The 90,408-nt window shown below is 33.7% G+C and carries 81 protein-coding genes and 2 tRNA genes; 37 read left to right on the top strand and 46 right to left on the bottom strand.

What is annotated here, in order from left to right:
- Nucleotides 1–317 precede the first annotated feature (317 nt).
- Entirely contained in the window at nucleotides 318–1,448 is a 1,131-nt protein-coding gene (locus tag ACKOWY_RS09510; RefSeq protein WP_408941205.1) for a DegT/DnrJ/EryC1/StrS family aminotransferase, read from the top strand.
- Nucleotides 1,449–1,453: 5 nt separating this feature from the next.
- On the top strand, nucleotides 1,454–2,467 hold the full coding sequence (gene galE, locus ACKOWY_RS09505; RefSeq protein WP_408941204.1) for a UDP-glucose 4-epimerase GalE: 1,014 nt from the start codon (nucleotides 1,454–1,456) through the stop codon (nucleotides 2,465–2,467).
- On the opposite strand, the gene ACKOWY_RS09500 is transcribed toward galE, so the two are convergent.
- The 4 genes from ACKOWY_RS09500 to ACKOWY_RS09485 form a co-directional block, all read right to left on the bottom strand.
- Nucleotides 2,464–2,718 carry a hypothetical protein gene (locus ACKOWY_RS09500; protein ID WP_408941203.1) on the bottom strand — a complete coding sequence of 85 codons (255 nt, stop codon included), beginning with the start codon at nucleotides 2,716–2,718 and terminating at the stop codon, nucleotides 2,464–2,466. The genes galE and ACKOWY_RS09500 overlap by 4 nt on opposite strands.
- A gap of 93 nt (nucleotides 2,719–2,811) precedes the next feature.
- On the bottom strand, nucleotides 2,812–3,684 hold the full coding sequence (gene fabD, locus ACKOWY_RS09495) for an ACP S-malonyltransferase (RefSeq protein WP_408941202.1): 873 nt from the start codon (nucleotides 3,682–3,684) through the stop codon (nucleotides 2,812–2,814).
- Between the two features lie 95 nt (nucleotides 3,685–3,779).
- Nucleotides 3,780–4,187, bottom strand: a complete 408-nt coding sequence (locus tag ACKOWY_RS09490) for an AtaL-like protein (RefSeq protein ID WP_408941201.1) — start codon at nucleotides 4,185–4,187, stop codon at nucleotides 3,780–3,782.
- An 11-nt stretch (nucleotides 4,188–4,198) separates the two neighbouring features.
- Entirely contained in the window at nucleotides 4,199–4,915 is a 717-nt protein-coding gene (locus tag ACKOWY_RS09485) for a pirin family protein (RefSeq protein WP_408941200.1), read from the bottom strand.
- A gap of 136 nt (nucleotides 4,916–5,051) precedes the next feature.
- Between ACKOWY_RS09485 and ACKOWY_RS09480 the strand changes: the two genes are divergently transcribed.
- Nucleotides 5,052–5,609 (top strand): sugar O-acetyltransferase, encoded by a 558-nt coding sequence (locus ACKOWY_RS09480; RefSeq protein ID WP_408941199.1) that lies wholly within the window; start codon nucleotides 5,052–5,054, stop codon nucleotides 5,607–5,609.
- 41 nt (nucleotides 5,610–5,650) lie between these two features.
- On the opposite strand, the gene ACKOWY_RS09475 is transcribed toward ACKOWY_RS09480, so the two are convergent.
- Together ACKOWY_RS09475 and ACKOWY_RS09470 are read right to left on the bottom strand one after the other, a co-directional pair.
- Nucleotides 5,651–6,841, bottom strand: coding sequence for a pyridoxal phosphate-dependent aminotransferase (locus ACKOWY_RS09475; protein WP_408941198.1), 1,191 nt, complete (start codon nucleotides 6,839–6,841; stop codon nucleotides 5,651–5,653).
- A 34-nt stretch (nucleotides 6,842–6,875) separates the two neighbouring features.
- On the bottom strand, nucleotides 6,876–7,970 hold the full coding sequence (locus tag ACKOWY_RS09470; RefSeq protein WP_408941197.1) for a fatty acid desaturase family protein: 1,095 nt from the start codon (nucleotides 7,968–7,970) through the stop codon (nucleotides 6,876–6,878).
- Nucleotides 7,971–8,081: 111 nt separating this feature from the next.
- Here ACKOWY_RS09470 and rsmG point away from each other — a divergent pair, with 111 nt between their 5' ends.
- Nucleotides 8,082–8,699, top strand: coding sequence for a 16S rRNA (guanine(527)-N(7))-methyltransferase RsmG (gene rsmG, locus ACKOWY_RS09465; RefSeq protein ID WP_408941196.1), 618 nt, complete (start codon nucleotides 8,082–8,084; stop codon nucleotides 8,697–8,699).
- Between the two features lie 47 nt (nucleotides 8,700–8,746).
- Here the strand turns inward: rsmG and ACKOWY_RS09460 are convergent, their stop codons facing one another.
- From ACKOWY_RS09460 to ACKOWY_RS09415, 10 genes are all read right to left on the bottom strand, one after another.
- The gene (locus ACKOWY_RS09460; RefSeq protein ID WP_408941195.1) at nucleotides 8,747–11,065 is read right to left on the bottom strand and encodes a T9SS type A sorting domain-containing protein; all 2,319 of its coding nucleotides are present in this window, start codon (nucleotides 11,063–11,065) and stop codon (nucleotides 8,747–8,749) included.
- A gap of 99 nt (nucleotides 11,066–11,164) precedes the next feature.
- Nucleotides 11,165–12,793 carry an L-glutamate gamma-semialdehyde dehydrogenase gene (gene pruA / locus ACKOWY_RS09455; RefSeq protein ID WP_408941194.1) on the bottom strand — a complete coding sequence of 543 codons (1,629 nt, stop codon included), beginning with the start codon at nucleotides 12,791–12,793 and terminating at the stop codon, nucleotides 11,165–11,167.
- 289 nt (nucleotides 12,794–13,082) lie between these two features.
- Nucleotides 13,083–13,469, bottom strand: coding sequence for a Co2+/Mg2+ efflux protein ApaG (gene apaG, locus ACKOWY_RS09450; protein WP_408941193.1), 387 nt, complete (start codon nucleotides 13,467–13,469; stop codon nucleotides 13,083–13,085).
- A 66-nt stretch (nucleotides 13,470–13,535) separates the two neighbouring features.
- Nucleotides 13,536–14,783 carry a DUF5103 domain-containing protein gene (locus tag ACKOWY_RS09445; protein ID WP_408941192.1) on the bottom strand — a complete coding sequence of 416 codons (1,248 nt, stop codon included), beginning with the start codon at nucleotides 14,781–14,783 and terminating at the stop codon, nucleotides 13,536–13,538.
- Nucleotides 14,784–14,849: 66 nt separating this feature from the next.
- Nucleotides 14,850–15,620, bottom strand: a complete 771-nt coding sequence (locus tag ACKOWY_RS09440; protein WP_408941191.1) for a class I SAM-dependent methyltransferase — start codon at nucleotides 15,618–15,620, stop codon at nucleotides 14,850–14,852.
- 1 nt (nucleotide 15,621) lies between these two features.
- Nucleotides 15,622–16,437 (bottom strand): type I methionyl aminopeptidase, encoded by an 816-nt coding sequence (map, locus tag ACKOWY_RS09435; protein WP_408941190.1) that lies wholly within the window; start codon nucleotides 16,435–16,437, stop codon nucleotides 15,622–15,624.
- 42 nt (nucleotides 16,438–16,479) lie between these two features.
- On the bottom strand, nucleotides 16,480–17,889 hold the full coding sequence (locus tag ACKOWY_RS09430; RefSeq protein ID WP_408941189.1) for a TolC family protein: 1,410 nt from the start codon (nucleotides 17,887–17,889) through the stop codon (nucleotides 16,480–16,482).
- Nucleotides 17,889–19,238, bottom strand: coding sequence for an HlyD family secretion protein (locus ACKOWY_RS09425; protein ID WP_408941188.1), 1,350 nt, complete (start codon nucleotides 19,236–19,238; stop codon nucleotides 17,889–17,891). The genes ACKOWY_RS09430 and ACKOWY_RS09425 overlap by 1 nt, the downstream gene beginning before the upstream one ends.
- 3 nt (nucleotides 19,239–19,241) lie before the next feature.
- Nucleotides 19,242–20,906: a peptidase domain-containing ABC transporter gene (locus ACKOWY_RS09420; protein ID WP_408941187.1), complete on the bottom strand. Its 1,665-nt coding sequence runs from the start codon at nucleotides 20,904–20,906 to the stop codon at nucleotides 19,242–19,244.
- A 2-nt stretch (nucleotides 20,907–20,908) separates the two neighbouring features.
- A complete protein-coding gene (locus tag ACKOWY_RS09415; protein WP_408941186.1) occupies nucleotides 20,909–21,583 on the bottom strand; it encodes a TetR/AcrR family transcriptional regulator in 675 nt (224 codons plus the stop codon).
- Nucleotides 21,584–21,767: 184 nt separating this feature from the next.
- Between ACKOWY_RS09415 and ACKOWY_RS09410 the strand changes: the two genes are divergently transcribed.
- The 6 genes from ACKOWY_RS09410 to ACKOWY_RS09385 all read left to right on the top strand — a co-directional run bounded on the left by ACKOWY_RS09410 (nucleotide 21,768) and on the right by ACKOWY_RS09385 (nucleotide 27,376).
- Complete coding sequence (locus tag ACKOWY_RS09410) at nucleotides 21,768–23,042, top strand: acetyl-CoA hydrolase/transferase family protein (protein WP_408941185.1); 1,275 nt, start codon at nucleotides 21,768–21,770, stop codon at nucleotides 23,040–23,042.
- Between the two features lie 156 nt (nucleotides 23,043–23,198).
- On the top strand, nucleotides 23,199–24,509 hold the full coding sequence (der, locus tag ACKOWY_RS09405) for a ribosome biogenesis GTPase Der (protein ID WP_408941184.1): 1,311 nt from the start codon (nucleotides 23,199–23,201) through the stop codon (nucleotides 24,507–24,509).
- 40 nt (nucleotides 24,510–24,549) lie between these two features.
- Nucleotides 24,550–25,182 carry a 7-carboxy-7-deazaguanine synthase QueE gene (locus tag ACKOWY_RS09400; RefSeq protein WP_408941183.1) on the top strand — a complete coding sequence of 211 codons (633 nt, stop codon included), beginning with the start codon at nucleotides 24,550–24,552 and terminating at the stop codon, nucleotides 25,180–25,182.
- Between the two features lie 6 nt (nucleotides 25,183–25,188).
- Nucleotides 25,189–25,596 carry an energy transducer TonB gene (locus ACKOWY_RS09395; RefSeq protein WP_408941182.1) on the top strand — a complete coding sequence of 136 codons (408 nt, stop codon included), beginning with the start codon at nucleotides 25,189–25,191 and terminating at the stop codon, nucleotides 25,594–25,596.
- 70 nt (nucleotides 25,597–25,666) lie between these two features.
- Nucleotides 25,667–26,122 carry a DUF2059 domain-containing protein gene (locus tag ACKOWY_RS09390; RefSeq protein ID WP_408941181.1) on the top strand — a complete coding sequence of 152 codons (456 nt, stop codon included), beginning with the start codon at nucleotides 25,667–25,669 and terminating at the stop codon, nucleotides 26,120–26,122.
- A gap of 72 nt (nucleotides 26,123–26,194) precedes the next feature.
- Entirely contained in the window at nucleotides 26,195–27,376 is a 1,182-nt protein-coding gene (locus ACKOWY_RS09385) for an aminotransferase class V-fold PLP-dependent enzyme (protein WP_408941180.1), read from the top strand.
- Here the strand turns inward: ACKOWY_RS09385 and ACKOWY_RS09380 are convergent.
- Nucleotides 27,373–28,071, bottom strand: coding sequence for a class I SAM-dependent methyltransferase (locus tag ACKOWY_RS09380; RefSeq protein WP_408941179.1), 699 nt, complete (start codon nucleotides 28,069–28,071; stop codon nucleotides 27,373–27,375). The genes ACKOWY_RS09385 and ACKOWY_RS09380 overlap by 4 nt on opposite strands.
- A gap of 72 nt (nucleotides 28,072–28,143) precedes the next feature.
- Here ACKOWY_RS09380 and ACKOWY_RS09375 point away from each other — a divergent pair, with 72 nt between their 5' ends.
- The gene (locus tag ACKOWY_RS09375; RefSeq protein ID WP_408941178.1) at nucleotides 28,144–28,638 is read left to right on the top strand and encodes a YkgJ family cysteine cluster protein; all 495 of its coding nucleotides are present in this window, start codon (nucleotides 28,144–28,146) and stop codon (nucleotides 28,636–28,638) included.
- Between the two features lie 3 nt (nucleotides 28,639–28,641).
- On the opposite strand, the gene ACKOWY_RS09370 is transcribed toward ACKOWY_RS09375, so the two are convergent.
- Nucleotides 28,642–29,835 carry an exo-beta-N-acetylmuramidase NamZ domain-containing protein gene (locus tag ACKOWY_RS09370; RefSeq protein ID WP_408941177.1) on the bottom strand — a complete coding sequence of 398 codons (1,194 nt, stop codon included), beginning with the start codon at nucleotides 29,833–29,835 and terminating at the stop codon, nucleotides 28,642–28,644.
- Between the two features lie 85 nt (nucleotides 29,836–29,920).
- Between ACKOWY_RS09370 and ACKOWY_RS09365 the strand changes: the two genes are divergently transcribed.
- From ACKOWY_RS09365 to ACKOWY_RS09345, 5 genes are all read left to right on the top strand, one after another.
- On the top strand, nucleotides 29,921–31,156 hold the full coding sequence (locus ACKOWY_RS09365; protein WP_408941176.1) for an ABC transporter permease: 1,236 nt from the start codon (nucleotides 29,921–29,923) through the stop codon (nucleotides 31,154–31,156).
- 64 nt (nucleotides 31,157–31,220) lie between these two features.
- Nucleotides 31,221–32,447: a 3-deoxy-D-manno-octulosonic acid transferase gene (locus tag ACKOWY_RS09360; RefSeq protein ID WP_408941175.1), complete on the top strand. Its 1,227-nt coding sequence runs from the start codon at nucleotides 31,221–31,223 to the stop codon at nucleotides 32,445–32,447.
- 23 nt (nucleotides 32,448–32,470) lie between these two features.
- Nucleotides 32,471–34,216 (top strand): DUF4153 domain-containing protein, encoded by a 1,746-nt coding sequence (locus tag ACKOWY_RS09355; RefSeq protein WP_408941174.1) that lies wholly within the window; start codon nucleotides 32,471–32,473, stop codon nucleotides 34,214–34,216.
- 12 nt (nucleotides 34,217–34,228) lie between these two features.
- A complete protein-coding gene (locus ACKOWY_RS09350) occupies nucleotides 34,229–36,373 on the top strand; it encodes a S46 family peptidase (protein WP_408941173.1) in 2,145 nt (714 codons plus the stop codon).
- 154 nt (nucleotides 36,374–36,527) lie between these two features.
- Nucleotides 36,528–36,764, top strand: coding sequence for a hypothetical protein (locus tag ACKOWY_RS09345; RefSeq protein WP_408941172.1), 237 nt, complete (start codon nucleotides 36,528–36,530; stop codon nucleotides 36,762–36,764).
- 106 nt (nucleotides 36,765–36,870) lie between these two features.
- Here the strand turns inward: ACKOWY_RS09345 and ACKOWY_RS09340 are convergent, their stop codons facing one another.
- From ACKOWY_RS09340 to mutS, 4 genes are all read right to left on the bottom strand, one after another.
- On the bottom strand, nucleotides 36,871–37,236 hold the full coding sequence (locus tag ACKOWY_RS09340; protein WP_408941171.1) for a DUF1508 domain-containing protein: 366 nt from the start codon (nucleotides 37,234–37,236) through the stop codon (nucleotides 36,871–36,873).
- A 59-nt stretch (nucleotides 37,237–37,295) separates the two neighbouring features.
- Nucleotides 37,296–37,381: transfer RNA gene (locus tag ACKOWY_RS09335), tRNA-Leu, on the bottom strand.
- 116 nt (nucleotides 37,382–37,497) lie between these two features.
- Nucleotides 37,498–37,570 (bottom strand) — tRNA-Gly (locus ACKOWY_RS09330).
- A gap of 134 nt (nucleotides 37,571–37,704) precedes the next feature.
- Nucleotides 37,705–40,311: a DNA mismatch repair protein MutS gene (gene mutS / locus ACKOWY_RS09325; RefSeq protein WP_408941170.1), complete on the bottom strand. Its 2,607-nt coding sequence runs from the start codon at nucleotides 40,309–40,311 to the stop codon at nucleotides 37,705–37,707.
- A gap of 151 nt (nucleotides 40,312–40,462) precedes the next feature.
- Here mutS and ACKOWY_RS09320 point away from each other — a divergent pair, with 151 nt between their 5' ends.
- Together ACKOWY_RS09320 and ACKOWY_RS09315 are read left to right on the top strand one after the other, a co-directional pair.
- Nucleotides 40,463–40,921: a DUF1573 domain-containing protein gene (locus ACKOWY_RS09320; protein ID WP_408941169.1), complete on the top strand. Its 459-nt coding sequence runs from the start codon at nucleotides 40,463–40,465 to the stop codon at nucleotides 40,919–40,921.
- Between the two features lie 64 nt (nucleotides 40,922–40,985).
- Nucleotides 40,986–41,522 carry an RNA methyltransferase gene (locus tag ACKOWY_RS09315; RefSeq protein WP_408941168.1) on the top strand — a complete coding sequence of 179 codons (537 nt, stop codon included), beginning with the start codon at nucleotides 40,986–40,988 and terminating at the stop codon, nucleotides 41,520–41,522.
- On the opposite strand, the gene folK is transcribed toward ACKOWY_RS09315, so the two are convergent.
- Nucleotides 41,514–42,647 carry a 2-amino-4-hydroxy-6-hydroxymethyldihydropteridine diphosphokinase gene (gene folK / locus ACKOWY_RS09310; RefSeq protein WP_408941167.1) on the bottom strand — a complete coding sequence of 378 codons (1,134 nt, stop codon included), beginning with the start codon at nucleotides 42,645–42,647 and terminating at the stop codon, nucleotides 41,514–41,516. The genes ACKOWY_RS09315 and folK overlap by 9 nt on opposite strands.
- Before the next feature lie 135 nt (nucleotides 42,648–42,782).
- Here folK and sppA point away from each other — a divergent pair, with 135 nt between their 5' ends.
- From sppA to ACKOWY_RS09295, 3 genes are all read left to right on the top strand, one after another.
- Nucleotides 42,783–44,540 (top strand): signal peptide peptidase SppA, encoded by a 1,758-nt coding sequence (sppA, locus tag ACKOWY_RS09305; RefSeq protein WP_408941166.1) that lies wholly within the window; start codon nucleotides 42,783–42,785, stop codon nucleotides 44,538–44,540.
- 155 nt (nucleotides 44,541–44,695) lie between these two features.
- Nucleotides 44,696–47,272, top strand: coding sequence for an AsmA-like C-terminal region-containing protein (locus ACKOWY_RS09300; protein WP_408941165.1), 2,577 nt, complete (start codon nucleotides 44,696–44,698; stop codon nucleotides 47,270–47,272).
- Between the two features lie 33 nt (nucleotides 47,273–47,305).
- Nucleotides 47,306–47,611: a GIY-YIG nuclease family protein gene (locus ACKOWY_RS09295; RefSeq protein WP_408941164.1), complete on the top strand. Its 306-nt coding sequence runs from the start codon at nucleotides 47,306–47,308 to the stop codon at nucleotides 47,609–47,611.
- A 44-nt stretch (nucleotides 47,612–47,655) separates the two neighbouring features.
- On the opposite strand, the gene ACKOWY_RS09290 is transcribed toward ACKOWY_RS09295, so the two are convergent.
- Nucleotides 47,656–48,450 (bottom strand): DUF2797 domain-containing protein, encoded by a 795-nt coding sequence (locus ACKOWY_RS09290; RefSeq protein WP_408941163.1) that lies wholly within the window; start codon nucleotides 48,448–48,450, stop codon nucleotides 47,656–47,658.
- Nucleotides 48,451–48,553: 103 nt separating this feature from the next.
- Between ACKOWY_RS09290 and ACKOWY_RS09285 the strand changes: the two genes are divergently transcribed.
- A complete protein-coding gene (locus ACKOWY_RS09285; protein WP_408941162.1) occupies nucleotides 48,554–50,065 on the top strand; it encodes a GH3 auxin-responsive promoter family protein in 1,512 nt (503 codons plus the stop codon).
- A 43-nt stretch (nucleotides 50,066–50,108) separates the two neighbouring features.
- On the opposite strand, the gene clpX is transcribed toward ACKOWY_RS09285, so the two are convergent.
- The 6 genes from clpX to ACKOWY_RS09255 all read right to left on the bottom strand — a co-directional run bounded on the left by clpX (nucleotide 50,109) and on the right by ACKOWY_RS09255 (nucleotide 55,632).
- Entirely contained in the window at nucleotides 50,109–51,341 is a 1,233-nt protein-coding gene (clpX, locus tag ACKOWY_RS09280; RefSeq protein ID WP_408941161.1) for an ATP-dependent Clp protease ATP-binding subunit ClpX, read from the bottom strand.
- 85 nt (nucleotides 51,342–51,426) lie between these two features.
- On the bottom strand, nucleotides 51,427–52,098 hold the full coding sequence (gene clpP, locus ACKOWY_RS09275) for an ATP-dependent Clp endopeptidase proteolytic subunit ClpP (protein WP_408941160.1): 672 nt from the start codon (nucleotides 52,096–52,098) through the stop codon (nucleotides 51,427–51,429).
- 282 nt (nucleotides 52,099–52,380) lie between these two features.
- Nucleotides 52,381–53,706, bottom strand: coding sequence for a trigger factor (locus ACKOWY_RS09270; RefSeq protein WP_408941159.1), 1,326 nt, complete (start codon nucleotides 53,704–53,706; stop codon nucleotides 52,381–52,383).
- Between the two features lie 82 nt (nucleotides 53,707–53,788).
- Nucleotides 53,789–54,136 (bottom strand): phage holin family protein, encoded by a 348-nt coding sequence (locus ACKOWY_RS09265; protein ID WP_408941158.1) that lies wholly within the window; start codon nucleotides 54,134–54,136, stop codon nucleotides 53,789–53,791.
- Nucleotides 54,137–54,152: 16 nt separating this feature from the next.
- Entirely contained in the window at nucleotides 54,153–54,914 is a 762-nt protein-coding gene (locus tag ACKOWY_RS09260) for an alpha/beta fold hydrolase (protein ID WP_408941157.1), read from the bottom strand.
- Nucleotides 54,915–54,918: 4 nt separating this feature from the next.
- Nucleotides 54,919–55,632: a pyridoxine 5'-phosphate synthase gene (locus ACKOWY_RS09255; protein ID WP_408941156.1), complete on the bottom strand. Its 714-nt coding sequence runs from the start codon at nucleotides 55,630–55,632 to the stop codon at nucleotides 54,919–54,921.
- A 111-nt stretch (nucleotides 55,633–55,743) separates the two neighbouring features.
- Between ACKOWY_RS09255 and ACKOWY_RS09250 the strand changes: the two genes are divergently transcribed.
- The 11 genes from ACKOWY_RS09250 to ACKOWY_RS09200 all read left to right on the top strand — a co-directional run bounded on the left by ACKOWY_RS09250 (nucleotide 55,744) and on the right by ACKOWY_RS09200 (nucleotide 66,229).
- The gene (locus tag ACKOWY_RS09250; RefSeq protein WP_408941155.1) at nucleotides 55,744–56,403 is read left to right on the top strand and encodes a CBS domain-containing protein; all 660 of its coding nucleotides are present in this window, start codon (nucleotides 55,744–55,746) and stop codon (nucleotides 56,401–56,403) included.
- A gap of 22 nt (nucleotides 56,404–56,425) precedes the next feature.
- On the top strand, nucleotides 56,426–57,310 hold the full coding sequence (locus ACKOWY_RS09245; RefSeq protein WP_408941154.1) for an NAD kinase: 885 nt from the start codon (nucleotides 56,426–56,428) through the stop codon (nucleotides 57,308–57,310).
- A 165-nt stretch (nucleotides 57,311–57,475) separates the two neighbouring features.
- Nucleotides 57,476–58,156, top strand: coding sequence for a DUF6089 family protein (locus ACKOWY_RS09240; protein ID WP_408941153.1), 681 nt, complete (start codon nucleotides 57,476–57,478; stop codon nucleotides 58,154–58,156).
- A 3-nt stretch (nucleotides 58,157–58,159) separates the two neighbouring features.
- A complete protein-coding gene (locus ACKOWY_RS09235) occupies nucleotides 58,160–58,906 on the top strand; it encodes an isoprenyl transferase (protein WP_408941152.1) in 747 nt (248 codons plus the stop codon).
- The gene (gene bamA / locus ACKOWY_RS09230) at nucleotides 58,833–61,595 is read left to right on the top strand and encodes an outer membrane protein assembly factor BamA (RefSeq protein WP_408941151.1); all 2,763 of its coding nucleotides are present in this window, start codon (nucleotides 58,833–58,835) and stop codon (nucleotides 61,593–61,595) included. Before ACKOWY_RS09235 ends, bamA begins: the two co-directional genes overlap by 74 nt.
- A 33-nt stretch (nucleotides 61,596–61,628) precedes the next feature.
- Nucleotides 61,629–62,642 carry an OmpH family outer membrane protein gene (locus tag ACKOWY_RS09225; protein WP_408941150.1) on the top strand — a complete coding sequence of 338 codons (1,014 nt, stop codon included), beginning with the start codon at nucleotides 61,629–61,631 and terminating at the stop codon, nucleotides 62,640–62,642.
- Between the two features lie 26 nt (nucleotides 62,643–62,668).
- The gene (locus ACKOWY_RS09220; RefSeq protein WP_408941206.1) at nucleotides 62,669–63,166 is read left to right on the top strand and encodes an OmpH family outer membrane protein; all 498 of its coding nucleotides are present in this window, start codon (nucleotides 62,669–62,671) and stop codon (nucleotides 63,164–63,166) included.
- Nucleotides 63,167–63,232: 66 nt separating this feature from the next.
- Nucleotides 63,233–64,012: a glutamate racemase gene (murI, locus tag ACKOWY_RS09215; protein ID WP_408941149.1), complete on the top strand. Its 780-nt coding sequence runs from the start codon at nucleotides 63,233–63,235 to the stop codon at nucleotides 64,010–64,012.
- A gap of 67 nt (nucleotides 64,013–64,079) precedes the next feature.
- Nucleotides 64,080–64,943: a pseudouridine synthase gene (locus ACKOWY_RS09210; RefSeq protein WP_408941148.1), complete on the top strand. Its 864-nt coding sequence runs from the start codon at nucleotides 64,080–64,082 to the stop codon at nucleotides 64,941–64,943.
- 26 nt (nucleotides 64,944–64,969) lie between these two features.
- A complete protein-coding gene (locus ACKOWY_RS09205; RefSeq protein WP_408941147.1) occupies nucleotides 64,970–65,332 on the top strand; it encodes a nuclear transport factor 2 family protein in 363 nt (120 codons plus the stop codon).
- Between the two features lie 72 nt (nucleotides 65,333–65,404).
- Nucleotides 65,405–66,229: a mechanosensitive ion channel family protein gene (locus ACKOWY_RS09200; protein WP_408941146.1), complete on the top strand. Its 825-nt coding sequence runs from the start codon at nucleotides 65,405–65,407 to the stop codon at nucleotides 66,227–66,229.
- Between the two features lies 1 nt (nucleotide 66,230).
- On the opposite strand, the gene tsaB is transcribed toward ACKOWY_RS09200, so the two are convergent.
- From tsaB to ACKOWY_RS09185, 3 genes are read right to left on the bottom strand one after another with little or no spacing between them, the layout of a single operon-like run.
- Nucleotides 66,231–66,890, bottom strand: a complete 660-nt coding sequence (gene tsaB, locus ACKOWY_RS09195) for a tRNA (adenosine(37)-N6)-threonylcarbamoyltransferase complex dimerization subunit type 1 TsaB (protein WP_408941145.1) — start codon at nucleotides 66,888–66,890, stop codon at nucleotides 66,231–66,233.
- A 16-nt stretch (nucleotides 66,891–66,906) separates the two neighbouring features.
- Nucleotides 66,907–68,202: an efflux RND transporter periplasmic adaptor subunit gene (locus ACKOWY_RS09190; protein ID WP_408941144.1), complete on the bottom strand. Its 1,296-nt coding sequence runs from the start codon at nucleotides 68,200–68,202 to the stop codon at nucleotides 66,907–66,909.
- 6 nt (nucleotides 68,203–68,208) lie between these two features.
- Entirely contained in the window at nucleotides 68,209–69,582 is a 1,374-nt protein-coding gene (locus ACKOWY_RS09185; RefSeq protein WP_408941143.1) for a TolC family protein, read from the bottom strand.
- Between the two features lie 134 nt (nucleotides 69,583–69,716).
- Here ACKOWY_RS09185 and ACKOWY_RS09180 point away from each other — a divergent pair, with 134 nt between their 5' ends.
- The gene (locus ACKOWY_RS09180) at nucleotides 69,717–71,108 is read left to right on the top strand and encodes a DUF4403 family protein (protein WP_408941142.1); all 1,392 of its coding nucleotides are present in this window, start codon (nucleotides 69,717–69,719) and stop codon (nucleotides 71,106–71,108) included.
- A 4-nt stretch (nucleotides 71,109–71,112) separates the two neighbouring features.
- On the opposite strand, the gene ACKOWY_RS09175 is transcribed toward ACKOWY_RS09180, so the two are convergent.
- From ACKOWY_RS09175 to cyoE, 8 genes are all read right to left on the bottom strand, one after another.
- Nucleotides 71,113–71,385: a hypothetical protein gene (locus ACKOWY_RS09175; protein ID WP_408941141.1), complete on the bottom strand. Its 273-nt coding sequence runs from the start codon at nucleotides 71,383–71,385 to the stop codon at nucleotides 71,113–71,115.
- Nucleotides 71,375–71,917, bottom strand: coding sequence for a DUF420 domain-containing protein (locus ACKOWY_RS09170; RefSeq protein WP_408941140.1), 543 nt, complete (start codon nucleotides 71,915–71,917; stop codon nucleotides 71,375–71,377). Before ACKOWY_RS09170 ends, ACKOWY_RS09175 begins: the two co-directional genes overlap by 11 nt.
- A 1-nt stretch (nucleotide 71,918) precedes the next feature.
- Nucleotides 71,919–72,599, bottom strand: a complete 681-nt coding sequence (locus ACKOWY_RS09165) for an SCO family protein (RefSeq protein WP_408941139.1) — start codon at nucleotides 72,597–72,599, stop codon at nucleotides 71,919–71,921.
- Nucleotides 72,589–73,260, bottom strand: coding sequence for a hypothetical protein (locus tag ACKOWY_RS09160; RefSeq protein WP_408941138.1), 672 nt, complete (start codon nucleotides 73,258–73,260; stop codon nucleotides 72,589–72,591). Before ACKOWY_RS09160 ends, ACKOWY_RS09165 begins: the two co-directional genes overlap by 11 nt.
- 75 nt (nucleotides 73,261–73,335) lie before the next feature.
- Nucleotides 73,336–73,686: a cytochrome C oxidase subunit IV family protein gene (locus tag ACKOWY_RS09155; RefSeq protein WP_408941137.1), complete on the bottom strand. Its 351-nt coding sequence runs from the start codon at nucleotides 73,684–73,686 to the stop codon at nucleotides 73,336–73,338.
- A 20-nt stretch (nucleotides 73,687–73,706) separates the two neighbouring features.
- The gene (locus ACKOWY_RS09150) at nucleotides 73,707–74,741 is read right to left on the bottom strand and encodes a cytochrome c oxidase subunit 3 (RefSeq protein WP_408941136.1); all 1,035 of its coding nucleotides are present in this window, start codon (nucleotides 74,739–74,741) and stop codon (nucleotides 73,707–73,709) included.
- 44 nt (nucleotides 74,742–74,785) lie between these two features.
- On the bottom strand, nucleotides 74,786–75,364 hold the full coding sequence (locus ACKOWY_RS09145) for a heme-copper oxidase subunit III (protein WP_408941135.1): 579 nt from the start codon (nucleotides 75,362–75,364) through the stop codon (nucleotides 74,786–74,788).
- A gap of 5 nt (nucleotides 75,365–75,369) precedes the next feature.
- Nucleotides 75,370–76,272, bottom strand: a complete 903-nt coding sequence (gene cyoE, locus ACKOWY_RS09140) for a heme o synthase (protein WP_408941134.1) — start codon at nucleotides 76,270–76,272, stop codon at nucleotides 75,370–75,372.
- 398 nt (nucleotides 76,273–76,670) lie between these two features.
- On the opposite strand from cyoE, the gene ACKOWY_RS09135 reads away from it, so the two are divergent.
- The 3 genes from ACKOWY_RS09135 to ACKOWY_RS09125 are packed head-to-tail and all read left to right on the top strand — an operon-like array spanning nucleotide 76,671 to nucleotide 80,845.
- Entirely contained in the window at nucleotides 76,671–78,671 is a 2,001-nt protein-coding gene (locus ACKOWY_RS09135) for a hypothetical protein (protein ID WP_408941133.1), read from the top strand.
- A gap of 21 nt (nucleotides 78,672–78,692) precedes the next feature.
- Nucleotides 78,693–80,624 carry a T9SS type A sorting domain-containing protein gene (locus tag ACKOWY_RS09130; protein WP_408941132.1) on the top strand — a complete coding sequence of 644 codons (1,932 nt, stop codon included), beginning with the start codon at nucleotides 78,693–78,695 and terminating at the stop codon, nucleotides 80,622–80,624.
- A 2-nt stretch (nucleotides 80,625–80,626) separates the two neighbouring features.
- The gene (locus ACKOWY_RS09125) at nucleotides 80,627–80,845 is read left to right on the top strand and encodes a hypothetical protein (RefSeq protein ID WP_408941131.1); all 219 of its coding nucleotides are present in this window, start codon (nucleotides 80,627–80,629) and stop codon (nucleotides 80,843–80,845) included.
- On the opposite strand, the gene ACKOWY_RS09120 is transcribed toward ACKOWY_RS09125, so the two are convergent.
- The 5 genes from ACKOWY_RS09120 to sprA form a co-directional block, all read right to left on the bottom strand.
- On the bottom strand, nucleotides 80,823–82,952 hold the full coding sequence (locus ACKOWY_RS09120; protein ID WP_408941130.1) for a gliding motility protein RemB: 2,130 nt from the start codon (nucleotides 82,950–82,952) through the stop codon (nucleotides 80,823–80,825). The two genes, ACKOWY_RS09125 and ACKOWY_RS09120, sit on opposite strands and share 23 nt — an antisense overlap.
- Nucleotides 82,953–82,967: 15 nt before the next feature.
- On the bottom strand, nucleotides 82,968–83,711 hold the full coding sequence (gene deoC / locus ACKOWY_RS09115) for a deoxyribose-phosphate aldolase (protein WP_408941129.1): 744 nt from the start codon (nucleotides 83,709–83,711) through the stop codon (nucleotides 82,968–82,970).
- A gap of 38 nt (nucleotides 83,712–83,749) precedes the next feature.
- Nucleotides 83,750–84,070 (bottom strand): VanZ family protein, encoded by a 321-nt coding sequence (locus ACKOWY_RS09110; RefSeq protein WP_408941128.1) that lies wholly within the window; start codon nucleotides 84,068–84,070, stop codon nucleotides 83,750–83,752.
- 58 nt (nucleotides 84,071–84,128) lie between these two features.
- Entirely contained in the window at nucleotides 84,129–84,509 is a 381-nt protein-coding gene (gene gcvH, locus ACKOWY_RS09105) for a glycine cleavage system protein GcvH (RefSeq protein WP_408941127.1), read from the bottom strand.
- Nucleotides 84,510–84,585: 76 nt separating this feature from the next.
- Nucleotides 84,586–90,408: cell surface protein SprA (sprA, locus tag ACKOWY_RS09100; RefSeq protein ID WP_408941126.1), on the bottom strand; the 5,823-nt coding region annotated here is incomplete at its 5' end.

Raw genomic sequence — 90,408 nt, 5'->3', positions numbered from 1 at the left:
GGCAAAGGTAAGCTTTTATTTATATCCTGCAACTATTTTACTACAGAAAATCAAAAAAAATAACGCTTTTTTATGCAACTCTTGCTTTTCTACTTTTTAACCCCTTGATTCTATGAAGGTTGTTATCCTAACTTTTTTCTTAAAAAAACAAAAAATAGTTTCGAAATCTCTCTCTCCTAGCCCTGATTGAGACGGTAGCGCTTGCTTGACTCAAGCAAGACTATAGACGAAAGCAGGAACTATCTTTGCAAAAAAGCTCTATGATTCGCTACAAATAATAAGAAAAAGTGTACTTTTGTGTTTCCAATTTTTATGACATGAAAAAACTACAGATGGTTGACTTAAAAAGTCAATATGAAAAAATAAAAGCCGAAGTAAATGCGTCTATTCAAGAGGTTTTAGACACAAACACCTATATAAACGGACCTTTAGTTCACCAATTTCAAGCTGATTTAGAAAAATATTTGGGAGTAAAACATGTTATTCCGTGTGCAAATGGGACCGATGCGCTGCAAATTGCAATGATGGGATTGGATTTAAAACCAGGAGATGAAGTAATTACGGCCGATTTTACTTTTGCGGCTACAGTAGAAGTAATTGCATTGTTGCAATTGACTCCGGTATTAGTTGATGTGGATATTAATAATATGAATATTTCGCTAGAAGGAATTCGCAAAGCAATTACTCCAAAAACTAAAGCAATTGTTCCGGTGCATTTGTTTGGTCGTGCAGCCAATATGGATGCGATTATGGAAATTGCAGCAGAGCATAACCTTTATGTAATTGAGGACAATGCGCAAGCTATTGGTGCAAACTATTCTTCTAAAGATGGTTCTAAAAAGAAAGTTGGAACTATTGGACATGTAGGAGCAACTTCGTTTTTCCCTTCTAAAAACTTAGGATGTTATGGCGATGGAGGTGCAATTTTTACCAACGATGATGCTTTGGCGCATAAACTAAGAGGAATTGTAAATCACGGAATGTACGAACGTTACCACCATGATGTTGTGGGGGTAAACTCGAGATTAGATAGCATACAAGCGGGCGTATTAAAAGCAAAATTACCACACTTAGATACCTACAATAAAGCGCGTCAAGAGGCGGCTAGAAAATACAGTTTGGCATTAGGAATTAACAAAAATATCATTGCACCAACTATTTGTGATGCTTGTGATTGTCACGTATTTCATCAGTATGTGATCCGAATTACAAATGGAAAACGCGATGGTTTATTAGCACATTTACAGGAAAAAGGAATTCCGTGTGCTATTTATTACCCTATTCCATTACACAGTCAGAAGGCTTATGCCGATGCACGATACAAAGAAGAAGATTTTCCAGTAACCAATAAATTATGTGATGAAGTGATTGCGTTACCAATGCATACGGAATTGGAAGACGATCAAATTAAATTTATCACAGATAGCGTTTTAGAATTCGTAAACTAAATACAATGAAAATAGTTGTTACCGGAGGATTAGGTTTTATTGGATCACACACCGTGGTGGAATTACAAAATGAAGGTTTTGAGGTGGTGGTAATTGACAATCTTTCCAATTCATCGGAAGGTGTTTTAGACGGAATCGTAAACATAACCGGAAAACGACCTGTTTTTGAAAAAATAGATTTACGCGATAAAGGCGCAGTTCAAAACTTCTTTGAAAAGCATCAAGATGTATCGGGAGTAATTCATTTTGCAGCCTCAAAAGCTGTTGGCGAAAGCGTAGGAAATCCGCTACTTTATTATGAAAACAACATCAATTCGTTGGTATATATTTTACAAGAATTAAAAGAGTTACCTAATTCCAATTTTATATTTAGTTCTTCTTGTACGGTTTACGGTCAAGCCGAAAAAATGCCTATCACTGAAGATGCTCCCATTCAGGCTGCAATGTCTCCCTATGGAAACACAAAACAAATTGGCGAAGAAATAATATCTGATTCTGCAAAAGTAACCAACATCAACTCTATTTTACTTCGTTATTTTAACCCAATTGGGGCACATCCAAGTGCTGAAATTGGAGAATTACCGCTTGGTGTTCCTCAAAATTTAGTGCCTTTTATTACACAGACAGCAATTGGATTAAGAGAAAAATTATCGGTTTTTGGAAGTGACTATCCTACGCCAGATGGCACAGCAGTTCGTGATTACATTCATGTTGTAGATTTGGCGAAAGCCCATGTCATTGCCCTACAACGCTTGCTAAACAAACAAAACACCGAAAAAGTGGAAGTGTTTAATTTGGGCACCGGAACAGGAAGTTCGGTTTTGGAAGTAATTCAAGCCTTTGAAAAAGTTTCAGGCAAGAAATTAAATTACCAAATTGTTGGCAGAAGAGAAGGTGATGTAGTCACTGCTTATGCCAATACCGATAAAGCCCATACCGTTTTGGGTTGGAAAACCCAATCTAGTTTGGAGGAAGCATTAGCAAGTGCCTGGAAATGGGAACAAAAAATAAGAAGTTAGTCTTTTTTAGCTGCTTTTTCTTTTACTTTTTTGGCTTCCAATTCAACTTTTTCTGCACCTTTTTCAATAAGTTCCTTTGCTTTTACTTTTGAAGTATCAATTGCGCTTTGAGCTTTTTCTGCTATTGAATCAATTGACTCTTTCATTTCTGTGCCTACTGCTAGAGATGCTTCTTTTACTTTTTCTTTAGTTTCTTCTTTACATGAAACCAAAGCTGTTGCGATAGCTAGGGATAGGATTATATTTTTCATTTTGCACTATTTTTTATAAATGTAAGCAAAAATACTGCCAAAAAAAATCCCTAGAAATACTATTCCTAGGGATTAAATTATAAAGAGGATAAATTAAGCGTTGTGAGTAACTGCTTCTCTATCTATTTTATTTACCAATCCAACTAATACTTTGCCTGGTCCAACTTCGGTAAAACTTGTGGCTCCATCAGCAATCATTTGTTGCACTGATTGGGTCCATTTTACAGGAGCTGTTAATTGAATAATAAGGTTTTTCTTAATTTCTGAAGGATCAGAAACAGCGCTTGCAGTTACATTTTGATATACTGGACATATAGGCTGTGAAAATTCGGTTGCTTCAATGGCAGCAGCCAATTCTTCGCGGGCAGGCTCCATCATAGGTGAGTGAAATGCCCCACCTACTGGCAATATTAGAGCTCGTTTTGCACCTGCTTCTTTCATTTTTTCGCAAGCAACTTCTACTGCACCATATTCACCAGAAATCACCAATTGCCCAGGGCAATTATAGTTAGCTGCAACTACTACTCCATCTACAGATGCGCAAATGTCTTCTACAATTTTGTCGTCTAAGTTCAATACAGCTGCCATAGTTGAAGGTGTTATTTCACATGCTTTTTGCATCGCCAAAGCTCTTTGTGAAACTAATTTTAATCCGTCTTCAAAAGACAAAGCGCCATTTGCAACCAAAGCAGAAAATTCGCCTAACGAGTGTCCGGCTACCATTTCTGGATGAAAATCTTCTAATGTCTTGGCTAATATTACCGAATGCAAGAATACGGCAGGCTGTGTAACTTTGGTTTCTTTTAGTTCTTCGGCAGTTCCTACAAACATGATGTCTGTGATTCGGAAACCCAATATTTCATTTGCTTTTTCAAATAATTCTTTGGCTAAAGCCGAATTTTCGTACAAGTCTTTACCCATTCCCGAAAATTGAGCCCCTTGACCTGGAAATATATATGCTTTCATTTTATTATTGATTTTATTAAACTCGAATTTTATTTGGTGTAAAAATAGTAAAATTTTGTAGCCCCTAAAACATTACCTAATAGACGAACAAAGCTTTATGAATTTTCGATATAATTTTTGGTTTTTAATACCGCATTTTTTACCAATTCAAAATCATTAATCTCGATTTTGGTTGTTTTATCTATCCAATGAATTGTAAAGGTCATTTCAGTTTCGTTATCCGAAATTGCTTTGATGTCATTATCAACATAACCCTCTAATTTAGGATGATCCAATAAAAGAAAACGGACTTTATAGGGTTCAAAAGTGATTTTTTCTTTCAAAATTGTGCTGCCCATATCGTTTGTAACGGTCATTTGTCTTAAAACAAAATCGGTGTTTTTTTCGGAAATGATCACATCACTTACCCTAGGAACAAAGTTTTGAGGGTTATCAATTTTATCAAGTAAGTTTTTCCAAGTAAGTTCTAATGAAGCATTAACTGTAGTAGTAAATTGAACCATAATTCCTACTATTATTGATTCATTGGAATTTCCATAAGTAAAAATTTGGCATCGGTTGTTGCTTTGATTTCAATAGTGGAGAAATCCCAAATCCCTAGTCCGTCACGAGTTTCTAATTCTTGATCATCTACTATAATGGTTCCAGAAATTACAAAAACATACAATCCGTTATTTACCTTATTAATGGTATAGGTTTTGGTAAAATCTTTATCAAAATCGGCCAAATAAAACCAAGCATCTTGATAGATCCAAACTCCGGCATCGTCTGCATTTGGAGAAAGTATTTGAGCAAAATTATTTTTTTGTTCGGTTACATCCAATGTGATTTGCTGATAACGGGGTGTAACATTTCGATATTTTGGGAACACCCAAATTTGGAATAACTTGGTGCGTTGGTCAGCATTAGGATTAAATTCGCTGTGTTGAATTCCGGTACCGGCACTCATAACTTGAACATCACCGGTTTTAATCACTTCTGCGTTACCCATACTGTCTTTGTGAGCCAAATCACCTTCCAATGGAATAGTAATAATTTCCATATTATCGTGCGGGTGGGTTCCAAATCCCATGCCTGCAGCAATGGTGTCATCGTTTAATACGCGTAACATTCCAAACTGAATTCTTTCAGGATTATACCAGCTAGCAAAACTAAAACTATGGTATGCATTTAACCAGCCGTGGTCGGCATGTCCTCTTGTATTGGCTTTGTGTAAAACAGTGTTTTTCATTTTTAGGTAATTATTTGATGCAAATTTACAACTACAAAATGGTTTTGCACATCTTGTTTTTATTTTTAATCGAAATTAATTTCGGATAAATAAAAAAAACAGAACTCGTATATTTGACCAAATGAAGTTGTAATTTATGAAAACCGAAAAAGACAAAATGCTTTCAGGCGATAATTATTTTGGAAATGATAAAGAACTCAGTGCTGAAAGAGCAAAAGCAAAAAAATTATTGCATCAATTGAATGTAACCGAATACTTGATGAATGGCACATCGAGGGCTATCTTGAAGGAGCTTTTGCCCAACGCACACAAAAGATTATACATCGAACCCCCTTTTCATTGTGATTATGGCTATAATATCATCACAGGCGAGAACGTTTATTTTAATGTAAATTGTGTAGTTCTCGATTCTACACAAGTGAATATTGGTTCAAATGTTTTGATAGGTCCTGGAGTTCATATTTACACTTCCACCCATCCTGTTGATGCAATAGAAAGAAGAGAAATGCAGTTTTCAAAACCTGTTTCTATTGGAGAGGATTGCTGGATTGGTGGTAACTCTGTCATTTGCCCAGGAGTAACTATTGGAAAAGGATGTACTATTGGAGCAGGATCGGTTGTAACAAAAGATATTCCAGATAACTCATTAGCTGCTGGAAATCCGGCAAGGGTAATTCGGAACTTAAATCCATAAAAAAACCTCAATTACTTGAGGTTTTTTTATTTGTATGGTAATTATGCCAAGGCTTCTTTTATTCTTCGTAAGGCTTCTGTTAATAATTCTTCGCTAGTAGCATAGGAAAAGCGAATGCAATTTGGATTACCAAAAGCATCTCCTGTTACGGTTGCAACATTTGCTTCAGCTAACAAATACATTGAAAAATCGTCGGCATTATTGATTAATTTTCCACGTAATGTTTTTCCAAAATACGAAGAAACATCAGGAAATACATAGAAGGCACCTTCAGGAACATTCAATTTTAATCCTGGAATTGCGTTAATTAACCCAACCACTAAATTTCTTCTGCTTTTGAAAGCAGATACCATATCATTTAGTACACTTGGATCAGCATCTACAGCAGTAATCGTTGCACGCTGTGCTATTGAGTTGGCTCCAGATGTAACTTGACCTTGCATTTTAGTACACGCTTTGGCAATATATTCGGGAGCTCCAATGTAACCAATTCTCCATCCTGTCATTGCAAATGCTTTCGCTACACCATTTACTGTGATGGTTTTTTCAAACATCCCTGGGATGGATGCAATACTGCAAAAAGTACCCGAAAAATTAATGTGTTCGTATATCTCATCGGCAACTACAAATATATTTGGATGATTTTCTAATACTTTTGCTAAAGCAGTTAGTTCTTCTCTACTGTAAACCGATCCACTTGGATTACAAGGCGAACTGTACCAAATCATTTTAGTTTTTGGAGTTATTGCTGCTTCTAATTGTTGCGGGGTGATTTTAAAATCACTTTCTACTGAAGTAGGAACTTCAACCGGAACTCCTCCTGCCATTTTCACAATTTCAAAATAAGAAACCCAATATGGTGCAGGCAAAATAACCTCATCACCATCATTAAGCATAACTTGAGCAATATTATATAACGATTGTTTTGCACCTGTAGAAACTACAATATTAGATGGCTTGTATTCTAAATTATTGTCTCTTTTAAATTTTCTACAAATTGCTTCTTTCAATTCTTGATACCCATCTACTGGAGAATAGGTGCTGTAGTTTTCATCGATGGCTTTTTTAGCAGCCTCTTTAATAAAATCGGGGGTATTAAAATCGGGTTCACCCAAACTTAAACTAATAATATCTTTTCCTTGTGCTTTTAATTCTCTTGCTAATGCTGCCATTGCTAGAGTTTGTGAAGTGGAAAGGCTGTTAATTCTGTCCGATAATTGATTGTTGTTCATTGTTGTGTTGGTTGTATATTTAAAAAGTATTGATTTATGCTAATTGCGGATTTCGACCTAAGTCTCTCAAATGAGTAAAATGGGAATATATTGCAGCTCTTGTAGTTTTGAATTCGTAGTAAGGCAGATTACATTCTTTAGCTGTTTCCTTAACAAATTCGGCAATTTTACTGTAGTGAATGTGACTAATATTTGGAAAAATATGGTGCTCAATTTGATGGTTTAATCCTCCGGTGTAGTAATTCACCAACCAGTTTTTAGGCGCAAAATTGGCAGTAGTATACAATTGATGTACCGCCCAAGTATTTTCTATTTCGCCATTTTCATCTGGAACTGGGTTTTCAGTTTCATTCACAACGTGAGCCAATTGAAACACAACGCTCAAAATTACTCCAGCAGTATAATGCATCACAACAAAACCTAGTACAACTTTCCACCAAGTGATTCCCATTACCATTGGAATAACCAGCCAAATTGAAAAATAAATTATTTTGGTAATGATTAATGTGGTCCAATGAACTACAGGTTTCTTAAATTCTCCATAAGATAAATTGCGTTTTAAGTAGCGTTTCATTTGAAGAAAATCGGTAGTAATAGCCCAATTGAATGTCAATAATCCATATAAAAATATTGAATAATATTGCTGGAATTTATGGTGCTTGTACCATTTTGCTTCTTTGGTGAAACGCAAAATTCTACCGGCTTCAAGATCTTCATCATGCCCTAATATATTGGTGTAAGTGTGATGTAAAACATTGTGTTGCACCTGCCAATTGTATACATTTCCTGCAAGGATATAAATACTTCCCCCCATAATTTTATTCACCCAAGATTTGTTTGAATACGCTCCGTGGTTTCCATCGTGCATTACATTCATTCCAACTCCCGCCATTCCAACACCAATCACAACATTCAATAATAGATACGTCCAAAAGGGCATATCCATTGCCAATAAAAAGAAATATGGAGTTAGAAAAATAGAAAACATTACAATTGTTTTTACATGCAATTTCCAGTTTCCTGTTTTTTCTAAATTATTATCTTTAAAATAGTCGTTTACTTTTTTATTAAGAGTTCTAAAAAATTTAAGACTGTCATTTTTAGAAAATATTGGGGCTGTGGTATTCATATTTTTTGGTATTCAAAAGTTTTTACAAATGTAATTATTATAATTTTTTTAAACTCAAAATCAAAGTATAATTATTAACTAAATATACTATTTTTGCCTAAAATGAATAATATGGAGGAAATAATAAAACAATTCCCAAAACTTACAGAAAATCAGATACATCAATTTGAAAAACTTCAAGATTTATACCAAGATTGGAATACAAAAATTAATGTTATTTCGAGAAAAGATATTGACGAATTGTACACCCGCCATGTATTACACTCTTTAGGAATTGCCAAAGTAATTTCTTTAAAACCCCATTCCAAAATCATGGATGTAGGAACCGGGGGTGGATTTCCAGGAATTCCTTTGGCGATAGTATTCCCTGAAGTAGATTTTTATTTAATTGATGTTATTGGGAAAAAAATCAAGGTGGTGAATGAAGTGGCCACTGCTTTAGGCTTAAAAAATGTAAAAGCTGAGCAAATGCGCGCTGAAAATGTAAAGCAAGATTTTGATTTTATAGTAAGCAGAGCGGTTACCAACATGCCCGATTTTGTCTCTTGGATAAAAGGCAAAATTAAAAAGACCAATACCAATGATTTACCTAATGGTATTTTATATCTAAAAGGGGGTGACTTAACCGAAGAACTTAAAAGTTTTCCAAAAGCAACCGAATACAACTTGTCTGATTTCTTTAAGGAGGAATTTTTTGAAACCAAAAAAGTAGTGCATTTGCCCTTATAAAAAAAGCCCTAATTAAATTAGGGCTTTTTTTTATTAACGTATGTTACTTATCCTTTTATTACTTTCTTAGTTACCGAACCATTTTCTGTTTGAATGGTAATTAAATAGACCCCATTTGATAAATTTACAGGAATATCTAAGCTGCCGTTTATGGTTTCTTTAGGAGAAAAATAGATTGTTTTACCAAGTACATCTGTTATAGTAATAGCAGCATTTTCAATACTATACGACGAATTAATTTGTACTGAATTTTGTACCGGGTTGGTGAACCATAAACTAGTCAATTCTGAATTTTGTTGGGTAGCCAATGGAGTTATAATTTCACTTAATGCATAAGCCACATTAGCATCTGTTAAAGTCACATGATTCTCATTTGAAGTTGGTACAGAAGAAGTTATAAATGGCGTTACCGATGCAGAAGTAATTGGCGCATATAAATTTGTGGAATTAGAAACTGCCATCGAACTCCATACCGGAATAAAATCAAAATAAGAAGTAACTAAGTTATTCAAGAACTCGGTTAATATAGCATTTCCGGTCGCGACAGTTGCAACAGAATTCATATCAAACTTCCCTCCTGGTGCTGTATCCAAACCGTCGGTGTAACTTGGAGCCATTGATTTAGCAAAACTTTCGTATCCTGTAATCCAAAAAAGTATCCATTGTTGTGCTTTAAAATGACTTACTTCAATAGCATTTTGTGCGATTGATGGCGTGTAATTTAAATTAATAATGGCACGCTGCGTGCTCGAAATATTAAAAGTGTGATTCATTACAACCATTCCTGGAGTACCCGTCATGGAGCTATTTCCTGCACCATTTACAATTGCAACATTTCTTGTTGTTGTTGGAAAGCCCATGGCATTTAATTCTGATTGGAATGCGTTTCTAAAATTTGGACAACCTACAGGCTGTAATGCAGAATTTGGAGCGGTTAAAAATTCATACGTATTTGATGGTGCTGTTAAAGAAGTATTTAAGTGCCCTTCAAATTGATCGATTAGCATTTCTCTTGCTGCCGGACTTTTAAGCATTCCGTTTACTAGGGTTTGCATAGTTACATCAGCTAAAGGTCCAAATCCCATGTAATTAAATAAATGCTGGTATCCAATTGGCACATTAGCACCTTGATGCGGAGCGTCAAATGAAATATATAATCTTGTATCGTGATTTAAATTATGTTGTTCCATATAGCGTAAAGCATATCTTGATATCAATCCTCCCATACTTGGCCCTATTATAACATTTTTTGCAGTTCCCACTTTTTGCGCATTAATTTGGTTAATTAACTCAACCAAAATCATGGCATTTCTTTGAATATAATCTACTCCACCATCAACTACTGTTGTAGTTCCTGGTCTAGTATAGGTTGGAAAATTAAGTATGATTACATCATACCCTTGAGCGCGAACCATATCCCCAAGATTTTGCCCTGAGGTTCCATAGTTTAAAAGCAAATAAACACTTGCAGCATTTCGTGCATCACCAGGATCAAAACCATCTAATAATATAATTGGTTTATCAAGAATTCCATCCACTGTATCCAGAAATATTTGGTATTCTCCCTGACCTAAATATGCTTGAGTTTCATCATAACCTTGGTAAGGAATTGTTGCAGTTATTGCATTTACTACGTTTGGATTTAGGGCTTGTCCATTTTTTTTGGAACTAGAGATTGCTTGTGCATCTATTTCTAAAGTAATCGATTCTTCAATTATCTCAGCGGTAGAAAGCGTAATTTTAAACTGGATTTTTTGGCTTCCATTTTTTTCAAAATTCAATTGAAACACTTGATCGATAGTTACATTTTGCCACGAATTAGTAGCGTTATTATACACTTCAACCGAAGAAACTTTCTTATTTGTTGTATTAAAAATCAAATCACTTTTCAAGACAAAATCAACTGTGTTGGTTTTTGCTTTTGATACTAAACCGCCAAGAACTGAAATGCTGTGGTTACTAAATGGTGATTCAATTCCTTGTTTTAACTCCATTTGATTATTGGAATTTAAAAACACATTTTTATTTTCTATTTCCGACTTTTTGATCATTTCAAAATCGGAAATTAATAATGCTAACGGAATTTGTTTTTGTGAAAACCCACTGTTTCCTGCTTTTTTTAACACTTCAAGCTTTGGCAACCTTTGATCAAAATCGGCTCTTTGCAATTCATGATATACTTGCAAAAAATTATTAGTGGTGATACCATTGTAATTAAAATTGGCAGCATTAGAAATAGTATAAACCCTATCATAAAGAATGTTGGTTTGTGTTTTATTCTTTAATAAATCGTAGGTTTTGTCTTGGCTAAATCCGAAAATCGAAAATAAGTAGCAGGCTATTAAAGTAATTTTTAATTTCATCATAAATGGAATTTGAAAAAACGAATATACAATTTTTATTTTTTTTCAAATAAAAAAAGCCCAAACATTTCTGTATGAGCTTTTTACTTGTTATTTATTTTATTATTCTCCCAAAAAAGGATAACGATAATCCTCTGGAGTTACAAAAGTTTCTTTAATTGTTCTTGGTGAAACCCAACGCAATAAGTTTTGCATTGATCCCGCTTTATCATTTGTACCGGAAGCTCTTGCACCTCCAAAAGGTTGCATTCCAACAACGGCTCCTGTAGGTTTATCATTAATATAGAAGTTTCCAGCAGCATTTTGTAAAGCCGTAGTAGCTTCAACTATTGCATATCGATCTTGACTAAATATTGCACCTGTTAAAGCATATTCTGATGTTTCATCAATAAGTTTTAAGGTTTCTTCCCATTTTGAATCTTCATAAACATAGATGGTAATCACCGGACCAAAAAGTTCGGTTTCCATAGTTGCATATTTAGGATTGGAAGTTACAATAACCGTTGGTTCTATGAAATATCCTTTGGATTTGTCGTAGTTTCCACCAAGAATGATATCGGCATCGGCATCTTTTTTGGCTTGGTCGATATAGCTTGTAATCTTATTAAAAGATCCTTCATGAATAACTGCGGTAATGAAATTTCCAAAATCTTCTGGCGATCCCATTTTCATTGAATTTACATCGATTGTAAGTTGATCTTTCACGGCAGGCCATAAACTTTGTGGAATATACGCTCTTGATGCAGCCGAACATTTTTGCCCTTGAAATTCAAATGCCCCACGAGTAATTCCGGTAACAACTTGTTTCACATTGGCAGATGGGTGAGCAACAATAAAATCTTTCCCACCTGTTTCTCCAACAATTCTTGGATAGGTTTTATAGGTATGGATGTTGTTTCCTATTTTTTTCCAAATTTCTTTAAATACAAAAGTAGATCCGGTGTAGTGCACCCCAGCAAAATCTGGACTTGCTAAAACGGTATCGGTAATCATTACTGGATCTCCAAAAACAACATTGATCACCCCGTCTGGAACTCCTGCTTCTTTAAAGACATCAATAATTATTTTGGCAGAAAATACTTGGCTATCACTTGGTTTCCAAACTACAGTATTTCCCATTAAGGCAGCACTTGCGGGAAGGTTGGCTGCAATGGCTGTGAAGTTAAACGGAGTAATTGCATATACAAAACCTTCTAGCGGACGGTATTCTACACGATTCCAAATATCAGAAACCGATTTTGGCTGGTCGCTGTAAATTTGGGTCATGAATTCTACGTTGTAACGCAAGAAGTCGATTAGCTCACATGAAGCATCTATTTCTGCTTGAAAAATAGTTTTCGATTGTGCAATCATAGTCGCGGCATTAATTCGGGCTCTGTATGGTCCTGCAATTAATTCGGCGGCTTTTAAGAAAATGGCTGCACGGTGTTCCCATGGCATTTGTGCCCATTTTTTTCTAGCTTCTAATGCTGCAGTAATGGCATCGGTGATGTGTTTTTTTTCTGCTAAATGGTAGGTTCCCACAACATGTTGGTGGTCGTGTGGCGCCGACATATTTTGGGTATTTCCAGTACGAACTTGCTCTGAACCAATGTACATTGGCACATCGATTGTTTCGTTCCACATTTTTTTATAAGCTGCCAATACAGCCGCTTTTTCAGGAGAATTTGGAGCATATGATTTTACAGGTTCGTTAACCGCCTTTGGCACTTGATAGAATCCTTTTGACATGGTATAGATCGTTATATTGTTAGACTAATTAGATTGTTAGAATTTTAGACTGTAAAGTTCTAATTATTCAATAGGTAACAAAAGTACAAAGGTTTTTTTGAATTTTTGACAACAACGAGCAGTAAACTTTTACAGGCTGCAATTACTCTAGCCCAGATAGAAATGGAAAGCGTTGCGAAGTAAAAAACGAATTTTTATTGCCTGAAAACTGCGACTTTGGGAGCACGTTTTTAGGCTTAGAAAAATAGATTTTTACGAGCAACCTTGAAATGAATAGCTGGAATAGCTCCTAGTTTAAAGCATAGGGCGCGCTTAAGCGAAAAGTTGGAACGATCACCCGGAAATTTCTGGTAGTGGTAAAATTAATCATATTGAAAAACCCTTTCATGGCACCGTGAGGTGAAGAAAGTAAGCACCCCGAAGAATAAGTATGTGATTCACCTGGCTTAATAACTGGTTTTTTACCAATTACCCCCTCGCCGTCTACAATTTCAATATCATTAAGGGAATCGAAAATTTCCCAATGCCGTGTTATCAGTTGGACGGTATCTTTGCTGGAATTTTCTATGGTTATTTCGTAAGAAAAAGCAAAATGAATCTTGTAGTTTTTGAAGTAAGTACCTTCAAAACTAGTATTTACAGAAATCTTTATGCCTCTTGTTATTTGGGTAACCATAAATTATCTTTTTTGTAAAGTTATAAAATAATTGCCTTTACAATTTTAATTAAAGTTAAAAAATTATTAATTAATAATTTCAGTTGAAGTTGCAATTCCTTTTCCTATTACCCTATCGTAGCGCTGGTTATTTTCTCGGTAATATATAATAGCGTGGTAGTTGTTTTCGGTTTGCCAAAAGTTGCCATCGATTGCATTTTCATTGTCGATTTTTCCTTTGCTATCCCCAATAGAATAGGAGTAATTGGTAAATCCTTGCTTGATCATCATTGCCTTTTCGAATATCCCTTTTTTCTCATTATAATCCATTTTGTTCTCTTCGGTAAGGGCATAATTATTGAACATTCCGGTTACGTAAATACTTTTATCTAAGTAATAGGCAGGTGCTGAAAGTGAGAAATAAACCCAAGCATAATCGGCTTCAATTTCACTGTTTTCAGAATTAATATTGGTAACTAAAAAATTTCCGTTGATGTCTGGCCAATAGGTATATTGCTGATTCGCACGGGCATTATTGGTGTATAAATAACAATTGTATAATCCGCCGTTAGTATCTATATGAGCGATAGTATTGGTAGCTGCTCTAATGTTTTTATTCTCGAAAAACAGGTATTCGTTTCCAGCCCAAAACTGAGTCTCTGTATCGTATTTATAAATCAAATCATTACCCATGGTATACATTGGTTTGATATTGGATATTGCATTATCAAAACGACCGTTTTGCATTAGCAAAACTTTGATGTTATTAAGTGGATTTTGAAAAGTGATTGCATTGGATTTTACTGCAAAATCTATATTGTGTTTGTATTCTAAATTAATATTGGTTCGCGCTCTTTTTACTTGCATCGGCACCGAAACAAGTTCTTCGTATATAATTAGTTTTCTAGAAAAAACAACTTCTCGATTTTCATTTAATATACTAATGATATAGTTGCCGCTCACTTTTAATTGTGTTTGTTTATTTGGTAAAGTGAGTTTGTAGTGTGAGTAAATTTGAAGCGCATTAAAGGAATTGGAATAGTCTTGAATTCGCAGATCATCAAAACCTACTAAATACTCATTAATTGATAATTGAGAAGGTTTCCAATCGTAATCACAGTGGGTGATTTTATAATAAAAGTTGTCTTCGGATCCATGCAAATCATCAAATTGCAATTGAAATGTATCTCCTAATAAAAATAATGGCACCGCATTTTGCCCATTCTGTACAAAAGAAATCGACTTAATATTAAAAGGAGGCAACACCTCTTTTTCTTGAGAAAACAATGCAGCCGAAAAAAGTAAGGTAATTAGAAGAAAATAGTTCCTAAGCATAAAATAAGAATTATAAATGTAAATATACTAAATATTATTATCTGAAATTATGCCAAAGGATTATTTTTATTTAAAACAAACTGGAATAATTTCTCCATTTGCCAAGCAATATTTTTCTACTAATTGGGGAGTTAATTTAGCAGTATAATCTTCCTCCACAACAGTAAATCCAATACTTCTAAGTTTATCAAAATAATCTCTACCATACACTCGCACGTGATCGTACTGTCCGAAGATTTTTGCTCGCTCTTTTTGATCTACAATTGAATCGTCTGAAAAAGTAGTTGCTCGAGATAGATCTTGAGGAATTTGAAAAACTCCCATTCCACCTGGCTTTAATACTCGATACAACTCTTGCATGGCTTTAGTATCATCGGGAATGTGTTCTAAAACATGGTTGCAAAAAATAATATCGTAGCTATTCTCTTCAAAAGGTAAATTACAAATATCTGCTTTTACATCTGCCAAAGGTGATAGCAAATCGGTGGTAGTGTACTCAATATTGGTTTGCTTTTTGAATCGTTTGTAGAATTCTTGCTCTGGAGCAAAATGCAATACTTTCTTCTTTTCTTTAGAAGTAAAAAAATCGGTTTCATTTTGCAAATACAACCATAACAATCGGTGTCTTTCTAAAGACAAGGTGCTGGGTGAAAGAACGTTGTTTCTTTGGCTTCCGTATCCATAAGGCAAAAACATGCGAAAACTTTTTCCGTCTATTGGATCGGTGAAACGATTTCCTTTTAACAAAAAAGCTAAAATTGGGCGAACCACTATACTCAGCCGAATTAAAATAGGTCTTGGAATAGTATTTAGTATAAACTTGAATATTCTTTTCATGTTAGCTTAATGGAGTTTTACGGAATTCATCTTCTTCATTACTTACAATTCCTAGTGCATCGTAGATGTATTTAAAAGTAGATAGTATTTCTGGTTTACCATCAATAATTGCCACATCATGTTCAAAATGGGCGCTTGGTTTTCCATCGGCAGTAAGAATGGTCCAACCGTCTTTTAGTTGTTTGATGTTTTTAGTTCCCATATTTATCATAGGCTCAATTGCAACCACCATTCCTTCTACAAACATTTTCCCTCGACCTTTTTTTCCGTAATTTGGCATTTCGGGATCTTCATGCATTTTTGTTCCAATACCGTGGCCTACCAATTCTCTAACAACACCATAACCATGTCCTTCGCAATATTTCTGAATAGCATTTCCTACATCTTCTACTCTGTTGCCCACACGAAATTCTCTAATTCCGATGTACAAACTTTCTTTGGTAACCTGTAATAATTTTTTCACTTCGGGAGCAACTTCACCAATTGCAAAACTGTAAGCGTGATCTCCATAAAAGCCATTTTTTAGTGCGCCACAATCTACAGAAATGATATCTCCTTCTTCAAGTGGTTTATTATTTGGAATACCGTGAACTACTTGTGTATTCGGACTTACACATAGTGTATTTGGAAATCCGTAAAGTCCTAAAAACCCTGGTACAGCACCATGATCTCTAATACATTCTTCGGCAAGTTTGTCTAATTCTAAAGTGGTCACACCCGGCTTAATTACTTTTGCTATTTCGCCTAATGTTTTCGAAACAATCAACGCACTTTCGCGCATTAACTCTATTTCTTCTCTCGTTTTTGGAATAATCATTTTACTAAATTTCAGTCGACAAAAGTAACTATTTAAAATAAATTAATCGGGGTTTGCCATAACTTTAAACAATTCTGCATTGGAAATAAAAAGTCGATTTTCTAGACTTATTGCGCTTAGCTGAGAGGCTATCAAATTATTTTCACGTGAGTTAATTAAGAAGATAGAGCTTTCGCCAAAAGTAAATAATCGATCTTCTGAGGTAAGCATAGTCGCATAATCTGTTACTAATTCCTTAATTAATTTTAATTGTTTTTCTAACGAATTAATCTCTGTTTGTTGCGCTTTGATTTTGTTAACCAATTGAACTCGTTCTAGATTCAATTCAAATTGAGTATCCTGAATTTTATACTTTGCTAATTTCAAAATTCCTCGTTCTTTTCTCAAGAAAAGTGGAAAATTAAAGTTCAATCCAAATTTGTAATCATTAAATTTATTATAAATAAAATTTGAATAATTAAAAGCATCCGGAATGGAGAGATATTGGTAATCTAAATTAATTTTAGGCAATAAAGAATTGGCTTTTAACTTACGTTCAATATTTAAAATTTGAATTTTATTTTCGAGCGCATTTATTTTTGGATGGTTCACCAAAACAGAATCATCAAAAGTAAAATCTTGTGTTTTTAGAACCAATTTTATTTTATCATTTAGTTCTTTTTCTGGTTCAACCACGTCTTGCAATTCAAGTGGTAAATCATTCTCCAACCATAAGAAATTGGCTAATTCTAATTTTGATTTGGCTAATTTTAGTTGTGAATCTTCCAAACTCAACTTTCTGTTTCTCACAATAATATTGGCCTCAACACTATCTATAGCTGGTTTATCGCCATTTAAAATTAAGCTAGATACTCCTTTTAATCGTTTTTCTGCATTATCTAGGTAATCTTTATAGAGTTGAACTTCGCTATAATTTTTTTTCCAATTAAAATAGGCAATCGATGCGTCATATAAGACCTTGATGGCCTCTAATTTTCTTTCAGATTGACTTAAATTGAGTTGAATTTTTGCTTTGCGCAAATCAGCCATTCGTTGATTAATCAACAACCCTTGACCAAGGGGAACCGAAACTCCAAAAGAAGAAATTCCTTGATTTGGAATCGTATTTTCGGGGTTCAAATAAAGCCCTTCGCTGTTGTTAAACCCTGCTTTAAGCTCAATTCCATACCAAGTTGGAACTTTAAAAGTGCTGTTTAAAATCGAATAATATTCGGTATTCTTGAATTGCTTTTTATCAAAATCAACTTCTATTTTGGGATCAAAACCGCCACGAGCCATCATTAAATTAGCTTGCGCATTACTAATCGTTAAATTGGCACTTTTTACCAAAGGATGGAATTTTTTTACATAACCCAAATACTCCTCATAAGTAAGTTCGTTTTGATTTGCAGTTTTATTTTGAGAAAAAACAGACGCTGAAATCAATAAGAAAAATAAAAAAAGTTGTTTCATTATTTCTTCTCTTTAACGGATTTATTCTTTGGCTGATAATAATTTGGCGGAAACCCATTTAAACTTCGCCACACCTCAAACCAAATTGGAACGATATCCAATAATGCAATGGTTTGTGCCCCTGCCCCAATACTCAATTGTTTGGGCCATTTTGCTTCATTTTCATCTGGTGCTATTAAAACTCTGTATTTTCCGTTATCACTAATAAAATTTTCAATGGCTACAATTTTTCCTCCAAAAGTTCCGTAGGACATATTTGGCCATCCCGAAAAAACTATAGTTGGCCATCCATCAAACCAAACACGAACCTTTTCTCCTTTTTTAACTAACGGCAAATCAATTGGAGCAATAAACGTTTCTACAGCAATTTCATAGTTTGCTGGCATGATACTAGCAATTGATGTTCCTTCTTTAATATTTTCACCAATACCCGATTGTAACGCACGGTTAATATACCCATCTTGTGGCGCTTTAATATAATACATTCCGTTTCTTATGCTGTAATTAACGTATTGATTTTCGAGTTTGTTTACTTGCGCATTCGTATCGTATTGATTGCTCAAAGCAGTATATTGATCACTTCTTGCTTTGGATGCTTTTTCACTATATTCAGCCCCAATTCGGTTAATTTCTAATTGCGCATTTATGAGTTCGTTTCTACTTGCTAATAATTTATTTTCTTGAGTCACTATTTTAGCTTCAACATCCTGCAGTTTCAATCGTTTTTCCTCTACGTCAGTTACCGGTTTTAGCCCTTCTTTATTTAACTGAATAGAACGATTGAATTGCGTTGTGGCAATTTTAACCTGAGTTTTTGTAGCAATCAAATCAATACTATCACTTTTTATTTTTAAAAGTGCTTGACGAATTTTGTTTTGAGCTTGTTGCACCTTTAATCTCTTTTCATTTTCAATAGCCTGAATTTGAGAACTCAAAGTAGTCACCTTACCCGAATAGGATTGCGCCGACATTTTTTTGGCATCCATTTGATTCTTGGTAATTGCCACCAAATTTGGGTCTAAATAATCTTCTTTTATCTCTGAAATAAAAAGTATTGTATCCCCTTTTTTTACAAAATCACCTTCCTTTACATACCATTTTTCTATTCTCCCAGAAATCAATGTTTGAATAGTTTGCGGCCTTTGATTTGGCTTCAAAGTAGTCACTGCCCCAGATCCCGAGATGTTTTGTGTCCATGGTAGAAATAAAACAATTAGTCCCAAAATAGAAAAAGCAATAATAATTCTATTTAATATCTTGTAATGTGGACGATTACTTAACTCGTTTACTGTTGAAAAATGCAGTAATTTTTTAATTTCAATCGGATTATTTTTAGATAAGTTCAGCATTGTTTATTTTTTAATATCTTTATAAATAGTTCCTTCTTTTAAAGTAATTTCCCTGGTTGTTTTTGCTTTCCAACTTTTATTTTTTGATGAAACAATAACTGTCCATTGATGCGCATCAGAAAGTATAAAATCAATAATTTCATTAGCCGCTTTTTCATCCATTTTATCGGTTGGATCTTCAAAGAACAACAATCGCGGTTTGTTGATAATACTACGCGCTAATAATATCTTTTGAGCGTTAGATGAAGACAATTGTTTGCCTTCAGAAAAGATCATCGTATCCAATCCATTTGGCAATGTTTTAATATATGAGGTAAGTTGAACTGCATCAAGAGCCCATTTCAAATCGACATTTGAAATACCCGGATTATTAAATGTAATATTTTCTAAAACGGTGCCTTCAAAAGGAGTTTCTCCTTGAATAATGGCTCCAATATGACCTCGATACTGCTTTAAATCTATTTTATTAAAGGTATCATCATTGATGAAAAACGATCCCGAAGAAGGCTGAATTAAACCAGATAACAATCGAATCAAGGTAGATTTACCCGATCCATTTTCTCCATTTATTAAAATTTTCTCTCCTTGCTCAATCTTTAAATTAATTGAATTCAAAACGGTATACGTAGAATCTGGAAATTTAAAATTTAAATTATCCGTTTCTAGAGTAATATTCGTGTAGCAATCGTTAAATTCTTTATCGGTCTCTGCTTCTGAATTCATATCGGTAACCTGACCAATTTTTTCAATTGAGGTCAACACATCGTAAAATGTTTCGAGACCTAAAATTATTTTTTCTACCGAATTAATTACTAACAAAATAATAATCTCGGAAGCCACAAACTGACCAATATTCATTTGCTGATTAATTACTAAAAAGCCTCCTATTAGCAACAAGCTTGCTGTTATGATGATTTTAAAAATAATTAATTGAGTAAACTGTCTTTTAATAATTGCAAAATGCTTCTCCCTATAGGCTAAATAGTCAATAACCAAATCGTTGTTTTTACTGAGCGCATATTCAAAGTTGAGTGGTTTTCTAAAACTAAAGTTGTTTCGGGCCATTTCTTGCAACCAACCGGCCACCTTGTATTTGTACTTTGATTCTTTCAAACTTGTGTCTAACCCTGGATGGTATGAATACCTGAAAATCACATACAACAATAAAATTAAAAACAATCCAAACACAATAAAAAAAGGATGATACAACGACAACAAGAGTATTCCAAATACAATTTGCAATAGCGCAGCCGAAAAATCAATTAATAATTTTGAAGTTCCTTTTTGAATAGAAATTGTGTCAAAAAAACGATTCGCCAATTCGGGTGGATACATATTGTAAATTTCTTCAAACTTAATTTTTGGCAATCGGTAGGCAAATTCAAAAGAAGAACGTACAAATATTTTTTGCTGTAAATTTTCTGTTATTCGAAGTTGCATTAGAGATAAAATCCCCACAAAAGCAACTCCAATCACAACCAATATCACCAACACAATCCATGAGGCACTTAACCTTCCCGATTGTATAAAGTTAATAATTGCTTGAATTCCCAAAGGCAATGAAAGACTTATTAAACCAGCAAAAATTGCATAGAAAAATATCTGAATAATATCTTTCTTATCAAGACTTATAAGATTAAAAAATCGCTTTAATGGTTTTTCGTTCATGGTTATTTTCGTAATGTGTTTTCTACTAAATGAAGATAAAAATCGGTTGGACTAATACGCTCATTACAATTGGTTATGGTTTTTAAATGATCTTTTAAAAAATGTTGATGCAAGGCCCCTTCAACAAGGGTTGAAACCAAACTTTTAGCATACGGATAATCCGGATTTACATTATTAATCATCACCACAATTCTGTTAATTACGCTTTTGTAGATTTGGAAAAAATCTTCTTTATTTTCTTTATCTACCTCTTTCGTGTGAAAGGCTTTAGTAAACTCGGCGATAATAATTTTATTTAAAACCGATTCATTAATATGCGCTGTAGCTTCATCATCTTCAATTTTTTCTGTCACTATGGCGATTGCCTTCTTAAGTTTTTCTTTAGGATCTGTGATATTATTTGTAGCAAAAACCAATCGGTATTCTATCCAGCTCCAATACCAAGAAGACAAATAAAGAAGCAACTTGTGTTTGCTTTCAAAATATCGGTAAATTGAACTTTCATTTGACCCAATTAAATCGCCTAACTTTTTAAATGTAAATTCTTCAAAGCCAATTTCATTGATCAATAAAATACTATTCTCAATGATTTTTTTTCCTAATGCCGAAGTCTCAGGGTCTTTTAGATAAATCTTGTTGTTGACTTGAATCTTAATGTTTTTAAATAAATTTTCCATTTGAATTGAATTTTTGACTTTCAAATTTTAATTAATTCAAGTGCAAATATAATAGTAATACTATTAAGAAAGAAATTTTAACTTTTATTTATAAATTATCAAACTTCAAATTGGATTGTTAATATGAGAATTGTCATATTTTATTTCTGACCCAGAAATTAATTTTGCATAAAATTTATTAGGTATGAGTAAATATGTTTCCGCAGCCGATGCTGTTAAAGTGGTAAAATCAGGTGATCGGGTCTATCTTCATGCAGCCGCTGCAGCACCCACAATATTATCAAACGCATTAACCGAACGAGCATCCGAATTGCGAGATGTAGAAATTTGCCACCTTCATGTAGAAGGAGAAGCGCGGTATGCTAACCCCGATCTCGCCGCAAGTTTTCATGTTAATTCATTTTTTATTGGAGCCAATGTACGCCACACGCTTAAAGCTGGAAACGGATCTTACACTCCGGTTTTTTTAAGCGAATTACCTCATTTATTTCGAAAAAATGTATTGCCAATTGATGTGGCTTTCATTCATGTATCTCCGCCAGACAAACATGGATATTGTTCTCTAGGCGTTTCAATTGAAGCTACAGTAGCAGCAATAGAAAACGCCAAAATTGTAGTGGCACAAGTCAATCCGCAAATGCCAAGAACCTTTGGAGACGGAATTTTACATATTGATGAAATTGATTATTTGGTTGATGTTAATTTACCTATCTATGGTCACGAACCAGAACCTTTCACTGCCGAAGAAGAAAAAATTGGTGAATATATTGCATCTTTAGTTGAAGATAAGAGTACGCTTCAAATGGGGATTGGCTCCATACCCAATGCTGCTTTGAGCAAACTTACCAATCACAAAGATTTGGGTTTACACACCGAAATGTTCTCAGATGGCGTGATTGATTTAATAGAAAAAGACGTTATCAATTGCAACTACAAAGGCACATTACGCGGTAGAGTATTAGCTACTTTTTTAATGGGTTCCAAACGCTTATATGATTTTGTAAACGACAATCCGTTTATAGAAATGAAAGAATCATCTATGGTAAATGACACCGCTCGAATTCGTAAGAATCCAAAAATGGTTGCAATAAATTCGGCTATTGAAGTGGATCTAACGGGGCAAGTTTGTGCCGATTCTATTGGCCCTCATATGTATTCTGGCGTTGGTGGCCAAATGGATTTTATCCGCGGAGCGTCATTAAGCCCCGGTGGAAAAGCTATTATTGCGCTTCCTTCAACTACTAAAAAAGGTGTGAGCCGAATTGTTCCTTTCTTAAAACAAGGCGCTGGAGTCGTAACTACCCGAGCACACATTCATTATGTTATTACCGAATATGGAATTGCCGATTTATATGGAAAAACACTAAAACAAAGGGCCGCCGAGTTAGTGAAAATTTCCCACCCCAACCATCAGGAAGCAATTGAAAGAGACTATTTTGAGTTACTTCACAAATTCTAAACATAAAAAAGGCCCATTTTTTGGGCCTTTTTTGATTTAGTTTATGCTTCAAATGGATAAATCCATAAATCCATTTCAATAATATTTCCGACTAAAGTTGTAAAAAAATTGATTTTACAGCGCGAAATAGTACCTTTGCACCATATTTAATATACTATGAACAACATTGTAGCCATTGTAGGAAGACCAAATGTAGGAAAATCAACCCTTTTTAATAGGTTGATTAAACGAAGAGAAGCTATCGTGGATTCGGTTTCTGGAGTTACCAGAGATAGAAACTACGGAAAAAGTGAATGGAACGGAAAGGAATTTTCAGTAATTGATACCGGAGGATACATTAAAGGAAGTGATGATGTATTTGAAGAAGAAATTCGCAAGCAAGTAGAATTGGCTATTGATGAAGCCGATGTCATTATTTTTGTGGTAGATGTAGAAGAAGGAATTACCCCAATGGATGAGGCCGTAGCAAAATTATTGCGTAAAGTAACCAAACCCGTTTTGCTTGCTGTAAATAAAGTTGACAATGCCATGCGCGAAAAAGACGCAGTGGAATTTTATAATTTAGGCTTAGGAGAGTATTATTCGTTTGCCAGTATTTCGGGTAGCGGAACCGGAGATTTATTGGATGCCCTTATTGATTCATTCCCTGTAAAACCACTTCCAACTCAAGAAGAAATCGAATTACCACGATTTGCTGTAGTAGGTCGTCCTAATGCTGGAAAATCAAGTTTTATCAATGCATTAATTGGCCAAGACCGCTACATCGTAACTGATATTGCAGGAACTACTCGTGACGCCATCGATACAAAATTTGACCGTTTCGGCTTTGAATTCAACCTTGTAGATACTGCAGGAATTCGAAGAAAAGCCAAAGTAAAAGAAGATTTAGAATTCTATTCGGTGATGCGTTCGGTGCGTGCCATAGAGCATTCTGATGTTTGTATTCTTATTATTGATGCCACAAGAGGATTTGAAGGACAAGATCAAAGTATTTTTTGGTTGGCCGAAAAAAACCGTAAAGGAGTAGTGATTTTAGTTAACAAATGGGACTTAGTAGAAAAAGACACCATGTCTACAAGAGACTACGAACTTAAAATTAGAGAAGAATTGCAACCTTTTACCGATGTGCCTATTTTATTCATTTCGGCTTTAACAAAACAACGTTTACTTAAAGCACTTGAAGCAACGGTTAAGGTACATGAAAATAGAGCTCAACGTATACCAACCTCAAAATTCAACGATTATATGTTGAAAATTATTGAGAACCACCCACCGCCAGCAATTAAAGGAAAATATGTAAAAATTAAATATTGCATGCAATTGCCTACGCCAACACCACAGTTTGTGTTTTTTGCCAACTTGCCACAATACGTTAAAGAACCCTACAAACGTTTTCTAGAGAATAAAATTCGGGAGCATTGGGATTTTTCAGGGGTGCCGATTGATATTTACATGAGAGAAAAATAATAAAAAAACTTAGCAACTTAGTTCCTTAGAACCTTAAAAAATGCTAGACAAAAACATACAAATTGCGGTTGACAAAGGCGAAATGCTACCCTTAATGGAGGAGTTTTACACCATTCAAGGAGAAGGATACCACACCGGTACAGCTGCCTATTTTATTCGAATTGGGGGTTGTGATGTGGGATGCCATTGGTGTGATGTAAAAGAAAGCTGGAATGCCGAATTGCACCCGCCAACAGCAACCGATCTTATCGTAGCAAACGCAAAAAAATATGCCGACACCGTAGTGATAACAGGTGGCGAACCGCTTACTTGGGATATGTCTTTGCTAACTAGCAAATTAAAAGAACAGAACCTAAAAGTACATATAGAAACCTCTGGTTGCTATGAAGTAACCGGAACTTGGGATTGGTTTTGTTTATCACCCAAAAAAAATAAATTACCTGTTGAAGGTGCCTACAAAATTGCAAACGAACTCAAAGTAATTATTTACAACAAGCACGATTTTATCTTTGCAGAAGAACAAGCAGAAAAAGTAAATCCGGAAGCAATCCTTTTCCTACAACCCGAGTGGAGTAAAAAAGAGGAAATGACTCCGCTTATAGTTGAGTATGTGATGAATAATCCAAAATGGAGAGTTTCTCTGCAAACCCACAAATACCTAAACATACCTTAATTCATAATGAAAAAAATAATATTCCTATTCTTCTTTTTGGCTTCATTTCAAAATGCAGAATCACAAACAGATTCAACCGCAACGGCTTCTAAAGAAGATAATACGGTGTATAATTCGGGCGGGCTTGAAATCAAACCAGAATTTAAAGGTGGGTTGAACAAGTTTTATGAATACATTGCAAAAAACTACCGCACTCCTGATGCACCGGGTTTAAACGGACAATTATTGGTTTCATTTGTAGTGGAAAAAGACGGTTCTATAGATGACATTAAAGTAATTAAAGACTTAGGCTACGGAACCGGTGCAGAAGCAATACGCGTATTAAAAAAATGTCCAAATTGGACCCCAGCTGAACAACAAGGCAAAAAAGTTCGATGTGCCTTCATGCTTCCATTACGGATTCAATCTCCTTAAAAAAAACCGAAATTATTTGGTGTAATACAATCAAAATTCTACTTTTATAATCTAATTTAAAAAACTCAAAATGAAAAAATTAATTGTAACCTTCGGTATAGTATTAGTAAGTCAGTTTGGATTTGCACAAACCAATGCGACGAAACAACCTGCAACCGAAAAAGCTACTGCTGCTCCAGTTGATGAAGCTTTCAAAAAAGAAGTTGAAAAAGTAATCGCAAGTAGTGGTGCAAGCGGTCAATTGGCTTCAGCAAAAAAACAAATATTAGGAATGATTGCTGAAGATAAACATGCTGCATTTTTAGTAGAATTTGATGCTTTAACTGCTAAAGTTTCTGAATCAACGGTAAAAATCTATATGGAAGAATATACAAAAGAAGACATTAAAGCAATGTTGGCTTTTTATGATAGCCCTGTAGGAAAGAAAATGGCTGAAAAAGCTGAAGTTATTGCTACAAAATCGCAAGAAGAAATGATGTCACTTCAAGGTGATATGCAAGCTTTAGTAATGAAATACATGCAATAGTTACTTGCACTTTTATTTATTTAAAATCCCAAACAGTGTTTGGGATTTTTTATTTTTACAAAAAAATCATCCATGAAATCACAATTTCTTTTAGATAATACTATTACATTTTTAAACCATGGTTCATTTGGAGCTTGCCCTAAACCAATTTTTGAGGAATTTCAACGATTACAACTAGAATTAGAACAAGAACCAGTAAATTTCATGCAAAAGAAATTACCAATATATCTAAAGGAAGCAAAAAAACCTTTAGCAAAATTCATTGGCTGTTCTGAAAAAGAATTCTTTTTTACTCCAAATCCAACCTTTGCTATAAATACCATTATGCGAAGCCTTAATCTTCAATCAGGTGATGAAATATTAACTACAAATCACGAATATGGAGCTATGGATAGAACTTGGAATTTCTATTGCAAAAAATCGGGGGTTAAATATGTACGTCAAGAAATTTCATTACCAATTAGTTCTAAAGAACAGCTCTTAGAAGAATTTTGGAAAGGGTATAATTCAAAAACAAAAGTGGTTTTTTTAAATCAAATTTCGAGTTCTACGGCACTAATTTTTCCGGTAAAAGAAATATGTGACAAAGCAAAGGAACTTGGCCTAATTACTATAGTTGATGGCGCTCATGTACCAGGCCATATTGATTTAAATCTTTCGGAATTAAATCCCGATTTTTATACAGGTACTTTACACAAATGGATGTTAGCCCCAAAAGGAAGTTCTTTTTTATTTGTAAAAAAAGAATTTCAAGCCAATATAAATCCTCTAGTAATTAGTTGGGGATATGAAAGTTTGGCACCAAGTGATAGTCAGTTTTTAGATTATCACGAATATCAAGGAACACAGGATGTTTCTCAATATTTATGTACACCAAAAGTGATTGAGTTTTTATATCAAAATAACTGGAAAGAAAAGTCAAAAGACTGCCGAAAAATAGTTTTAGATAATTATAAACGCTTTTGTGATTTGGTTGGAACTCAATCTATTTGCCCTATTTCAGAAGAATTTTTAGGTCAAATGGCAAGTATTCCAATTCGAACCGAACAGCCAATGGAGTTGAAAGAGTTATTATATTCTAAATACAGAATTCAAATTCCGATTATGCTTTTAAATGATGCTGTTTACATGCGTTACTCTATTAATGCTTATAACTCTCAAGAAGATTTAGAGGTTCTATACCAAGCCGTTAGTGATATTATCAAAACTACAGATTTGATAAAAGTTAGCGAAACACATAAAAGTACTTTCTAAAAAAGCCGCGCTAAATAATCAAAATGCGCTCCTTCCTCAAGAAGTTCACATTGCAATCCGTTAGCATGAGCCGCATTTTGTAGGGTGTTGTAATCTAAATACAACCAAGGAAACGGATCTTCAGTTTGATTTTTGTATGAAATTGTAAAAGTCAATTCGCCATAATATCCATCTGCAGGTATCCATTTTGATCCGTCTTCGGCCTCATTAAACATGTAAATGATGTCGGAAGAATCAATTAAAATTTGGCCATTTGGTGCTAACAAAGATTTTAATTTTTGCAAATAAACAGCGGTATTCTTTAAAGAGCCAAATATTCCCGTTCCGTTCATTAGTAATAAAATAGTATCAAATTTTTCATTTTCTAAATCCAAAATATTTTGAACTCGAGCCATTTTTATTCCTCTTAATTCACACGCTTTTATTGTATTTGAAGAAATATCAATTGCAGTTACCTCCAACCCTTTTTCTTGCAAATACAAACTGTGACTACCGGCACCACAACCCACATCTAGAATTTTACCTTTGGCTAATTGCAAAGCGGTTTGTTCAATTTTGGGCATGGAATTAAAATCTCGAAAAAGATACGCTACTTCCATTTCATCAGCCTCAGTGATGTTGGTTTCTGTAATAATATCTTCGGGAGATGTATTAGTTTGATAATCGAGAATGGCTTTACCAAAAAGGTCTTTCATGAAAAATTAGTTTAAGGTTAAGGTTTCCAGTTTAAATGTTCTAATTTTGCAAAATAACATGCACCCTACAATTTGAAAACTATTTTAAACAATCTTCCTAAACTTGCCAAAGATAAGCATATCGAAAACAAAAAGTATTTTGATAAGCTGAAAAAGAAAGCGCCTAAAAATTTGGACTATGTAATGCAAGATCTTCATGATTCCGAATTTAAACGCACCGATTGTTTAGATTGTGCCAATTGTTGTAAAACTACGGGACCTTTATTTACCACTGCAGATATTGAACGCATTTCAAAACATTTTAAGCAAAAGCCCCAACAATTTATTGAGCAGTATTTGCGAATTGACGAAGACAACGATTATGTCTTGCAAAGTGTTCCGTGCACTTTTTTAGAGGCCGATAATAAATGTTTTATTTATGACGTGCGCCCCAAAGCCTGCAGAGAATTCCCGCACACCGATAGAAAAAAGTTCCAACAAATTGCAAATTTAACTTTGAAGAATGTTGAAATTTGTCCGGCGGCTTTTAATATTGTAGAAAAAATGAAAGAAAAATTGCCTTTGTAGTATTTAGTAAATCAAATACTTCTCGCGCAGTTTCTTAAAATCGTTCAACCCCTTTTCCCATGATTTTCTGATTTCATTTTCAGAAACTCCACTTTCAATTTGCTGTTGCAATTTTTTGGTTCCAGCCAATTTGGTGAAGAAATCATTAAAAAATTTCGATTTATCGGAAGTCGAATTATAGGCGTTAATGAGCCATTTTAATTCCAATTGCTTTACTTTTTCAATTTGAGTTAAATCTTCGCCATAGCACAACTGGTCTTTATAAACGGGTTCTTTCGCACCAAAATTCGGAATTGGTGTAAAGCTAAAATCACTTTTTGGCAAAAAAGGCGAGCCATAAATTTGGAATTGTTTTTCCGTCCCGCGGCCCACACTCACATTCGTACCTTCAAAAAGACACAAACTTGCATATAAATTCACCGCTTGAGCGTTTGGTAAATTCGGCGATGGTTTTACTGGTAATTCATAAGGCATATCGCGCTTGTAATTGAGGCAATGAATTACTTTTAAGTCACATTGAACTCCATTTTTTAGCCACTTTTCGCCATTAATCATTCGGGCATATTCTCCAATGGTCATACCGTGTAACAACGGAATTGGATGCATCCCAACAAAACTGGTATATTCTTTTTCTAACATTGGCCCATCCACAATTGCTCCATTTGGATTCGGTCTATCCATTACAAATAAGGGAATATTATTTTCGGCGCAAGCCTCCATAATATAATGCAAAGAGGAAATATAGGTATAAAAACGCACCCCTACATCTTGCAAATCAAAAACCATGACATCAATGCCTACTAATTGTTCAGGTTTGGGTTTTTTGTTATTTCCATAAAGTGAAATAATAGGCAAACCGGTTTTAGTATCTTTTCCATCTACTATATGTTCACCAGCATCGGCAGTACCGCGGAATCCATGCTCTGGAGCGAATATTTTGTGAACGGCTATTTTATTTGAAATTAAATAATCAACAATTGAAACAGTAGCATCATTTGAACCTCTAATTATTCCCGTTTGATTGGTTACAATCCCAACTTTTTTATCTTTTAATAGAGGCAAATAAAAATCAGATCGCTCAGCCCCTGTAATAATTGGATTGGTAGAACCAGAAAAGTTATTTTTTGGAGTTCCACAAGAAGCAGAAGCAAAAAGATAACAAACCAAAAGCAAACAACTATTAATAAAATATTTCATAATACTATTTTTAATCTGTGAAAATCGGATTCATATAAGGCCAAAAACTTTGTGTATATTTGCTACAATTTCAAATTCAATTTCTTTGAACTTCGAGCATTTCATAGCCAAACGACTACTTACTACTAAAGACCATAAAAGTAGTATTTCTGCACCAATAATAAAAATTGCAATCACGGCAATTGCATTGGGCATGATTATGATGATCGTTTCAATTGCAACCGGAATTGGATTACAGCAAAAAATTCGTCAAAAAGTAGCTGCCTTTAGTGGCCATATTATTATTTCGAACTTTAACGGAAATGAATCCGATGTGAGTACCGAACCCATTTCGATTCATCAAAATTTTTATCCGAAATTTAAAACTATTGAAGGCATCAGCCACGTTCAAGCTGTAGCAACGAAGGTTGGAATTATTAGAACCGCAACCGATTTTGAAGGAATCATCTACAAAGGTGTCGGAAAAGATTATGATTGGAATAACATCAAAGAGTATTTGGTAGCGGGTACAATACCGAATCTAAACGGGCAATTGATTAATGAAATTGTCATTTCTGAATATTTAGCCAACCGCCTGAACTTGAAACTCGGCACTACTTTTAACACCTTTTTCATGAAGCAAAATGGAAATGGTCTACCTAACATCCGTAGGTTTAAAATTGTAGGAATTTACAACTCGGGGTTGCAAGAATTTGATTCTTCGTATATTTTAGGGGACCTCCGTCATTTGCAAAGAATGAACCGTTGGAGTCCGGATCAAGTGGGTTGTTTTGAAGTTTTTATTACCGATTTTACTCAAATAAAACAAAAAGGAGACGAGGTGTATCAAGAAACTTCCTCGGTATTAAAATCACAAACTATCGAAGAAAAATTCTCTTATATTTTTGATTGGCTGAAACTTTTCGACTTCAATATTGTAGTGATTCTGATTATTATGATTGTGGTTTCTACCATAAATATGGTGGTGGCTTTGCTAGTTTTAATTTTAGAAAGAACCCAAATGATTGGAATATTAAAATCTATGGGAGCAAATAATTGGAGCATAAGAAAACTATTTTTATACAATGCATTTTATCTAATCCTTCGCGGATTGTTTTGGGGGAATTTCATTGGAATTGGTTTTTTAGTCATTCAAAAATATTTTGGCATCATCAAATTACCACCTGAAAATTATTATGTAACCGTAGCCCCTGTTGACATCAATTTGTTTTATATCGCTTTGCTAAATATAGGAACCGTTTTAGTTTGCTTATTGGTTTTACTAATTCCGTCGTATTTAATTACTAAAATAGTTCCGGCAAAAACCATTCGATTTGATTAATTGAAAGATAAAATCTACCAATCTGTTTCAAAATAACGTAACTTAGCAACACAAATAAATTACGATGCTGTTTCTCTATAACCTCCTTTTGTTGTTCGCATCCCAAGTAGTCAAACTGCTGGCACTTTTCAATCCGAAAATGAAACTTTTTGTAAACGGAAGAAAAAATGGTTTTGGTGCAATTAGAGAAACAATAAAATCCGAAGACAAAACCATATGGTTCCACGCGGCTTCCTTAGGCGAATATGAGCAAGGATTACCTGTTATCGAACAAATAAAACTAAAATACCCAAGCCACAAAATTGTAGTTACCTTTTTTTCTCCTTCGGGTTATGAAGTACGAAAAAACAATACCGTTGCCGATTTAACAATTTACCTTCCGCTTGACACGAAGAGCAATGCTAAATTATTCTTGGAATTGGTTCATCCCGATTTAGTATTTTTTATTAAATATGAATTTTGGCCAAATTATTTAAACGAACTAAAAAAACAGCACATAAAAACCTACTTAATTTCTGGAATTTTCAGAGAAAATCAAGCCTTTTTTAAAGGATATGGTGGTTTTTACAGAGAAGCATTAAAAGCGTTTGATTTCTTTTTTGTTCAAAATGAAAGTTCAAAAAATCTGCTGCAAAGCATTGGATTTACCAATGTGAAAATTTCTGGAGACACCCGTTTTGATCGCGTCGTTTCAATATTAGAACGAGACAACTCTTTGGATTTTATCGAACAATTTAAAGACAAAAAAACAACCATTGTAATTGGAAGTTCCTGGCCAAAAGACGAAGCCATTTTGGTAGACTATATCAATTCGGCGCCTAAAGATTTGAAATTTATTATTGCACCACACAACATTCATCAATCAGAAATCGGCGCGCTACAATCGGCAATTAAGAAAGAAACGCTTTTATTTTCTGAAAAGGAAAATCAAAACCCAGCCAATTTTCAAGTTTTCATAATCGATACCATTGGGATATTAACCAAAATTTATTCCTATGCCGATATTGCTTATGTTGGTGGAGGTTTCGGAAATCCGGGGGTGCACAACATCCTAGAACCTGCAACTTTTGGTGTTCCCATTATTATTGGGCCAAATTATTCTCATTTTGCAGAAGCAACTGCTTTAGTACACCAAGGAGGTTGTGTTTCTATATCCAATTCACATGAATTAAAAGAAGCATTGGACAATTTAGTTTCCAACATTGATGTTCGCCATGAAAAGGGACACATTTGCGAAACTTTTGTTCAAATGAATAAAGGCGCCACTGTAACTATTTTGAATTCCATATAACTAATCATTTAAAAAATGAAATTATGAAAAATAAATTCAGCCTTATAGCAACAAAAGTTAAATCATTGCTTTTTAACTACCCTTTGGTTTTAATCATGTCATTGGCAACGGTTATTGTGATTGTATACGGAATTGAAACCGATTCAAGAAAAGAAGATGCCTATTTATTAATGCGTTTAGGAATCACATTTGCATTGGGAATTTCTTCTCAATTTGCTTTAAAAATGTTGGCGCAACGAATCAAAAACGGTTTGATTTGGCAATTGGCAGGGATTCTTTTCTTACTAGGATTTTTCTTTGTGTTTCCTAGTGAGGAGAAAAATTTCTCAGAAGTTTATGGGTTTGTCATAGTACCGACTTTCGTCCTTTCCCATTTGTTGGTGGCTTTTATTTCGTTTACCAAAAAAGAAAACGAAGAGCAACACTTTTGGCAATACAACAAAAACTTGTTCATCAATTTATTTTTAACAGCAGTCTTTACTGGGGTTTTAACCAGCGGAGTAGAATTAGCAATATTAGCAATTCAAGAGTTGTTTAATTTCAACTTTGAAGGTAAAATTTACTTTGAAACCTATGCTGCCCTAGCTATTTTTGGCAGTACTTTCATCTTCTTACTTTTTAATGAATCGGGATTGGAATACCTTGAAAAAGAAGGGTCGTATCCGGTGGTTTTAAAATTCTTCACCCAATTTATCTTAATTCCGCTATTGATCATTTATGTGGTAATCTTATATTTCTATTGCTTAAAAATTACCATTAATTGGGAGTTGCCAAGAGGTTGGGTTTCCTATTTAGTTCTTGCCTACTCTATTGTTGGAATTTTTGCACTTTTATTGGTGCATCCCTTACAAAAAGAAAAAGCAAAATCATGGATAATCTTATTCAACAAAATATTTTATTACACCTTAATTCCACTAATTGTACTTCTTTTTGTAGCAATATTCACTAGAGTTTTGCAATACGGATATACCGAAGCAAGGTACTTTGTATTATTAATTTCGGTATGGCTTACATCAGTGGTGTTGTATTTTATTGTCAATAAAAAAGCAACCATTAAATTCATTCCGATTTCCTTATTTGTATTTGGAGTTTTTGCTTTGATATTTCCTTATTTTAATGTATTTTCAGTATCTAAAAGAAGTCAAGAAAATGAATTAAAGCAATTGCTAACCGAAAATAAATTATTGGTAAACGGTTTAATTGATTTTAAAGCTCCAATTGCCGATTCGGTTAAAACGGATGTTGAAGATAAATTTGAATACTTAAATAAGCGAATGGATCATGAATTCATTAAATCTTTTTTAGATGCCAAAACCAAAAAATTAGTTGATAAAGACAACTATTGGTATAATGGATTGTTTAAAAATGTGAATTTCACGGCAGTTAGTGAAGATAATTATATGCGCATTTATAGTGACGCCAACACCTATGAAATCAAGGAATACGAGTATTATTTGAAAAGCACCTACGGAGGTGCTTTAGAAACGACACTTGGAAAGGATAAAATTAACATCAAATATGATTATAATAGCAAAAATCCAACTTATGAAATCAAAATCAATGAGGAAGTAAAAGACATTATGCCTCAAATAAAAGCCTTTTGCAATAATTATAAATCGGCTTCCAAAGATATTCAAGTGGATGATTTATCATTTACCGTTGATTTTCAAAACTATCAAATCAAAATACTATTCGACTCCATAAATTGGTATCGAAAAGACCAAACCTTCAATTTTGAAGGAACAACCTATTTAGTAAAATCAAAATAAAACCCCAAATTCATGAAATTTTTAAAATTAGCACTCTTAGTATTTGTATTTCAAACCCAAGCACAACAAGGCGGCATGTGGATTCCTTCTTTATTGAAAGGAATGAACGAAACCGAAATGAAATCGTTGGGAATGAAAATTTCTGCCAAAGATATTTATGATGTAAACCAATCGAGTCTTAAAGATGCGGTTCCGCAATTTGATGGCGGCTGTACTGCCGAAGTGATTTCGGATAAAGGATTGATTTTAACCAACCACCACTGCGGATTTGATGCCATTCAAAACCATTCAACGGTAGAGCACGATTACCTTCGCGATGGTTTTTGGGCATACAAAATGGAAGACGAATTAACCAATCCGAACATGACGGTGATGTTTGTAATTCGCATTGAAGATGTTACTACTAAAGTATTGGAAGGCGTTGCAACGCTTGCTACAGAAGCCGAAAAGCAAAAGAAAATTCAGGAGAATATTTCTTCTTTAAGTAATTCTTTGCCGAAAGAATCGTGGCAAGAAAACAAAATCAGAACTTTTTATGATGGAAATCAATATTTATTATTTGTAACCGAAACATTTAAAGACATTCGTTTTGTGGGAGCACCACCAAGCTCCATTGGAAAATTTGGTTCGGATACCGATAATTGGGTTTGGCCAAGACACACCGGAGATTTCTCTTTGTTTAGAATTTATGCCGATAAAAACAACCATCCAGCAGCCTATTCAAAAGACAATGTGCCTTATAAACCTAAAAAGTTCTTCCCAATTTCTATTTCGGGAGTAAAAGAAAACGACTTTACCATGGTGATGGGTTACCCAGGAAGAACTCAAGAATATTTGCCGTCGGTGGCAGTAAATCAAATTGTTGAAACTTTAAATCCTGCTAAAATTGAAGTTCGTGATGCGGCGCTAAAAGTACAAGATCGCTTTATGAGAAAAGACCAAGCAATAAAAATTCAGTATGCTTCCAAATATGCAAGTGTTGCCAATTATTGGAAAAAATGGATGGGTGAAACCAAAGGTTTGAAAAAAGCGAATGCGGTTGCAGCAAAGCAAAAATTTGAAAAAGAATTCCAAGAAAAAGTAATTCAATCGGGCAAACAAGCAGAATACGGAAATTTACTTTCTGATTTTGAAAAAAATTATACCGAAATTAAAGACTATGCTTTGGCTCGAGATTACTTTACCGAAGTGGCTTTACGAAATACCGAAATATTATCGGTTGGATACAAATTATATCAATTAGAACAATTGCTTGCTTCAAAAGGGGAACAATCATTTACCGATAGAAAAAACACACTTTCAACAGGAATTGATGAATTCTATAAAGATTACAACGCCGAAGTAGACAAAAATGTTTTTGAGCAATTAATTCAATTGTATGCTACAAAATCTCCAAAGCAATTCCTGCCAGAAAGCTTATTGAATGCGGATGCTAGCAAATTAACTGAGGCAATTTTCAGTAATTCGAAATTGACCTCTTTAAAATCGTTTAGAGAATTACTTGAAGGGGATTCTAAAACCGTTATTGAAAAACTAAATAACGATAATGGATATCAATTAGTAAAAGCAATGGCCGAAGCTTATTCTAAAAAAGTAGCGCCTACTTATGATGCCCTTAATTTAAAAAATATTGCTACACAAAGAACGTATATGAAAGCCATATTGGAGTTATTTCCAAAACAAAGAAACTTCCCAGATGCCAATAGCACACTGCGAGTTACTTACGGAAAAGTTAAAGGATACGAACCAAATGATGCGGTGTATTATGAGCCGTTTACTAAATTAGATGGTGTTATGGAAAAATATATTCCAGGGGATTATGAATTTGATGTTCCAAAAAAACTTATCGATTTGTATAAAGCAAAAGATTACGGAAACTATGGTGTAAAAGGCAAAATGCCGGTATGTTTTATCGCAACCAATCATACCACAGGAGGAAATTCGGGGAGTCCTGCTTTGGATGCCAACGGAAATTTAATTGGCCTGAATTTTGATAGAGTATGGGAAGGAACCATGAGTGATATTTTCTACTCACCAGAAATTTGTAGAAACATTATGGTAGATGCCCGTTATGTATTATTTATTATTGATAAATATGCTGGTGCTCAGAACCTTATAAACGAATTAAAGATCATTCAAACCACCAAAAAGAAATAAATTTTAACTTTTCTTTAAGTTTGGCATGAATATTGATAGATAAAAAGCGGAATTCAAGGAGAGAATTTTAAAAAAATGAAATAAATGTTTTTTCAATTAAAAAAATTTATATCTTTGCTCCGAATTAATAATTAACCTTTTATATTAAATTAAGATGAAAAAAGTATTTTTAAGTTTAGCTGTTATTGCTGCATTAACTGTAGTATCTTGTAAACAATCAGAAAACGCTGACGCTGCTGCTGCTGACACAACTGCTGTTGATACTGCTGCTGTTGCTGACACTGCTGCTGTAGCTGATACTGCAAAAGTTGACACTACTGCTGCTGCTCCTGCTGAAGCTGCTGCTCCAGCTGCTGAAGCTGCTGCTCCAGCTGCACCTGCAAAAAAATAATTAGAACCTAGTTTCTAATTTAAAAATTAAAGCTCCGCATTGCGGAGCTTTTTTTTATGCTTAATGACTTCGACAAGCTCATACAAACAAGCCTTATTTAATTACTTTACCCGAAAATATCTTCAGCAGGAGGAAAGACATCTGCAGAAACAGAAAAATCTAAAATTTCAGATTTATGAAGGGATCTAGTAATTTCGGCAATCCCCTTTTCCATTAAAAATTGGGTATTGTATCTTCTGCTTACGGCTATTTCTTTTTCATCTACAATAACCTTAAAATACATTTTGCCGTTTTTTGATTTGAATCGCATAAAGAAAATAGCTTCAACTGAATTCTTTAACGACTCAATAGCCTCTTCACATTCAAAGCGGAGTTCATAATCATCACTTATTAAAATGGCCTTACCTTTTCGGGAAATGAATTCATATTTATACAATCCATTAACTCGTTTGGTAATCACAAAAGTACCCATAGAGAATTACAAATTTATTAAAACAAAAAAGCTCCAAACAATAAGTTTGAAGCTTTTAGTACTCAGAGCGGGACTTGAACCCGCACGAACATTGCTGTTCACTGGATTTTAAGTCCAGCGTGTCTACCAATTTCACCATCCGAGCGTTATGCTTTTCTACTGTTATATTCTAATTTTTAAAAAAAATTAATTAAATACAACACCATCCGAGCAGATACTTTTTAGTTTATGTAAATAAACTATAAAAGTTATAGTTGGTTGAGCGAAAAACGGGGCTCGAACCCGCGACCTCGACCTTGGCAAGGTCGCGCTCTACCAACTGAGCTATTTTCGCATTATCAAATTTTGCAGGAACATGTGCAATACTTCTTTGGTATTGCGGATGCAAATGTAACACTAATATTGAATTATACAAACCTTTTTTCTAAAAAAAATTGGTAAAATCATAACCCCTTGAAAACCTATTCTTTACTTCGAACCAAGCATTCTTTTTAACTCATTCAATTTCATTAATGCTTCCATAGGCGTAAGAGTGTTGATGTCTAACCCCAAAATGTCGGCTTTTATTTCTTCAAGCAACGGATCGTCTAAATTAAAGATACTCAACTGCATTTCGTCTTTATTGGATTTCAATCCATGCAAAGCATCACTTGAATGGTCTTTCTCTAATTTCTTCAATAGCTTTTGTGCCTTCTGAATCACAATTTGAGGCATCCCAGCCATTTTAGCCACATGTATCCCAAAACTATGTGCGCTACCGCCAGGAACTAACTTACGAATAAATAAAACAGTATCCTTTAATTCCTTTACCGATACATTGTAATTACGAATACGAGTCAACTGCTCACCCATTTCATTCAATTCATGGTAATGGGTCGCGAAAAGTGTCTTTGGTCGGGCTGGATTTTCGTGCAAAAATTCGGCAATAGCCCAAGCAATGGAAATTCCGTCATACGTACTAGTGCCTCGCCCAATTTCATCTAACAATACCAAACTACGATCGGAAATATTATTCAAAATCGAAGCTGTTTCGTTCATCTCCACCATAAAAGTAGATTCACCCATTGAAATATTATCGCTAGCTCCTACTCTGGTAAAAATTTTATCAATAACTCCCATTCTCAAAGCATCAGCCGGAACAAAACTTCCCATTTGTGCCAACAATACTATCAAAGCCGTTTGTCTTAATATAGCCGATTTACCCGACATATTCGGACCCGTAATCATGATTAATTGTTGGGTCTCGCGATCTAAATAAACATCATTTGCTATATAAGGAATTCCAACAGGTAATTGCTTTTCAATAACCGGATGTCTTCCGTTAGTAATTTCCAACTCAAAACTATCGTCCATTACTGGACAAACGTACTTGTTTTCTTGAGCCAGTTGTGCAAACGAAGTAAGGCAATCCAATTGGGCTACTAAATTAGCATTCAACTGAACCGGCTTTATATAGGTTGAAATCCACTGCACCAATTGATCAAACAATTGCGCTTCTATTTGGTGAATTTTTTCTTCGGCACCTAGAATTTTAGATTCGTATTCTTTTAATTCTTCGGTAATGTATCTTTCTGCATTGACAAGGGTTTGCTTGCGAATCCAATCGGCAGGAACTTTATCTTTATGGGTATTTCGAACTTCTATATAATAACCAAAAACATTATTAAACGATATTTTCAGTGAGGAAATTCCGGTTGCTTCCGACTCTCTTTTTTCAATTCCCTCCAAGAATTCTTTACCTGAAAAGGCAATCGAACGCAATTCATCCAATTCAGCATGAACGCCTGTCGCTATAGCATTTCCTTTGGCAATAGCAACCGGAGCTTCCGGATTTAATGTGGTTTTTATTTTCTCGCGAAGCAAATCACAACTATGAAAACTATCCCCTATTACGCGAACTGCCTCTTGAGTGCTCTTCAAAGCCAATTCTTTAATAGGAATAATCGCATCGAGTGAATCTTTCAAGTAAATGACCTCGCGAGGCGAAACTTTACCAGTAGCAATTTTTGAAATCAAGCGCTCCAAATCGGATATTTGCTTGATTTGGTGTTGCATTTGACTCAGCGTTTCTTGGTTATCCAATAAATAAGAAACCACTTCGTGTCGGCTTCTAATTTTGTCTATGTCCTTTAAAGGCAATGCCAGCCAACGTTTTAACAAACGCCCACCCATTGGCGAAAGCGTCTTATCGATAACATCCAATAAGGTAACCGCGTTGGGATTGTAGCTGTGGTATAATTCTAAATTACGAATAGTAAAACGGTCCATCCACACATAAGCATCTTCTGCAATGCGCTGAATGTTGGTGATATGCTGAATTTTATTGTGCTGTGTTTCGGACAAATAATATAAAATGGCTCCCGAAGCAATGATACCATCCAGCAATTCTTCTATTCCGAAACCTTTTAAAGAATTTGTTTGAAAATGATTGGTTAGCGTTTCTAGGGCATAATCTTCTTTATAGATCCAATCCTCAAGATAAAAAGCATTGTAATCTTCTCCAAATACATCTTTAAATTGATTTTTGTTGTTCTTCTGAATTAAAACCTCACTCGGACTGAAATTTTGTAGTAACTTATCAATGTATTCTTCATTTCCTTGAGCCGTTAAAAACTCCCCAGTTGAAACATCCAAAAAGGAAACCCCTAAATTCTTTTTTCCGAAATAAATAGAAGCCAAGAAGTTATTAGATTTGGATTGCAGCACTTCATCATTCATCGAAACACCTGGAGTAATTAATTCGGTTACCCCTCGTTTTACAATGGTTTTAGTCATTTTTGGATCTTCCAATTGATCGCAAATAGCCACTCGAAGTCCGGCTTTTACCAACTTAGGTAAATAGGTATTAATAGAATGGTGCGGAAATCCAGCTAAAGCAGTTTCGTTTTCAGATCCAGCGCCTCTTTTTGTAAGTATTATTCCTAATATTTTAGATGCTCGAATCGCATCTTCTCCAAAAGTTTCATAAAAATCACCCACTCTAAACAATAAACAAGCATCCGGATATTTCCGCTTGATCTCGTTGTATTGTTTCATCAACGGCGTTTCTTTTGGGTTTTTTTCTTTAGAAGACAAATTAATCGTTTTTTAAATTGAGTTTACGAATTTAAATATTTCTAATCAAAAAACACCCTTAGAAATAAATTTTAAAAATTAAGTTTTTTTTAAGACGTGCCTTTTGTTTTTTTATTAGATTTGCTTGTTAATTCTTTAATTCTAATAGAAAATGAAAAAAATTGTATTATTAGCTGCATTAGCTATATTCGGTGTTACTTCGGTAAACGCACAAAAAAACTCTAAAAAAGCTGCGGCTTCAAAAGTAGAAACTCCTAAAGTAGATGGTGCAGGAATGGTTTTTGAAAATGAAACTATTGACTACGGTACTATCCAACACAATGCGGAAGGAACTAGAGAATTCGTTTTAACTAATAACGGTAACAAACCATTAGTTATTGAAAGCACTCAAGGTTCTTGCGGATGTACAGTTCCTACTAAACCAGAAAAACCAATTCAGCCAGGAGAAAAAGGAATTATTAAAGTTCACTATGCTACTGATAGAGTAGGTCAATTTACTAAAACCGTAACTGTAAAATCTAACGCTGTTGGTCAAGAAACTAAAGTTCTTACTATCAAAGGTAATGTATTACCAGATGCTCCAACACCTGCTACTGAATCAAAAAGCTAATATTTTTTCAAAATAATTAAAAGCTTCCTGTAAAATGGAAGCTTTTTTTTTAACCATTAAGCACATGAGAAAATTAGAAAATAGTGAGTTAGATCGTAAAACGGTTACCGATTTTAAATTGGCAGACAAAACACCCATCATTATAATTCTGGATGACATTAGAAGTTTGCATAATATTGGATCGGTATTTCGAACTTCGGATGCTTTTTTAATCGAAAAGATTTACTTGTGCGGAATTACTGCCACACCTCCTAACAAAGAAATTCACAAGACAGCTCTGGGCGCTACAGATACTGTAGCATGGGAATATGCTAAAGATGTATTGGAAGTTATTGCCAAATTAAAAAGCGAAAATACCACAGTTTACGCCATAGAACAGGTAGAAAATGCAGTATTTTTAGATAATTTTCAACCCGAAACCAATAAAAAATATGCATTAGTTTTTGGAAACGAAGTATATGGCGTTTCGCAAGAAGCTATAAAAATTTGTGATGGTTGTATTGAAATTCCGCAATTGGGAACCAAACACTCTTTAAATATTTCGGTAAGCGCCGGAATTGTAGTTTGGGATTTATTTCAAAAGCTAAAAACCTTAGGCTAATTTCTTTTGAATTTCCTCAAGAATAAAAACATAATCTTCTTGGTTTTTCACAAAATCACGTTCGGAAACATCCAAAATCAAAACATTTAAATCCTGCTGGGTTTTAATGTAATCCAAATACCCGTTATTGATTTTCTCTAAATATTCAGCGGGAATTTCTTGCTCATAACTTCGACCTCTTCGTTTTATATTTTGCAGCAATCGATCCGTATTTTGATACAAATAAATATACAAATCGGGTTTGGGCATTTCTTTGTAAATAATATCAAACAGCGTTTTATACAATCTAAATTCGTCTTCAGCAAGCGTAACTTTTGCAAAAATCAAGGATTTAAAAATGTGGTAATCGGCCACAATAAAATCTTTAAACAAATCAAATTGCGCTAAATCATCTGAAATTTGTTGGTATCGATCGGCTAAAAAAGACATTTCTAAAGGAAACGCGTACCGATTTTGATCTTTATAAAATTTAGGTAAAAAGGGATTGTCTGCAAATCGTTCAAAAACAGTTTTGGCATTAAAATCTTCTGCTATTTTAGAAACCAAAGTGGTTTTTCCGGCACCAATATTTCCTTCAACCGCAATGTAATTAAAGTGTTCTAAATTTATTTTCGAAAGTGGAGCTTTAAGCGAACCTATTTTTTTGCAAGACCCCGAATCGGCGCAATCGGAAATCAATTCCGAGATTGCTTTTTTTGTTTTTGGATGCGTCCAATGCGGAACAAGTTCTGCTAGTGGCATTAAAACAAAAAGACGGTTGTGCAAATGCGGATGCGGCACCTGAAGCATTTCGACTTCAACAACCTCATCACCGTAGGCTATGATATCAATATCAATTACTCGAGGTTGGTAGGTAGTACTTTCTGTTCGAATTCTACCCAACTTTTTTTCAAGCTTTAGAATTTTCTTTAATAATTTTAAAGGTGCTAAATTGGTATGAATTGCAATAGCGCAATTATAAAAAGAATCACTTTCAAACCCCCAAGAATCAGATTCATACAATGAAGAAACCAAAACAACAGTGGCTACCTCTTGATGAATTAAAGCAATGGCTTGCTCTATATTCTCAAGACGATTTCCTTGATTACTGCCTAGCGAAAGAAGTACTTGTTGTTGTGGATTCATAGTTCACAAAATAACTAAAAGAAATTCAGAATTGAAGTATATTTGTGCGTTCTGTTGATAACTATTTATTTAGTGCTTTTTGTTACTGTAACAAAATGAAACATAATTCAACTAATTAAGAAAAATTATATAACTATGAAGTTTTTAGGAAATGTATTGGCCACCATTGTGGGTTTATTTGTTTTTTCAATGATTTGTTTTTTCGGAATTCTTTTAATTGGCGTGCTTTTTAGCAGCTCTGAAGATTCTGTAACTGTAAAAGACAATTCGATTATTGAATTGGATTTGTCTCAAATACAATATGATTATGCCGGAAAGGTTAATTTTAAAGATTTTGATTATACCTCTGCAGAGCACAATGGCTTATCGGATGTTTTAGAAGCTATAGAGTATGCAAAAACGGATGATAAGATTAAAGGAATTTCGATACTAAATAATGCTTCCGATTTGGGTGTGGCCCAAACTAAAGCACTTCGCGATCAATTGGAAGATTTTAAAAAGTCTGGAAAATTTATTTATTCTTACGCTGATGTTTATTCCCAAAAAGAATACTTTTTAAATTCGGTTGCAAACAAAATTTACATCAATCCAATTGGGGAATTTGAATTTAAAGGTTTGTCAGCAGAAATTATGTTTTTTAAAGATTTCGAAGATAAATCGGGGTTAAAAATGGAGGTGATTCGCCATGGAAAATACAAAAGTGCAGTAGAGCCCTTTTTAGAAAATAAAATGAGTGAGGCCAATAGAGAACAAACTTCCCAATTGCTTAACTCAGTTTGGAATTCGGTTATTGTAGATATTTCTAAAAGCAGAAAAATACCAGTTGAAAGATTAAATCAAATTGCGGATGGTCTTTTGGCAAGAACTCCCGAAATGGCTAAAAAAGAAAAATTAGTGGACGAGATTGCTTATGAAGATGTGTACCATAATGACATTAGAAAAGCACTTCAAGTAGACGCAGACGAGGAGTATAATTCGGTTTCAATATTAGATTATGCAAATGAGGTAGCAATTTCTAATGTAGATTTTTCTTCTAAAGATGTAATAGCTGTTATTTATGCGCAAGGAGAAATTGGCAGCGGTGAAGGTGATGTAAATGAAATTGGAGAAGGGTCGATGCGCCGTTCATTACAAGAGGCTCGAAAAGATAAAAATGTAAAAGCAATTGTATTGCGAATTAACAGTCCTGGTGGGAATGCCTTAACTTCGGAATTAATTTGGAGAGAAATTGAAATTACTAAAAAAGTAAAACCTGTGGTAGTTTCTATGGGAGATTATGCAGCCTCAGGCGGATATTATATTGCTTGTAATGCCAATAAAATATTTGCGGAAGCAAATACCATTACCGGTTCAATTGGTGTTTTCGGTGTATTGCCAAACTTCTCGGAAGCAGCTAAAAAAATAGGTATTTCTACAGAACTTGTTAAAACAAATACCAACGCTTCAGAATACAGTCCGTTCAATCCTTTAGATGAAAACTATAGAGGTTTTGCTCAAGAAGGAGTTGAAAGAATTTATGGTGTCTTCTTACAAAGAGTTGCTGCAGGAAGAAAATTAACCACAGCTCAAGTCGATGCCATTGGGCAAGGAAGAGTGTGGAGTGGTCAAGATGCTTTAAAAATTGGATTAGTGGATAAAATTGGAGGCATGGATGACGCTTTAAAAGAAGCCGCAAAACTTGGTAAAACAACTAAATACAGAACCAAAAATTATCCAGAAATCGATAAAGAATTTGGAGACATTTTATCTCAATTTGGTTTAGCACAAAGCAAGGAAAGCATCATTAAAGAATCTATTGGCGCTGAAAATTATGAAGTTTTAAAACACGTTAAACAAATGACTTCTCAAAAAGGTATTCAAGCACGAATGGCTTATGAGTTAAAAATAAAATAATTATTACACTAAAACATTAAAAATCCGTTTTACTAGTAAAGCGGATTTTTTTGTTAAAGAGATCTACAAATAATAACACAACATTAACGAATAATTCGGTTTTATTTTCTAACTTTAGTTGAATGGAAAATAGTACAAATTTAGAATAGAAAAATATGGACAAGAAAATGGTATTAAAGAAGGTTTTAAAAATAAGCGGAATTGTATTCGCAGTACTATTTGTTGCTGCATTATCCGTTCCTTTTTTGTTTCAAGACGCTATCAAGCAAAAAATCACAAATGCGCTTAATGAGAGTGTAGACGCCAAAATAACTTTTAAAAATGCCGATTTAAGTTTGCTTAAGAGTTTTCCAAAGGCAACCATTTCTGTTGAAAATTTAGCCGTAATAAACAAAGCGCCTTTTGAGGGAGATACACTAATCGCGTTTCAAGAGCTGAATTTAAAAATGTCAATCCTTGAACTTTTCAATAGCGATAAAGAGCCCATGAAAATTGAAGGAATTGCTTCAAAAAATGGATTAATCAATATTATTTTTAATAAAGATGGCGTTGGAAATTACGACATCGCTTTAAAAAATAAAAAACAAGAAAGCACGGATAAAGGCAAACCATTAGCTTTCAAAATAAATAACTACGAAGTTGAAAATTTCAAATTCAGATTCACTAATGAAGCTACCAAAATAAAAATGGAGTTAGACAGCATCAACCATAAAGGAACTGGTGATTTCACAAATAACATTTTGGATTTAGATACTAAAACTACTGCCAAAGTATCCATGAGTATGGACAAAATGAATTACATGAAAAATGTGAGCGTTTCATTGGATGCGATTTTGGGAATGGATTTAGATAAAAGCAAATACACTTTTAAAGAAAATAAAGCAAAGATTAATGATTTAGAATTGGAGTTTGATGGCTTTTTACAACTCGTTTCTACAGGGCAGCTGTATGATTTGAAATTTAAAACCCCAACCTCTTCTTTCAAAAATTTCTTAGGATTGATTCCAGCAGCCTACCGAAGTAACATTGAAAATGTAAAAACTTCGGGGGAATTTACTGTGGTTGGATTTGCGAAAGGACTATTTTCAGACACTTCTGTGCCCAAATTTAATATTGCCATTGCATCCAATAATGCCTCTTTTCAATATCCCGACTTACCAAAATCGGTTAAAAACATCATAATCGACACTAAAATAATTAATGAAACCGGGGTTATGAATGACACGTATGTGAATTTAGATCAGTTGTCATTTTCTATAGACCGAGATGTATTTAACGCAAAAGCTACCATTAAAAATGTTGCAACAAATGCCTTAGTGGACGCATCACTAAAAGGAACTATTAATTTGGGCAATTTCTCAAAAGCCTACCCTATAAAATTAAAGCAACCGCTTTCTGGGATTTTGAAAGCCGATGTCACAACAAAGTTTGATATGGCTTCGGTAGAAAAAAGCGATTATCAAAAAATTAATAATGCGGGTGCCATGAGCGTTACTGGGTTTAAATATGTAGATGAAACGGGCAAAGCGATGACCATTAGCAGTGCAAAAATTCAGTTTAACCCCAGCAGAGTCAACCTTGAGGAGTTTATTGCTACTACTGGGAAAAGTGATATTAGTGCTTCGGGAGTTTTGGATAATTTTTATGGTTTTATTTTCAGAAACCAAGAACTAAAAGGGAATTTCAACATGAATTCCAATCAAATTGCTGTTTCCGATTTCATGACGGATGCTCCAAGTAAAACTGATGAAAAGGCTGCCAAAACAGCAATGAAAATTCCTTCATTCTTAAATTGTAGTCTAACAGCAAAAGCCAATACCGTACTATATGATAATTTAACCTTAAAAAATTGTTCTGGGAAATTAATTGTAAAAGACCAAGCCGTAACTTTAGATAATGTAAAGACCTCTATTTTTGGCGGTCAAATTGGCCTTAACGGAATGGTTTCTACAAAAGAGAAAATATCAAAATTCAACATGCAATTAGCAATGGATAATGTAGATATTACGCAAACATTTACCCAATTGGATATGTTTAAAAAAGTAGCGCCAATTGCCGGAGTTATTGCTGGAAAATTTAATTCAACTGTTAAGCTAACGGGCGACTTAAATGATAAAGAAATTACACCAAATTTAAATACCCTTTCTGGAGATGTTTTTGGTCAAATGAGCGGAACTTCTATCAATCCTAGTGGCTCTGCTACCTTGAATACCATCAGTCAAAACTTAAAATTTATCGATTTGAAAAAATTGAATTTAAATGAAGTGAAAATGGCTTTGGCTTTTCAAGATGGGAAAGTAACTGTGAAGCCTTTTGATATCAAATACCAAGACATTAAAGTTTCGGTTGCTGGAACACATGGTTTTGATCAATTGATGAATTACAATTTGAAATTTGATGTACCTGCAAAATATTTAGGTAATGAAATAGGTGGTTTATTGGCAAAATTATCCCCTGGTGATGTTGCAAAACTGGATAATATTCCAGTTAATGCAAACCTAACGGGAAGTTTTTCTAAACCAAAAGTTACCACTGATATTAAATCAGCAACGACAAGTTTGGCATCCAATATTGCCAAACAACAGAAACAAAAATTACTTTCTCAAGGTTCTAGTGCTTTAGAAAATCTAATTAATAATAACACCAAATCTGGCGATACAACCAAAACAAAAAAAGTGGTGAATCAAGCCAAAGATTTATTGAATGGGTTGTTCAAAAAGAAAACTCCTTAAGTCATTGCGAGGCACGAAGCAATCACATAAAGAATGAAACCAGGATTTATCTATATAGTCACTAATAAATACAATAACACTTATTATATTGGTGTTACATCAAATTTGCCAAATAGAATCTTGCAACATAAAGAAAAGAAATTTGAAAATTCATTTTCTGCAAAATACAATCTTAACAAATTAGTTTATTTTGAACAATTTCAAATGATAGGTGATGCAATTGCTAGAGAAAAACAATTAAAAGGTGGATCAAGGGCTCAAAAAATCAAGTTAATTCAGGGATTAAACCCTAATTGGAATGATTTATTTGAAGAAATAATTGACATAATGACTATATAGATTATTAGATTGCTTCGTACCTCGCAATGACTTAATCACAATCCTCATAAACTAATTTTCACCACATATCCTTCATAAGTTCGGATATTAAAAACAGTGCCATCTTGAAACATAAGGTATTGCCCTTTAATTCCCATTAGTTTCCCAGAAAAATTTGGGGATTTATCTAGATTCAAACTGTTGACTTTTTTTGGGAATTCCATTACAGGAAAATGAAGATCATATAAATCTTCCTTCTCTGGGTGGAAATAGTCTTGTACTTCTTTTGGAATAAGGTATTTTAAATTGGCACGTTCCCGAATTAAATTGGCGTCAGGGACTTCATTTTTTAACATTTTTTGCCAATTGGTTTTATCAGCAAAATGATCTTTTAAGGCCACCTCGGTGATACCTGCCAAATAACGATTCGGAACCTCAACTATTGGAATGGCTTGCACCGCTCCTTGATCAATCCATCGAGTTGGCACTTGTGTTTTTCTAGTAACTCCAACTTTTACTTCGCTAGATAAAGCCAAATACACAATGTGTGGCTGCAATTGCACTCTCTTTTCATATTCTAAATCACGGTCTTCAATATCTAAATGAGCCTTACTTAATTCGGGCTTCATAATCCAATCACCCGCTGCAGGACTACTCATGAAACAATCGTAACAAAATCCTTGACGGAATATTTTCTTCTTTTTACCACACTGCAAACATTGGTAACCTAAAAAATTGATTTCAATATTCTTATCCAACAACTGATTTAAACTCAAAAAACTATTTTCAAAAACCAAATAATATTGAATCGGATTGGAATATTCGGTTTGCATTTTGGTTAAGACCCCTTCGTAAATCATTTGCTTTTAAGTTTCTGGATTAAAGTATCAAGTTAAACAAAATTTGTTATTTTTGGTAAAGTTATAATTCAAAACCAATAAGTCATAACTCAAAGCTAAAAAAATGCCATTTCCAATAATAAATTCTATAGCATCTTGGGTATTAAAACAGCGCATCCATCAAATTGAACTGTTTTTAAAATATCCTAATGAAGTACAGGAAGAATTATTATTGAATTTAATTCGACGATCAGAAGACACAGAGCTTGGCAAAGAAAAAGATTTTGAATCCATAAAAAATTATAAAACTTTTTGTGAGAGAGTTCCGGTTTCTACCTACGAAGAATTGGAGCCACTTATTGAACGCACCCGTAAAGGAGAACAAAATGTTTTTTGGGCAGAACCCATAAAATGGTTTGCCAAATCAAGCGGAACCACAAATGCTAAAAGTAAGTTTATTCCTGTTAGTGAAAGTGCGCTTGAAAACTGCCATTACAAAGGAAGTAAAGATTTGTTGTGCATGTATTTGAATAACAATGAAAACTCCGAAATGTTTTTGGGCAAAAGTTTACGCCTTGGTGGAAGTTCTCAAATTTATGAAAACAACAACACCTCATTTGGAGATTTATCGGCAATACTAATTGAAAACATGCCGTTGTGGGCAGAATTTAGTAGCACCCCAAGCAATAAAATTTCACTAATGAGCGAATGGGAAACTAAACTAACCGCCATTATTAATGAAACCAAAACCGAAAATGTAACCAGTTTTGCAGGGGTTCCTTCATGGATGTTAGTGCTATTAAACCGAATTTTATCAGAAACCAACCACACCAACTTGTTTGAACTTTGGCCTAATCTAGAAGTTTATTTTCATGGCGGTGTAAATTTTGAACCCTACCGAGAACAATACCAAAAAATATTACCCAACACCGATTTTAAATACTACGAAATTTATAATGCTTCGGAAGGATTTTTTGCCATTCAGGATTTAAATTATTCGAATGATTTATTGTTGATGTTGGATTATGGCATTTTTTATGAATTCATTCCTATGGACACTTTTGGTACGCCAAACCAAAAAGTAATTCCATTATCGGAAGTGGAATTATTCAAAAATTATGCGGTGGTTATTACCACCAATTCAGGTTTGTGGCGCTATTTAATTGGAGACACTGTTCGATTTACTTCTTTAAATCCATACCGAATTAGAGTCTCTGGAAGAACCAAACACCACATCAATGTATTTGGCGAGGAATTAATGGTAGAAAATACAGATCAAGCTATAGCAAAAACCTGCTCACAATTGAACTGCGATGTAAAAGATTATACTGTGGCGCCAATTTTCATGAAAAATAAAGAAAAAGGTTCCCATGAATGGATGATTGAATTTAAAAAAGCACCTGAAGATGTATCTTTATTTGCTAAAATTCTTGATGAAACGCTACAATCAGTAAACTCCGATTATGAGGCCAAACGTTATAAAAACATGACCTTAAACCCCCTCAAAATTAATGTCGCTCGAGAAAATTTATTTTATGATTGGCTTAAATTGAAAGATAAATTGGGAGGACAACATAAGATTCCGAGATTATCGAACCAAAGAGATTATTTAGAACAATTAAAAGAAATGCAATAAATAAAAAAGCCCAGAAGATTCTGGGCTTTTTTAATTTAAATATTTAGGAGGCTATCTCCAATCGTTTCAATAGATTTTTATTCAAAGTATGCTCGGCATACTCTTTATCAATTTCTAAAGTTTTATCTTCAGAACTTGGCAATTCATACATAGCATCGGTAAGGATTGCCTCACAAAGTGAACGCAAACCACGAGCCCCAAGTTTGTACTCCAATGCTTTATCTACAATATAATCTAAGGCTTCACTAGTTATTGAAAACTGTACCTCATCCATAGCAAACAGCTTTTCATATTGCTTGATTAAGGCATTTTTAGGCTCGGTTAAAATAGAACGTAAGGTGACTCTGTCTAATGGATCCATGTGGGTCAATACCGGTAAACGACCTATAATTTCTGGGATCAAACCAAAATCTTTAATGTCTTTTGGAATGATGTATTGCAACAGATTATCTTTATCAATATTATCCGCATTTTTGGAAGTCGCATAACCAACAGCCGTTCGGTTCAATCGTTTTGAAATGATGCGTTCTATTCCATCAAAAGCACCACCTGCAATAAACAGGATGTTTTGCGTATTTACTTCAACAAATTTTTGGTCGGGGTGTTTTCTACCTCCTTTTGGTGGCACATTCACAACCGTTCCTTCCAATAATTTCAATAAAGCTTGTTGTACCCCTTCACCAGAAACATCTCGAGTTATCGATGGATTGTCACTTTTACGCGCAATTTTATCAATTTCGTCAATGAATACAATTCCGCGTTCGGCTTTAGCCACATCATAATCGGCTGCTTGAAGCAAACGAGTTAATATGCTTTCCACATCCTCTCCTACATAACCCGCCTCGGTTAAAACAGTTGCATCTACAATTGCCAAAGGAACGTCTAGCATTCTGGCGATTGTTTTAGCCACTAAGGTTTTTCCGGTTCCGGTTTGACCAACCATAATGATGTTTGATTTTTCAATTTCAACATCTTCATGGTGTTGCGGTTGCATTAATCGCTTGTAGTGGTTGTAAACCGCTACCGCCATTACTTTTTTGGTTTGGTCTTGACCGATTACATACTGGTCTAAAAATTCACGGATTTCTTTTGGCTTCCGCAAAATTAAATCACCCGGAACAGCTCCATTTGAATTGGATTTTAATTCTTCTAGGATAATACCATGTGCTTGCTCAATGCATTTATCACAAATGTGAGCATCGATACCTGCAATTAATAAATTGGTTTCGGGTTTTTTTCTTCCACAGAAGGAACATTCTAATTTTTCTTTGGCCATTATTTATAGGGGCTAAGGTTTAAGTCACTTAGGCTCTAAGGATTTTCTTAGGCCCTTAGCAACTTAGCTCCTTAGTTTGAATTAATTATCTTCTCAATACTTCATCAATCATTCCGTATTCTTTTGCTTCGTCGGCAATCATCCAATAATCGCGTTCAGAATCGGCGTGTACTTTATCAAAAGTTTGGCCTGAATGGTGCGAAATTATTTTATACAACTCGTCTTTAAGTTTTAACATTTCGCGTAAGTTGATTTCCATATCGGTAGCCACACCTTGTGCTCCTCCTGATGGTTGGTGAATCATCACGCGGGAATGTGGTAAAGCCGAACGCTTTCCTGCAGCACCTGCACACAACAATACGGCTCCCATTGAAGCTGCCATACCGGTACAAATTGTAGCTACATCTGGCTTGATGTATTGCATGGTATCGTAAATTCCTAATCCGGCATATACGCTTCCTCCTGGAGAGTTTAGGTAAATTTGAATGTCTTTGGAAGCATCAACGCTTTCTAAAAACAACAATTGCGCTTGCACGATATTGGCAATTTGATCGTCTATTCCGGTGCCAAGAAAGATAATTCGATCCATCATTAAACGCGAAAAAACATCCAATTGGGATACATTTAAATGACGCTCTTCGATGATGTAAGGAGTCATGTTTGTTGGGTTCATAGCGCCAACAATTTTATCATAATACATTGCGTTTACACCTTGGTGCTTGGTCGCAAATTTCTTAAATTCCTTTCCGTAATTCATTTTAAATTTAGTTTAAAAGGTTTGTATGTTTAAAGTTTAAAGTGTTATACTAAAAACCGATATTGATTTTATCTAAGCAAAGGTCGTATCTTTTATTTTATGTGACAAACTGTCGCTCAGAAATTTAGTTTTTTATTTTATTTATACCCCTAGCCCAGATAGCAGTGAAAATCCTTTTTTAGTTTTTCTAAAAAAGATTGCAACGAATAGCTGGAATAGCTTCTAAAAAAAAGCGTCAAAATCTAACTGACTTTGACGCTCAAATATAATGATTTTTACAAATTATTCATTGTACATCGCTGCAACAAATTGCTCGTAAGTCACTTTTTTAGTTTTTGGGTTGGCTTTTTCTTTGAAAAGTTGCAACATTTTTTCGGCTACTACTTGCTCAGAAAGTTTTTTAACCTCCTCTTGATTAGAAAGTACGCGGGCAACAATTCCTTCTACTTCCTCATCGGTTGGGTTCATTTGACCGTATTGCGCCATTTGCTGACGAATTGCATTTGCAGTGAAAGTTTTTAAATCTTCAAAAGTAATTTGGATATCACTTTGAGCCAATGCTTTTCCTTCGATTAATTGGAAACGCAATCCTTTTTCAGAACGATTGTACTCAATTTCTGCTTCTTCAGCAGATAATTTTTTTTCACCTACCGTTTGCAACCATCTTACAAGGAATTCTTTCGGCAAGTCGAATTTGGTGTTTTCAATTAAGAAATCTTGAACGTCTGCCATTAATTTTTGCTCTGATTGCACTGCAAAATGTTTCTCGGCATCTTCCTTGATTTTTGCTTTCACTTCTTCCACTGAAGTTACAACTCCAGGTCCGAAAAGTTTATCAAATAATTCTTGGTTTAATTCTGCTGGTTCGTGTGCCACTACTTCATCAATTGTAAAAGTAACTTCAATATCTAAATCGTGAACCACATCATGCGATACATTTAAATAATCCATTAGTTTGTGTGCATCATGAAACAAACCTTTGGTTTTCATTGTGATTACATCACCTACTTTTTTACCAATAAACGACTTTGCTAATTTTGCATCAGCTAATTCTTCAAGATCAATTGTTGTTCGGTTGTTAATTCCTTCTGCTTCGTTTACAAAAACTCCAGACACATCATTTCCTTTAGCAACGACTGTTTGAGAGATTATTTTTCCGTATTGTTTTTGAATTCTTGCAACTTGCGCATCTAGCATTGCGTCATCTGCAACAATTTCATATTTAATGATGTTGTTTTTTGCATCTAAATTGATTTCAAAATCTGGAGCAATTCCGATTTCGTATTCAAAAGTCAAATCTTCATCTTTCCAATTAAAGTTTTCATTCACTTTAGGAAGCGGAGAACCAAGAAGGTTTATTTTTTCAGATTGTAAGAAACGCTCTAAAGCCAAAGTAACTACTTTATTCACCTCTTCTATTTTAATGGCATCGCCATAATGTCTTTCTACAATAGCTCTTGGAACGGCCCCTTTACGGAAACCTTTTACAGTTGCCAACGGCATTTTTTCGTTTATTCTTTTTGTTACTTGCCCTTTGTAATCCATGTGTGGAACGGTAAGTACAATTACTTCATTTACTGCGTCAATAGCAACTCTTTTAATATCCATCTTGATAATTATTTACTTAATAAAATTGGGTTGCAAAATTATAACATTTTTGCAACCCAACCAAGTTTTATTCTGCTGATTTTTATTTGTTTTCGGCGGCCAATTTATAAACGACCGACTGAGATATCGAAAGCAACATGCTAAAGATAAGTGCTCCAAAAAAACCTTCAATTCGAAAGCCATCTACCAGTTTTGCACACAAGGCTATCATACCAGCGTTAATTACCAACATAAATAGCCCCAATGAAAAAACAGTAATTGGAAAAGTAAACAATACAAATATTGGTTTTACAAATACATTTAATAAACCCAAAACAATTGCTACGATAATTGCGGATTTTACTCCAGCAACGTGCGCAATACTTGGGAAAAAATAGGATATTACTAATACTAATATTGAGGTAACTAAAATTCTGAAGAGTAAATTCATTGGACTTTGATTTATATTATTTTAAAAATTTAGCCGTTTCCTCAAAAAACAATTTTGGATTTTCGGCATGCAGCCAATGGCCAACATTTGGAATGGTTGCTAATTCAAAATTAGGAAAATGTTTTTTTATTTCGGGTAAATCGGAATCTAAAATATATTTCGAGTTTCCGCCGCGAATAAATAATGTTGGATTTTCAAAATGAGCTTCCTCAGGCAAAGACGTTCCTATCACTTCAATTTTGGCATTGAATACAGGGAGATTAAATCGGTAAGCCAATTGACCTGGTTCTATCCAATACAGGCTTTTCATCAAAAATTGACGCGTGCCAAAATCGGGAATATAAGGATAGAGCATTTCTTCCACTTGAGCTCTATCTGGTTTTGAAGAAAAATCTACTGCATTCAATCCGGCCAATATATCTTGGTGGTGGGGTGCGTAATATTTCGGACCAATATCGGCCACAATTAATTTATCTATTAATTCTGGATAGGTTGTTGCTAATAACATTGCGACCTTCCCACCCATTGAATGTCCTATAATTGAAACCTTTTTAAATTGGTGTGCTTGGCAATATTCTAGAACATCTTGCACCATGATATCATAAGAAAATTCATCTGAATGAAAACTTTTTCCGTGATTTCTCAAATCTAAAATATGTACTTGAAATCCTTCGGCAGCATATAGTGTTCCGAAAGATTTCCAATTATCAGACATGCCTAAAAATCCGTGGATAATTAATAAGGGTTTTCCTTGGCCTTCAATCCTAGAATGTAACATTTTGTTATTTTAATTTTTGCAAATACATGTTCACTACATTATCCAATCCGAGGTAGAGTGCTTCCGAAATTAGTGCATGACCAATTGAAACTTCCAATAAACCTGGAATATTTTCTTTAAAAAATTGAATGTTATCCAAACTTAAATCGTGACCCGCATTAATTCCTAAACCCAATTCATTTGCTAAAACAGCCGCTTTAACATATGGATCTATCCCATTTTTATTTCCCAAACTATATTGGTGCGCAAATTCTTCGGTATACAATTCAATTCGGTCAGTTCCTGTTGCTTTAGCACCTTCTACCATTTCTAAAACTGGATCAACAAAGATAGAAGTTCGAATGCCGTTGCGTTGAAACTCAGCAATAACTTCCGTCAAATAAGCTTGATTTTTTATTGTGTCCCATCCCGCAGAGGAGGTTATGGCTCCAATAGCATCGGGCACTAAAGTCACTTGCGTGGGTTTGCACTCTAAAACCAAATCGATAAAATTGTGCTGCGGATTTCCTTCAATGTTGTACTCGGTGTACACAATTGATTTTAAATCACGCGCATCTTGATAACGAATATGACGCTCATCGGGACGGGGATGAATGGTTATTCCGTGCGCTCCAAATTTTTGAATGTCTTTTGCTACCTGAAGTAAATCGGGCACATTACCACCTCGAGCATTTCGCAAAGTGGCAATTTTATTGATGTTTACACTTAATTTTGTCATTGATTTTATTCTAATTTCATTTTAGAAATTATGGATACAAAAATACAAAGTTAAAATAAGGTTTTATGTTCAAAAATTTGATTATTTTGCAACAAATATTGATTACCCATTATGACCGAAATTACCGAATATATTTCTAACGATTATAAAGCACTTGATAGCGAAGAAACCATTGCAGAGGTGCAATCGTTTTTTGACGAAGTGCCTTTTTCACATTTTTCGGTGTTAAAAGAAGGAACCTATTTAGGTTGTATTGCTTCCGATGATGTTGAAACGTTTGATTTTGATAAAAAAGTAAGCGATTACAAATACACCCTAGAAGGTTTTTTTGCTCGAATCAACATGAATTGGTTGGATGTTTTAGAGATTTTTGCAAAAAATGATTGTAATATGGTTCCGGTATTGGGAGAAGACAATTCCTATTTGGGTTATTATGAATTGGAAGATGTTGTGAAATTTTTGTATGAAACTCCGTTTTTAAAAGACCAAGGCGGAATTATTGTGGTAGAAAAAAATGCAGTTGATTATTCCATTGGGCAAATAACACAAATTGTGGAGAGTAATAATGGAAAATTATTGGGCTTATTTATTTCGGATGCTTCCGCAGAAAAAGTGCAAGTCACCATTAAAATTGCTTTAGGTCCTATGAATGATATCATTCAAACTTTTAGAAGATATAATTATGAAATTGTTTCCGAACACCATGAAGACAATTACATGAATAGTTTGAAAGAGCGATCTGAATATTTAGATAAATACTTAAATATTTAATTAAGTAGCAAAAATTTAGAAAATGAAAGTAGCCATTTTTGGTCAGTATTATCAAAATGATACCCGTCCTATTATTAAAGACATTTTTGTTTTTTTTAATGCGAACAATATCCAATTGGTTATTGAAGAAAATTTTTTAACTATTTTATACGAACAAAAAATTGTTCAAAAAGAGTACAAAACATTTAATAGCCATGAATGCATCGATAATAGCTTTGACATCATGGTTAGTATTGGTGGTGACGGAACTATCTTGAGAGCAGCAACTTACGTTAGAGATTCTGGAGTGCCAATTATTGGAATTAACGCAGGAAGATTAGGTTTTTTGGCAAAAGTTCAAAAAGGGAATATCGAGACTTTTCTTCAATTAGTTATCGAAAAAAAATACACCATTTCTAAAAGAACTTTATTGAGTTTGGAGTGTCATCCAGAAAACAAACAAATTTCGGAATTGAATTTTGCTATGAATGAAATTTCGGTAAGCAGAAAAGACACCACTTCGATGATTACCATTGACACCGCATTAAATGACGAGCATTTAAATTCATATTGGGCGGATGGCTTAATTGTTTCAACACCAACCGGATCAACCGGATATTCCTTGAGCTGTGGCGGACCTGTTTTAACGCCCGATGTAAAAGTTTTAGTAATTACTCCAATCGCCCCTCACAACCTTAATGCGAGGCCCTTAGTGATTTCTGATGATACTAAAATCACCTTGCAAGTATCTGGTAGAGAAGACCAATATTTGGTTTCATTGGATTCTAGAATTGCAACTTTAGATAAAAATTCGATACTTACGATACAGAAAACCCCTTTTCAAATTAACATGGTAGAAATACCTAATGAAACCTTCCTAAAAACCTTACGAAACAAACTACTTTGGGGGGAAGATAAGCGAAATTAAAGCATTACTTTATACTACAAACTACTATTTTTCGTTTGATATCTATTCGTTTGCAAAAGAAATGCAAAGAAAACTCTAATGTTGTAAAATATAATTTGATTTAATGCCAATTAGATACCGTATTAGTTGCTTTAATTATTATATTTGCACGCTATTTTTCGATTAATGAAAAAAATTGTTTTTTATATTTTTATTTTAGGAATATCAAAATTAGACGCTCAGATTCATGAAGTTGGAGTTTTTTTGGGAGGTAGCAATTATATTGGAGATGTAGGCCGAACCGATTTTGTTTCACCAAATCAACCCGCATATGGCGTTATGTATCGATGGAACAAAAGTCCGAGACATTCCTGGAGAATATCTTTCATACAATCAAAAATCACAGGAAATGATTTAGATTCAAATGTACCGGGCAGATATAAAAGAGGATATAATTTTGAAAATAATATTTCAGAAATATCGGCGGGATTAGAGTTTAATTTTTTTGATTTTAACTTACATGAATTTGGATTTAAATTAACTCCATATGTGTATTCGGGATTAAGTTATACAAATTATGAAGAGCTTTACTTTGCAAATGGAGAGGCAAGAAAAGATACTGACAGCCATGCTTTTGCATTGCCGATGATAATTGGAATTAAAACAAATATTACTCCTAATTTAATTCTAGGAATTGAAGCAGGAAGTCGGTATTCGTTTACAGATAATTTAGACGGAAGTAATCCGAAAAATAATAATATAGCTTCCCTTAAATTTGGGAATCTTAATAGTACAGATTGGTATGTGTTTAGTGGATTTACCCTAACCTATACTTTTGGCATTAAACCATGCTATTGCGCTGATTAATTTATGAGTTTATTAGAATCTATACATACCGAAAACTTACCCAAACATGTTGCCATCATTATGGATGGCAATGGCCGTTGGGCTAAACAAAAAGGGTTGTTGCGAACACTAGGCCATGAAAACGGTACAAAATCTGTTAAAACTACTGTAGAAACCTGTGCTAAACTGGGAATTGAAAACCTAACCTTATATGCTTTTTCTACAGAAAATTGGAACCGCCCAAAACTTGAAGTAGACACTCTAATGAAACTACTGGTTCGTTCCTTAAAAAACGAATTAAAAACATTACAAGACAATAACATTCGATTGAATTCTATTGGAAATTTATCCAAAATGCCTGCACCAATTAGAAAAGAACTCCAAGAAGTTATTGATAAAACAAAAAACAACACCCGAATGACATTAACCTTGGCTTTGAGCTATGGTTCACGCGAAGAATTAATAAATGTTGTTAAAAACATTAGTAATAAAGTTAAAAATAATATAATTTCGATAGACACTATTGATGAATCAATTATTAATCAGCATCTTTACACACACAATTTACCAGATGTAGATTTATTAATCAGAACTAGTGGTGAACACCGAATAAGTAATTTTTTATTATGGCAAATCGCCTATTCTGAATTATTTTTTACGGAGGTTTTATGGCCCGATTTTACAGAAGAAAATTTATATGAAGCAATTATTAGCTATCAAAAAAGAGAACGAAGATTTGGAAAGACAAGCGAACAAATTAAACAAAACTAAAGTGCTTAAAAAATACACCTACCTCTACTTAACACTTTTATTTTCAGCAATTAGTTTTTCCTCTTTTGCTCAAAATACCATCCCTTTTGATCAAGGTAAAAAATACATATTAGCTAACGTAAACGTTATTGGAAAAATAAGTTACAACCAACAAACTGTAGTAACTTTTGCTGGATTAGAAAAAGGACAAAATATTACCGTTCCTGGAGAAGAAGTAAGTAATGCTATTAAAAAACTAGGGAAGCTTGGACTTTTTAGCGCCATTGATTTTTACATCAATGAGGTGAAAGGAGATAGTATTTATTTAGATTTAGAAATTACAGAATTACCGAAACTTAAAGAGGTAAAAATTGTTGGTGTTAAGAAAAATAAAGTTGAGGAATTAATCAAAGAAAATGCTTTAACAAAAGGCAAAATTGTAAATGAAAATTTACTTACTACCACTAAGAATTATTTAGAAAATAAATACAAAAAAGACGGTTATTTCAATACAAAAGTAAACATAAGAACCATTGCAGACACTACGGCAAATGGGGTTAATATGGTTATCAACATTGACAAAGGTGATAAAATAAAAATACGTCATATTGCCTTTGAAGGAAATGAAAAATTTTCTGATAAAAAATTGCGTAAAGCATTAAAAAACACCAAGCAAATTAATCCAATTCGCATATTTAAAGCTTCAAAATTCATCAAAAAGAAATACGAAGAAGATTTAGAAAAGTTAGTAGACGCATACAAGGAAAAAGGATACAGAGATGCAAGAGTTGTAACGGATTCTGTTTGGTTAGATAAGAAAAAAAATAAGCTTGGAATTAATATTAAAGTTGAAGAAGGACACAAGTATTACTTTGGAAATATTAAATTCTTAGGAAATTCTGTATATTCTGATCAATCGCTGTTTAGTGTTCTAGGAATAAAAAAGGGAGATACCTACAACGGCGTACTACTTGAAAAAAGAATCGCAGATAAAAGCAAACCTGACGGAGAAGATCTTACCAATTTATATCAAAACAATGGTTATTTGTTTTCAAACATCAATCCAGTAGAGGTAAAAACGGTGAATGATTCGATTGATTTTGAGATTCGTGTTACCGAAGGTCCTATTGCTTATTTTAATAAAATATCGGTAGTAGGAAATGACAAAACAAATGATAAAGTAATTTATCGAGAATTAAGAACTAGACCAGGTCAAAAATACAGCAAAGAAGATCTAGTTAGAACTATTCGAGAAATAGGTCAGTTGGGATTCTTTGATCCTGAAGCGATTGATCCAAAATTTAAAAACGTAGATCCTACAGCAGGAACTGTAGATATTGAATACCATTTGGTTGAAAAAGGGTCCAGTCAAATAGAGCTTCAAGGTGGATACGGCGGTGGTGGTTTCATTGGAACTTTAGGTCTTTCGTTTAATAATTTCTCTATGAGAAACATCTTCAAAAAAGAAGCGTATCACCCACTACCAATGGGAGATGGTCAAAAAGTATCTTTACGATTACAAGCAAGCACCTTTTTTAGAACCTATAGTTTATCTTTTTCGGAACCATGGTTTGGCGGTAAAAAACCAGTGAGTTTCTCTGCCTCTATCTCACAAAGTAAACAATATCTTTATACAGGATCTTATAACAGTATTGATAAAAGTAAAAGTTTTAACATTACTTCCTTATCTGTAGGTATTGCAAAAAGGTTGACTGTTCCCGATGATTACTTTGTTTTATCAACGGCTTTAAGTTTCCAACATTATGATTTAAGCAATTATAATACGGGATTATTTACCTTTGGAAATGGATCTTCAAAAAACTTTGCATTTAATATTGGTTTAACCAGAAATAGTAAAGGTGTAAATCCAATTTTCCCAACTAAGGGTTCTGAATTTAGTATTTCTACAAAATTCACCCTACCCTATTCTTCATTTAATAATATAGACTACGCAAACCTTCAAAACCTAGCGGAGTACAAAAAAACATATGAATCTTCTTCAATTACAGATCAAAACTTTGGAGCTGATGGAGTATATATTAATCAAGGGGATTATATTAAAACTGCAACAGTAGTAAACCCACAAGGGCAAACTGTAACTGGAATAGTTAGAACAGACAATTACCAAGAGGCCGATGTAGACCGTGGTAAAGTAGATCAAAAAAGATTTGATTGGTTGGAATATTATAAAATAAAAGCAAAATTTGATTGGTATAGTAAATTAATAGGTAGTGATCAAAATGCATTAGTATTAAGATCATTAGCAGAATTTGGATATTTAGGAGCCTATAATTCAGCTAGAGGAGTTGTACCTTTTGAGCGTTATTTTGTAGGGGGTGATGGATTAGCAAATTATGCTCTAGATGGTAGAGAAGTTGTACAACTTAGAGGTTATCCAAATCAATCTTTATCTTCTGTTTCTGGAGGAACCATATACAATAAGTTCTCTTTAGAATTAAGATATCCACTTACCTTGAAAGCTGCTGCTTCAATTTATGGATTAACTTTTATTGAAGGTGGAGCTGCCTTTAACAATTTTCAAGAATATAATCCGTTTGTTTTACAAAGATCGGCAGGTTTTGGTATAAGAATATTTATGCCAGCATTTGGATTACTAGGAATTGACTTTGCTCACGGATTTGATCCAATTCCGGGAACAAGTGAAAAGAGTGGTTGGCAAACACATTTTATTATTGGCCAACAATTTTAGTATATTTGCCTAACCTATCATAAAATATTTATTATGAAAAAATATATTTTATTAGTTTTAATGGTTTCTTTGTTTTACTCAAGTAAATCAAATGCACAACTTCGTGGTATTAAAATTGGTTACATTGACATGGAATATATCTTGGAGAAAACTTCAAGTTATGCTGAAGCAAAAAACCAATTGGAGCAAAAAGCAGAGAAATGGAAACAAGAGATTGAAGTTAAAAAAAGTGATATTGCAAAATTAAAAGAAGCTTTAAAAACAGAGAAAGTTCTTTTAACTAAAGAATTAATCGAAGAGAGAGAGGCCGAAATTGCATTTCAAGAAAATGAACTTGCAGAATACCAACAAAAAAAGTTTGGCCCAAATGGAGAATTAATTGTGCAAAAAGCGCTATTGATAAAACCAATTCAAGATCAAGTCTTTAATGCGGTTCAAGATCTAGCTGAATCAAGAAAATACGATTACATTTTTGATAAATCATCCGATTTAACTATGCTTTTTGCAGCAAAAAAACACGATCTTAGTGAGCGTGTAATTCAAGTTTTATCTCGTTCTGAAAAAAGAGAACAATTGTCTAAAAAACAACAAAAAATTGAAGAAGAAAAGCAAAGAAAAGAAGAAATGCTGGAGGATAATCCAGAATTATCAGAAAAACAAAGACTTGCCGAAGAAAGAAAAGCCGCTCGTTTAAAAATGATTGAAGATAAAAAAATAGCAGCGGAAGAGAAAAGAGCAGCTGCAGAGGCGAAAAGAAAACAACAACTTGAGGAGAAAGAAGCTAAGAAAAATGGCACAGTTTCTGATAAGACAAACACAAATACAACTAACGAAAGTACAACAGCTGAAAATACTAATGTAACTGATAAAAAAACTGCTGCAGAAGAGAAAAGAGCAGCTATGGAAGCGGCTAGAAAAAAGACATTAGAAGAGAGACAAAAAGCACTTGAGGAAAGAAAAAAGGCGGCTGAAGAAAAAAGATTAAAAATTATTGCCGACAGAGAGGCAGCAAAAAAAGCAAAAGAAGAAGCAAATAAAAAACCCTAATAAAAACAATAATTAATACAAAAATGATGAAACAAATTAAAACCTTTTTGATTGCTGCAATAGCATTACTTGGAATTCAAACTGTAAACGCACAAGCCAAAACAGCTCATGTAGATGTGAATGAATTAATGACTAAAATGCCAGCTGTATTGGATGCTCAAAATCAATTAAAAAAATTAAGCGATACGTATACTGCAGAATACAAAACTATGGTAGAAGAATACCAAGGAAAATTGAAAAAATATGATGCAGAGGCTAGTACTGTAACTGATGCTGTTAACCAAACACGTCAACAAGAAGTTCAAGATATGGCTAAAAGAATTAGCGATTATCAAGAAACTGCTCAAAAAGACTTACAAAAGAAAGAGTCTGACTTAATGAAACCTATTACTGATAAAGTTAAAGCTTCAATTCAAAAAGTTGGAAAAGCAAAAGGATACCAATATGTAATTAACGCTGCGGATCTTTTATTAGCTGACGGTCCAGACTTAACTGCTGACATTAAAAAAGATTTAGGATTTTAATTCTATCCTTTATAAAAAACCAAAACTGCTCGATTTAATTGAGCAGTTTTTTTTTACATTTGTTTTATGATAAATAAAAATCCAATTGGACTTTTTGATTCTGGAATTGGTGGGACTTCCATATGGAAGGAAATTCACCAATTACTTCCCTATGAAGATACGATTTACCTAGCAGATAGTAAAAATGCGCCTTACGGACAAAAATCAAAAGAAGAAATTATCGCACTTAGTTGCAAGAATACCGAATTTCTTTTGAATCAAAATTGCAAATTAATTGTTGTTGCTTGCAATACCGCTACTACCAATGCCATAAAAGAATTACGTGCAAAGTATAAAGTTCCCTTTATTGGTATTGAACCGGCTATTAAACCCGCTGCATTACATTCGAAAACACAAAAAATTGGAATTCTAGCTACCAAAGGAACTTTAAATAGTGAATTGTTTTACAAAAATGTAGAACAATACCAAGACATTCAAATAATAGAGCAAATTGGGCATGGGTTGGTTGAATTAATTGAAGCTGGCAAAATAGATTCTGAAGAAATGCATCAATTATTGTTTGAATTTCTTACTCCAATGGTTCAATCTGACATAGACTACCTTGTTTTAGGTTGCAGCCATTATCCCTATTTAATTCCGCAAATAAAAAAAATATTACCTGAAAAAATTACCATAATTGACTCTGGGGAAGCGGTAGCGAGACAAACCAAAAAAATACTTGAAGAAATTGTGGGCACTAATGAAAAATTGCATACAAGTAAAAACCTATTTTACACCAATACCAATCCGGAAGTAATTACTGCTATATTAGAAAACAAATATCCAATTATAGCTCAAGATTTCTAAAAATTGCTGAAAGACATTATTGCCAAAGTTCCGGTCAAAAAGAGTATCTTTGCAAAAATAATTCAGCATGAATAATTCCAATAAAAAACGACCAAGCACAAGTAAACCAAATTCTGATAGAAAAAAATCAGTTTCTGGGTCTAAACCCGCTTTACCTAAAAGAGCACAAAATAGAAAACCAGTCGTTAAAAAAGATTCTCCAAATATTCCGAAACCAATAAAATCGGATGAAATAAGATTGAATAAATACATTGCTAATTCTGGGGCTTGCTCAAGAAGAGATGCTGACATTTATATTCAATCGGGGAATGTAAAAGTAAATGGAGTTACCGTTACAGAAATGGGTTATAAAATAAAACCGGGTGATGTGGTAAACTTTGACGGGGCTGTTTTAACACCAGAAAAAAAAGAATACATTTTATTAAACAAACCTAAAAACTTCACCACATCTGTAGAAGAAGTAGAACATAGAAATGTTTCCGAGTTGATTAAAGGAGCAAGTATTGCTTCATTATCTCCGGTAGGAAGAATGGATAAAAATACGACTGGATTGTTATTGTTTACTAATGATACCGATATCATCAGAAAATTTAGTTTACCAAATCAAAAGTCAACCAAAATCTACCAAGTTAGTTTAGATAAAAATTTAAAATTTGAAGATTTAGAAAAAATAAAAACCGGAGTTACCCTTGACGGCCATCGCTTGTATGTAGACGAAATAAGCTACATAGAAAACGAACCGAAAAATGAAATTGGCATTAAACTTCGTACTCCAAATGTTAAGGTAGTTCGTGCTATTTTTGAAAACTTCAAATACACAGTAATCAAAGTAGACCGTGTTGCATTTGCAGGGCTAACAAAGAAAAATCTACCAAGAGGAAATTGGAGAGCACTTACGGAACAAGAAATAATTAATATCAAAAATATGTAACCACGCTAAAGCGTGGTTTTTTGAATATGGTCATAGAAAAAAACTTATCGATTGCTCATGCTTGGTTTGAAGCATTCAACTCGCATAATTTAGAGAAATTAATCTCATTATATGATGAAGATGCACAGCATTTTAGTCCAAAATTAAAAATTAGACACCCAGAAACTAACGGATTAGTAACTGGCAAAGATGCACTAAGAAACTGGTGGGAAGATGCTTTTGAACGATTGCCTTCCCTGCATTATAAAGTGACCTCATTGACGGCAAATTCGGATAGAGTATTTATGGAATATTTGAGAATAGTAGATCAGGAAGAGAATATGTTGGTTGCAGAAGTATTAGAAATTAAAGAAGGGCTTATTGTTGCTTCACGGGTTTATCACGGATAATACTTGAGCAACAAAAGAGATAAATAATTATCTTTGCACTATAGAAATCACTCCTAATTGTGTCATAGAAATATGGGAAGACTAATTTACATCAACACCGTTAAAAATTATTCGGAAGGGTTTATGAAAGCGCTTTTAGAATATTCGCCTAAATTAATTTCTGCATTTTTAATATTATTTGTCGGCCTATATGCTATTCGGTTTATCAATAGGTTTGCAAAAAAAATAATGGTAAAAAGAAATTTAGACCCTACCTTATCTAAATTTTTAGCCGATATATTAATTTGGGTATTAAGAGTATTACTTTTTGTTACCTTCATTTCTAAATTAGGAATTGAAACTTCCTCATTTGTTGCAATACTTGGTGCCGCAGGATTAGCTGTTGGGCTTTCCTTACAAGGTTCTCTTTCAAATTTTGCTGGGGGAATGCTAATCATATTATTCAAACCTTTTCGAGTAGGAGATACTATTGAAGCGCAAGGTGTGATTGGAACAGTAACCGAAATTCAAATTTTTATTACAAAATTACTTACTGCAAACAACCAAACAATATATATTCCGAATGCCAATTTATCAAACGGAATAATCACAAATTATTCTATTTCTGGGATACGAAGAATAGACTTAGTTTTATCGCTTTCCTACGAAACAGATTTAAAAGCAGCCAAAGAAATTGTAATGGAGGTTATGAAAAATAACAATAAAATACTTACATCGCCAGAGCCTTCTGTAATGGTTAGATACTTATCCGATACAGCAATTCATTTAGCGATTAGACCTTGGACAAAAAATGAAGACTTTGGGATTGTATCTTCAGATATTTTAGAGCAATGCAAAATTGCTTTTGAAGATAAAAAAATAACAATTCAACCTTTTACAAAAGGAATTACTAAATAAGTTATTTAGCAAATAGGAAGTCTTTTAGATAAAAAGGCTCAAAGTAAGCTACATCTTCAAAGTTATTTTCTTCAAATTTTTGATACGAAATAGCACTCATTTCCTTAGCAGATGGATATTGAATAGTATCTAAAAAAACAAAATTTGATTTTGTCAATACCGTTTTTACCTTTTCATTACTGTCACCCACAAAATAAATTGTATCTGATATTGATGCAAAACTATCTTCAGTAATTATTTCAGCTTGAATAGCTCTTATTTTTTGTTTATTTGAATCGAAAATGGCGCTATAAACCTCCATTCTACGTGCATCTATCATAGGAACAATCACACCGTCATTTTGAATAACTTGTTGCGCTAAAGAGGCCAATGTATCTACAGAAATTAAAGGGATTTGCAAAGCATAACTCAAACCTTTAGCAGCAGAAACTCCAATTCGAAGTCCGGTGTAAGAACCTGGCCCCCGACTTACAGCTACTGCACTTAATTGTGATAATGAAATACCTGCTTCTTGAATAACATCTTCAATAAATAAATGCAATTTTTCGGCATGTGAAAAACCCAACTCTGAAATTTCTTTGCATACCAATGTTTCTCCATTTGCAGCTAAAGAAACCGAGCAGTTTTTTGTTGCCGTTTCTATGTTTAGAATGTAATTCATGGTAGATTAAATCAACCTATTTTTTTGATTTATCTTTATCCTTTAATGAAGATAATTTTACTTTATCACCAGAATTTAGGTCTTTTGAAACGGTTACATAGGGTCCAGTAATTACTTCATCGCCTTTTTTCAAACCAGATAGAATTTCAATATTGGTGTCATCTTGAATTCCGGTTTTTACAATTCTGATTTTGGCTTTATCCCCTACTTTCACAAAAACACATTCTAGTTTTTTATCGCTTTTAGATTTTACTTTATCTCCAGAATCAGCAACCTCAATTTTAGGAGTTGCAGCAGTATCTGATTTAATCACTACAGAACTAATTGGAATACCAATTACTTTTTCTTTTCTTTTAGTAATGATATCTACAGTAGCTGTCATTCCTGGTCTAAAAGGAGAATAGGTTTCTGGTTTACCTGCTATTAAATCTTGATACGATTCTTTTAGAATTCTAACTTTTACTTTAAAATTAGTTACCTGATCTGCAGTTGTTGCTGTACTAGCCGAATTAGAAATACTAGTTACAACACCTTTAAATTCTTTTTTCAAATAGGCATCAACTTGGATTTTTGTTTCATCACCAATATTAATTTTTACGATATCATTTTCATTTACATCTACCTCTACTTCCATGTTATTTAAGTTGGCAACGCGAAGTAATTCGGTTCCTGCCATTTGTTGCGTTCCAAGAATTCGTTCTCCTAATTCAACACTTAATTTAGAAATTGTTCCATCGTTAGGCGAATATATAGTAGTTCTTCCTAAGTTATCTTTGGCCTCTTTAACCGATGCAGAAGCACTTTGCACATTAAAATAAGCCGTTTGTTTATTGGCTTTAGCTACTTCAAAGGAAGCCGTTGCTTTATCCCAATCCGATTTAGAAATGATACCTTTTTCATAAAGAGTTTTGTTTCTTTGGTAGCTTGCTTCCGCCTCTTTAAATGAAGCATCAGCTTGGTTTAATCCAGATTTTGTACCAGAATAATTAGAAACCGAGCGATTCAATCCAGAGGTATATAAGTCGGGATTAATTTTAACTAATAAATCTCCTTTTTTAACCACTTGCCCTTCTTTAATTGGTAAATCAATAATTTCACCAGAAACTTGAGAAGATATTTTCACTTCAATTTCTGGTTGGATTTTTCCTGTTGCAGACACTGTTTCTACAATCGTTATTTCATTTGCTTTAGCGGTATCAACTTCAATTGAATTGTCGTTTTTCCCAATAACCCCGGCTTTAGACAACGCAATTAATACAATGATTAAAGCTACAATAACTCCAATAATGATGTAAATTTTCTTTTTTGACATGATATATTATTTTTCTGTGATAGGTATTCCGAAATAAAATTCTACAATTTTAACTTTAAAAATATAATCGTATTTAGTTCTCAAAACTTCCGATTGCGCATTGGTAAACAAGGTTTGAGATTGAGAAAAGTCAAAACTATTCATCATCCCAACTGCGTATTTTTCTTTGGCATAATTAAAAGCTTCTTTTCTTGCTTCAAATGCGGCTACAGCAGCATCATAAGCATTAAGTGCCGATTTAGCATTGGTAATTGCGGTATACACATTTCTTTCTAAATCAAGAACCGCTTGCTTTTCGTTGATTTTAGAACGATCTAAAGCAATTTTAAAACGGTCTAGATTGTTCTTAGCTGAGAATCCATTTAATATTGGAATGTTTAACTGCACCCCAAAGTTATGACCTTTATTATTACTGAATTGATCAAAAAATGGAAGCGGCCCTGAAAGAATTGGAGATCCATTGGTAGTAAACCCAACAACTCTATCGGCATAGCTTACCCTTGAACTAAAACTATAAAACCCCATTAAACTTGGCTGAAAAGCCCCTTTTGCAATTTTAACGTCTTTTTCGGCAACCTCAAGATTCGCTCTTGCAATTTTTAGTTCTACTCTATTCTGTTTTGCTTTCTCAACAATGTTTTCTGGAGATTCTAACATGGTAGCGCTCGAAGTAGCTTGGTAATCTACATCGGCAATTTCAAAGGTTTTAAAATCTTCAATTTGAAGTAATTGCGCCAAACTCAAATTAGAAAGAAACAAATTATTTTCGGCAGCAATAACTTTTTGTTTATCTAAAGCAACAGTTGCTTTAACATCCAGTAAATCGCCTCTTGCAACAACTCCAGCAGCAACTAACTCTTCACTTTTCTTTTGTTGCTTTTCATCATAGGCTAATTGCTCTTTTTGTACTTTTAAATTTTCTTTATTGAACAAAATTTGTAAGAAAGCATTGGCAACATTTAATGAAATATCATCTTTCATTTTTGAAACTTGGTACTCTGCTGCAATAATTGAAAGATTGGCTTTTCGCAATCGGTTTTGATTTTGTAAACCATTATAAATGGTAACATTCGAATTCAATCCAGCAGAAGTAAACTGAGTTGTCTGATTTTCTAATAAACCAGTAGTGATATTTTGGTTCAAACCAATATTCCAAGAATGGGACGCATTGGCATTAAAGCTTGGCAAAAAACTTCCTATGGCTGCTTTTTTACCTATAGTAGTAGTTTCAAGATCTAATTCGGATTGTTTAATGGAAATATTATTTTTTATGGCATAATCTACACATTCCTGTAAAGTCCATTTTTTATTTTGTGCAAATGCAGAAAATCCCACAAAACACAATCCCATTAAAATCAATTTTATGGCTACTTTTTTCATACTTCTATTTTCAATAGTGAAAACCTTATGCAAATTTAATTCTTTATTATGAATCCCACTTACTATTTGATCTTCTATCTGACGATTAATTAGTATTTTTGTTACATTATAAAAATAAAAATTGCCCTACAGTAATGAAAAATAGTATTGCTTCCTTTCAAATTTTTACTTTAACCTTATTCTTTATTGGATGTTCTACTAGCAGTAAAATTTCTGCCTTAAAACCAGAACCTTCCACAAATACTAAAATAGCCTACAACAATACTACTTCATTAATAAACATGCCACTTGAAATTTCTCTGAATGAAATTCAAAATCAATTAAATAAATCACTTAATGGATTAGTTTATGAAGATGCAGTATTGGAAGATGATAAAGTAGAAATGAAAATTTGGAAAACAGCACCCATAGAACTTATGGACAAAGAGGGGAAAATTGAAACTGTTTTGCCATTAAAAGTTTGGGCTAAATTTAAGTATGGGACCGATTTTATGGGACTCAACGACACCAGAGAAATTGAACTTAATGGAACTATAACATTACTAAGTGATGTGAAATTATCGAATTGGAAATTAAGCACCGATTCTAAAATTGAAGATTATAATTGGAGTGAAAGTCCATCAATATTAGTTGCTGGGAAAAAAGTGCCGATTACCTACATCATCAATCCTACACTATCAATTTTCAAATCTAAAATGGCTAAAAAAATTGATGATGCCATCGAATCCTCTTGTGATTTCAAACCTTATGTGTTAAATGTATTAAAAACACTTAGTGTGCCTTTTGAAACCAGCCCTGAATATGAAACTTGGTTTAAATTAAATCCAATTGAGGTAGATGTAACCGATGCATTAGTTTCAAAAAGTAAAATTACAATGGATTTGGGACTAAAATGCACTATGCAAACGATGATTGGTCAAAAGCCAAATACTGCTTTTAATAAAGAGTCTATTTTGTTTAAATCGGCTGATAAAATAGCTGATCAAACTACAGCAACTGTTGCAGCAGTTTCAACTTATGAAAGTGCTTCGCGAATTATAACCAAGAACTTTCAAGGAAAAGAATTTGCTTCAGGCAAAAGAAAAATTGTGATTCAGAAAGTTGATTTATGGTCTAAAGATGGGCGCATGATTATTGCACTTGATATGACGGGAAATCTTAATGGAACAATATATTTAAGCGGAATTCCGAACTACAATACTATTACCAAGGAAATTTATTTTGATCAAATGGATTATATTTTAAACACAAAAGGGTTGCTTACAAAAACTGCCAATTGGCTTTTGCAAGGGATTATTTTGAAGAAAATTCAAGAAAACTGCCGTTATTCAATTAAAGAAAATCTTGAGGAAGGAAGAAAGAGTTTGATGCCCTTCTTAAAAAATTACTCTCCAATGAAAGGAGTATTTGTAAACGGAACGTTGAATGATTTTGAATTTGAAAAAGTAGAACTTACTAATAATGCAATTATAGCATTCATTACAACTTCTGGCAAAATGAATATCAAAATTGACGGAATGGAATAAGTAATTAGGATTGCTTTTTCTTGGTATACATTCTATAAACTACCACTCCTACTACCGCAACTAAAACATAGGGAATCACCATAAGGTAAACTATTCCATCGTTTATTGCTTCAGCTTTGGCCGTGCTTCCCTCACTTTCCAATGAGGCACGACACATGGCGCATTGTGCTTGGGTAGTGAGAGTAGAAAATATAAAGAATAGAATATAAAGAATACCTTTTGAGAATAAAGTATTACTTCCAACTTCCAACTTCCAACAACTAATTTTAATTTGCATAATAAGGTGCAATCATAAGATATACAATAACCCCAGTAACTGCAATATAAAGCCAAAGTGGAAATGTAATTTTTGCTAATTTTTTATGATTCTCAAATTGACCTGCTAAAGCTTTAACATAGGTAAATAATACTAACGGAATTACGGCAACCGACAATACAACGTGGGTAATTAAGAAGAAGTAATATACATAACGAATCATGCCTTCACCACCATATTTTGTTGATTCAGTTGTCATGTGATAAGCCACATACATCAGCAAAAACACCACCGAACACAGAATTGCCAATTTCATTAATCTTTCATGAATTGCACGGTTTCCATTTTTTATAGCGATAACGGCAGAAACTAAAAGAACTGCTGTGATTCCGTTAATAGCAGCATAAATAGGAGGCAAGAAAGTAAGTGGTTCAACATTGATTCCGAAATCTTTCAATCGGATACTAAAAAGTAACACCACCGCAACCGGAATAATAATTGATACTAATACAATTGGTGTTTTGAATTTTTTTTCAACGCTAGAATTTTCCATTTTATTCGTTTAATAATAAATTAATATCTTCTTTTATGGCATCTACTCCGGTTTGCTCTAAACCATCATAATATAAAATAGGATTGCCTTGTTTGTCTTTTCTGCAACGGATCATTCCGTTTTTATCAATAAGAGCAAAAAGTCCGGAATGTTCGAAATTTCCAATTGCTTTATTGTTTTCTCCAACATAAAGATTAAATCCTTTGTTGGCTAAATTAAAAATATAATCTTTATTTCCGGTAAGAAAATGCCAATTTTCTGAAGTAATACCGAGTTTTTTTGCGTGCTCTTTCAAAACTTCTGGCGTATCATTATCGGGATTTATTGTAATGGATGCAATAGCAAAGTTTTTTTCTTTAGAAAAAGCTTTTTCAACCTCCGTCATATTCTTATTCATTATTGGGCAAATAGATGGGCAGGTTGAAAAGAAAAATTCTAAAACATATACTTTACCCGAATAATCTTTATTTGAAATTTTGATTTTGTTTTGATCAGTAAGTTCAAACTTTGGAGCAGGACCAACTTTATATAAGCCTTCTTCTTTAACTATTTCATTAGAAAGACTCATACGGTCATTTTGTACTACTGACCCATTTTTAATTCTATCTACTATTCGAGGAATAAAAATGATTCCGAAGAGCAATATAATTAAGGAAATTCCGATGTAAGATTTATTTTTCATTTGGAATTAATTCTTTTGTTGCGTTGTGATTTTTCTTTAAAGCCAATCGGTATTCTGCAAGGATGATTTTAACATCATCGGTCATTTCGTTATAGAGTTCCGATACAAATTTAGTATTATACCCTTCTTTATACTCTGGTTTACCTTTTTTATCGTGTCCTTTTCTGCCTCGAAGGTTTCTTTTTTTATCAATAATAAAAACATTAGGAGTGCCCAATTTAGAATCTAATTTACCGACAAGTTTTAGAGAATTATAGAAATTTGTAATTTCTTCTGGGCTTCCAAAAACAAAATTCCAACCCGCTTGAGTTCCTAAGGTGGTCACATCTTTTTGTAATTCTCTAACTTGTTCTTGAGTGCCATTTGGCAAAATCATTACCATTTGAAAATCTTTAAAATCTTTATTTCGATCAAAAATTTTCTCATATAAATTAAAAAAATTCCCTTTGTATTTATTTACATCTTGACCAATAAAACCAAGAATTGTTATTTTACCAGTTAATGCAATTGGTTTATTATCCAAGGTTGTCCAGGAGCTAATTTCTGGAACATTCTTAGTGATGGTTGGAAGTTTTGCAAAACTATTAATACCTGATGCGAAAAAAAGGTAGGCAACAATAGGAAGTATAAATAAAATAAACAGCACTAAATTCTTTTTCATCTTTCTTGGAGTTTTGATATACAAAAATAAAAAAAAGGTACGCAATGCGTACCTTTTTATTGAATTAATATCATGTTAAAAGTTCCATTTGATGGTAGCGTCTCTGAACACTCCAAATACATAATGCCCTTCTGTTAACAAAATAAATGTTAAATATAAAATTAAGAAAATTACAGTCCAAACCACGGCTCTTCTAAGCGTTGATTTTTCGCCTTCCATATGCATGAAAGCCCAAACGATGTAATAAGCTTTAAAAATTGTTAGGATAATGAATATCCAATTCAATAAGTTCATGCCTAAAAAATTAGTCATGTGTAAAGATGCTGGTTTTTGAATACCAAGAAGTACCTCTACTGTAGTTACTACAGATAGAATTCCAAAAACTATCCAAATTCTTTTTGTATTAGAAACGTGTTCGTGTGACATAATATATAATTTCTAAAATATTAAACTAAGTAGAAGAATGTAAATACGAAAACCCAAACTAAATCGACAAAGTGCCAGTAAAGTCCAACTTTTTCAACCATTTCATAAGTTCTTCTTTTCTCATATGTTCCTAAAAGAACATTTATGAAAATAATGATATTAATGATTACTCCTGAGAATACGTGGAATCCGTGGAAACCAGTGATGAAGAAGAAGAAATCAGCAAATAATTTACTTCCGTATTCGTTTCTTTGAAGGTTTGCTCCTTCTATAACTATTTTACCTTCAGCTAATCTTCTTTCAGATTCTGCTCTAGATAAAATAATTTTATGTTTTGCAGAATTTAATGCAGGATTTTCATTTACTCCTTTTGTAGTAGCTAATGTTTCTGGTGAATTGATAGTTTCAATTCTAACTAATAAATCAGGGTGTGATTTAAAACCAGCTTGCACTTGCTCTAATGAATAAGTAGGTAATGAACTTTCTTCCATAAACCATCTTCCTCTGCTACGAGTAAGTTGCTCTCTTTCTTTAGGAATGCTAGTATCTGCAAATTCTTCTAAAGCAACTCTTTTTCCAGTCGCATCCACAAATTGCAATAAACTTCCACCTTTAGACTCAACAGCACCATATTCCCCTTTGATAAAGTTTTTCCATTCCCAAGCTTGAGAACCAACGAAGATTAAACCTCCAATGATAGTCAAGAACATGTAAAATGCTACTTTACTTTGTTTCATTTGGTGTCCAGCATCTACAGCCAAAACCATAGTTACAGAAGAACCAATTAAAATAAAAGTCATCAAAGCCACATAATACATTGGCATAGAAACACCATGTGCAAACGGAAAGTGAGTAAACACCTCATCAGCTAATGGCCAAGTTTCGATAAATTTAAATCTTGAAAAACCGTAAGCAGCTAAAAAACCAGAAAAGGTTAATGCATCTGAAACGATGAAAAACCACATCATTAATTTTCCGTAACTTGCTCCTAATGGCTCATTTCCGCCATCCCAAGTTTTTCCTACAGTAGTTGTAGCAGTACCTTTCGATCCCATAAAAAAAGTTGTTGTTAAAAAGTCCCCAAATTTACATTTTTTTCTTATTTAAAGAAATATAAAAACAAAAATAAATAAATCCACAAGAAATCAAGAAAGTGCCAATACATTGCACCAAGCTCAATACCAAGAAATTGTGAGGAATTGTACTTTTGTTTAAAATGATTATAAATTATAATTAATAGTGAAATTATCCCTCCAGACAAGTGTGCAAGGTGTGCATAAACTAAAACATACAAGAAGGATATTGTAATAGAACCAGTACCTCCAACTGGGTATAAATGATTTTCAAATAATTGGGTGAAACCCTCAAACTGAAAAAAAACAAAGGTTAATCCCAATGCTAAAGTTGCCCATAACAAATAGGTTGTTACCTTCCTGTTGTCTTTTTTAATAGCACTTTTAGCAAAATGCATTGTAAAACTACATAAAATAATTACTACCAAACTTACAAAAAACGAACTCGGCAATTGAAAGTCTTTTAACCAATCTGGTCTTGATTTACTTACCACTAAGGCGCTTGTTAATCCAGCGAACATCATGGTCATGCTTATCATAGCAAAAATCAGCAAAAGCTTGTATGATCTTGCCGTGCGTTGTTTATGTTCTTCACTTGTCATCATAACTATTATCTTAAAAATTTATCTAATATGTATATTATTTGTAATAAAGTTAGGTAAGAAACACTAACTAACATTAAAGTTCTTGCCGCTTTAGGAGTTCGTGATTGGTATAATTTTACAGCATACAACAACATCCACAACCCAACAAGAAATACTAAAATTACTGAAGGTAAACTAATGTATAATTTTCCAGTATATCCTAAATACGGTAATAATGAAGTTAGTATCAACCACAGGGTGTACAAAATAATCTGAATTGCGGTTTTGGTGTCTTTTTTACCTGTTGGCAACATAAAAAACCCTGCTTTTTCATAGTCTTCAAATAAAAACCATCCGATAGCCCAAAAATGTGGGAACTGCCAAAAAAACTGAATTAAGAATAAAGTTCCTGCTTCAATTCCGAATCGATTTGTTGCAGCAACCCAACCCAACATAAAAGGGATTGCGCCTGGAAAGGCTCCAACAAATACAGAAAGTGGGGTAACTGTCTTTAATGGAGTATAAACGCTGGTGTATAAAAATATTGATATCGCTCCGAACATTGCAGTTTTCGGATTGATTAAGTACAGTAATATCAATCCAATAATTGTTAGCAAGCTTGCCACAAATAGCGCTACATTTGGAGACATTCTGCCAGCAGGAATGGGTCTGTTTTTTGTGCGATCCATTAAAGCATCTAAATCTTTTTCAATCACCTGATTGTATGCATTAGAAGCTCCTACCATGCAATAACCTCCTACAATCAACATTGATAAAGTCAACCAACTAAAAGGATGCGCTTCATCAAAACCCAACAAATATCCTGCAATAGAAGAGAAAACAACGCTAATTGCTAACCCTGCTTTGGTAATTTGTTTAAAATCGTGGCAGATTTTTGTGATTGAAAAATGAGATTGTATCGTTTCCAAAAATTGTTTTCTATTAAAACTGTTGCAAAAGTAGTTCATCAAAAAGGATTTGACAAAAAACATTTCACAAATAATGTCCTAAAATTATAATTATTGAAAAGGAGCAATTAAATCATCATATAATAGGCAATAAATGATTGGAAAAATCAATAATTACAGCCTCGATAATTAAAATTAATATTTGCTACTAATAAAATCAATTTTACGAGTTATTGGCACATTTTAAGGTGCTAACGAACTGAATATTAATCTAATTTTGCATTCCATATACTGTCCTCTAAATTTATTTTTTTCTAATTCCTACTTTGATCTATCATTAAATTAGGCTTGTAAAACAAGACTATTATTTTGATAATTCAATCATGTCAAAAAACTAAATAACATTTAAACGGAAAAAAATGAAAACATTAAAAATTACTTTACTTGCGTTTTGCATAAATTTTATGTCCTTTTCGCAAGTAGGTATTGGAACAACAACCCCGCAAGCAAGTTCAATTTTAGATTTAACAGCTACAAATAAAGCTTTATTACTAACAAGGGTTGCAAATACGGGAGCAATTAGCACCCCTATTAATGGCATGTTGATTTATGATATTAGTTCTAATTGTGTAAAAATATATCAAAATTCTGCTTGGAGTGATTGCATAGGAACTCCAGCAACTCCTGCCGTTGCTAATGATTGTGCAATAAATGGCTTTGAAGGAACTTATACCTCAGGATTTGCTATGGCTGCTGCAAATAAATTTACTGTTACTATAACCAACAATTCCTTTTCAACTGCAAATATTAGTTTTGCAACTACCGATTTAGTTTTGAGTGGGGTTTCAGGATTATCTGTTTCCGCAGTTTCACCTGCTTCAGCTTCACTAATTGCCGGACAATCTCAATTAGTTACCTATACATTAGCAGGAACTCCAACCTCTGTTGGAACATTAACTGGTACTTGGACAAAATTGTCATTAAATTGTGTAAAAACCAAATCTGTATCTGGAATTAGTGCGCTATTGACCTCGAATTATTGTACAAATGCAACAATCAATGGATCTTATGTTAGCGGAATTGCATTAAGTGCAAGTAACACTTTTTCGGTTACTCTAACAAATAATTCCAGTTCAGCAATTACAGGAATGCCTGCCCCTACACTAACTAATTTAGCTAGCACTTATTCTGGATCAGGCGCAATTACGGTTGCATCGGTTACTCCGAGCGCAACTTACAACCTAGCAATTGGCGCATCGCAAACAATAACCTACACATTAAGTGGTACTCCAAGTTCTTCTGGAACTTTAATCCTAAATTGGTCCTATGGTGATTTAGTTTGTCAAAAAGTAAAAAATATTGGCTTAGGAGATGCTACATTTACTAATGTAAAAAACAATACTTATGTATTTTCTGCCAATGACCCATCTGTTCCAATAAATAGTCAAGGCACATTGGCAATTGGAACAACTGTTTTAGCGCCTTACACCTCTGGTTTGGGCTCGTATCTTGCTTATACTAGTTCATTTACAGCAATACCTGCAGCCTATTGCGAAGACGGAGCATCCGATTGGACCTTTGGATATAGCTATGCTGCTGGAACATTTTCAACAACAGGAAATCTAACTATTACATTGATTACAAAAAAAGGGGGCATGATTACTGCATGGCCTGCTAAACGAGTAGCGACTATTTCTACAATAAATTTCAATTGTATTTCTTTAGCTTTAAATATTAATGGAAATTCGATAAGTAATACTGTTGGGATTGATGAGGGAGGAGACGTAATTAGAGGTGCGATTGCTCTTGGCGGAGGCGCAAGTGCAGCTGCTTATGACGCTGCTGCAGTTAATGATGTTGTTAAAGTTACTGCGGCAGAATTTAATCAATTACAAAATATTGTTACCGGAATGACTAACTTTGGTAGAGTGGCTGCAGATGACAACCTCCCTTCTCCTGGGACAACTTCTTACGTTAATAATATGATTGCAAATACAATTCCCATTGGAGCCTACCCATTTGCATTTACAACATTACTAGACACAAATACCTCTGGAGTCACTTTAATTTATCAAGCTGGAGATTCCGCTATTGGATCCTATTGGAGTTCAGGATCCTGTTATTTATTTACCCCTAGTGCAGTAGGATTATATTATTTTGTAATTAAAAGACCTTCTGTTTCTAAAACTACTTCAACTCAAAAATTAGCTGTTAAAGGTTATTGGAATGGATGGGGCGCTAATGGAGGAGGACATGGCTGTGATGGTTGTGCTTCTAATACATCAAGCATTGGTGGTACAGAAAACTCACAAAACTGCAGCTTAATAAGTGGGGCTTATGGAGGCACAACTACAGGCTCTTTCCCAACTAACGCTTATCTAAATTATAGTATAAAATATACTACACTAAAACAATGGTAAACGAACAAATATTTGCAAATTATGAAAATTAACATCGCCTTAGTATTGGTATTATTTTCAACTAATTATTGCCTTTCACAATTAAAAGTAGTCTCGGGTGAGGTACTTTATATTTCTGGAGCACAAAATCTTTATACAAATGAAACAATATATAATGATGGTGCTATTACATTAGGAACGGGGAAATTATATATCGCTCGCGATGTACACAATAATAACTTGGTTAGTTTATCAAATGGAACAATTGCCTTAACAGGGGCTAATACGCAAACCTTTGATTTTGCTATTGAAGATATTGCAAAGCGAGTAGAACTAGACAAATCTGCCGGAACTGCAACTTTTAATTCTGGTAGCTTAGTAATAACAGACGGACTATTATCATTACAAGGAGCTATTGATGGCGGCGGTAAATTAATTATGAGAAGTACTGCAACCAAAACTGCAATTGTTGAACAATCTTCAGGAGGAACAATAGACAATATTGTAGTAGAGCGATATATTCCAGCAAAGCGGGCCTATAGATTTTTAAGCTCACCTGTTACAACCTCAACCTCAATTAAAAGTAATTGGCAAGAAAACCAAAATAATACTGCAACGGCATATACGAGTAACTCAAATATTGCCCCAGGATATGGCACTCATATTACGGGTTCTACAACAGGTGCTAACGGATTTGATGCTACACAAACTGGCGCAGCATCTTTATTCCAGTTTAATAACACAACACAATCTTGGTCTGCAATTAGCAATACAAATACCAATACGCTTTCTGTAGGAAATCCATACCGACTTATGGTAAGGGGAAGTCGAGCCGTTAATTTAACAAATAACGCAGCTACTCCATCTCCAACAACGTTAAGAACAATAGGGTCATTAAAGATTGGAACTTTTACAAATTCTAATCTAAGTGCCGTATCAAATGAATATAATTTTATTGGAAATCCTTATCAAGCTCCAATAGATATGGCTGCGATATTAAATACAAGTACTAATATAAATCCTAATTTCTATTACGTTTGGGACCCAAAAGTTGGAGGAACTAATGGAAGAGGAGCTTATGTAACTTATACTTTTACTGGAAATACTAATAATGTTTCTGGCTCTGCTGTAAATCAATATTTACAACCTATGCAATCTTGCTTTGTAAAAACACTTGCTAATGGAGCTGCAAATATTACTTTTAATGAAAGTAACAAATATACAGCTGCCGCCAATGAAAATGTATACAAAACAGCAGAATCATTAACAAATACTGCAACATTAAGATTAACCTTATATGAGGCAAATGCTTTTAATGAACAACAAACTCCGGCTGACGGAGTATTACTTTTTTTTGATGATTCTTTTAGCAATGCGGTAGATGCATTTGATGCAGAAAAAATGACGAATTTGGATGAAAATATTTCAGTCCTATCTCAAACAAATAAACTGAGTATTGCAAATTTTCAATTTCCGCAAAACACAACCGTATATCCATTAAATATAGATCAATATCGGTATACTAACTATAATTTAGTTGCTCACCTAGATAACTATTCTGGACTAACGCCTTATTTACACGACACCTTTATGCAAGTATATTCCGAAATAAATCCTAACGTTAATTATAATTTTACAGTAGATGCTACAATTGCAGCTTCGACTGCTAATAATCGATTTGAAATTGTTTATTCTAATCCAAATCTTACTAACCAAAATTTCACATCTGAATTAGTTGCTTTATTCCCAAATCCATCTAAGTCTAATGATTTTAACCTGAAATTACCCTCTGAAGCAGGAGAATATAAAGTAACTATTTATAATACTTTAGGCCAGTTAGTAGACATTATTACTTCTCAAACTAGCACAAATACTTTAAACTGTGAAGTTGCTGCAACAGCAGCAACAGGTATTTACCAAGTAGTTATTACTAAGGATAATTCAACCGTAAATAAAAAATGGATCAAAGAATAATTATGAAAAAGTATAGTAAACTTAACTATTTTCTCTTTGCTTTTTGCCTCTATACTATACCTATATTAGCACAAGGTAGCGGTACTGGTTTTGATGATAATGTAGTAGATAATGCTCCAGTTGCTCCCATAAATAATTACATACCCATACTTTTCATTACGGCTATTGCTTTTGGATTTTTAGTATTTAGAAAAAAAATTAATAATCAAAGTACCAATTAAAAATATCACATCGTAGCCCTAAAGATATCCAAGTTGTACTTTCTTTTTTTACCAAATCGGTTTCTACAGTTGGATTGAAATTTCTATATATCAAACTACCGAATAATTTCATATTGGTAGCAGGATTTATTAAATATCCCGCTTGAAAATCACCCATTAATATTGTAGTTTTATTTCCTTGGCCTACTTCAACTCCCGAATCAAATGGGCGGTTATCATTATAGCTTAAATAAATATTTCCGCCATAATTATACGAATCTGTAGTGGTATTAAAATCCAATCCTCGCACACCCATTGTTAATTTTGCATCCGCAAAATACCTGCCTTTGTGATATCTTGCTATTGCAACCAATTCTTTTGCATTTCCACCCCACTGATGTCCCATACTTTGATTAAAAGAACCATAATTGGTTAGCACATCACTATGAGAATAAACATAAGGACGAATGTGATTGTATTCTAACTGCAATAATAAATTAGGTATATTTAGAGCATTATAATATTTTACGCCAAGTTGGTATGCAAACTTATTTTTCCAACTTCCATTTCCAGATTTTACTTCTCCAAAAGAAAATTCATCGATTAGAAATTGCCCGTAAAAATTGAATTGATTGTTCCATTTGTATTTGTAGGTTAATCCCAAAAGTGCATTTCCACTTTTTGAAGAAGAAGCAAATTCAACAGCACGATAAAAAATAATTGGATTCACAAAACTCATGTCAAAGCCACGTTCATTTTGATTTGACCACACTACCGATTCGAAAAATCCTAAATTTAATCGATTCGAAATATTCCAACTTAAATAATGATTGGCCATAAATTTGGTTGCATACGTTTTATCCACCATAGCATCTTTACGAACATCTTTAAGCCACATGTAGGTATTGGTATATTTTACCTTCCAAAATGTAGTATTTAATTTTATGAATGGATAAGGCGAAGCCCCGTCACCTAAAAGTAAAGATCGGTATCCATCTCCAATAAAATTTCTTCCGTAACCCATTTGTAAATCAAAAAATTCACTAGGTGAATAGGTTAAATTGGCTTCCGCTGAAGGAAAATCGTATGCATCAGTTTTAAATCTTTTGGCAATACCTATACCTGGAACAATTGCAGGATCACCCACTGCAGGAAAATCGGCAGGTACGGTTCCAATTGGATGCAACGATTCAGCATATGAATTATAATAATCAGCAAATCGCCCTTGGCTTTCATAAATAGTAGTTGTAAAGTTTAACTGACTACCTAATCCGCCACGAATTTGAATCCCACGCGTATTTACATAAGTATATTTGGTGGTACTTGGAGCACTTTTTCCTACTTGCGTGTCAAAAATCGGATTCATTGTAAACCAATAATCTTTTCCTTGAATTGCTACCGTATTTTCATTCCAAATTTTCTTACCCCACCAAGTAGTTTTGTTTTTCATCAACTTCTCATTGGCTGCAGCCAAATTGTAGTATTTAGAAACTTCAGCATAGGTGAATGGTTTTGAACCTGTATGATTGTTGCTGCCAATTTGATTTAATGCGCCATCAAATTGTGCATAATAACTATGAGAAAAAGGAATATTAATATGACTTTCAAACTGCGGATTTGTAAATTTTTGATATGCAATACTGTCTAATTCGGTTAGCACTTTATCTCTATTTGCTTTAATAACTGCAGCAGCATTTTGCAATGTTTGCGTTTCTTTAGCTGGAGTGGCATCTTTTAAAGGTATTGAAATTTTGATGGTGTATTTAGCATACGTAGCAGCACCATTAAAAGTTGCCGGACGCACTTTAGGCATTTTATCAAAAACCCGCTGGCATTCATTTTTTAATTCGGCGTCATTTGTATCGGCATAAAGTAACTTGAATGCTCCGTTTTTATCTACTTCAAAAAGTAAAATAGTCGTTCCATTATAATTTGACTCTTTTAATTTTTGAGGAATTTGAAAATTGGCAGAAACAAAAGCCTGAACTTGTTCATAGAAACAAGCCTCCAATTCTTTGCCTTGCATTTTTTCGCAAGAAGGAAAAACAGGCATTTGCTCATTGCTTTTTTGAGCATTAGCAACTACCATCGGAAACAATAATAATGCAAAAAATAACTTCTTTATCATTGGTATATTTTTATATTAATAATCACTATTTGCAACTTGCCCACTAGCAATTGCTTTCGCAGAAGAGGTGCCAATTCTTTTAACTCCCAATCGAATCATTTCTATAGCTTCTTCATAAGTTCTTACTCCACCTGCTGCTTTAACTGGTAATGGCGATGCATTTTCAATCATCATTTTTATTGTTGGGATAGTTGCACCATTAGGTAATCCGGCTTCTGTTTTATAAAAACCAGTGGACGATTTCACAAAAACAGAAGAATAACATTCTTCTTTAAAATTAGCAATTACTACATTTTTTATTAAGGCAGAAAGTTGAATTATCTGCTCACCATTTAATGCTGCAACTTCAATAATCCATTTTACAATTTTATGATTCGCTAACCCTAATTTGGTTCCTTCTAAAATTTCTTTTTTCACCAATTGAAGATCCCCTTTTTTGAATGCCTCATAATTACAAACAAAATCTAAATCATCAACACCATCATTAATTGCTCGTTGGGCTTCGGCTAATTTATCTTCTAAAGAATAGGTTCCTTCGGGAAAGCCAATAACTGTTCCAACAGAAACCTTAGAGTGTGCTGCTACAATTTTTTGCTTTGCAGATTTTACTCTATCTGGACGAATCATAATCAATTTAAACCCTTCCGCAATAGCCTCCTCAACAAATCCATCAACCACTAAGTTGTTTTCATCTTCAGAAAGTCCCGCTTGAATTGGAGTTTTTAAATAGGTTGAATCTAAGTAGCTTTTCACATTCATGCCCAAACATTTATTGGATAAATATACAAAAAAACCACTCAAAGAGTGGTTTTAGTATTTCTAAATAAAAAATTAATTGCAATTATTCCCGTGAGTGCTCCAACACTATTTGCTAGTACATCATATATATCGGGTATTCTAGTATTTGTGAAAATGCCTTGACAAATTTCCATTACTATTCCATATAGTATAGCAGTAATTAAAACTATTTTTTTAACCGATTTTAGATATTTGGTTTTAACTAAATATAAAAACCAAACTAGAACAAAAACAAGATAAAATAAAAAATGTACATACTTATCTTTATAGTCAACATCAATTGCAATAGAATTACTTAATTCTTCGCTAATTGTAATCAAACTTAGAATTGTAATAAGACAAGTCCAACTAATTGCTATAAAGAAGTATGTTTTTTTATTAAGCGCCAATTAGTTTTGAATAAGCTTCACTATCCAATAATTCATCCCATTGTGAAGCATCTGAAACTTTCACTTTAACCATCCATCCTTTTCCATAAGGATCAGAATTTACATTTTCTGGATTGCGCTCTAACTCTTCATTAAATTCAATGATCTCTCCAGCCATAGGCAAGAATAAATCTGAAACTGTTTTTACAGCTTCTACTGTTCCAAAAACTTCATCTTTATCTAGTGTTTGGTCTAATGTTTCAACTTCAACATATACGATATCACCCAATTCTTTTTGAGCAAATTCAGTAATTCCAACAGTTGCGATTTCACCATCCATTGCGATCCATTCGTGATCTTTAGAGTATTTTAAATTGGTAGGAATGTTCATTTTATTTGTTTATTTTAATTTAGTCAAAGGTATTATTTATTATTAAAATTTAAAAAGGAAATTATTTCATTTTTTATTAATTTCCAAAAGTATAACGTAGAGTAAATCCACCACGAATATTAGTCATTGGAAATGAAGTAGAAATAACTGCTTCAGAGAACGAATGATCATAATATAAAATTGCAGTTAGGTTCTTACTAAACGAATAATCTGCAGATAACTTCACGGTCCAAATATTTTGGCCGCCGCCCAATTGATTGTTATTATAATCTAAATAGCGAACAATGGTTTTATTGTTTCTATATGAAAAATCTACCTTTAAATTAATATCACTTTTAATAACTCCTGTAGGGCTATCCGCTAATTTAGAAGAGAATATTACATCTTTAAAACGGTAACCCGTTCCAATTACATATTCAATTCCTTTAACTTCTGTCAATAAATTATTATCAAAACTTAATGATAATGCTCTATCTTTTTTCACTTCTGCAAGAATTTTAAAGGAGCTTTTTGTTTCAAAGTCTACTCTAATTAATGGATTAAATTGCTCTACTAAGTTGACATTTCCAATAATTGTTTGACTATAAAAATTACCATTCAATGGATTTATCTCATTAGCATGTTGAGCATAATCTAAATTAGAACGGAAAGAATTTATGGTGTAGGATGCTTTGTAAGCATGCTGAACTGAAAAACGTTTAAATCGTTCCTTAAAGAAATTATAACGCATTAACCCATTGTATTTAATATTCCAGTTAGGAATTGGGATGTTTTTAAATGCATTTAATGAAATTGTTCCTGCTCTATCACTTGGACTTTGCGCCAAACTGATTCCAACCGTTTTTAATGCTGGGATATCAAATCCAGTATATGCAGCTAAAAATGCAGGCAATAATACTTCCGGGCTGTTTTTACCAAAACCGGTTGGATAGCCATCTGCGCCAACAGGGAAATTAGACGTGCCATAATGTTCGGTAGCCAATCGATTTGCAATTATAATTCGGTTACTTCTAAATTCTTCAAATGGAATAGAGAAAAATTCATCGCTCTGTCTAAATGATGATTTCAACATAACAGTTGAAATGGCAAAATTACCTGTGTAGTAGGGTGATCTTGAATTATAAACACCATCCATAACATCGTATTGTTCAGAATAATTATTTGAATACGATCTATTTGCAGTCAAATCAATTTTAAAGTCAGGGAATAAATCCATGTTGGCTGTCACATCTAATGTTCTAGTTAAAACGTGCGTATAATTTTGATTGAAATTAGGATAATTGGTTAACCAACCATTTTTAGCCGCTTCAAATCGAACATCATCTTGACCTCCAAACACAAATCCCAAAGTAGGCTTTGAAGTTCCAAAGAAACCTACTCCTGGCAAAAATCCTGGAAGTGCAGTACCCTGATTTTCGGAATAGTTAATTTGAATGTTTTTTATACTAGTTACTACACCAATTAATCCGTCTAAAAATGGATTGGAATCTTTTAATACAGCTGGCTTCACATTTTTAACTTTCTCTCCGGGTTTAGGTGGTGCAACAGGGGCTGCTTTACCTGGAGTTTTTTGTTTGGATAATCCTATGTATTTATAGAATGAGTCCATATTAAAAGTAGTATTTAGCTTATGTGAACCCGAGTTTTGAATGGTATTACCTAAATTATATAAAACACCAGTATCTGTATCCACAACTGAAGACATTGCAATTGAAGAGCGTTGCCAACTATAGGTTCCTGCATAGGTATAATTAGATTTCACAAAATTCAAAAACGGAATTTTACTTACAGGCAATTCATAGTTTACGGTTACTTGCTGATTATGTAAATTAGGCAAACCAACATTCCAATAATCGGTCCAAATATTGTATGAGTTATCTGGCTCATTATTATCTTTCATGTAATTTCTAACAATATTATTTGAAGTTGCATTGAAATTGATTTTTAATGCTTTTGTTAGATTATAATTAAACCCATACTGATAATTAAACAAGAAGTTTCTTTGATATAAAGCTTCCAATCCAATACCTTCAACATCAACTAATCGGAATTGTTGTCTATTAAATTGTCTTGTAATGTTGGTACTAAAATTAACGTTGGTTGGTTTGTAATTAAAGTTAAAATCACTTAACAATTTCCAATAACTGCTCTTTTTGAAAACCTTAACCGATTTTAATGGTTCAACCGGTTTTGGCTGAAAAGCAAATGTATAGTCCACCGTTGTGCTCACTTTTTGATCGGTGTAGCTCTCTAATTCATAACTATGGCGATCCACCTGATTATAGGAATACGAAAGTGTTAAGTTTTCTATATCATAAAAGTGTGGTTTTGCCTTTTCACCTCGTTCTTTTTTTACACCAATGAAATTAATACTTTTTCTTTTAGTGTAATCCATAGCTCTATTCCTAAGATTTCTTTTTTCAGCTGGATCTGAAGTTTCATCAATTAATTGTTTTAATTCAATATCTTGATTGAACGGATCGTATTTAGGTGTAATGAATTCTTCGCCAATTCCATAATTAAATGGCAAATTAACACCCCATTTTTTTGGCATTAATTTCCCTAAACTCATGTTGGTTACAATATTATATTGTAAAACATCTTCTCTGCTTCTTTCGTTAGGCCCTTGCTCTAATGTTCCAAAACCGATAGTACTCATTTTTCCAGTTGCAGAAACGTTTGCAAAATCGGCAAGATTAGCATCCATATTAGCAACAGCTGCCATACCGCCTTTATTATCCATGCCGGCTAGACGAAGCTCATTAAACCAAACTTCTCCCTTAAGACGTCTCGGATTTAATGGATGTTGCGGCGTGCTTAATTTATTAGTTTGATTTTTTACTCCAAGCATTAAAGTTCTTACCAAACCAAAATTAGGATTACCACGAATACCTAAACGCAAATTAGGATCACCGTCTCCATCAGGTATCGTCACATCATCATCTGGATAATAAATTTCACCTGGCAGATAAACATGATTCATGGCTTTAATTTTCATTCTAGTTATTAGCTCTAATGAAATGTCCATATTATTATCTTCAGGCCATACTCCGCCCTGAGAATTATCTCCAAATTGCGTCTTCTTTAATGGTTTTTCTACCTGATAAAAGTTATCCGTAAAGTCATTTCCAAATCGAACAAACCCCATTAATTCTTCATCTTCAATTGAAGTAGGATTACTTGCAATGGCTTCGGCGTGTACAAACATTTTTAGTTTTTTGTACTGACGCATATCCACACTCACATTTTTAAATACAGCACGAGAGTCCCCTGGTTCCAATCCGTAATCGGATGTACTTCCAATTTTAATAGACAATGATTGTTCGTTTTGAGGGATTAAAGTATTGTTGTTATACAATTGTTCCAATTCTACACCTGGAGGCAATACATAATGAATGGGTTCTCTAGTTCCGTTTTCTTGAACATTTACTGCGGCAGAATCATAATCGGTGTTATCATCAGTAACATCCGTATCTAATGGATCTAAAGTGTAATCGTATTTTCTCCAATCTCCACGAACCAAATCTAAAGATCCAAATCGAATTGTCATTTGACTTGAAAACTTAGTCATGAACATTCTCATAAAACGGATGGAACGAAAATCGGAAATACTTCCAACTGTATTGGTAGGTTGATTGATTGGAATTTTAAATTGAATCCAACGTGCTGTGGTAGTTTCTCCATTTGGAAGTGATACAGTAGTTGGTAATATGTTGGTTATATAGTTGCTTCCAACTTGTGATAAGTCAGACGGGCTCACCTTAATACTATACTCATAATAGGCATTAATGGTGTTCATAGTATTATCACGATTCACGTCCTCAACATCAGGTATTGTAGTTGATCCTCTATTAGTATCTGATACATTTATCGGTGAATTACCTTCTGTACCATTGTAGTATTTATAACGTTCAAATACGTCTCCACCTGTATTTAAAAAGTATTTATAATCATCCTCTGCAGGGTCAGAAAAAGTGGCAAAAGAAGGAAATTTTGAAGCTTCTTGAGCATTGTTTAATCCATTATATCCAACGTCTTGTGAAGTTCTATTAGCTTCGTTTGAATCAAAAGCATAAATCAAAGATTGTGATGCAGGACTATCTCCCCATACGGTTGGTGGTGCCAAAGTTTGATTATTACCCACCCCATTTTCATAGAATTTTCTACCATCTTGAAGTACGTCTTCCGAAATTTCTCCAAGGTTAAAATAAATCCTTCCTGTATTGGTAGGATTTATTGGCGATGGTGAAACACGAGTATCGGTATAGGGGTCTAACATCCAAAACTGGATATACTCAATATTAGATTGTTCAAAATTGGTTGTAGTTAATGCTCTAAATATACCTCCATAATTTGTTTCTGGATTTGGCAAAGTATTGTCTGAAGCCGTTGCAGGATTAAAATTATATGGTCCACGCTCTTTTGGAAAATAGGTCAAATCAAGAGTATTTACAACTTGGGTTTGTCCGGCAGCAATTGTTGTAGCTGGATACAACTCCTGACTGTAAATTCTACGCGTACTATTTAAGGACAGGTCATCATCGGAAATACCTGAAGGTCGCTGCGCATAAAAAATTGGATCGATGGTATACCAAGCTAATTTAGCTCTTTTGAAACCATAATCTAACGCTGCTGAATTCCCTCCAAAATCTACATAATCAGGTACAACACCCGTTGTTGGTCGAATTGGAGTGGAAGACAAATACCAAGAAAATGGAGATCTTAAGTCAATATTGGTTTGTGTACCTTCAAAATCTTCAACATACACAGTAGATTCACCATTAAAACGATCAGCCGTTGGCGAATCTGGCTGTAAATAGGCAACTTCACCTCTGAATGAAACATTAGAAGGCACATCGGTGTCAATATTTGGAAGTTTATTTACCAATCGAGTTAAGAAAGGAACTTCAGATGAAAAACTAGTATTCATACCATAAATGGTATTGTTTACCGATTCTTGTCCGTAATTGGTTTTTTGTGTAAAGGGACGCTCGGACATTTTTAACATGGTAGCACCCAATAAAAATTTATCTGAAAATTTATGCTCTACATTAATTCCGTAAAAACGACGTGTTTGTCTTCCAAAAGTAGAATTGTTTTCTACCGAAACTTGAATTGGAGTATTTGAAGCAGACAAAGCAGGGTCTAAAATTTGAACTCTCCCCGCTTGATAATTTACGGTATAATCAACACCTTCAACTAATTTTCTTCCCCCCGCAGTAACTACAACAGATCCTTTAGGAACATTAAAGGCTCCAATTGGAATTCCATCTCCACCAGAAGATTTGAATTTTCCTTTTAATTGGAATTTATTTTTAGAACTGTTTTGTAATGCGGCTGCTTGAGTTGATTTATATAAACTTGAATAAACATATTTCAATTGGTTGTCATTGTATGCGCCTGGCGTTGTTTCTGGAACATCATAGTTTTCAAATGCACTTCCAGATCTTAATTTATTAAATAAATACTTACCAAATGGCTCTACAGATGTGAAAATCAAACGCCCATTTTGCTGATCTACAGTAAGTCCCGGAATAAAATCAAAGAAACCGTCTCCACCATTTTGAGGGTCATTATTGTAGTTCAATCGATCCAACCCAAATACTTTTAATAAAGGAGTATCTACCACACCATTAGGCAACGGAGAAGTTGTATTTGCTGCAGTAATATAATTTAAAGGAGAAGGATCGGTGTATAAAATATTGAATTTAAATTCTTCCTTTTGCATTTGAAAACCTTGAGGAATTTGATAAATATTCTTCATCATCAAGCCCCAAATTGGTTTTTGAACGTTTGTCAAACTACTCTTAAGCATTTTCAATACTAACGATTGAGAGGATGGAATTCCAGAAGCACTAACTTGGGTTGCCTCCACACCATCAGTACCAAATTCTCCAAC

Origin of the sequence: Flavobacterium sp., assembly GCF_046073885.1 — a bacterium.
GTDB lineage: Bacteria > Bacteroidota > Bacteroidia > Flavobacteriales > Flavobacteriaceae > Flavobacterium.
Note: the sequence above shows the minus strand (reverse complement) of the source record. Positions and strands in the feature narration are given on the sequence as shown.

Coding starts and splice junctions, on each gene's coding strand:
- ACKOWY_RS09320 (WP_408941169.1), top strand. CDS start 40,463: ATGAAAAAAATTGTATTATTAGCTGCATTAGCTATATTCGGTGTTACT.
- murI (WP_408941149.1), top strand. CDS start 63,233: ATGATAAATAAAAATCCAATTGGACTTTTTGATTCTGGAATTGGTGGG.
- ACKOWY_RS09235 (WP_408941152.1), top strand. CDS start 58,160: ATGAGTTTATTAGAATCTATACATACCGAAAACTTACCCAAACATGTT.
- ACKOWY_RS09295 (WP_408941164.1), top strand. CDS start 47,306: ATGAAACCAGGATTTATCTATATAGTCACTAATAAATACAATAACACT.
- ACKOWY_RS09285 (WP_408941162.1), top strand. CDS start 48,554: ATGCCATTTCCAATAATAAATTCTATAGCATCTTGGGTATTAAAACAG.
- ACKOWY_RS09180 (WP_408941142.1), top strand. CDS start 69,717: ATGAAAAATAGTATTGCTTCCTTTCAAATTTTTACTTTAACCTTATTC.
- clpP (WP_408941160.1), bottom strand. CDS start 52,098: ATGAATTACGGAAAGGAATTTAAGAAATTTGCGACCAAGCACCAAGGT.
- ACKOWY_RS09210 (WP_408941148.1), top strand. CDS start 64,080: ATGAATAATTCCAATAAAAAACGACCAAGCACAAGTAAACCAAATTCT.
- ACKOWY_RS09385 (WP_408941180.1), top strand. CDS start 26,195: ATGAAATCACAATTTCTTTTAGATAATACTATTACATTTTTAAACCAT.
- ACKOWY_RS09270 (WP_408941159.1), bottom strand. CDS start 53,706: ATGGATATTAAAAGAGTTGCTATTGACGCAGTAAATGAAGTAATTGTA.
- rsmG (WP_408941196.1), top strand. CDS start 8,082: ATGGAGGAAATAATAAAACAATTCCCAAAACTTACAGAAAATCAGATA.
- gcvH (WP_408941127.1), bottom strand. CDS start 84,509: ATGAACATTCCTACCAATTTAAAATACTCTAAAGATCACGAATGGATC.
- ACKOWY_RS09430 (WP_408941189.1), bottom strand. CDS start 17,889: ATGAAACAACTTTTTTTATTTTTCTTATTGATTTCAGCGTCTGTTTTT.
- ACKOWY_RS09250 (WP_408941155.1), top strand. CDS start 55,744: ATGACCGAAATTACCGAATATATTTCTAACGATTATAAAGCACTTGAT.
- ACKOWY_RS09360 (WP_408941175.1), top strand. CDS start 31,221: ATGCTGTTTCTCTATAACCTCCTTTTGTTGTTCGCATCCCAAGTAGTC.
- ACKOWY_RS09410 (WP_408941185.1), top strand. CDS start 21,768: ATGAGTAAATATGTTTCCGCAGCCGATGCTGTTAAAGTGGTAAAATCA.
- ACKOWY_RS09390 (WP_408941181.1), top strand. CDS start 25,667: ATGAAAAAATTAATTGTAACCTTCGGTATAGTATTAGTAAGTCAGTTT.
- ACKOWY_RS09290 (WP_408941163.1), bottom strand. CDS start 48,450: ATGATTTACGAAGGGGTCTTAACCAAAATGCAAACCGAATATTCCAAT.
- ACKOWY_RS09440 (WP_408941191.1), bottom strand. CDS start 15,620: ATGAAAAGAATATTCAAGTTTATACTAAATACTATTCCAAGACCTATT.
- pruA (WP_408941194.1), bottom strand. CDS start 12,793: ATGTCAAAAGGATTCTATCAAGTGCCAAAGGCGGTTAACGAACCTGTA.
- ACKOWY_RS09130 (WP_408941132.1), top strand. CDS start 78,693: ATGAAAATTAACATCGCCTTAGTATTGGTATTATTTTCAACTAATTAT.
- ACKOWY_RS09470 (WP_408941197.1), bottom strand. CDS start 7,970: ATGAATACCACAGCCCCAATATTTTCTAAAAATGACAGTCTTAAATTT.
- ACKOWY_RS09510 (WP_408941205.1), top strand. CDS start 318: ATGAAAAAACTACAGATGGTTGACTTAAAAAGTCAATATGAAAAAATA.
- ACKOWY_RS09340 (WP_408941171.1), bottom strand. CDS start 37,236: ATGGGTACTTTTGTGATTACCAAACGAGTTAATGGATTGTATAAATAT.
- ACKOWY_RS09345 (WP_408941172.1), top strand. CDS start 36,528: ATGAAAAAAGTATTTTTAAGTTTAGCTGTTATTGCTGCATTAACTGTA.
- sppA (WP_408941166.1), top strand. CDS start 42,783: ATGAAGTTTTTAGGAAATGTATTGGCCACCATTGTGGGTTTATTTGTT.
- ACKOWY_RS09240 (WP_408941153.1), top strand. CDS start 57,476: ATGAAAAAAATTGTTTTTTATATTTTTATTTTAGGAATATCAAAATTA.
- ACKOWY_RS09185 (WP_408941143.1), bottom strand. CDS start 69,582: ATGAAAAAAGTAGCCATAAAATTGATTTTAATGGGATTGTGTTTTGTG.
- ACKOWY_RS09150 (WP_408941136.1), bottom strand. CDS start 74,741: ATGGGATCGAAAGGTACTGCTACAACTACTGTAGGAAAAACTTGGGAT.
- ACKOWY_RS09445 (WP_408941192.1), bottom strand. CDS start 14,783: ATGCTTAGGAACTATTTTCTTCTAATTACCTTACTTTTTTCGGCTGCA.
- ACKOWY_RS09315 (WP_408941168.1), top strand. CDS start 40,986: ATGAGAAAATTAGAAAATAGTGAGTTAGATCGTAAAACGGTTACCGAT.
- ACKOWY_RS09380 (WP_408941179.1), bottom strand. CDS start 28,071: ATGAAAGACCTTTTTGGTAAAGCCATTCTCGATTATCAAACTAATACA.
- ACKOWY_RS09255 (WP_408941156.1), bottom strand. CDS start 55,632: ATGACAAAATTAAGTGTAAACATCAATAAAATTGCCACTTTGCGAAAT.
- ACKOWY_RS09355 (WP_408941174.1), top strand. CDS start 32,471: ATGAAAAATAAATTCAGCCTTATAGCAACAAAAGTTAAATCATTGCTT.
- ACKOWY_RS09245 (WP_408941154.1), top strand. CDS start 56,426: ATGAAAGTAGCCATTTTTGGTCAGTATTATCAAAATGATACCCGTCCT.
- ACKOWY_RS09420 (WP_408941187.1), bottom strand. CDS start 20,906: ATGAACGAAAAACCATTAAAGCGATTTTTTAATCTTATAAGTCTTGAT.
- der (WP_408941184.1), top strand. CDS start 23,199: ATGAACAACATTGTAGCCATTGTAGGAAGACCAAATGTAGGAAAATCA.
- tsaB (WP_408941145.1), bottom strand. CDS start 66,890: ATGAATTACATTCTAAACATAGAAACGGCAACAAAAAACTGCTCGGTT.
- ACKOWY_RS09155 (WP_408941137.1), bottom strand. CDS start 73,686: ATGTCACACGAACACGTTTCTAATACAAAAAGAATTTGGATAGTTTTT.
- ACKOWY_RS09480 (WP_408941199.1), top strand. CDS start 5,052: ATGAAAACCGAAAAAGACAAAATGCTTTCAGGCGATAATTATTTTGGA.
- ACKOWY_RS09260 (WP_408941157.1), bottom strand. CDS start 54,914: ATGTTACATTCTAGGATTGAAGGCCAAGGAAAACCCTTATTAATTATC.
- ACKOWY_RS09175 (WP_408941141.1), bottom strand. CDS start 71,385: ATGCAAATTAAAATTAGTTGTTGGAAGTTGGAAGTTGGAAGTAATACT.
- ACKOWY_RS09190 (WP_408941144.1), bottom strand. CDS start 68,202: ATGTCAAAAAAGAAAATTTACATCATTATTGGAGTTATTGTAGCTTTA.
- ACKOWY_RS09300 (WP_408941165.1), top strand. CDS start 44,696: ATGGACAAGAAAATGGTATTAAAGAAGGTTTTAAAAATAAGCGGAATT.
- ACKOWY_RS09165 (WP_408941139.1), bottom strand. CDS start 72,599: ATGAAAAATAAATCTTACATCGGAATTTCCTTAATTATATTGCTCTTC.
- apaG (WP_408941193.1), bottom strand. CDS start 13,469: ATGGTTACCCAAATAACAAGAGGCATAAAGATTTCTGTAAATACTAGT.
- ACKOWY_RS09350 (WP_408941173.1), top strand. CDS start 34,229: ATGAAATTTTTAAAATTAGCACTCTTAGTATTTGTATTTCAAACCCAA.
- fabD (WP_408941202.1), bottom strand. CDS start 3,684: ATGAAAGCATATATATTTCCAGGTCAAGGGGCTCAATTTTCGGGAATG.
- ACKOWY_RS09125 (WP_408941131.1), top strand. CDS start 80,627: ATGAAAAAGTATAGTAAACTTAACTATTTTCTCTTTGCTTTTTGCCTC.
- ACKOWY_RS09415 (WP_408941186.1), bottom strand. CDS start 21,583: ATGGAAAATTTATTTAAAAACATTAAGATTCAAGTCAACAACAAGATT.
- clpX (WP_408941161.1), bottom strand. CDS start 51,341: ATGGCCAAAGAAAAATTAGAATGTTCCTTCTGTGGAAGAAAAAAACCC.
- ACKOWY_RS09500 (WP_408941203.1), bottom strand. CDS start 2,718: ATGAAAAATATAATCCTATCCCTAGCTATCGCAACAGCTTTGGTTTCA.
- ACKOWY_RS09135 (WP_408941133.1), top strand. CDS start 76,671: ATGAAAACATTAAAAATTACTTTACTTGCGTTTTGCATAAATTTTATG.
- ACKOWY_RS09200 (WP_408941146.1), top strand. CDS start 65,405: ATGGGAAGACTAATTTACATCAACACCGTTAAAAATTATTCGGAAGGG.
- ACKOWY_RS09205 (WP_408941147.1), top strand. CDS start 64,970: ATGGTCATAGAAAAAAACTTATCGATTGCTCATGCTTGGTTTGAAGCA.
- folK (WP_408941167.1), bottom strand. CDS start 42,647: ATGAATCCACAACAACAAGTACTTCTTTCGCTAGGCAGTAATCAAGGA.
- deoC (WP_408941129.1), bottom strand. CDS start 83,711: ATGAATGTGAAAAGCTACTTAGATTCAACCTATTTAAAAACTCCAATT.
- ACKOWY_RS09425 (WP_408941188.1), bottom strand. CDS start 19,238: ATGCTGAACTTATCTAAAAATAATCCGATTGAAATTAAAAAATTACTG.
- ACKOWY_RS09490 (WP_408941201.1), bottom strand. CDS start 4,187: ATGGTTCAATTTACTACTACAGTTAATGCTTCATTAGAACTTACTTGG.
- ACKOWY_RS09145 (WP_408941135.1), bottom strand. CDS start 75,364: ATGATGACAAGTGAAGAACATAAACAACGCACGGCAAGATCATACAAG.
- ACKOWY_RS09265 (WP_408941158.1), bottom strand. CDS start 54,136: ATGAATTTACTCTTCAGAATTTTAGTTACCTCAATATTAGTATTAGTA.
- map (WP_408941190.1), bottom strand. CDS start 16,437: ATGATTATTCCAAAAACGAGAGAAGAAATAGAGTTAATGCGCGAAAGT.
- bamA (WP_408941151.1), top strand. CDS start 58,833: ATGAAGCAATTATTAGCTATCAAAAAAGAGAACGAAGATTTGGAAAGA.
- galE (WP_408941204.1), top strand. CDS start 1,454: ATGAAAATAGTTGTTACCGGAGGATTAGGTTTTATTGGATCACACACC.
- ACKOWY_RS09370 (WP_408941177.1), bottom strand. CDS start 29,835: ATGAAATATTTTATTAATAGTTGTTTGCTTTTGGTTTGTTATCTTTTT.
- ACKOWY_RS09120 (WP_408941130.1), bottom strand. CDS start 82,952: ATGATAAAGAAGTTATTTTTTGCATTATTATTGTTTCCGATGGTAGTT.
- ACKOWY_RS09400 (WP_408941183.1), top strand. CDS start 24,550: ATGCTAGACAAAAACATACAAATTGCGGTTGACAAAGGCGAAATGCTA.
- ACKOWY_RS09395 (WP_408941182.1), top strand. CDS start 25,189: ATGAAAAAAATAATATTCCTATTCTTCTTTTTGGCTTCATTTCAAAAT.
- ACKOWY_RS09485 (WP_408941200.1), bottom strand. CDS start 4,915: ATGAAAAACACTGTTTTACACAAAGCCAATACAAGAGGACATGCCGAC.
- ACKOWY_RS09225 (WP_408941150.1), top strand. CDS start 61,629: ATGAAAAAATATATTTTATTAGTTTTAATGGTTTCTTTGTTTTACTCA.
- ACKOWY_RS09170 (WP_408941140.1), bottom strand. CDS start 71,917: ATGGAAAATTCTAGCGTTGAAAAAAAATTCAAAACACCAATTGTATTA.
- ACKOWY_RS09460 (WP_408941195.1), bottom strand. CDS start 11,065: ATGATGAAATTAAAAATTACTTTAATAGCCTGCTACTTATTTTCGATT.
- ACKOWY_RS09160 (WP_408941138.1), bottom strand. CDS start 73,260: ATGAAAAAGAATTTAGTGCTGTTTATTTTATTTATACTTCCTATTGTT.
- ACKOWY_RS09475 (WP_408941198.1), bottom strand. CDS start 6,841: ATGAACAACAATCAATTATCGGACAGAATTAACAGCCTTTCCACTTCA.
- ACKOWY_RS09220 (WP_408941206.1), top strand. CDS start 62,669: ATGAAACAAATTAAAACCTTTTTGATTGCTGCAATAGCATTACTTGGA.